We start from the raw sequence: 111722 nt of genomic DNA on the forward strand, positions 1-111722 counted from the left end.
GCCGCCGTCGGTGGGGGTCTCAGTCACAGGTCTTCGTCTCTCTCGTCGGTTCTACTGGAATCTAGTGATCTCGCTAGAGATCTAGATATCCAGGAATCGGACGTCCTTGGCGTTGCGCTGGATGAACGAACGGCGCTGCTCGACGTCCTCGCCCATGAGGATCGAGAAGATCTCGTCCGCGTGGGCCGCGTCGTCCAGCGTCACCTGGAGCATGAGCCGCTGGTCGGGATCCATGGTCGTCTCCCACAGCTCCTTGGCGTTCATCTCGCCCAGACCCTTGTAGCGCTGGACCGGGTTCTCCTTCGGCAGCTTCTTGCCGGCTGCCTGGCCGTCGCGCAGCAGGGCGTCGCGCTCGGCATCGGAGTAGACGAACTCGTGCTCCTGCGGCTTGTTCCACCGCAGTCGGTAGAGCGGCGGCTGCGCCATGTAGACGTAGCCACCCTCGATCAGCGGCCGCATGAACCGGAAGAGCAGCGTCAGCAGCAGCGTGTTGATGTGGTGGCCGTCGACGTCGGCGTCCGCCATCAGCACGACCTTGTGGTAGCGCAGCTTGTCGATGTTGAACTCTTCCTGGATGCCGGTGCCCAGGGCGGAGATGATCGACTGCACCTCGGTGTTGGCCAGCACCTTGTCGATGCGGGCCTTCTCGACGTTGAGGATCTTGCCGCGGATCGGCAGGATCGCCTGGATCCGCGGGTCGCGGCCCTGACGGGCCGAGCCGCCGGCGGAGTCACCCTCGACGATGAAGACCTCGCACTCGGCGGGGTTGGTCGACTGGCAGTCGGAGAGCTTGCCGGGAAGGCTGCCGCTGCCGAGCAGGCCCTTGCGCGAGCGGGCCAGGTCGCGCGCCTTGCGCGCGGCGATGCGCGCCTGGGCGGCGGCCTGCGAACGACGGACGATGTCGCGCCCCTCGGCCGGGTTCTGCGCGAGCCAGGCACCGAGCTGGTCGTTCATGATCCGCTGGACGAAGCCCTTGGCCTCGGTGTTGCCGAGCTTGGTCTTGGTCTGCCCCTCGAACTGCGGCTCGCCCATCTTGATCGAGATGATCGCGGTAAGGCCCTCGCGGATGTCGTCACCCGAGACGCGGTCCTCGGGCTTCTTCATCAGGCCCCACTCGAAGCCCCAGTTGTTGACCAGCGAGGTGAGCGCCGCCCGGAAGCCCTCCTCGTGGGTGCCGCCCTCGTGGGTGTTGATGGTGTTGGCGAAGGTGTGGACCGACTCGGAGTACGTCGTGTTCCACTGCATCGCGACCTCGAGGCTCATGTGGCTCTCGACGGACTCGGGGGTCTCGGCGTCGAACGAGATGATCGTCGGGTTCGCCACCTGCTTGCGTCGGTTGAGGTACTCGACGTAGTCGACGAGGCCGCGGTCGTACTTGAAGACCTGCTCGATGCCGCCGGACTCGGCGCGCTTGATCGCGTCGGCGCGCTGGGCGTCGGTCTCGTCGGAGACGATCTCGTCCTCGACGGCGTCCGCGATCTCGTCGGCCGCCGGGCGCTCGTCGCGGACGACGATCTCCAGGCCCTTGTTGAGGAAGGCGTACTCGCGCACCCGCGAGGTGATCGTCTCGAGCGAGTGGGTCGTGGTCTCGAAGATGTCGGGGGAGGGCCAGTAGGTGATGGTCGTGCCGGTGCGCTCCCCGGGCTCCATCGGGCGGACCTCCTCGAGCGGGCCGTCCGGGACGCCGATCGTGAAGCTCTGGCGCCACAGGTGGCCGCGGTTCTTGACCTCGGCGATCACGTGGCTCGACAGGGCGTTGACGACCGAGACGCCGACGCCGTGCAGGCCGCCGGAGACCTTGTAGCCGCCGCCGCCGAACTTGCCGCCGGCGTGCAGGACGGTCAGCGCCAGCGTCAGTGCGGGCAGCTCCTGTCCCGGGGCCGTGTCGGTCGGGATGCCGCGACCGTTGTCCTCGACCCGGATCCCGCCGTCGGCCTGGAGGGTCAGCACGATCCGGTCGCAGTGGCCGGCGAGCGCCTCGTCGACCGCGTTGTCGACGATCTCCCAGATCAGGTGGTGGAGGCCGCGCTCACCGGTCGAACCGATGTACATGCCGGGGCGCTTGCGGACCGCTTCGAGGCCCTCGAGCACCTGGATCGCGGAGGCGTCGTACTCCGTCTCGACCCGGCCCTGGGCCACGGTGGTCGTGGACGGGGCGTTGGGGGTCTCGTCGGCATCGACCGGGTTGACGTCGCTCACGCGTACCTCTTCTGACGGCAGTCATGACATGGAGACGGCCGCGTGCGAATGCTCTGCGGCCGGACTCCATGATAGCCCTCAGAAGGCCGCATTCCACGTGTGCCCCACAGAGAAGGGGGGATCTGTGGAGGAAAATGGGCCCGTAGCGCCCCGTGGGCGGCGATCGGGGGGCCTCGCAGGGGTGCGGACAGGTCCCCGTACGCCGACGGGCCCGCCAGATCGTCTCTGGACGAGCCTGGGCGGGTCAGCCGTAGGTGTCGCGCGGCCCGCGGCCGTCGCGCGCCGACCGCGGGCCCTTCTTCCAGGTCGGGCCGTGAGGGCCGAGGACCTCGATCACCGTCACCGTCCCGTGCCCGAGCTCCTCGTTGAGGCGGCGGACCAGGGTCGGCGCCAGCAGCCGGAGCTGGATCGCCCAGGCCGTCGAGTCGGTGCGCGCCACGAGGCGCCCGTCGTCGAAGGTCTCCGGCGTGCAGTGCTGGGCGACCTCGGCCCCGACGAGCTCGGCCCAGCGACCGAACACACCTTGCACCCGCAGGTCGAGGTCCCAGCCGTGGTCGGCGACCAGCCGCGAGACGGTGTCGTCGAGCAGCTGGGGGTCGCGGTCGTCGGGGTGCGCGCCGGTGACCCGGTTGCGGCTCCACTTCGAGTCCGCGCGCTTCGGCTTGCGGGCCTTCGGCGTCGACTTCGCGGTCGCGCGGGTCAGCGACCGCGCCAGGTCGAGACCGTCCGGGTCGTGGCCGGGCTGCTCGCCGGGTGCCTGCCCGGGGGGCGGGTCACTGCTCACGGACGACCTCGCCGCCGCCCACGGCGTACCGGACCCCGGCCAGCGCCGCGGGCACGTCGGCGCCGACCGCGGCCGTGACGAGCACCTGCTCGGCGCCGGCGACGAGCTCGGCGAGCTGGGCGCGACGCTCGGTGTCGAGCTCGGCGAAGACGTCGTCGAGGATCAGGATCGGGTCGTCGCCATCGGCACGGAGCAGGTCGTACGACGCGAGCCGGAGCGCGAGCGCGAACGACCAGGACTCCCCGTGCGAGGCGTAGCCCTTGACCGGCAGGCGGTGGTCGTCCGGTCCGTGGCCCAGGCTGAGCAGGAGCTCGTCGCGGTGGGGGCCGACGAGCGAGATGCCGCGGTCGAGCTCGTCGTTGCGGCGCCGCTCGACCTCGGCGAGCAGCGCGTCGGCGAGCTCCTCACGCGTCGTGCGCCCGCCGAGGTCGAACGACGACCGGTACTCGACGTCCGCATCGTCGCGGGTGGCGCCCCGGGCGACGGTCTCGTAGGCCTTGCCGACGTACGGCCGCAGCGCGTCGACCAGCGCGAGCCGTTCGGAGAGCAGCTCGGCACCGGTCCGGGCGAGGTGGTCGTCCCAGACGCCGAGGGTCGACAGCGCTCCCTCCTGGCTGGACGACCCGCGCCGCGCGGCGCCGGCGGTCTTGAGCAGCGAGTTGCGCTGCTTGAGGATCCGGTCGTAGTCCGACCGGACGCCGGCCAGCCGCGGCGTGCGCAGCACCAGCAGGTCGTCGAGGAACCGGCGGCGGTCCGACGGGTCGCCCTTCACGAGGGTGAGGTCCTCGGGCGAGAAGACGACCGTGCGCACCAGGCCGATCAGCTCCCGCGCCCGGGGGAGGGGCGACTTGTTGACCCGGGCGCGGTTGGACCGTCCGGGGTTGATCTCGATCTCGAGCACGGCGGTCCGTCCGTCGCGCACGACCGCGGCGCGGACCACGGCCTGCTCGGCACCGGACCGGACGAGCGGCGCGTCGCCGGCGACCCGGTGGGAGGCCAGCCGCGAGAGGTAGTCGATCGCCTCGACCAGGTTGGTCTTGCCCTGACCGTTGCGGCCAATGAACGCCGTCACCCCAGGTCCCAGCTCGACGTCCGCGGTCGCGTAGGACCGGAAGTCGTGCAGCGACAGGTGGGCGACGTACACGGTCGGCGGACGGTCAGGCGGGACCGGCGGCGTCGCCGCCGGGCGGCGGCTCCGTGTGCACGGCGTGTCCGCCGAACTGGTTGCGCATCGCCGCGATCGCCTTCATCGCCGGGCTGTCCTCCTGGCGCGAGGTGAAGCGCGCGAAGAGCGAGGCGGCGATGACGTTCATCGGTACGGCGTGCTCGATCGCGGCCTCGACGGTCCAGCGGCCCTCGCCGGAGTCCTCGGCGTAGCCGGCGATCTTGTCGAGGTGCGGGTCCTCCTCGACGGCCGCGACCAGCAGGTCGAGCAGCCACGAGCGGATCACGGTGCCCGAGCGCCACGAGTCGAAGACCTCGGTGACGTTGTCGACGAGGTCGACCTTCTCGAGCAGCTCCCAGCCCTCGGCGTAGCTCTGCATCATGGCGTACTCGATGCCGTTGTGGACCATCTTGGCGAAGTGGCCGGCGCCGGGCTTCTTGCCCGCGTGCACAAAGCCACCGTCCTCCGGCTTGAGCGCGTCCAGGGCGGGCTGGACCTTCGCCACATCGGCGTCGGTGCCGCCGACCATGAGCGCGTAGCCGTTCTGCAGACCCCAGACGCCACCGGAGACGCCGCAGTCCACGAAGCCGATGCCCTTCTCGGCGAGCTTCTCGGCGTTGAGCTGGTCGTCGGTCCACTTCGAGTTGCCGCCGTCGACGACGAGGTCGCCCTCGCCGAGCAGTCCACCGAGCTCCTCGACGGTGCTGCGGGTCGGGTCGCCGGCGGGCACCATCACCCACACGACCTTGGGCGACGGGAGCTGCTCGACCATGGCAGCGAGGCTGTCGGCGTCGGCGAGGTCGGGGTTGCGGTCGTAACCGATGACGGTGTGGCCGGCGTTGCGCAGACGGGTGCGCATGTTGCCGCCCATCTTGCCCAGCCCGACGAGTCCGATGTCCATGCTGACAGCCTAGGACCTGTGGGTCACGACAGCAGTCGGCGCGGCATCAACAGGTAGCGGAACGCCGTCTCGGCCTCACCCTCGGTCGACCCGCTGAGGACGACCGGCTTGGACGCCTGGGTGAAGGCCAGCTCGATCACCTGCTGGTCGATCACGGTCAGGCCGTCGAGGAGGAACTGCGGGTTGAAGCCCGTGGTGATGTCCTCGCCGTTGACGCTCGCCTCGATCGACTCGGACGCCTGGGCCTCGTCGCCGGAGCCCGCGTCCAGGGTCAGCATCCCGTCGCTGAATGCCAGCTGCACCGCGGTGTTGCGCTCCGCGACCAGGGAGACGCGACGGACCGACTCGATCAGCGCGGTCTTGTCGACGAGCGCGGTCGTGAGGTGCTCACTGGGGAACAGGCTGCGGACCTTGGGGAACTCGCCGTCGAGCAACCGGGTCGTCGTACGACGCCGTCCGCCGGGCGCGTCGCCCTCGAAGCCGATGATGCCCTCACCGGTGCCGGTCGTGGCCAGCGCGATGGTGACCTCGCCGCCGGCGGTCAGCGCCTTCGCCGTGTCACCGAGCACGCGGGCCGGGACCAGGGCGGCTGCGGAGATGTCCGGGGTGTGCGGGCTCCAGCTCAGCTCGCGGTGGGACAGCCGGAACCGGTCGGTGGCGAGGAGCGAGATGGTCGAGCCGTCGATCTCGATCCGGACGCCGGTGAGCACCGGCAGCATGTCGTCGCGGCCCGCGGCGGTGACCGCCTGGGCGACGGCGTGGGCGAAGCCCTCGCTGTCGACGGTCCCCGTGGCGGCCGGCATGTCCGGCAGCGCGGGGTAGTCCTCGACCGGCATCGTCTGGAGGCTGAAGCGGGCCGAGCCGCAGGTCAGCGAGACCCGCGCGCCGTCGATCACCATGTCCACCGGCTTGGCCGGCAGGCTGCGGCAGATGTCGGCGAGCAGCCGGCCGCTGACCAGGGCGCGGCCCTCGTCGCTGACCTGCGCGTTGAGCGTCGCTCGCGCCGAGGTCTCGTAGTCGAAGGTGGAGAGCACCAGTCCCTCGTCGGTCGCCTCGATGAGGAGGCCGGCCAGGACCGGGACGCTCGGGCGGACCGGGAGGCTGCGAGCTGCCCAGGCGACAGCATCGGCGAGCACGTCGCGCTCGACGCGGAACTTCACGATGGGTCCTTCGGGGTCGGACGGGTAGGCCAGGGATCGAGGGTGGATCGAGGTGGGAGGTGAATCCTGCCACGCAGGCACCGCGAGCGGGAGGTTCGGTGTGGTTTCCGGTCCGGGGTCCGGGGGTTTGTCCCCAGGTTGGAGCTCGGATGGGTGTTGCGGGGGAGTCGATAGGTCTAGAGGTACGGAGGAGTCATAGCAACGGTGGAAACTGTGGAGAACTTCGATCGGTGCAGGTCAGGGCGGCGATTCGACGTGCACAGGGGCTGTGGAACCACACGGCTCTGCTCGCCGTCGGGTGTGCACGGTCGTGCGGAGCGCACCCGGTCGGAGCCGCGCGTCCACAGGCGACGGGTGCGGATGTCACGTGAGCCCACATGTCGTCCACAGGCTGAGGACGACAGGAAAGTGTCGGGCGTCAGGACTGCCGGGCCTGCAGCTTGACCCGGTTGGTGAGCTCGCTGACCTGGTTGAAGACGGCGCGGCGCTCGGCGAGCAGCTGGTTGATCTTGCGGTCGGCGTACATGACCGTCGTGTGGTCCCGGTTGCCGAACTGGGCACCGATCTTGGGCAGCGACAGGTCGGTGAGCTCCCGGCACAGGTACATCGCGATCTGGCGGGCCATGACCAGGTGACGGCCGCGGCTCGGCCCGGTCAGCTCCTCGATGGAGAGCCCGAAGTACGCCGCGGTCTGCGCGATGATCAGCGCGGCGGTGATCTCGGGCTCGCCGCCCTCGGGGATCAGGTCCTTGAGCACGATCTCGGCCAGGGTCATGTCGACCTCCTGCCGGTTGAGGTTCGCGAACGCGGTCACCCGGATCAGCGCGCCCTCGAGCTCGCGGATGTTCGTCTGGATCTTGGAGGCGATGAACTCGAGCACGTCCGGGGGAGCGGTGAGCCGGTCCATCGCGGCCTTCTTGCGCAGGATCGCGATCCGGGTCTCGAGGTCGGGGGGCTGGACGTCGGTGATCAGGCCCCACTCGAAGCGGTTGCGGAGCCGGTCCTCCAACGCCTCGAGCCGCTTCGGCGCCCGGTCGGACGTCAGCACGATCTGCTTGTTGGCGTTGTGCAGCGTGTTGAACGTGTGGAAGAACTCCTCCTGGGTCTGGGTCTTGCCCTCCAGGAACTGGATGTCGTCGATCAGCAGCACGTCGACGTCGCGGTAGCGGCGCTTGAACCGGTCCTGCCGGTCGTCGCGGATCGCGTTGATGAACTCGTTGGTGAACTCCTCGCTCGACACGTACCGCACCCGAGCGGAGGTGTAGAGGGAGCGCACGTAGTGACCGATCGCGTGCAGCAGGTGGGTCTTGCCGAGTCCGGAGTCGCCGTAGACCAGGAGCGGGTTGTACGCCTTGCCCGGCGCCTCGGCGACGGCGACGGCCGCCGCGTGCGGGAATCGGTTGGACGAGCCGATGACGAACGTCTCGAACGTGTACTTGGGGTTGAGGCGGGTCTCGAGCGATGTCGGGCGAGGGCCGACGTCGGCCGGCTCGGGCGCCGGCGGGGGCGTCGCGACCACGGGCTGCGAGTCGATCTGTACATTTGTCGACAAGTCGCTTTGTGGCTGAAAGGGTTCCTCGGAGGTCGGTACCGGCTCGGTCTCCAGCGCGGGGTTGACGGTCACCGCGATCCGGATCTCCCGACCGAAGCGCAGGCTCAGGGCGTCCTCGAGCTGCGCGCGCAGCCGGCCCTCGAGCTGGTTGCGCGTGAAGTCGTTGGGCACCGCGACGATGGCGGTGCTCTCGTGCAGGGTGACCGGCTCGCTGGCGCTGAGCCAGGCCCGCTGGTTGGGCTGGAGGTCGTCGACCACGCCCCTCCAGGCGACGCCGAGGTCCGAGGTCTGCTGCTCCACCGCTCCCGCTTTCTTACTGCTGCTCTGTCGATCTCTGGTGTCGAGTTGCGTCCACAACTTTGTCCACAGGTTGTGAACCCGACTCCACCGCTGTGGAGAGAGCCGGTCCGAGACACGTCCCAGACCCGGACTTTGCACCGTTTATGCAGGTCAGAGGCCTGTTAGTCCCAGTGTGTCGGGCGTCACACGACTCGCTGATACGGTCCGGATCGAGGCCGGCGGGGAACCTCGGTCCACTGGAACGTAACAAGGTTGGGAGGGCAGCGGCAACCCGTCATCCACAGGCAACGGCCCGGGGGGCCTGCGCGGGTTTGACCCTGTGGATTGCCAGCGCGTACCGTTGCTCGGTCACCCGGTGTCGACCGGTGCCGCATGTCCACGAAGAGCAGCCGACCCGTCGGGTCATCTCGTGGGTGGGCGGTGCCAGCCGAAAGGCGATTCAGCCCCAGGAAGAACAGGCACTGCCGTCCCGGCCCGTGTGGCTGCCCTGAACCAGTATGGAGAGAACCTCGTGAGCAAGCGTACGTACCAGCCGAACAACCGCCGCCGGCACAAGGTGCACGGCTTCCGCCTCCGGATGCGCACCCGCGCGGGACGTTCGATCCTGTCCTCGCGCCGCCGCAAGGGCCGCAAGAGCCTCGCGGTCTGACGGCGGGACCCGCCGCGCCAGGCCGGCACGTGCTGCCGCCGGACAACCGTCTCACCGACGGCGCTTCCTTCCAGCAGACCGTGCGCGTCGGCCGGCGGGCCGGGAGTCGCACCGTGGTCGTCCACCTCGCTGACGAGGTGGCCGGTGCGGTGGGCGGCTCCGGTCCCCGGATCGGCTTCGTGGTCAGCAAGGCGGTGGGCAACGCCGTGGTTCGCAACCGCGTGAAGCGTCGACTCCGACACCTCGCCCGGGAGCACGTTTCGTCGCTCCCGGGCTCTGCTGTGCTCGTGGTCAGGGCCCTGCCCGCGGCCGCGGCCGCGTCCTACGCGGAACTCTCGATCGACCTCACCCGTTGCCTTGCTCGGGTGCGATCGGAGGCGAGGGCATGAGGTACGACCCGATCCGGTGGTTGTTGATCGGGCTGCTGCGGGCCTATCGCCTGCTGATCAGCCCGTTGTACGGCCAGGTCTGTCGTTATCACCCGTCCTGCTCGGCGTACGCGCTCGGAGCCGTCACCACGCACGGCAGCGTGCGTGGCAGCTGGCTGACCGTGCGCCGCCTCGGGCGGTGCCACCCGTGGGCCGCCGGTGGCTATGACCCGGTGCCGCCCCGTCGCGCACCGGCTGAGTCTTCCCGCGGTCACGCGGGCCCCTGTCCCTCACCCCAGCAAGGAGCCTGATCCGTGGGAGCCCTCGGCGATATCGGCGGTCTGATCATGACGCCGCTCTACTACGTGATCTCGGCGGTGCTGGTCGCGTGGCACTGGCTGTTCACCGAGATCGGGATGGACCCGGACAGCGGGCTCGTCTGGGTGCTGTCGATCATCGGGCTCACGCTCACGGTGCGAGCGGCCCTGATCCCGCTCTTCGTCAAGCAGATCAAGTCCAGCCGCAACATGCAGTTGATCCAGCCCAAGGTCAAGGAGCTGCAGAAGAAGTACGGCCACGACCGTGAGCGTCTCGCCCAGGAGACGATGAAGCTCTACAAGGAGAGCGGCACCAACCCGTTCGCCTCGTGCCTCCCGCTCCTGATCCAGATGCCGATCTTCCTGGCGCTGTTCCGGCTCTTGGACAAGCACGCCGCTCGGGGTGACGGCAAGGCGTTCATCACCAAGGACCTCGCGGACAGCTTCCAGCACGCCGAGCTCTTCGGCATCCCGTTGAAGTCCACCTTCCTGCGGGCCGACGGCGACGTCGCGGTGATGATCGTCGCGGCGATCCTCGTGGTCGCGATGACGGCGACGACGTTCACGACGCAGCGGCAGCTGATGAGCAAGAACATGCCCGCGGATGCGCTCAGTGGCCCGTACGCCCAGCAGCAGAAGCTGCTCCTGTACGTGCTGCCCGTCGTCTTCGCGGTCGGCGGCATCGCGTTCCCGATCGCCGTCCTCTTCTACTGGACCACGTCCAACCTCTGGACCATGGGCCAGCAGTTCTACGTGATCCGCAACAACCCGGCTCCGGGCACCGCTGCCGAGAAGGCGAAGGCGGAGCGGGACCGCGCCAAGGCCGAGAAGCACGGCAAGCCGGTCGAGCCCGAGCTCGCCGCTCCGGTGGTCGAGGAGAAGCCCGAGGCGCCGAAGCGCCAGCAGCCCAAGAAGCAGTCGCGTGAGCAGCGCAAGAAGTCGCAGGGTCCGCGACCCACCCCCAAGCCGAAGCCCGAGGGAGGCACGAATGAGTGACGAGACCGTGACCGACGAGACCACGATCGACGAGACCACGACCGAGCAGGAGCCGACGGGGGACGCCGGCGTGCCGGCCCGGACCCGGATCGAGGAGCTCGAGCAGGAGGGCGACATCGCCGCCGACTACCTCGAGGAGCTGCTCGACATCGCCGACCTGGACGGCGACCTGGACATCGACGTCGACGGTGACCGCGCCGCGGTGTCGATCGTGGGCGCCGAGCTGTCGCAGCTCGTGGGTGGCAACGGCGAGGTCCTGGAGGCGCTGCAGGAGCTGACCCGGCTGGCCGTGTACCGGGAGACCGGCGAGCGCACCCGCCTGATGCTCGACATCTCGGGCTTCCGGGCACGCAAGCGCGAGGAGCTGGTCAAGCTCGCCGACGAGTCGGTGGCGAAGGTCCGCGAGTCGGGTGAGCCGCTGTCGCTGGCCGCGATGACGCCGTTCGAGCGCAAGGTGGTGCACGACGCCGTGGCCGCCGCCGGCCTGTCCTCCGAGTCCGAGGGCGTGGAGCCCCGTCGGTTCGTCGTGGTGCTGCCGGGGTGACGATGGATCCCCATGTTTCACGTGAAACGCCCTCCATGCCCGCCGTGGCGCGGAGGGCGTTTCCGTCTGCCCGGCTCCCCCTCGCGGAGGCGTACGCCGGGCTGCTCGCCACCGACGGCGTGCTCCGGGGGCTGATCGGACCCCGCGAGGCGCCGCGTCTGTGGGACCGTCACCTCGTCAACTGTGCACTGTTGGGTGAGCTGATCCCGGACGCCGCGACCGTGTGCGACATCGGGTCGGGCGCCGGCCTGCCCGGCGTGGTGCTGGCGATCGCCCGCCCGGACCTGACGATGACGTTGGTGGAGCCGCTCCTGCGGCGGACGACCTTCCTGGAGGAGGTGGTGGCCGACCTGGAGCTGTCCAACGTCGAGGTGGTGCGCGCCCGGGCCGACGCGCTGCACGGGTCGCGGACGTTCGACGTCGTGACGTCACGGGCGGTGGCGCCGCTCGAGCGGTTGCTGGGGTGGTCGATGCCGCTCGTCGCCCCGACAGGTGCCCTGGTGGCGATGAAAGGCACGTCGGTCGCAGAGGAAATCACCGCCGCCGCCGCCGAGCTCGCTCGGTGGGGCTGTGGGGCTCCCGAGGTGCACGAGCTCGGCACGGACTGGCCGGTTTCTCCCACCGTCGCCCTCCGGGTGGCCTGGGCCGACCCGACCCGGGTATCTTGGCCGCTTGCGACGAGTCCAGGCTCGCCCCGGACATCGACAGGGTCATCGGGTCGTGGACGGTCGACAGGGAAGCGGAGGCGTAGCACGTGACGGAGAACGCCGATCCGGGTGAAGAGTTTTCCACCGGCACGAAGGCAGCCGCTGAGCGCGGTTATCCACAGATCGGGCTAGGTTCTCCACAGGAGAGAGGCTCGACTGAGGGCGTCGATGTTTCACGTGAAACCGGCTCACCTGTCGCCACCGAGGGCTTCCGCGTGCGTACCGCAGCGGACATCGCGGCCGCTGCGCCCACCTTCGACGACGACCACGCCACCCCCCTCGCCCGGGCCGCCGAGCACAGCATGCTCGCGCGACACGGAGCGCGGATGCGCCCGCCGATGGCGCGGCCGAGCAAGACCCGGATCTTCGTGGTCGCCAACCAGAAGGGCGGTGTCGGCAAGACGACGTCCACCGTCAACATCGCCGCCGGCCTCGCCCAGCTCGGGCAGCGGGTGCTCGTCATCGACCTCGACCCGCAGGGCAACGCGTCCACGGCGCTCGGCGTCGAGCACCGCCGTGGCGTGCCGTCGACGTACGACGCGCTCGTCGACGGCGAGCCCCTGGTCGACGTGATGAGCGAATCGTCGGAGATCGACAACCTGTGGGCCGTGCCCGCCACCATCGACCTCGCCGGTGCCGAGATCGAGCTGGTGTCGGTTGTCGCGCGCGAGAGCCGGCTCCGCAAGGCCGTTCACGGTCACCCCTGGGTGGGCAGTGCGGTCGAGGTCGGGGACGACCGCTTCGACTACGTGCTCATCGACTGCCCGCCGTCGCTCGGCCTCCTCACCCTCAACGCGCTGGTCGCCGGCGACGAGATGCTGATCCCGATCCAGGCGGAGTACTACGCGCTCGAGGGGCTCGGGCAGCTGCTGGAGACGGTCGAGATGGTCCGCGCGCACCTCAACCAGGCGCTCGAGGTCTCCACGATCCTCGTCACGATGTACGACGGGCGCACCCGCCTCGCCTCCGGCGTCGCGGAGGAGGTGCGCGAGCACTTCGGCGACCAGGTGCTCAAGACGGCCATCCCGCGCTCGGTCCGGGTCTCCGAGGCGCCGTCGTACGGCCAGACGGTGATGACCTACGACCCGGGGTCACCGGGTGCCCTGTCCTATCTCGAAGCCGCACGTGAGATCGCCGTCCAGGGAGCCCACAGATGAATGCCAGCCGTCCCGCGCCACGTCGAGGCCTCGGCCGGGGTCTCGGCTCGCTGATCCCGACCGGTCCGCCGACCACCGAGGGCCCGGACGAGACCCACGGCGACTCGCCGTCGGGCGCCGGGACCTCCGGACAGCTGGACGTCTCCGGTCTGGCGCCGGTCGCCGGCGCCTACTTCGCCGAGATCCCGGTGGGGCTGATCCAGCCCAACCGGGTGCAGCCGCGCCAGGTCTTCGACGAGGACGCGATGGCGGAGCTCGTGCACTCGATCAAGGAGATCGGGGTGCTGCAGCCCATCGTCGTGCGCCGGCATGGGCCGGACGACTACGAGCTGGTCATGGGCGAGCGTCGCTGGCGCGCCTCCCAGGAGGCCGGCCTGAAGCTGGTCCCGGCCATCGTGCGCGAGACCGACGACATCGACATGCTGCGGGACGCGCTCCTGGAGAACCTGCACCGGTCCCAGCTCAACCCGCTCGAGGAGGCCGCGGCGTACGCGCAGATGCTCGACGACTTCGGCTGCACCCACGAGGAGCTGGCCAGCCGGATCGGCCGCTCGAGGCCCCAGATCAGCAACACACTGCGCCTGCTGAAGCTGACGCCGGCAGTCCAGCGACGGGTCGCCGCCGGTGTCCTGTCCGCCGGCCACGCGCGGTCCCTGCTCGCCATCTCCGACCCGGAGGTCCAGGACCGGCTGGCGGCCCGGGTGGTCGCCGAGGGCATCAGCGTGCGGGCGCTGGAGGAGATCGTCGCGATGCGCGACGTCGACGGCCCCGGTCCCCGAGTGGGGCGCAAGAAGCCCGTCGCGCCGGGCCTGGTCGACCTGGCCGAGCGGCTCTCCGACCGGTTCGAGACCCGGGTGAAGATCGACCTCGGCCGCAGCAAGGGCAAGGTCACCGTCGAGTTCGGCTCGATCGACGACCTGCAGCGGATCGTCGACATCATGGACCCGCGTCGGCCGAACGACCGCCCGATCTGATCGACTCGGCTACACCGCGACAAAGCGGTAAAGCAGTAAGTCAATAAGTCACTTTGTCGACTTGTTGGCTTTGCGCTCCGCCCGGCGCTGCCGCTCCGCGGCGTCCAGCCGCAGCGCCTCCTCGGGAGTCGGCGCGCTCCCGCCGTACGACGCCGGCAGCCACCACGAGCCGGGCGGCTGCTCGGCCGCCGGGTAGTCCCGGATGGTCCGGTCGAGGAGCGCGGTCATCGCGGCGCGGAGCTCGGCCGTCTCCGCGACCGGGTCAGCTCCGGTCGGGTGCAGCGGCTCGCCGACGGTGATCGCGATCGTCTTGCCGCGGGAGAAGTCCTTGGGGTGGTCCTTGGTCATCATCCGCTGGGTGCCCCACATGGTGACCGGGACGAGGGGTACGCCGGCCTCCGCCGCGATCCGGACGGCGCCGGTCTTGAACTCCTTGAGCTCCATGGACCGGGAGATCGTGGCCTCGGGGAAGATGCCGACGGCCTCGCCCTGGCGCAGGTAGTCGACGGCGGTGCGGAACGACGCCTCGCCGGCGCCGCGGTCGACCTCGATGTGGTGCAGCGAGCGCATCAGCGGGCCCACCAGCTTGTGGTCGAACAGCTCGCGCTTGGCCATGAACCTGACCAGGCGGCCCGACGGGTTGGCGGCGAGGCCGCCGTACACGAAGTCGACGTACCCGATGTGGTTGCACGCGAGCAGCACGCCGCCGGTCCGCGGCACGTGCTCGGTCCCGGTCATCGTGAAGCGCTGCCCCAGCAGCCGGAAGCCGGTCTTGGCGGCGGCGATGACGGGCGGATAGGTGATGTCACGCATGGCGCTCCTCGGTTCAGCGGCGGGTCTCGAGGAACTCGGCGATCCGGCCGATCGCCTCCTCGAGCACATGAGCGTCGGGCAGCGTGACCAACCGGAAGTGGTCGGGGCGCGGCCAGTTGAAGCCGGTCCCGTGCGTCACCAGGATCTTCTTGGCGCGCAGCAGCTCGATCACGAACGCCTCGTCGTCGTCGATCGGGTAGACCTCGGGGTCGAGCCGCGGGAAGCAGTAGAGCGCCCCCATCGGCTCGACGTTGCTGACGCCCGGGATCTCGTTGAGGAGGCGGCTGGCGAGCTTGCTCTGCTCGTAGAAGCGGCCACCGGGCACGACCAGCTCCTCGACGGACTGGTAGCCGCCCAGTGCCGTCTGGATGGCGTGCTGGGCCGGGACGTTGGCGCACATCCGCATGTTGGCGACCAGGGTGAGGCCCTCGAGGAAGTCCTCGGCGACCTCCTTGGGCCCGGAGATCATCAGCCAGCCCGCGCGGTAGCCGCAGACGCGGTAGGCCTTGGACAGCCCGGAGAAGGTGAGGCACAGGACGTCGCTGCCGGCGTACGTCGCGGCGTGGTGGTGCACCGCGTCGTCGAAGATGATCTTCTCGTAGATCTCGTCGGCGAAGACCACCAGCTCGTGCCGGCGGGCGATGTCGATCAGGCCCTTGACGACGTCCTCGCTGTAGACCGCGCCGGTCGGGTTGTTGGGGTTGATGATCACCAGGCCCTGCGTGTGCTCGGTGATCTTGGCCTCGATGTCGACGAGGTCGGGGTTCCACCCGTTCGACTCGTCGCACTCGTAGTGCACCGCGGTGCCGCCGGACAGCGTCACCGCCCCTGTCCACAGCGGGTAGTCGGGTGCCGGGACGAGGATCTCGTTGCCGTCGTCGAGGAAGGCCTGCAGCACCATCCCGATCAGCTCGGACACGCCGTTGCCGATGAAGACGTCGTCGACGCCGACGTCGCGCAGCCCGTGGCTCTGGTAGTACTGCGCGACCGCCGTGCGAGCCGGGTAGATGCCCTGGCTGTCGCTGTAGCCCTGCGCGTCCGGCAGGTGGTGCACGATGTCGGCCACGATGGCCTCGGGTGCGTCGAACCCGAACGGCGCGGTGTTGCCGATGTTCAGCTTGAGGATGTGGTGCCCCTCGGCCTCCAGCCGCTGGGCCTCGAGCAGGATCGGGCCCCGCACGTCGTAACGGACGTTCTGCAGCTTGCGGCTCTGTCGGATCTTGCGCACCACGCCATCCTGACAGGCCGGTGCCTACGATGGCGTAGGGGTTTCACCGGACGGAGGTGTGATGTCGCGCAAGGTGGTCCGCCTGACGCTCGATCATCTCGAGGAGTTCACGGCTCCCTGCCGCTCGTGCCTCCTGTGGGAGCTGGACCCGGTACGCCGCGAGCGGGCCGCGGACGCCTGTGCGGAGAAGGACGCCTGGGTCTCGGAGGTGCTCCGCGAGTGGGGCTCGTGCGGCCGGGTCGTGCTCGTCGACGACGTGCCCGTCGGCTACGCGATGTACGCGCCCGAGGCGTTCGTCCCCGGAGCGGCCGGCTTCCCGACGGCGCCGGTCTCGTCGGACGCGGTGCTGCTCACCACCGTGCACGTGGAGCCGGCGTACCGCGGTGGAGGGCTGGCCCGGATGCTGGTGCAGGGGATGGCCCGCGACCTGGTGCAACGGGGCGGGATCGGGGCGGTCGAGGCCTTCGGCGACCCGTCCGGCCGCGGGGGCCGCTGCCTGCTGCCGGTGGAGTTCCTCGGCAGCGTGGGCTTCAAGACGCACCGGCCGCACCCGACGGCACCGAGGCTGCGGATGGACCTGCGCGCCGCCATCACCTGGAAGGGCGAGGTCGAGTCCGCGTTCGAGCGGCTGGTCGGCGCGATGCGCCCGAAATCGGCACGAGGCCCGGCGCCGAAGGCGACCCGGGCCTCGCGAGCGAAGCTGACCTAGATCAGGCGATGAACTCGGAGAGCTCGTCGAGGAGCTTCGCCTTCGGGCGGGCGCCGACGATGCTCTTGACGACCTCGCCGCCCTGGTAGACGTTGATCGTCGGGATGCCGGTCACCCGGTACGACGAGGGCGTCACCGGGTTCTCGTCCACGTTCATCTTGAAGAAGGTGACCTTGTCACCGTGAGCGGTCGCGATCTCGTCGAGGATCGGGGCGACCTGGCGGCACGGGCCGCACCACTCCGCCCAGAAGTCCACGAGGACCGGCTTGTCGGACTTGAGGACCTGCGCCTCGAACTCGGCGTCGGTCACTGCACTGATGTTGCCCACGGATGGATCCTTTCTTCGGTGAACTCGGAGGTCTGATCACTCAACACCAGGCGTGGGGTCGATGTTCCCCACGACGCGGCGTCAGAGCCCGGCGGTCGTGACGCGCTCGTCGAGCGCCCCGGCCGCGACCGCGTGCTGGGCGTCCGCGGGGGTCGCCGCACTGAAGTCGAGGTCGGCCAGGTAGCGCTCGGCGTCGAGCGCCGCCGCGCAGCCGGTGCCGGCGGCGGTGATGGCCTGCCGGTAGTGGTGGTCGACCAGGTCGCCGGCCGCGAACACGCCCGGCAGGTTGGTGGCCGTGGACGGGTGCTGCACCAGGACGTAGCCGTTGTCGTCGAGGTCGACCTGCCCGGGCAGCAGCTCCGAGCGCGGGTCGTGGCCGATCGCGATGAAGAGGCCGGTCGCCGGCAGGTTGGTGGTCGCACCGGTGACGGTGTCCTCGAGCGTGAGCGACTCCAGGCGGTCGGCGCCGTTGATCTCGGCGACCTTGGAGTTCCAGATGATCTCGAGCTTGGGGTCCGCGAACGCACGGTCCTGCATGATCTTGGAGGCGCGGAGCTCGTCGCGGCGCACGATCAGCGACACCTTGGAGCCGAAGCGGGTCAGGAAGGTGGCCTCCTCGATCGCTGAGTCGCCACCGCCGACCACGGCGATGTGCTGGTCGCGGAAGAAGAAGCCGTCGCAGGTCGCGCACCAGGACACGCCGCGACCGGACAGCTCGTCCTCGCGGGGCAGCTCGAGCTTGCGGTAGCCCGAGCCCATGGCCAGGACCACGGAGCGCGCCCGGTAGGTGTCGGTCGCGGTCTTCACCGTCTTGATGTCACCGGCCAGCTCGACCTCGATGACGTCGTCGGCGATCATCTCGGCGCCGAAGCGCTCGGCCTGGGCGCGCATCTCGTCCATGAGGGCCGGGCCCATGATGCCGTCGCGGAAGCCGGGGAAGTTCTCGACCTCGGTCGTGTTCATCAGCGCACCACCGGCGGTGACGGAGCCCTCGAAGACCAGCGGCTGGAGGCTGGCGCGGGCGGCGTACACGGCAGCGGTGTAGCCGGACGGGCCGGAGCCGATGATGATGACGTTGCGGACGTCGGTGTCGGACATGGAGGGCGACTCTCCTCGAGGCAGGGATTGCGTGGCCGCGGTCGGGTCGAGCGGCACCAGTAGAACCGATCGTAGGTGAGGAAACTTCCCTCAGCCCGCCGGGACGGTCGCGGACCGCGTCGGCGCCGACTCCCCGCACAGGAACAGGTCGACCTGGCGGGTGTCGTCGACGGGTGTGCGCAGCACCAGCACCCCGCGCTCGCCGTCGTACCGGACCGCCACGCGCTGGCCCCGGCCCCAGGCCGGGTCGTTGCACCAGGTCCGGCCGGTCCGCTCGGTCCCGTCGGTGGTCGGGGCGTCGCCCGACTGGAGGTTGGCCGCGCTGGGAGCGGGGGCGGCCGGTGCGTTGGCCGAGTACTGGTCGCCGTTCAGCCGACGCACCTGCCGGTCGAAGTCCTCGGAGCCCAGGACGACGGGCGGTCCGACGAGGGAGAGGAGGTAGCGGTCCGCTCGGCCGCCGCCGGCGTCGTCCTGGTCCTTCGGCGCGGACTCGAGGGCCGATCCCGCGGAGCCGGAGTCGTCAGCGCTCTGCCCGCCCAGGACGGTGGGGTCGACGGTGCGGATGCCCACCCCGACGACCACCACCGCAGCGGCGGCGAGGATCAGGTTGCGAGCGGCGCGACGCCGCCGACGGGCGGCGAGGTCGGCCGGAGGAGGCGTACGGCGGTCCTCGCCCTGGAGCTCGGCGAGCACCCGGTCGAGCCGGTCGGCGACCTCGCCGGGCAGCGGCTCGTCGTGGCGGGCGTCGGCCAGGAGCCGGCGTACCTGCTCCTCGGCGGGGGTCAGCTCGGGGTCGGACACGGGTGGTCACCTCCTCGGAGGTCTCGGCGGGCGGTGGTCAGCGCTCGGCGCCCGGTGGGCCGCGCGGGGCGTCAGTGGGTTCGACGGGCGCCGGGACCACGGGGTTCCGGGCCGGCGTGTCGTGCCGGTCACGGTCGCCGTCCTCGAGCAGGGGCGCGAGCAGCTCGACGAGCCGCGCCCGACCGCGCGAGCAGCGGGACTTCACGGTCCCGACCGCGCAGTCGAGCATCGCGGCCGCCTCCGCGACGGGGTAGCCCTCCATGTCGACGAGCACCAGCGCGGCACGCTGCTCCTCGGGGAGGGTGCGCAGGGCGTCCAGCACCAGGGTCCGCTGCTCGACCCGTCCGGCATGGTCGGCCGGGTCGGCGGTCTCGTCGGTCGCGGACCGCAGCGAGCCGCGGTCGCCGCGCTCCTCGAGGTCGTCGGGGAGCACCTCGGTACGGCGTACCTTCGCGGCCCGCAGCCGGTCGAGGCAGGCGTTGACGACGACCCGGTGCAGCCAGGTCGTCACCGCCGCGTCGCCGCGGAACGTGCCGGCCCGGCGGTACGCCGCGACGAGGCCGTCCTGCAGGCCGTCGGCGGCGTCCTCACGGTTGCCCATCGTCCGCAGCGCGACCGCCCAGAGCCGGTCCCGGTGCCGGGTGAAGAGGATGCCGAACGCCTCGGGGTCACCGGCGACGTGGGCCGCGAGCAGGTCGGCGTCGGCGGCCTCGCTCAGGTCGGTCATCCGCGGACGACGACCTCGGCGACCTGGCCCTGGAACCCGCCGGGGACCTGGGGCAGCGAGGTCAGCCAGACCGTGAGGTAGCGTCCGGAGGCCGGGGCGGTGAGCTCGACCCGGTCGCGCTCGCCGGTCATCGAGGTGGTCGCCACCGGGGTCAGGCCGGCGACCTTGGTCGGCGCGGTGTCGGTGAGGTAGAGGGAGACGTCGGTCGGGGAGCCGAGGAGGCTGAGGTCGACGGCGCTGACCGCGTGCGAGGCGCCGAGGTCGAGGACCAGGCCGACGCCGGTCTTGATGCCACCGGGGCCGAGGTTCTGCTCGTAGGTCAGGGTGCGCCACGCCGTGGTGCGGTCGCCGTCGACGGCGAGCGGGGCGAGGTCCGGGTTCTCCTCCGGCGGGTCGCCCTGCGGGTCGAAGTCGGTGGCCGTGACGCCGGTGATGGGGCTGCCCAGCGGCGAGCTCGACGGCGAGCTGGACGGCGTACGACTGGGCGTGGTGTCGTCGTCGGGCAGCGCGCCGAGCGGGGTCCGGCCGCGGCCGAGGTTGTAGGCGACGACGACGGCCACCAGGAGCAGGACCGCCGCGGCGATGACGCCGGCGAGGCGCAGCCAGCTGCGACCCGGGACGTCGTCGGCGGGGTCCTCGGTGGCGGGAAGGGCCCCCGTGCCGGTGTCCCAGGGCCAGAAGCCGCCTCGTGCGCTGGGCGCCGGAGGAGGGGTGGGGGCGAGGTGGATCGGCTCCGCGGCCGGTCGCGAACCCGGCCGCGGGGTGCGCACCGGCTCACCGCCCGACGGTGAGGGGGCGAAGAGCGGGCGCTCGGGCGGCTCCTCGAACGGCGGCGGCGGGGGCGCCGGCTCGCCCGGCCGGTCCAGCCAGGAGACGTCGTCCGACTCGTCGTCGAAGATCGGCAGCCCGGCCTGGGTCGGCAGCTCGGTCGACGGCTCCACGGGCTGCGGCTCGGGCTCTGGCTCTGGCTCGGGTGGCGCCTCGGGAGCCGGGTCCTCGTCGCGCGCCGGAGGGTCGGGCAGCGGGGGCAGGGCGATGACCTCGGTGCGGTCGCGGTGGCCGGCAGCGGCCTCCGCCTCGACCAGCCCCGCGGGGTCCCCGACGAACGCGCCCAGGTAGTCGGCGATGCCCTGTGCCGACGCGACGTCGTGGAGCTCGCGGAGCCGTGCTCCGGCGGGCCCCGAGTAGGGGTTGACCACCTCGTCGCACAACGTGTCGAGCGGCCGGGGGATGCCCGCGCGGACCTGTCGGGGGCGCAGCACGCGCCCCTGCTCGAGCGGGGCGTCGGGCAGGGCCGAGGACGACACACCGGGCCACCTGCCGGTGAGCGCGCAGTAGAGGAGGCCCCCGAGGTCGGCGACGTCCGTCGACACGCGCCCGGCGGGGAGCCCGTGCATGGCGGCGTCGACCGCGAAGCCGATGAGCCGGACCCCCCCGGTGTTGTCGACGATCACGTTCTCGGGGATCAGCCGGCCGTGGGAGACACCGACCTCGTGCCCGGCCGCGACCGCGCCGGCCACCTCGGACACCAGCCAGGCTGCGCGCCGGGGTCCCAGGGGACCGGACGCCAGCATGATGTCGAGCGAGTCACCCGAGCCCCACTCGTTGACGACGTAGCAGAGCCCGTCGGCCTGGTCGGCATCGAGCACCCGCAGCAGCCGACGGTCGTGGACGGTCGCCGAGCGGCGGGCGGCGTCCAGGAGGGCACCCGCTCGCTCGTCGTCCTCGGGGATCACGTGCAGGGCGACGTGGCGCTCGAGCACCCGGTCGTGGGCGCGCCAGAACCGGCCGCCCCCGCTCTCGGTGAGCAGGTCGACCAGGCGGTACCGGTCGGCGAGCACGTCGCCGGGCCGGATCGAGCTCGGCACTCAGCTCCCCTCGTCGGTTGCCCGGAACACGGGCCCTCGCTGGCCCTGGGGCCATCGTAGGGCGACGTCAGTGTCGACGTGGGAGGGGAAGCCGACGCGTGATCGTGTCGACCACGGCGGTCACCTCCTGCAGCCGGAGGATCCGCGCGACGCCGATGAAGAAGAGCAGGTCGACGGTGCCGACGAGGACCAGCGCCACGACTGCCATCAGCCGGCTCGGCTCGCCGTCGAGCTGGTCGAGCAGGTACGCGACCCCCCCGGCCGCGGCCGTCGCGATGCCGGCTGCGACCAGCAGCCGCGCGAGGAAGCGGAGCAGGGTCGGCGTGCGCAGGCCGCCGAGCAGCCGGCGGAGCACGGCGTACGAGACGGCGGCACCGACGGCGTACGCCGCGGTGTAGGCGAGGACGAGGGCGGGCGAGGTGTGCTCGGCGTCGGTGGCGCGGACCAGCAGCACGGCCGCGACGACGTTGGTGACCCCGACCGCGCACTGGATCCAGAAGACCGTCCGGTTGCGCTCCAGGGCGTAGAAGCCACGCAGCATCAGGTAGTGGACGGTGAAGAACACCAGCCCGACGCCGAAGAGCGAGAGCGACGGGGCGTACGCCGCGAACGCGTCGGCGGCCGCGCCGTACCCCCAGATCACGTGGGCGACGTCCACGGAGACCAGCGGGACCAGCAGGGCGAACGGGACGACCACGGCCAGGGCGCTGCGCAGGGTCTCCGACAGCGTCCGGGCCATGCCCGTCCGGTCGCCCGACGCGGCGCGGCCGGCGAGGCGCGGGAGGATCGCGGTCGCCAGCGACACGGTGACGATCGAGTGCGGCACCATCATGATCAGGAACGTCTGCGAGTAGACCGTGTAGCCGGTGCCGTCGGTGCTGTGGCCCGTGCAGGACGCCGTACCGCTCGACGCCAGTCGGACGACGACGGTGTAGGCGATCTGGTTGACGATGACGAACAGGACGGTCCACACCCCGAGCCGCAGCGTGTGCCCGAGCCCGGTGCCGCGGAAGTCGAACCGCGGCCGGTAGCGGAAGCCGGCCGATCGCAGGTAGGGCACCAGGATCAGGAACTGGGCGGCGATCCCGAGGGTCGAGCCGAGGCCGAGGAGCAGCTCCTGCTGCGAGCTGAACGCGCCGAAGAGCTCGGACCCCTTGGCCGGGCCGAAGGCGAACAGGTAGATCACCAGGACGGCGACCGAGATGACGTTGTTGGCGATCGGCGCCCACATCATCGGACCGAACCGGCCGCGGGAGTTCAGGATCTGCCCGACGAGCACGAACATGCCGTAGAAGAAGACCTGCGGCAGGCAGAAGCGGGCGAACATGACGACGGAGTCGCGCTGGGCCGCCATGCTCGCGTTGTCGTAGCACGGCGCGAGGAAGACCTTCATCACCCACGGCGCCGCCACGACGAGGAGCACGGTGACGATGCCCAGGAACAGGCCGGCCAGCGTGACGATCCGGTTGGTGTACGCCTCGCCGCCGTCCGGGTCGTGGCGCATCGCCCGCACCAGCTGGGGCACGAGGACGGCGTTCACGACCCCGCCGGCCAGCAGGATGTAGAGCATGTTGGGGATCGTGTTGGCGATGTTGAAGAGGTCGGCGTGCAGGTAGGCGCCGAGGGCCGCCGCCAGCAGCGCCGAGCGCACGAACCCACTCATCCGCGACACGACGGTGCCCGCGGCCATCACCGCGCTGTTGGCGAGGACGCGCTCGCGCTCCTCCTCGGGACGCTCGTCGTCGAAGGTCGTCATGCCGACCTGGCCGCCGCGCGGATCCGGCGGAACAACCGCAGCGCGATCGTCGCGAAGAGCAGCGCGATCCCGGTGCCGAGGATCAGCCAGATCACGTTGCTGACCTGGTTGGACCGGATCGGCAGCGAGTCCGACGAGCCGATCGACGTGCCCTCGGTGTCGGTGAGCAGGAGGGTGATGTTGCGGACGCCGACCGCGTCGGAGGACGCCTTGAGCAGGACCGTGTTCCGGGCGCCCGGTCCGATCTGCACGTCGGAGTCGGGCACCGACACCCGGACCTGCGGGTCGGAGAGCACCTCGAGCCGGACCGTCACCGGCTGGTCCAGCGTGTTGGTGATGGTGGCGGAGAAGCGGCCGCTGCCGCTGGACAGGATGACCGCCTCGGGCGCCGTCACCGTCACCGCGCCCAGCCGGTCGTCGATCCAGGCGCGCGAGCGGGAGGCCGACGCCCGGCTGGAGAGCGGTCGGCGGCGGTCGGTGTACGAGATGTCGGTCATCGCCTCGTCGCGGACGGTGCCGCCGACCTCGTTGTTGAGCGTGAGCAGGTTCTGCAGGATGTCGCCGGACCGGGTGAGGCCGGCGGCCGCCGCGAAGTCGACGGCGCCGAGCTCGGCGCTGCTCTGCTCGTCGGGGTAGTCGAGCCGGTCGCTCTCGACCGCGCGCGCCGGCTGCTCGGAGATCTCCTTGACGGTGGTGAGGTGCAGCCAGTCCAGGTCGAGCCCGTCGAAGAAGCCGGCGCTCGACGCCGGTGCCCACGTCGACGGCAGCAGGACGACCAGGGGCGGCCGCCCCGGGGTCAGCAGGCGCAGGGCGGCCTCGCTGACGATGCGCTGCCGTACGGCGAGCGGCGACATCGCGTCGGTCGGGCCCGGGCCGCCGGAGGCCGCGCCGGACGAGGTCACCACCAGCGCGTGGCCGTCGGTCTGCGCGACCGAGGGAGCCCGGCCGCGGAACATCTGGTCGGTGACGAGGACGTCGGTGCCCGGGTCGATCATCGACAGCGCCGCGGGAGAGAGGTAGCCGCCGTACCCCGACACGGCCGGCGTGACCGGCAGCCCCCAGGGAGCCAGCTCGGTGCCGGTCCGCTTGCGGGCCCGGGTGTAGGCCTCGGGCTCCTGGGACGCGGCGCCGGCGACGTCGAGGTCGCCGTACGGCAGGCCGAGGACCTCGCTGCCCTCGAGCCCGGTGTGCAGGCGGTCCAGCCAGTCGGACGCCGCGACCGCCGCGGCCGCGACCTCGGGGTCCTCCGGCTCCGCGTCGTCGGACGCCCCGTCCGACGGCTCCTCGGTCGGATCGTCGGACGGGCTGGCCGACGCCTCGCCGTCCGGGTCCTCGGTGTCGTCGTCGGTCGGTGCGATCGACCGCGCCGGGTTGCCGTCCGCCAGGCGGGTGGCCGCGTCGGTGACCGCCGGGTCCACGAGCCAGGTCAGCGGGCGATCGCCGGCGGCGGCGCCGAAGTCGGCCAGCTTGCGCAGCTGACCCTGGGGCGCGAGCGTGCGGGTCCAGCCGGCCAGGTCGGCGAGGGTGCCGTCGGCGTCGTGGGTGATGCCCCGGCGGATGGGGACCACCAGGGCGGTGTCGACGGTGCGCGTCGTCTTGTCGGGGACCAGCGGCACGAACGTGCGGGCCCGGCCGTCGGCCCCCGGGACCCGGCCGCTCGAGCTCGAGCCGAGGGCGTGCACGCCGAACCAGTAGACCCCCGGGTCACCGGAGATCCTGGTGTTGATGCGACCACGCGGGACCGAGAAGGAGTACTGCATGGTCTGGCCGGGGGCGAGCTCGTCGATGGTCTTGTACGGCCCCGGGTCCGTGATCCGCTCGCCGACCGGGTCCTCGGCGTCGGTGTCGGCCTGCTCGGCCAGCTCCGCGGTGCTGGTGATCGGGACGCTCGAGACCATCGGGTAGAGGTTGATCGCGGTCCAGGTCTCGTCGTCGACGTTGGTCACCGAGCCGCTGACCCGGATCGGTCCCTTGCGCGGCAGCGCGGACGGGGTGAGCCGGTCGATGGTGACCGTGAGCGGCGCCTCGTCCGCGGCCCGGTGTGCGGCGGCCGGGCGGGATGCGGCCTCCGCGGCTCCTGCGGCCGGCACTCCTGACGTGGCGATGAGGGTGCCTGCGAACGCCGTCGCCACGAGGGCAGGCAACAGCGACGGTCGATGCACGCGCCGACTCTACTGGCCGTCCCTGTGCGAATCGGGCCCCCGGGCCCGCGACCTCTAGACTCGTCTCCCGTGTCCGACGCCCCGCTCCCGCCTCTCCAGATCGCCGAGGTCCAGCGCTCCGTCACCGCCGAGCTGGACCGGATCGCGCCGGTCATCGACGACCTCGGCCGCCGGTTCACCGAGGCCGGGCACGAGCTGGCGCTGGTCGGCGGACCGGTCCGCGACGCCATGCTCGGGCGGCACCACAACGACCTCGACTTCACGACGTCCGCACGACCCGAGCAGACCGAGCGGCTGCTCAAGGGCTGGGCCGACGCGATCTGGGACATGGGCCGTGCGTTCGGCACGATCGGGTGCCGCAAGGGCGACTGGCAGGTCGAGATCACGACGTACCGCTCGGAGACGTACGACCCCTCCTCCCGCAACCCGAACGTCGACTTCGGCGACCACCTCGGCGGCGACCTGGGCCGGCGCGACTTCACGGTGAACGCGATGGCGGTCCGCCTGCCGGGCCGCGAGATCGAGGACCCGTACGGCGGCGTGGTCGACCTCGCGCACCGCGTGCTGCGCACGCCCGGCCGACCGGAGGACTCGTTCTCGGACGACCCGCTACGGATGATGCGTGCGGCGCGGTTCGCCGCCCAGCTGGGCTTCGCGGTCGACCCCGCGGTGGTGGCGGCGATGACGGCGATGGCCGCACGGATCGAGATCATCTCCGCCGAGCGGGTGCGCGACGAGCTGGTCAAGCTGGTGTGCGCGCCGTACCCACGGCTGGGCCTGACCCTCCTCGTCGAGACCGGGCTGGCCGAGCACGTGCTGCCCGAGCTCCCGGCGCTGGCGCTGGAGCGCGACGAGCACCACCGGCACAAGGACGTCTACCAGCACACGCTCACCGTGCTGGAGCAGGCGATCGACCTCGAGGACCGGCTGCCCGGAGGCGGGCCGGACTTCGTGTCGCGCTTTGCCGCGCTGATGCACGACATCGGCAAGCCGCGGACGCGGCGCTTCGTCGACGACGGCACGGTCACCTTCCACCACCACGACGTGGTCGGCGCCAAGATGACCCGCAAGCGGATGAAGGCGCTGCGCTTCTCCAACGACCAGATCGACGCGGTGAGCGAGCTGGTCGAGCTGCACCTGCGCTTCCACGGCTACGGGTCCGGTGAGTGGACCGACTCCGCCGTACGCCGCTACGTGCGCGACGCCGGCGACCAGCTCGAGCGGCTGCACATCCTGACCCGCGCCGACTGCACGACCCGCAACAAGCGCAAGGCGGACCGGCTGAGCCGGACGTACGACGAGCTCGAGGACCGGATCGCCCGCCTCTCCGAGGAGGAGGAGCTGGCGTCGCTGCGCCCGGCCCTCGACGGCAACCAGATCATGGAGCTGCTCGGTGTCGGCCCGGGCCGGGAGGTCGGGGAGGCGTACAAGTTCCTGATGGAGCTCCGGCTCGACCAGGGCCTGGTCGAGCCCGACGCCGCCAAGCAGGCCCTGCTGTCGTGGTGGGCAGCGCGACCTCAGCGGTGACCCGCCTCGCCTAGAGTCGGCGCATGGGAGCGACTGACGCCGATCCGGCGCTGACCGACACCGTCCGTGCCGGCTACACCTTCGAGGGAGCGGCGCTCGAGCTCGGCGGTCTGATGCTCGACGCGGACCACCTCGCCGACGTCCCGATCCGGATCCCGCTCGCCATGGTCAACCGCCACGGCCTGGTCGCCGGCGCGACCGGCACCGGCAAGACCCGGACCCTGCAGCTGCTCGTCGAGCAGCTCAGCGCCCAGGGCGTCCCGGTCTTCGCCGCCGACATCAAGGGCGACCTGTCCGGGCTCGCGCAGCCCGGACAGGCGAGCGACAAGCTGACCACGCGGGCCGCCACGGTCGGCCAGCAGTGGACCGCGACCGGCTTCCCGGTGGAGTTCTACGCGATCGGCGGCGTGGGCACCGGCGTCCCGCTCCGGGTCACGATGAGCGCGTTCGGGCCGACCCTGCTCAGCAAGGTGCTCGGCCTCAACGACACCCAGGAGTCCAGCCTGGGCCTGGTCTTCCACTACGCCGACCGTGCCGGGCTCCCGCTGCTCGACCTGGCCGACCTGCGCGCGGTCGTCGCCCACCTGCTCAGCGACGAGGGCAAGGCCGAGCTCAAGGAGCTCGGTGGCCTCTCCTCGGCCACGGCCGGCGTGATCCTCCGCGAGCTGATCGGGCTCGAGGACCAGGGCGGCAACGTCTTCTTCGGGGAGCCCGAGTTCGCGTCCACGGACCTGCTCCAGGTGGGCGCCGACGGCCGGGGACTGGTGTCGCTGGTCGAGCTGCCCCAGCTGCAGGACCGCCCCGCCATCTTCTCGACGTTCCTCATGTGGCTGCTCGCGGACCTCTTCCACGACCTGCCCGAGGTCGGGGACGTGGAGAAGCCCAAGCTGGTGTTCTTCTTCGACGAGGCCCACCTGCTCTTCGCGGACGCGTCCAAGGCGTTCCTCGACGAGATCGCCCAGACCGTGCGGCTGATCCGGTCGAAGGGGGTCGGCGTGTTCTTCGTGACGCAGAGCCCGACCGACGTACCGGACGACGTGCTCGCGCAGCTCGGCTCGCGCGTCCAGCACCAGCTCCGCGCCCACACGCCCAACGACGCCAAGGCGCTCAAGGCGACCGTCGCCACCTACCCGACCAGTGGGTACGCCGACCTCGGGGCCGTGATCACGGGGCTGGGCATCGGCGAGGCGGTCGTGACGGTGATGAACGAGCGCGGCGCCCCGACCCCCGTGGCCTGGACCCGCCTGCGCGCCCCCGAGTCGCGGATGGACCCGTGCGACCCCGACGTGGTGACGACCGCGGTGGCCGCGAGCCCGCGCGCCGCGACGTACGGCGCTGCCGTCGACCGCGAGTCCGCGCGCGAGATCCTCGCCGAGCGCCTCGAGCAGGGCGCCGCCAAGAAGGAGCAGGAGGAGGCGTCCGCACCGCGGGCACCCCGGCCCAAGCCCGCCCGGAAGACCGCCCGGAAGAAGGCGGCACCCCGTGACGACGGCATCGTCGACCAGGTCGTCGGCTCGGCGGCCTTCAAGGACTTCGTGCGTACGGCGGCCCGCGAGATCGCACGCGGGATGTTCAAGACGGGCCGCCGCTGACCACGTCTGGCCCGGCTAGAACCGGACGTGGTCGACGTACGCCCGTCCCGAGGTGACGACGATCCGCACCTTGTGCTTGCCGGCCTTGAGACCGGAGAGCTTGCGGTGGAAGGTCAGCGACGGCTTCTTGCCCTTGCGGTGGAAGCTGATGGTGCCGACCCGTTTGCCGTCCACGAAGAGCACGGCCCGGCCACCCTTGGCCGCCCGGCCGAAGACCAGGTCGGCCTTAGGGCCGCGGACGGTGAAGGTCATCGTGTCCTTGCCCTTCCGCTTGCCGAGGTTGTCGCAGTAGTTGCCGCCGGCGCCGCGCGACGACCTCACGACCCGCCAGCTGCCGGTCCGCTTGACCTTCGAGGACCCGCATCCGACCGTGGTGGTCCTCGGCTTCGCGGCTCCCTTCACGGTGACCCGCACGGAGTCGGTGTCGGTCGCACCGGACGGGTCGGTGACGAGCAGCGTCACGTCGTACGTGCCCGGCTGGGTGAAGGAGTGGCTCACCACCTGGCCGCTCGCGTCCTTGGCGGCGCCGCCGTCGTCGAAGTCCCACGTGTAGTCGAGGCCGTCGGGGGTCTCGGCGTCGGTGCTGCCGGTGCCGCTCAGCTGGACCGGGGTGCCCGTCGTGACGGTGGTCGGCGTGGCCGCGGCGGCGGCGGTCGGTGCGGTGTTGGCCGCGCCGGACGGCGGGGCGGTGTAGCCGTAGTCGAAGGCGCCGCAGCCGCTGCCGGTGGTGAACGCGACGCTGCCGGTGAGGTCGCCGTCCGAGGTGGCCGGGCCGTCCGCGTCGCCGGTCATCGAGAGCACGTCGAACCCGAGGCAGCCGTAGCCGAACTCCCAGTTGCCGGAGGCGCTGGACGGGTCGGCGTAGTTGTCGACGTGCGGGCTGGCGGGAGCATCGGAGTACGTCGACCGTCCGGACGCGGCCGTGAACGCGGCGTCGTCGAGGTCGGGCGTCGCCGAGCCCGGCGTGGGCGTGGAGTCCAGCGGGGACTGGGCCGGCGGGTCGTCGGTCCCGGCGTTGCCGTAGCCGTGGGCCTCGTCGGTGTAGGCGAGGTAGAGACCCGCCTGCCAGCCGATCGGGTCGCGATCGATCTGGCCGTGCCCGTCGAGGTCGAAGCCGGACCGGTCGCGCAGCTCCAGGTAGTAGGCGTGGTCCTGCGGCGACTCGGCGCCGGCCTGGAGGTACTTCCAGCCCTGGGTGCACTGCTGCGCCGTGGTCAGGGTCTCGCGGCAGCCGCCGTTGAAGATCCGGGCGTCGTCGGGACCGCCGTCGGTCTCGAAGTCGGTGTCGAGCAGGACCTGGTCGCCCGAGGGGGTGGTCGCGGTGACTTTCACGTCGTCGATGAACCAGCCCGGCCGGGCCAGACCGGGGTCGGTGGCGTAGCTGAACCGCAGCGCACCGTTGGCCTGGCCGGCGAGGTCGCTGATGTCGTAGCTGTCCGCCACGAACACCCCGGCCGGGGTGTTGCCGAGCTTGCGGTCGGTCACCTCGCTGCCGGCGGCGTACGAGCCGCTGGTGCCGGTGATGCCGTTGTCGTACGTCGCCTGGCAGGTGTTCTGGTTGGGGTTGCCGGCGAGCGGGTCGGTGTTGGACGTCGTGTAGCCGTTGGCCGACGGGTGCGAGGTGTAGGTCTGGCCGCCGTCGGTCGTGGTCAGCACGTAGCCGTAGTCGAAGTCCCACTCGATGTCCCAGTTGGACTTGAAGGACAGGTTGACCGTGCTGCCGGCCGGCAGGCTGGCCAGCTGCGGGATGGAGATGTCCAGGTTGTGCCCGCCGTTGGGGGCGCAGCCGAAGTCGTTGCCCGAGCCCGACCACCACGCGTGCGACTTGCTCGCCTTGTCACCGGTGTCGAACGTGGCCGGGTCGAGCAGCTGGCGACCGGGCAGCTTGGCGACGTACATCTGCGAGTTGTGCACGGTGCCGTCGGGGCCGTTGGTCAGCGTGTACGGCGTCCCGTCGGGCCGCTGCCAGGTGATGGTGCCGGTGTCCTGCTTGGAGTCCGTGATGCCGGACTCGGTCCTGCTCTGTCCGGGCTCGAGCACCTCGGGCACCACCCAGCCGAGCTCCTGGCGCGAGAAGGCGTCCATGTCCTGCGACTTGTCGGTGGCCATCAGGTTCCAGTCGCCGTACGTCTCGCGGCTGCCGGTGGAGTAGAAGTCGGGCAGGCCGAGCGAGTGCCCGTACTCGTGGGAGATCACCGAGGCCTTGTCGATCGCGGTCTCGGGGTTGACGTTGTAGGGGCCGATCCGCACGAACACCTTGAGGGCGTCGCCCATGTCGGTGGTCGTCTTGTCGCGGTAGCTGTCGTCGGTGTACCAGAGCGGCCGGCCCTCGAGGTCCTTGAGCTGGTCGTCGGTGGTGAAGCCGGGCAGCCCGGTCGTCGGGTCGGTGTAGTAGTACTCGAGCGACGAGGAGTGCGGCCAGATGTTGTCGTACGGCAGGCCCGCGTAGTCGCAGCCAGCGACGGACAGCTGCGAGGCGCCGTTGCCGCCGCACCCGGCGAAGACCGCCATGAAGAAGTCCACGACGCCGTCCTTGTCGGTGTCGTAGTCGGAGTAGTCGATCTCCGGGTCCGCGATCGCGGCGGCGTCGAGGACCAGCTTGCCGGCGGGGCCGCAGCCGGAGTCGATGTTCTGCAGCGCGCCGACGCCGGTGAGCGAGCCGATCACGGCGGAGCCGTTGGCGTCCGAGCCGTAGTAGCCCGTGTTGCCCGGCAGGTTGTAGACGCCGTCGGTGATCCGCTGGGTGTAGGTCGGGCCACCCACGGTGCCCGGGGCCGGCACGCCGGCGGTCTGCGTGAGACCCGCGCAGGTCTGACCGGGCTGGATCTGGGTGAAGGGGAAGCCGGGGCCGTAGGCGAAGTCCTTGGTGGCGATGCCGGCGGACGGGACGGTCCCCTCGGGGAAGAGCTGGCCGAGCGACATCTCCTGGTAGAGGTTGTAGGTCGAGCCGTCCTTGGCCGGGTCGTTGATCACCGACTCGAGGGAGTCGCCGTCGTGCCCGGCCTGGTAGGCGCGGTCGCGGTACTGCACCGGGACGACCGGGAACGGCCGGTCGCCGTACCGCGCGGTGTCGTAGGTGTCCGAGGGCGGGATGACCTTCGGGCCGTGGCTGGTGGCGTCCTCGGTCGTCGCGCCCACCGTCACGGCGGCCGTGGTGGAGATGTCGCGCCAGACGATCTCGGGGTTCTGGGCGGTGGTGTCCGCGATGCTCTCGAGCACCAGCGTCCGGGTCTCGCCGGCGGGCACGCTGGGGACCGTCCAGGTGGCCGTCGTACCGCCACCGGTGATGACCGCCCCCGAGCCGACGTGGGTGAGGGTCGAGCCGTCCGGTGCGGTGACCACGACGCTGGCGCCGGCGACCGGGGTGTCGGTGGGGTTGGTGACGATGATCCGCGACGGGTAGGTGTCGCCGGGCTTCACCCAGCCCACCGACGACACGAAGCTGTTCTCCACCTCGAGGCCGCCCACGGTGACCTCGCTGATGGCGGCCGCAGCGGGCGCGACGGCGGTGCGGGCCGGTGTGGCGGCGGCGGTGGTGGTGGCCGGGGCCAGGGCGACGAGGACGGTGGCGAGGCCGGTGACCAGCGCGGTGGTGACCGCTGTGGTGTGCGACCGGAGGAGCTTCGGCATGGGCGGGCGCAATCTCGGAAGGGTCGCGGGTGGCGACGCGGTGCCACCCCAACGACGGCTCGGTGCACGTGGTTACGTGCCGTACCCGCAGGTCAGAACGGACATGGCGTGTCCGATGACTGGTCTGGACCGCGGATCTTCCGTCGAGTGACGCGAAATCGCCCCTACGACCCGGTCCCGAGGGCGATTTCGCGTCACTCGACGACCCGCGCGGCGTCCCGCTGCTCCAAGAGCTCGTCCAGGCTCGGGCCTGCGTCGCGCGACAGCCGCCACAGCCGGGGAGCGGGACGGGCCCGCTGCGCGGCCTGCTCCATCCGGATCACGACGCGGCGGGGGTCGCGGATGGTCCGGCCCACCACCTCGACGCACTCCAGCCCGACATCGCGTACGTCGGCCAACCGCTCCACGTCGGACTCGTGGCGGTCGATGTCGCGGTGGTCGGCGCCCGCGTACTCGCCGATCACCCCGCGCACCGGGTCGAGCAGGTCGGGGGTGGCGACGAACCGACCCTCGAGATCGACGACCGTCCGGTTGATCAGCGGCCGACCCCACTGCGCGTCGAGCTCCCAGATCAGGCGGAACCGGTCTTCCTGCGGCGACCGGCATCGCTCCACCGACAGCTCGACCGCCTCCTTCACCAGGCGTACGTCGCGGTACCAGCGGCGGGTCGTGGCGTAGAGCCGCATCCGCCGGACGGAGGTCAGCCGTGCCGCGCAGGCGGCACCGACCGCGACCGCCATCTCGCGCACCTCGCCGATCCGCTGCATCTCGTCGTACAACGCGCGCTCGACGGTGGTGCAGCGGATGCCGTGGACCTCGACCACCTCGTCGGGCGGGATCTGGTCCCGGACGACGCCCGGCCCGGTCAGCCGTTCACCGTTCGCAGCGATCGGGACCGCGAGGCGCGAGCGCCCGTCGCGCGCCAGTCCGTCGAAGAAGTTGCCGCCGTGCAGCCGCAGCGCCGCCCAGCCGGTCACGACCGCGCTCGAGCCGGTCCTCGCGGACGCCTCGAGGATGCGCTGCTCGACCAGGTCGTCACCGACCTCCGCGGGCACCGCGAGCCCGGCTGAGGTGATCCGCCACCTCGGCCCGCGCATCTGCTTGGGGGTCGGTCCAGCCTGACCTGACGGGTCGACCCGGACCGGGGTGACGAGCTCCGCGACAGGCGGCGCGATCGGATCCCAACGATGTGGCATGGCAACCGCATGCCCGAGCAGCGCTGTGGAGGAATCAGCACCCTGGCGTACCTGTGGAAAATGCGTCGAGTGACGCGAAACGGCCCCCAGGACCAGGTCCCAGGGGCCGTTTCACGTCACTCGACGGATCTCAGCGAGCGGAGGTCACTCCTCGCCGGCGATGAAGGCCTCGACGCGGCGGCGACCCTCGTCGTCGGGGAGCTGCACGGGCGGGGACTTCATCAGGTACGACGAGGCCGAGATGATCGGGCCGCCGATGCCGCGGTCCTTGGCGATCTTCGCGGCGCGGATCGCGTCGATGATGATGCCGGCGGAGTTGGGGGAGTCCCAGACCTCGAGCTTGTACTCGAGGTTGAGGGGGGCGTCACCGAAGGCGCGACCCTCGAGGCGGACGTAGGCCCACTTGCGGTCGTCGAGCCACGCGACGTGGTCCGACGGGCCGATGTGCACGTTGCGGTCGGAGATCTTGTCGGCCAGCTCGCCGGTCAGGTTCGACGTGACGGCCTGGGTCTTCGAGATCTTCTTGGACTCCAGGCGCTCGCGCTCGAGCATGTTCTTGAAGTCCATGTTGCCGCCGACGTTGAGCTGGTAGGTGCGGTCCAGCGTGACGCCGCGGTCCTCGAACAGCTTCGCCATCACCCGGTGGGTGATGGTGGCGCCGACCTGCGACTTGATGTCGTCGCCGACGATCGGGACGCCGGCGTCCTCGAACTTCTTGGCCCAGACCGGGTCGGAGGCGATGAAGACGGGGAGCGCGTTGACGAAGGCCACGCCGGCGTCGATCGCGCACTGGGCGTAGAACTTGTCGGCCTCCTCGGAGCCCACCGGCAGGTAGGACACCATCACGTCGGCGCCGGAGTCCTTGAGCGCCTGGACCACGTCGATCGGCTCGGCACCGGACTCGTCGATGGTCTGGCGGTAGTACTTGCCGAGACCGTCGAGGGTCGGGCCGCGCTTGACCTCGATGCCGAGGGTCGGGACGTCCGCGATCTTGATGGTGTTGTTCTGCGAGGCGTTGATGGCCTCGGAGAGGTCCTTGCCGACCTTGAGGTCGTCGACGTCCAGCGCCAGCACGAACTCGACGTCGGAGACGTGGTAGTCGCCGAACAGGACGTGCATGAGACCCGGGACCGTTCCTGACGGGTCGGCGTCCTTGTAGTACTCGACACCCTGGACGAGGGAGCTGGCGCAGTTGCCGACTCCCACGATTGCTACTCGTACCGAACCCATCGGGATTCCTTTCGTGTTCACAACTTCTGGTCAGCCGCGGGGGTCGCGGGTGGCCTGCTCGAAGGCGCTGCGGGCGCCGTGGACGGAGACTTCTGGTGAGGCGTGCCGTTCCGCTCGGCGTTGATCAGCTCGGAGAGCCACTCGACCTCGCGCTCGACCGACTCGACGCCGTGCCGCTGGAGCTCGGCCGCGTAGCGGTCGACCTCCTTCTGGGTCATCGACAGCTGGCCCTGGACCCGCTCGAGGCGCTCCTGGAGCCGGGTACGCCGGCCCTCGAGCACCCGCAACCGGATCTCCATGTCGGTCGACGAGAAGAAGGCGAAGCGGATGTCGAAGTTGTCGTCCTCCCAGGCCGTGGGACCGACCTCCGACATCAGCCGCTCGAACTCCCGCGTGCCCGCCTCGGTCACCTGGTAGGTGATCCGGGGCCGCTTCGACACCGGGGTACCCGGGGTCTTCGTGGTCATCGTCTCCTCGATGAGGGACGCGCGGAGCATCTTCTTCAGGGTCGGGTAGAGCGACCCGTAGGAGAGCACCCGTCCCCACCCGAGCATCAGGTTGAGGCGCTTGCGGAGCTCGTAGCCGTGCATGGGAGCCTCGTGCAGCAGTCCGAGGACTGCCAGCTCGATGGTCTCTGCGCGACGTGCCATGGACCTATCGTAGCGATATATCCGCGCGTTGCGAACTACGGACCTGTTGTGGCGTTCGATCGAGACGTCCGTCACGGCGATCGGGCCCGCCCCGCCTGACCGCGACCCGTTCTGCCGGGCCCCGCCGTGCGTCGTCTTGGGCGGGGATGGACGGCCCCCGTACCCTGGCGATCGATCGAGACCGATCCCCCGACCCCTTTCCCTGATCCCGCGGAGCCGTCGACGTGAGTGGCAAGCGCCGGGCCGCTGTGCCCACGCAGAAGACCAAGAAGTCGCCGAAGCGACCCCGGACCCGCAAGCAGAAGATCTGGCGGTTCGCGCGCTGGGTGCTGGTCGCCGGCCTGGTCGGCCTGCTCCTGGTCACCGGCGGGTTCGTCTACCTCTACCGCTCGACCCCCATCCCGGACCCCAACAAGGACTTCGAGACGCAGACGTCGTTCGTCTACTACGCCGACGGCAAGAGCGAGGTCGGCAGCTACGCGAAGCAGAACCGCGAGTCCATCTCGATCAAGGACATGCCCGACAACCTGCAGAACGCCGTGGTCGCCGCCGAGAACCGCACCTTCTGGAGCGACAAGGGCATCGACCCGCGCGGCATCATCCGCGCCGCCTTCAGCAACGCCAAGGGCAACTCGACCCAGGGCGCGTCGACGATCACCCAGCAGTACGTCAAGATCCTCTACCTCACCCAGGAGCGCTCCTACCAGCGCAAGATGAAGGAAGCGGTCCTCTCCCTCAAGCTCCAGCGCACCAAGTCGAAGACCGAGATCCTCGAGGGCTACCTCAACACGATCTACTTCGGCCGTGGCGCGTACGGCGTGCAGGCGGCCGCCGAGGCCTACTTCGCCAAGGACGCCAAGGACCTGAGCCTGCGTGAGTCGGCGGTGCTCGCCACCGTCCTCAACAACCCCTCGAAGTTCGACCCCGCCAACGGCAGGGACGCCCGGGAGGCGCTCAAGGAGCGCTACGACTACGTGCTCAACGGGATGGCGGACGCCGGCAACATCACCGCCGACGAGGCGGAGCAGGCCGAGCGCCGGCTGCCGAAGTTCCCGAAGATCCAGGCCGAGAGCAGGTACGGCGGCCAGAAGGGCCACATGCTCACGATGGTCCGCAGCGAGCTGAAGAAGCTCGGCTTCAAGGACGAGCAGATCGACGGCGGCGGCCTCCGGGTCACGACGACCTTCACGCAGAAGGCGATGAACGCCGCGCGCGAGGGGATGCTCGCCCAGCGGCCCGAGGGCAAGGAGTTCTCCGACAAGAACCTCCACGTCGCCGTCGCGACCGTCGAGCCCGGCACCGGCGCGGTGCGCGGCTTCTACGGCGGCCAGGACTACCTGAAGTCCCAGATCAACTGGGCCGTCACCGGTGGGCAGGTCGGCTCGACGTTCAAGCCCTTCGCCGTCGCCGCGGCGCTCAAGGCCGGCTTCTCCCTCAAGGACACCTTCGACGGCAACTCGCCCTTCTACTACAACGAGCAGGGCACCGGCCCGAAGGTGAAGAACGAGGGCGCCGGCGACGGCCAGAGCTACGGCGACCACGTCAGCCTGCTGCAGGGCACCGAGGAGTCGATCAACACCGTCTTCGCCGACCTCACGGTCTCGATGCCCGACGGCCCGGACAAGATCCTTACGACCGCCGAGGCCCTGGGCATCCCGAAGTGGGACAAGAAGCAGCACGACTACAACAACATCGACAACAGCCCCGGCCTCGAGCCGATCTCCGGGGTCGCGCTGGGCTCCGCCACGATCGCGCCGGTCAACATGGCCAACGCCTACGCCACGATCGCCAACGGTGGTCGCGCCGCCCCCGCGCACGTCATCACCAAGGTGACCGACAAGGACGGCAAGCGCCTCTACACGTTCAAGCAGAGCACCAAGCGCGCCATCACCGAGGACGTCGCCGCAGACACGTCGTACGCGATGCAGCAGGTCGTGAAGTCCGGCACCGGTACGGCGGCCCTGGGTCTCAACCGACCCGCCGCGGGCAAGACCGGGACGGCCACGAACTCCAAGGACCAGGTGTCCTCGGCGTGGTTCGTCGGCTACACGCCGCAGCTCTCGACGGCCGTGATGTACGTCCGGGGCAAGGGCAACGAGGGTCTCGACGGCTGGCTGCCGCAGTACTTCGGTGGCTCGTACCCCGCCCGCACCTGGACCGACGTGATGACGCGCGACCTGGAGGGCACCGACCCGGAGGAGTTCCCGCCGGCGGCCAACCTGGACGGCGACGCACCGGACGACGGCCACGCGCCGTACACGCCGCCCCCGTCGCCGACGAAGAAGCCGAAGCCGTCGAAGACGCCGAGCAACACGCCGACCAACACGCCGACGGAGTCCGAGACCCCGCCGCCGAGCGACACCCCGACCCCGACCGGCGACCCGAGCTGTGGCCTGATCGGCTGCGAGTCGCCCAGCGGCCCGCCGAGCTCGAGCCCGCCGGCGACGCCCCCGGCGAGCAGCGCCGCCCCGGGCGGCCAGGGCGCCCGTGAGGGCCGCGGGCGGCGACGGGTGCGGCGGGGCTGATGGTCCGACCGGTGGGCGACCGTGCCTGGGTCGACCCCACCGCGGACGACCCGGTCGTCGCCGCGCTGAGCGAGGGCGTCGGCGGACCGATCGGGAGCAGGGCCGGACGGCACCCCTGGTGGACACCGATCCGGGTGCTGCTGGCGCTCACCGCCCTCTGCCTGGCGCTCGGGATGGTGCAGAAGGGCAACTGCTACCAGGACACCTGGCAGGACGGGACCGCCCGCTACACCCACATGTGCTACTCGGACCTGCCCTACCTCTACACCGGCCGCGGGTTCGCCGAGCTGAACTGGCCCTACAGCGACGACCAGCAGGTGCGCGACCGCTTCTCGGTCATGGAGTACCCCGTCGGGATCGCCTACTGGGCCTGGGGCACCGCCTGGGTCACGCACTGGCTCAACGGGTCGCCCGACCTCGGTCCCCGGTACGCCGCTCCGACGGACGAGGTCGCGGGGTGGCCGAAGGTGCAGCGGGAGATGCGCATCTTCGCCATCGTCAACGCGCTCGGCTTCGCCGTCCTGGCGCTCTTGTCGACCTGGCTGCTGGCGGGCGTCACCCCCCGGCGGCCGTGGGACGCGGCGGCGTTCGCGCTCTCTCCCGCGCTGCTCCTCACCGGCCTCGTCAACTGGGACCTGATCGCGGTCGCCCTCGTGGCGGGAGCCCTGTGGGCATGGTCGCGCGACCGCCCGCTGCTGACCGGCGTCCTGATCGGGCTCGGCACGGCGACCAAGCTCTACCCGCTCTTCCTGCTCGGCGGCGTGCTGGTGATCTGCCTGCGACAACGCCGGTTCCGGGCCTTCGGGCTGGCGGTGGTGGGCGCGGTCGCCGCCTGGCTGGTCGCCAACCTGCCGGCGCTGCTGACCGGCCCGTCCGAGTGGAAGGTGTTCTGGTCGTTCAACTCCGACCGGGGCGCGGACCTCGGGTCGATCTGGCTCGTGGTGCAGCAGGCGATGGACAAGACCACGGACCCGTTCACGTTCGAGCCGCACACGATCAACGTCGTGTCCTGGCTGTTCTTCGGGCTGTGGTGCCTGGGCGTCGCGGCGCTCGGCCTCACGTCACCCGCGAACCCGCGGCTGGCGCAGCTCGGGTTCCTGCTCGTCGCGGGCTTCCTGCTGATCAACAAGGTCTACTCGCCGCAGTACGTGCTGTGGCTGCTGCCGCTCGCCGTCCTCGCCCGGCCGCGCTGGCGCGACCTGCTGATCTGGCAGGCCGGCGAGGTGCTCTACTTCGCGGCCGTGTGGTGGTACCTCGGGGGCTTCCTGGCCCCGGCCGGCGGCGGCGACGCGGGCTTCTACTGGGCCGCGACGCTGCTGCGGATGGCGGCGGAGCTCTACCTGGTCGCGATGGTGGTGCGGGACCTGTGGGACCCGCGGCGCGACCCGGTGCGGTCGTCGTCCGTCCCTCAGTCGACGACGACCCGGTCGAACGTCGTCGCGGTGTAGCGCACCCGCACGTCGACGACGTCCCCGACGGCCGGGACCCGGGCGCCGTGGGGCAGGAAGAGCATCGACGCCTGCATGTGCGGGGGCTCGGCGAAGAGCCGCTGCTTGCCGTCGATCGAGAACGGCGAGCGCACGAATCCGGCCGCGTCCATGCCGCCGCGGGCGAGGGTGGCAGCACGCCCCCGCAGGCTCGCGTCGCCGAGAGGCGCCTCGAGCCCGATGCCGTGGGCGGTGCCGCCGCTGACGATCAGCACGTGCCCGGCCTTGGGCGCGGTGCGGTGCCGGTAGCCGAAGCCGTCGCCACGCTCCACCGCGTGGACGTCGAGCACGGTGGCGGTCACCTGCAGCGCGGAGCGGTCGCCGAGCCAGAGGTCGGTCCCGGTGCGGGGCCGGAAGGTGAAGTCGGGGTACGCCGTCCGCAGCGCCGCCAGCTCGCTCGCACTCAGGTGGCTGACCCAGACGGTGTCGAGCGGCAGCTCGGTCGCCACCACCTCCGTCATCAGGCGGTGCACCTCCGAGAGGTGGGCGCCGTTGGCGAGCGGCAGGTGGAGCGCGACGCCGGCGACCCGTGCCTTCGGGTGCGCGCGCACGACGTCCGCCGTCGACCACAGCTCGCGCGCCGTCATGCCGTGGCGCAGCATGCTGGTGGTCCGCTCGAGGACGAAGCGCGCGTCGGGCTGCCGGCCCAGCAGGTCGCCCAGGTCCTCGACCCGGCTGATGGTGTGGACCACCCGGCGGGCGAGCGCGGGCTCCAGCTCGACGGCGGCCCCGAAGGGGCGCCAGGGCGTGAGGACGAGCAGGCTGCCGTCGTACCGCCCGGCGACCTCGGGCAGCTCCTCGTAGGTGCCGACCGCGATCGTGTCGACGCCGAGCCAGGCTGCACGGCGGGCCAGCCGGCCGAGGCCGAAGCCGTAGCCGTTGCCCTTGGCGACGGGGACCAGGTCGGGCTCGGCGGTCGCAACCGACCGCAGGTGGTCGCGCCAGCGGTCGCCGTCGACGGTGAGGGTGAGGCTCATCAGCGACGACTCATGTAGACGTCGAAGGCCTTGTAGAGCACCTTGTTGAGCGGCAGGTCCCACTCGCCGACGTACTCGACGGCCTCGCCGCCGGTGCCGACCTTGAACTGGATCAGGCCGAGGTGCGGGTCGTCCTCGGCGAGGGTGTCGGTGATGCCGCGCAGGTCGTAGACGTCGGCGCCGGCGGCGATCGCGTCGCGGATCATCTGCCACTGCACGGCGTTGGAGCCGCGGACCTCGCGCTTCTCGGTGGAGGACGCGCCGTAGGAGTACCACGCGTGGGCGCCGACCCGGATCGCGATCGTCGCCGCGACCAGGGTGCCCTCGTGCCGCCCCGTGTAGAGCCGGATCCGGTCCGGCTCCTCGGCGCCGAGCGCCTCGACCATGGTGCGGAAGTAGGACAGCGGCCGCGGGGTGAAGTGGTCGCGCTCGGCGGTGTGGACGTAGAGGTCGTGGAAGTGCTTCAGCTCCGGATCGATCGCCACGCCGTCGTACGACGTGACCTCGACGCCCTCCTTGGCGGCCTTCTTGATGTTGCGCCGCCACAGCTGGTTCATCCCGGCGAGGACCTGTTCCTCAGTGCGGCCGGCGAGCGGGACCTGGAAGACGAACTGTGGCTGACCGGCGGCGAACCCGCCCTCGACGGCGAGCGGTCGCCAGCCGAGGTCTCGGAGCTGCGCGACCACCCGGGCGCCGGCATGGCTGCGCTCGGTGGGGGCCAGGTCGCCGAGACGGCGTACGGCGGGGTCCGCGATGCCGGCCTTGACCGTGGCGGTGTCCCAGCGGCGGGTGACCACGGGCGGCCCCATCCGGACGCCGAAGGCGCCCCGGCCCTTGAGGTGCGCAGCCATCGGCCGCAGCCAGGGGGGGAGGTCCTCGACGTCCCAGTCGATCGCCGGGCCCTCGGGCAGGTAGGCGAGGTAGCGCTTCACCTTCGGCAGCTGCCGGTAGAGCACCAGCCCGGCGCCTACCAGCTCGCCACCGGCGAACCAGCCCAGCGACTCGTGGCGCCACTCCGCCTTGACCCGGGCCCAGGCCGGGGTCTGCAGGAAGCTGACGGAACGTTGCCGTCGGACGAAGTCGAGGTGCTCGTCGGATCCGATCTCGCGCACGACGAGAGGGGTCGAGGCGGTCGGGGGAGTCACAGGTCGAGGCTAGCGAACGACCCGAGCGGGTCGTCAGTTGCTCTCGCGCACCATCAGGTTGCCCCACTTCTGCACTCGCGCGCAGCGGCCGGAGCCGACCGCGCAGCGCAGCAGGGGAAAGCTGTTGCCGACCGCGTGCAGGAGCAGCCGGTCCGACGACTCCCAGAGCGGCCGCTGGTCAGGTCCCTCGACCATGTACCTCCCGGTGTACGTCGCGAGCACCGCACCGGTCCGCGCGTTGCGGACCCGCACCGTGCGAGCGGTGTTGGTCCAGGAGTAGTAGTCCTCGTCCCCCTGGTGGAGGCCGGCAATCGTCGCGACGCGCGTGCTGTCCGGGGAGAAGGCCACCGGGACCTCGCCCGCGCGCGTGCGCCACAGCGTGCGATGGGTCCGTGCCGCGAGCATCACGGCGTGGTCGCCGGCGTACGTCGCGTAGCGCCGCGTCGAGGGGCTGGCGGCCGCGGGGACGAGGACGCCGGCGAAGGGATCGTTCTCGACCGTGCGCCGGTCGATCACCTCCGTGGTCCCCTTGGTCGGGTTCCAGCTCACCACCTCGACCGTGTAGCTGCGGTTGCCCTTCCACCGGAGGCGCTGGACGAGCACGTGGTGCTCGCTGGCCGCCTTGACCTCGACGTTGCTGCGCGCCGGCTTGTACCCGTCGAGGACCTTGCCGTCGGAGATCCGGACCGCCCGCAGACCTTCCTTGTAGGCCCAGGCCCGCAGCACCGCGGTACGACCGTCGCTCTAGGTCAGCACCGGGTAGTACCTCGAGCTGGCCACCAGGGTGCGTGCCCGACCCGCGCCGTTGATGAACGTGACGCGCGAACCCGTCTGCGTCTCGTCCTTGTCGTTGACGGCCACGTGCAGCAGGTAGCCGCCGCGGGCCTCGAGCAGCCCGGTCGGTCGGCCGCCGTGGGGCCCGCGTGCGTCGACCGTGGAGACGGGGTCGCCGCCGGGCACCACGATCCGCTCCCGCTGGGCGTCGTACCAGGGGATCCGCGGGGGCGCCGTGGGCGGCCCCGCGGCCACCGAGGAGACCGACCCGCTGAGCGCGAGCGTGGCCGTGAGGAGGGTGGTGAGCATCAAGCGTCCCGAGTGCATGGCCGCCACCGTACGGGAGCCTCGGACGGCCGTCCGGTCTCCGCACCAGGACTCCTCACCCGGTCCGGGCGAAGAGCGAGGACGGTTCTCGCCCGAATATGGCTCTCAGGCCCGAAAATGTCCGAGAGGGAGGTATCAGGACCCGCGCCCGCGACTCCTCACGGGCGTGATCCTGATCGAGAGACAACAGGGAGCAGCGCGGCCCATGACCCAGCGTGGTGGCTCACCGGCCGGTGACGCACGCCCGGCGGACGTGTGGTCCGAGGCCACCGGCGGGTTCAACCGCTGGGTGGCGGGGGACCCCGCGGGCCTCGACGACCTGGTCGCGGTGATGACGCCGGTGCTGTGGCACGTCGTCCGCGCCTACCGGCTCTCCGAGCCCGCCGCCGAGGACGTCATCCAGAACACCTGGCTCGCCCTGGTACGCCGCCGCGCGGCGATCGTCGACCCGGTGGCCGTCGGCGGGTGGCTGACCACGACGGCCCGGCGCGAGGCCTGGCGGGTCGCCGGCGCGAAGACCACGCCGACCCCGGTCGAGGACGACGACCTCGCGCAGGTGCTTCCTCGGCAGCGCTCGGCGGAGGACAGTGTCGTGCAGCACGACGAGGGCGACCGCCTGTGGGCCGCCGTCGACGGGCTGCCGGAGCGCTGTCGCCGGCTGCTGCGGGTCGTCGCGTTCGAGAACCGCCCCGACTACCGCGAGCTGGCGACCGAGCTCGGCATGCCCGTCGGCAGCATCGGCCCCACCCGCGGCCGCTGTCTCGCCAAGCTGCGGGTGGCCCTGATGCAGGCTGGAGGAGTCTGATGAACGATCTGAGCCGCGAGGCACTGCTCGGCATCGTCCGGGACGTCTACGAGCGCCACGACCCCGTGCCCGACCACCTGGTCGCGGCCATGCAGGCCGCGGCGGCGATCGCCGCGTCCGACCTCGACCTGGAGCTGATGGAGCTCGTCGAGTCCTCCACCGAGCTGGCCGGGGCACGCGGCTCCACGTCGTACACGCTCCGCTTCGTGCACGGCGACACCGACCTGCTCCTGCGGATCGCCGTGGACAACGGCCGGTCCCGGGTGGACGGTTGGATCGTGCCGGCCGAACCCATGACCATCCGCGCGCTCCCCGGCGAGGAGCCGGCCGCGCACGAGGCGGTCACCACCGAGTCCGGGCGATTCTCGCTGACGGACCTCCCGGTCGGGCTGATGCGGCTGCGGCTGGAGCCGCACGACGGTGCCCGCCCGGCCTTCGCCACCCCCACCTTCGAGATCTGAGGAACCGTGGACCCCGAGAGCCCCGACAAGCAGCCGCGCCCTGCCCGCCCCACCCGCAAGCCGCTCGACCGGGAGCCCCGGCCGCCGCACCCGACCTCCATCGCCGCGGCGCAGGGCCGCCTGCTCGACCCGGCCACCGCGCTGATCGTCGACGGCGTCGTGCCGCGCCCGACCGTCTACGTCGGCCCGCGGCTGCTGATCTCGAAGGCGGTCGACGTCGACGGTGCCGTCCGCGTGCTCCGGGCGGTCGCCGAGCCGCTCGGCTGGGACGTCGTCCTGGAGGACGAGGACCCGCGCACCGCGAACCTCCGGTTCGGCCTGCGGCCCGTGCGTCTGGTCGTCGCGTCCAACCGCGCCACGATCGCGCCGGACGCGTGGACCCTCCTGCAGCAGACCCGCGCGCAGTTCGGGGTGGACGCCGTGAAGGGCGTCGGGCTCGACCACCTCGTGGTGCCCGCCATCGAGGCCGACCCGATGCACGACGGTCATCCCATGCACGACGGGCACCCCATGCACGACGGCGACCCGATGCACGACGGGCACCCCATGCACGACGGCGACCCGATGCACGACGGGCACCCCATGCACGACGGCCACCCGGCCAACGACGCGAGGACGTCACGGGCCATCGCGTCGTACTTCGACATGGGCTCCGGCGGCCGCCAGCCGGTGGCGTACGTCGGGCCGCGCCCCGCCCGTCGTCACGCCGACCTGATCGAGGGACGCCGCCCGGTGGTGGCGATCCTCGACACCGGCTGCGGCAGCCACCCGTGGCTCGACGGGTTCGTCGACACGGAGGTCGGGCTCGACGGCGTGCCGATCGGCTACTCCGACTCCACCTCGCTCTCGCCCGAGGAGGACGGCGACCAGTCCGGTCCTCTCGACGGCTCGATCGACCCGATCTCGGGCCACGGCACGTTCATCGCCGGGCTGATCCGGCAGCGCTGCCCCGACGCCGACCTCGTCGCCTGGCGGGTGATGCCGTCCGACGGCCCGATCGTCGAGTCCGACCTCGTCGCGACCCTCGCGCAGATCGCCGAGCTCGCGCGCCGCTACCGGGCCGGCGAGCCCGGCGGGCACGCGATCGACGTGCTCAACCTGTCGATGGGCTACTACCACGAGACGCCCGAGGACGCGCTCTTCGACCCGACGATGTACGCCATCCTCGAGGAGATGGCCCGCAACGGCGTCGTCATCGTCTGCTCGGCCGGCAACGACGCGACCAGCCGCCCGTCCTTCCCCGCCGCGTTCACGCGCTGGGCCGACGACGCGGGACCGATCCCGTTCGACCCCTCGATCGCGCCGATCGTGTCGGTGGGTGCGCTCAACCCCAACCGCACCGACGCCCTCTTCAGCAACGCCGGCCCGTGGGTGCGCTGCTACGTGGCGGGCGCCTCGGTGGTCAGCACGATGCCGGCCTTCCGCGGCGGCTACGAGCCGGTCGCCCGGACCAGCGCCTTCGGACGGGTCCGCGAGGCGATCGACCCCGACGACTTCCGCGGCGGCTTCGCGGTGTGGAGCGGCACCTCCTTCAGCGCCCCGATCCTGGCCGGGGACATCGCGGCCGCGATGGTGGGCACCCTCGAGCCCGCGGGTGCGCCCGTGGACGCGCCCACCTCCGTCGCCACCGCGTGGAACGCGGTGTCCTCCTGCACCCCATTGGCGCCATCATGAGGCGGTGACCTCCGCCCACGACCTGCACGCCCGGGGCGTCCACGCGGCCTACCGCGGACGCCACCGGGAGGCCCGGCGCCTCCTGGAGCGCGCCCGGTCCGAGGCGGGTCAGGGCGGGACGGGCGGGTCGGACCTGGAGGCGCGCATCGCCGCCAGCCTGGCCTACGTGCTCTCGGAGACCGGCGAGCACGACACCGCCATGCAGCTGTGCCGCGAGGCGCTCGCGGACGACCGCATCGAGGACAGCACCCGCGGCACGCTGCACTCCCAGCTCGGCCTGCTCTTCATGCTGCGGGGCGAGACGTCGGCCGCGATGGACGAGTTCGACCAGGCGCTGCGCCTGCTGGACGTGCCGGCGACGAGTGCCCGGGTGCACCTCAACCGCGGCAACGTGCACCTCCAGCGCAAGCACCTCTCCGCCGCCCGGTCGGACTTCGAGCTGTCCTTTGCGGCCTACCGCGAGGCGGGCGACGAGTACGGCGCGGCCAAGGCGGTGCACAACCTCGGCTACACCCACTTCCTGGCCGGCGACCTGGTCGCCGCGCTGCGCGACCTCGGGACGGCGTACCCGGCGTTCGAGGCCGAGGGTCCGGTGATGACCGCGATGGCCGACCAGGACCGGGCCGAGGTGCTGATGGCGGCCGGCCTGCGCGAGGAGGGTGCGGCCGCGCTCGCGGCGTCCGCGGACGCCTACGGCCGGCGGCGCCTCTACCAGCGCCGGGGCGAGGCCGAGCTGGCCCTGGCCCGCAGCCTGGTGCTGAGCGACCCGGACCGCGCCCGGGGGTCGGCGCGGGACGCGCTGCGCAGGTTCCGCCGCACCGGGGCGCGGGCATGGGAGGTGCGCGCCGACGCGACGCTGCTCAGCGCCGAGATCGAGTCCGGTGGCAGCGGTCCGGCGCTGGCCCGGCGGGGGAGCGTCCTGGCGGACGAGCTCGCCGGGCAGGGTCTGCGCTGGGAGGCCGCGCTGGCCCGCCTCGATGCGGCTCGGGTCCACGTCCGGCGCGGCGACCTCGAGCAGGCCCGGGCCGACCTGCGGGGCGTGGGCGCGCTGGGGCAGGCGCCGCTCGCCGTACGGCTCCTCGACCGCGACCTCCGCGCCGACCTGGCCGCCGTCGGCGGGCGCGGGGCGAACGCCCTTCAGCACCTGCGTGCCGGGCTCACCGACCTGCACGCCTGGCAGAGCTCCTTCGGCTCGCTCGACCTGCAGACGGGCGTCGCCGGGCACGGCACGCGGCTCGGCGTCCGCGGCCTCGCGCTCGCGGTGGAGTCGCGTCGGCCGGCCGTGCTCTTCGAGTGGTCCGAGCGGGCCCGGATGCTGGCCAGCCGCGTGCAGCCGGTGCGGGCCCCCGAGGACCCCGCGCTGGTCGCCGACCTCACCGAGCTGCGCGAGATCGCCGCGGCGCGCGAGGGCGGGCGGCGTACGTCGCCGGAGCGCGAGGCCGAGCTGCGGCAGCGGGTGCGCGAGCGCGCCTGGCAGCACCGCGGGTCCGGCGAGGTCGCCGACCCGGTGACGCTCGACGAGCTGCGGTCGGCGATCACCGACGACACCGCACTGGTCGCCTACGTCGTGACCGCCGCCGCCGCGGTCGCCCTCGTCGTCACCTCGACGGGCACCACCTGGGTCGACCTCGGCCACCGCGACGAGCTCGACGCGCTGCTGGGCGGCCTGCTGCCCGACCTCGACATGGCGGCGACCGACCTGCCCGACGCGATGGGCGCGTTCGTGCGGGCCGAGCTGGCCCACCGGCTGGAGCTGCTCGCCGGGCTGCTGGTCGCGCCGGTGCTCGACGCCGTCGGCGACCGACGCGTGGTGCTCACCCCGTCCGGCGTGCTGTCCGGCGTGCCGTGGACGCTGCTGCCGGGGTACGTCGGCCGCCCGGTCACCCTGGCCCAGTCCGCGACCGCGTGGCTGGCGCGGCGGACCACGCCCTTGCGCACCGGGTCCGCCGGCTTCGTCGCCGGGCCGCGGGTCGCCCGCGCCGAGGACGAGGTCGTCGCCGCCGCCAAGGAGTGGCGCGAGGCCCGGGTCCTGCTCGCCGGGGACGCCACCGCGGCGGCGGTCTCCGAGCTCGCCGGGTCGGTGGACGTCCTGCACGTCGCCGCCCACGGCCGGCACAGCGCGGAGAACGCGATGTTCGCCGGTCTGCAGCTCGTCGACGGGCCGTGGTTCGGCTACGACATCGACCGGCTCCGGCGGGTGCCCGACGTGGTGCTGCTGTCGGCCTGCGAGGTCGGGCGGTCGACGGTCCGGTGGGGCGAGGAGCTGATCGGGATGACGACCGCCTGGCTGCACGCGGGCGCCCGCTGCGTCATCGCGTCGCCCGCGGCGATCAACGACCAGGCGGCGTACGGCGTCCTGGTGGCCGTCCACGAACGCCTGGCCGCCGGCCTCGACCCGGCCGCCGCGCTCGCCGAGTCGGTGCCCGCGGTCGCGGTCGACGCACCCCCAGTGCCCCTGGTCTGTTTCGGCTAGTCCCCACAGGTATCTGGCGCAGTGGGCGGCGCTCCTCAACGTCATCAGGGAGACCGCTCGACCTGCGAGGAGCAACCGTCATGTCGACCATGACCACGACCCGTTCCACTGCTGTCCACGTGATCCAGGACCCCCAGCCCGGTCAGCACCTGGTGGTGCCCGCGGGATGTCGGCTCGCGGTGCGGTTCCGCCGGCGCGGCCTCGGTCTGAGCCGCTGGCAGGTCGTCGACCGGCCCGGCTACCTGCTGCCGCTCGAGGAGGGCCCGCACGGCTTCCTCTTCCTCGTCTTCGACGCCGACGCCACCGAGGACCAGCCGCTGCGCCTGGAGCGCCGGCGGGTGGACCGGTCGGGTCCCGGCGAGGTGCGTGACCTGACCGTCCGGGTCAGCTGACCCCCGGCGCCGGGCGCGACTCGGGGGCGCCCGGTGCTCGGGTCCGGCGGGCGAACACCCAGGCCCGCATGGCGACGAAGCGCATCACCGTCACCACCAGGTTGGCCACCGTCAGCACCACCACCTCGGCCGCGGCGCTCGGGGACCCGGTGGCGTGCAGCAGCCAGAGCGACCCGCTGGTGACGCCCAGCCCGATCGCGAAGACGATCAGCCCCCGCAGCTGGTGCCGCACCGCCCCCTGCCGGCCGCGGACCCCGAACGTGAGCCGCCGGTTGACCGCCGTGTTGGCGACCGCCGTCAGCAGCAGCGCGAGCAGGTTGGCGGTGAACGGCGACGTCGCTCCGCGCAGCAGCAGGAAGAGGACGGCGTACGCCAGGGTGGACGCGACGCCGACGAGCGCGAACATCGCCACCTGCATGCCCAGCCGGCCGCTGCCGGCGTCGGCGGACGCGCGGCCCAGCCGCTCCGCCACGTCGGAGACGGGCAGCCGTCCCGACATCAGGCCCCGGCCGACGCGGACGATGCCGCGCACGTCGTCGATCGCCGTCCGCACGATGTCGACGGTGCTGTCGGGGTCGTCGACCCAGTCGACCGGGACCTCGTGGATCCGCAGCCCGGCCCGCTCGGCGAGCACCAGGAGCTCGGTGTCGAAGAACCAGGCGTTGTCCTCGACCAGTGGCAGCACCTCGCGGGCGACGTCGGCGCGGATCGCCTTGAAGCCGCACTGCGCGTCGGTGAAGTGGGCGCGGAGGGTGCCGCGCAGCAGCAGGTTGTAGCCGCGCGAGATCAGCTCCCGCTTCGGCCCGCGCTGGACCCGCGACCCGTGGCCGAGACGGGTGCCGATCGCGAGGTCCGAGTGGCCGCTGATCAACGGCGCCACCAGGGGCAGCAACGCCTTGAGGTCCGTGGACAGGTCGACGTCCATGTAGACGAGCACGGTGGCGTCGGACCCGCTCCACACCCGCTTCAGGGCCCGGCCGCGGCCCTTCTCCGCGAGGTGGACCACCCGGACGTCGTCGTACGTGTGCGCCAGCCGGCGGGCGATCACGGCGGTGCCGTCGGTGCTGGCGTTGTCCGCGATCGTCACCCGGAAGGTCCAGGGCAGGGACGCGAGGTAGCGACGCACCCCGAGCACGGACGCCGCGAGGTCCCGCTCCTCGTTGTAGACCGGGATCACCACCTCCAGCATCGTGGTGGCCGTCGCGGTCTCGGGCCGCCCGGACTCCCAGGGCTGGGCCGCGGTCACGACGACGTCCCCGTGGTCAGGTCGTAGATGGTGACCCCGTCGACCGTGGTGGCGGTGAAGTTGTCCGCCACCCAGGCGGCGATGTCGCTGCTGGCGCTGCTGCCGCCCATCGACTGGCCGAACCCGCTGCCGCCGATGAAGTAGTGGACCTGGCCGTCGGCGACGTACTGCTGGAACTCCGCGAGCGTCGGGCTCGGGTCGGAGCCGTTGAACCCGCCGATCGCCATCACCGGCTCCTCGGTCGCCAGCTGGTAGCCGGCGGCGCTGTTGGACCCGACCGCGGCCGCGACCCAGGTGTAGTCGTCGGCATCCGTGGTGAGCAGTGCCTGCAGCTCGGCGCTGGGCTCGCTGCTGCTGAGCAGGCCGCCGGCGCCGCCGCCAACGCCCTGGGGGCGCTGGCCTCCGGTCGGTGCCTGGCCGGTGGGTGCCTGGCCGGTGGGTGCCTGGCCCTGCTGCATGCCGGGCGGGCCACCCATCCCACGGCCGCCGCCGCCGCCGGGGCCGCCGAAGCCACCGCCTGCGACGGTCGGTCCGGCCGTCGGGATCGAGCCGGTGTGCGCGGTCGAGGCCGTCTGCACGGCGTACGCCGCGGGGCCGGCCAGGGAGGCGAGCACGGCGACGACGGCGGCCGCCGCCGCAAGGCGCCGGGGCAGCCAGCGTAGGCCGGTGAGCGCGGCCGCGGCGAGGACGCCGACCGGGAGGACGACCCAGCGCAGCCACGGTACGAAGTCGGCGCTGCGGCCGAGCAGGAGGAACGCCGTGATCGTGGTGGCCGCGATCGCGACGGCCGCGATCGGACCCGCCTCCCACGAGTGGCGGTGCTGCCGGACCAGGGCGGCGCCGATGCCGATGAGCGCGGCGACGGCCGGTGCGAGGGCCACGGTGTAGTAGGCGTGGAAGATGCCGGCCATGAAGCTGAAGGTCAGCCCGGTGACCAGGAGCCAGCCGCCCCAGAGGAGCAGCCCGGCGCGCACCCGGTCGGTGCGCGGCCGGCGGGCGGTGAGCCAGAGCCCGCCGACGAGCAGCACCAGCGCGGCCGGCAGCAGCCAGGCGATCTGGCCGCCGATCTCGCTGGTGAAGAGCCGGCCGATGCCGGTCTCGCCCCACATGGAGCCGCCGGTCCCGCCGGCTCCTCCGCCGCCGACGGAGCCGGTCTCGTCGCCGCTGAGGCGGCCGAAGCCGTTGTAGCCGAGCGTGAGCTCGAGGATCGAGTTGTCCTGCGAGCCGCCGATGTAGGGGCGGCTCGCGGCCGGCCACAGGGACACGATCGCGATCCACCAGCCGGCGGTGGCGATCATCGTCCCGAACGCCACCAGCAGGTGCCCCATCCGCTTGAGCACCCGCGGCTGGCCGGCCACCAGGTAGACGAGGCCGAACGCCGGCAGCACCAGGAAGACCTGCAGCATCTTGGTGAGGAAGCCCATCCCGACCAGGGCGCCCGCCAGCGCCATCCAGCGGACCGGGTGCCGGACGCCGTCCTCGACGGCCCGCAGCACGGCGTACGCCGCCGCGACCATCAGCAGCACGAGCATCGAGTCCGGGTTGTTGAAGCGGAACATCAGCACGGCGACCGGCGTCAGCGCCATCGCGGCGCCGCTGAGCAGCCCCGCCCAGGCGACGCCCGTCGTACGCCGGACCGTCGCCGTCAGCAGCCAGACCGCGAGGACGCCCTCGATCGCCTGGGGGACCAGGATCGACCAGGAGGACAGGCCGAACACCTTCACCGACAGGGCCATCGGCCAGAGCGCCAGCGGGGTCTTGTCGACGGTGATCGAGCTGGCCGCGTCGGACGAGCCGAAGAAGAACGCCTTCCACGACTCGGACCCGGCCTGCGCCGCCGCCGAGTAGAAGCTGTTGGCCCACCCCGAGGACGACAGCCCCCAGAGGTAGAGCACGCCGGTGGCGATCAGCAGCGCGGCGAGCGCGGGCCGGTAGTAGTCGCGCCTCGGCCGTGGCGGCGGGCCGGCCTCGGGCGTCGTGGTCTCGGGATGGGTCAGCGTGGCGGTCATGGTCACCACGATGTGGCGACGTCTTGGCCGGACCCCGTGCGCTGTCTGTGGGCCTCCTGTGAGGCTAGAGACCCCGCCCGCGGAGCCAGTCGGCATCGGCGACGTGCTCGGTCGCACCGCCCGGCGTCTCGAGCACGACCGGTGCTCCGGCGTCGCGGACCACCGCGGCGAGCAGGTCGGGGTCGACCTTGCCGGCGCCGAGGTTGGCGTGCCGGTCGGCGCCGGAGTCGAACTCGTCGCGACTGTCGTTGCAGTGCACCAGGTCGATCCGGCCGGTGATCTTCAGGACGTCGTCGACGACGGTCTCCAGGCTGTTGCCGCCGGCGTGCGCGTGGCAGGTGTCGAGGCAGAAGCCGACCAGGTCGGCCTGCTCGGTGCCGGAGATCGCGTCCCAGACCCGGCCGATCCGCTCCAGGTAGCGGGTCATGGCGTTGTCGCCGCCGGCGGTGTTCTCGATCAGCAGCGGCAGCTTGAGGTCGGTCGCCTCGACGGCCTTGCGCCAGTTGTCGAACCCCTTCTCGGGGTCGTCGTCCTTGTTCACGTGGCCGCCGTGCACGATCAGGCCCTTCGCGCCGATCGCGGCCGCGGCGTCGACGTGCTGCTGCAGCAGCTTGCGGCTGGGGATCCGGATCCGGTTGTTGGTGGTCGCCACGTTGACGATGTACGGCGCGTGCACGTAGAGCCCGATCCCCGCGGCCTCGGCGTCGGCCTTGAGGCCCTCCGCGCCGCCGGCGTACCGGAACTCGGGGCCCTTGTAGCCCTGCGGGTCGCCCAGGAAGAACTGCACGTGCGGGGCGTTGCGCGCCTGCGCCTCGGCGATCGGGTCGGCCTGGTCGACGTGGGCTCCGATGGCGATCTCACTCATGCGCCCAGCCTAGGTAGTGCTGCCGACAGCGGTCAGCCCAGCATCAGCGCAGCATCAGCCAGCACGCAGCCGCGCACGCCGCGATCACGACGAGTGACGCGGCGGTGACGACCGTCGGCCACCGGGCGGTCGCGGGGCGGGGCGGGTCGCCGAGACGGTCCGGTACGACGGGCCAGGGACCGTCGTCGGGGACCTCGATGCGTCGCAGCCGCTCGAGCGCGGCCGCGGCCGTGGGCGGGCGGAGCTCGGGGTCGAGGTCGACCAGCGCCTCGAGCAGGGGACGCAGCGGCCCGTCGGGCACCATCGGCGCGCGCCCCGGCCGGGGTGGCCGTCCGGTGAGCAGCTGGATGGCGACCACGCCTGCGGCGTACAGGTCCTGGCGCGGGTCCGGCCCGGCGCCGGCCTCCTGCTCGGGCGCGAGGTAGCCGTCGGTGCCGACCACCGCCGGACCGCGGGTCAGCCGGACGTCCTCGACCGGCACCGCGACGCCGAAGTCGCCGAGCCGCAGGAACGGCGGGCCGTCGGAGGGCTCGAGGAGCAGGTTGGCGGGCTTCACGTCGCGGTGCACGACCCCGGCCGCGTGCACGGCGGCGAGCGCCTGGAGCAGCTGGTCGAGCAGCAGGGCGGCGTACGACGTCGGCAGCGGGCCGGTCTCCTGGAGCAGCTCGTCGAGCGAGCCACCGTGGACCAGGTCCATGCCGAACACGACCCGGTGGTCGTCGGCGGCCCAGCCGGACGGCGTGAGCACGTGCGGGTGCCGGATCCGGAGCGACTGCTCGCGGACGAAGCGCAGCAGGGTCGCGCTGTCGTGTGCGCCGAGCACCTTGGCCGCGACGAGGGTGCCGGACCGCAGGTCGCGGGCCCGCCAGACCGAGCCCATGCCGCCGGAGCCGACCTGGTCGAGCAGCACGTAGCGGCCGGCGAGCGGGGTGGTGGCGGGTGCGGGCATCGACCGGCTCCTACCCCGGCGTACGCCATTTATGGCCGGGGGTGCGGGCGCTGTTAGCCTTGGGCGTTCTCTGCGTCGACCATCCGGGTCGCGCGGGGACGAAGACGCATTGCCCTCCTGCCACGGAAAGTCCGTGGCCGCCCTAGCCCACAGGAGGTGGACAACGACATGCGTGCCTACGAAGTGATGGTCATCCTTGACCCGAGCATCGAAGAGCGGACCGTCGAAGGTTCGCTCGACAAGTACCTGAACGTGATCCGCAAGGACGGCGGCTCTGTCGAGTCCGTCGACGTGTGGGGACGCCGCCGGCTGGCCTACGAGGTCAAGAAGAACGCCGAAGGCATCTACGCCGTCATCACGTTGAACGCCGAGCCCGCGACGGTCAAGGAGTTCGACCGTCAGCTCACCCTCAACGAGTCGATCCTCCGCACGAAGGTCATGCGTCCCGACGCTCACTGACCCTCGGGACCTCGGTCCTGTGGACGACCACTTCCCTCTGTCGGCGCCAGCGGCGACGATGTCCGGACGTGGTCGGACGACTCTGATCAGAACCAACGCTTAGGGAGCATCCATGGCAGGCGAGACCGTCATCACGGTGGTCGGCAACCTCGTCGACGACCCGGAGCTGCGCTTCACCCCCTCGGGTGCGGCCGTGGCCAACTTCCGGATCGCGTCGACGCCGCGCACCTTCGACCGCCAGACCAACGAGTGGAAGGACGGCGACGCGCTGTTCCTCTCCTGCTCGGTCTGGCGCCAGGCCGCGGAGAACGTCGCCGAGTCCCTGCAGCGCGGCATGCGTGTCGTCGTGCAGGGTCGCCTGAAGCAGCGCAGCTACGAGACCCGCGAGGGCGAGAAGCGCACTGTCGTGGAGCTCGAGGTCGACGAGGTCGGCCCGTCGCTGGCGTTCGCCACCGCGAAGGTCACCCGCGCCTCCCGTTCGGGCGGCGGGGGCGGCTACTCCAGTGGCGGCCAGGGCGGTGGGCAGGGCGGACAGTCCCGTCCGCAGTCCTCCGGCGGCAACGACCCGTGGGCCACCCCGGCACCCGCCCAGGGCGGTGGGGCTCCGGCCGCACCGGCCGGCGACCCGTGGGGTGCACCCGGCGTGGGCTCCGACGAGCCCCCGTTCTGATCCAGCACACCATCCCGTTCACCCTCAACCATTCCGGCGCAACCCACTCGTGGGGCCGGGCTTCTAGAAAGGGAGCACCACAATGGCCAAGGCAGTGATTCGCAAGCCCAAGAAGAAGGTTTGCCAGTTCTGCAAGGAGAAGGCGACCGGCGTCGACTACAAGGACGCCACGCTCCTCCGCAAGTTCATCTCCGACCGCGGCAAGATCCGCGCGCGTCGGGTCACCGGCAACTGCGTCCAGCACCAGCGGGACGTCGCGATCGCGGTCAAGAACGCCCGCGAGGTCGCACTGCTGCCCTACACGTCCACCGGTCGCTGAGGGGAGCTGACGACATGAAGCTCATCCTGACCCAGGAAATCACCGGTCTCGGTGCCCCCGGCGACATCGTCGAGGTGAAGGACGGCTACGGCCGCAACTACCTCGTCCCCCGCGGCCTCGCGCTGCGGTGGACCCGCGGTGGCGAGAAGCAGATCGAGTCGATCAAGGCCGCTCGCTCCACGCGCGCCGTGCGCGACCTCGGCCACGCCGAGGAGATCAAGACCAAGCTCGAGGCCCAGCCCGTCAGCGTGAAGGTGCGCGCCGGTGCGGGTGGTCGTCTGTTCGGTGCGGTCACCGTCGGCGAGATCGCCGAGGCCCTCGCCGAGACGTCCGGCGAGCCGGTCGACAAGCGCACGATCGTGGTGACCAACCCGATCAAGGCGCTGGGCAACCACGAGGTGGCCGTGAAGCTCCACGATGGCGTCTCCGCCACCGTCGAGCTGAACGTCATCCCGGCCTGACCCAGTCAGACCCTCATCAAGGGCCGCTCTCCTTCGGGAGGGCGGCCCTTGCTGCGTGCTCGGCTGTCGCGGATCAGGCGCCCGTCACCAGCCACGCGTCACCCTGGGCCCGGCGTACGAGCACCACGAGCCGGGCGCCCATGAAGACGGAGCAGAACGCGACCCAGATCGCGACCAGGCCGGCGGAGTACGCCGCCAGCAGCAGCGCCACCGGCGCATAGGCGACCAGGGTGACCAGGCCCGCGCGGGCGAGGTAGCGACCGTCGCCGGCGCCGATCAGCACCCCGTCGAGGACGAAGACGACGCCCGCGACCGGCTGGCCGAGCGCGACCACCAGCAGCACGGGGACCAGCAGGTCCGTGACCGCGTCGTCGCCGGTGAAGAGGTGCCCGACCCACGGGCTGACGGCGGCGATCAGCAGCCCGGTGACCACGCCGCTGACGGCACCCCACCGCACCATCCGCCGGGTCGTCTCCCGGGCACCGACCACGTCGCCGGCGCCGAGCAGGCGGCCGGTCAGCGCCTGCGCGGCGATCGCGATGGCGTCCAGGGTGAACGCGAGGAACGTCCACAGCGTCATCGCCAGCTGGTGCGTGGCCAGGTCCACCTCCTGGTCGCGCGCGTCGACGGCCGCCAGCGTGACGGCGTACGTCGTGAGCACGATCGCCGCCCGCAGGGTCAGCGTCCGGACGACGAGCGGGACGCCGGCGCGACCGGCGGCGCGGATGCCGGGGAGGTCCGGGCGCAGGGAGGCGCCGTGGCGCCGCGCGGCCCGGACGACGACGGCGACGAACACGACCGCGCTCGCGACCTGTGCCAGGACGGAGCCGAGCGCCGAGCCCGCGATGCCGAGCCCGACGGGGTAGACGAGCAGCAGGTTGAGCGCGATGTTGAGCGCGTTGCCGCCCACCGCGACGACCAGCGGGGTCCGGGTGTCCTGGAGCCCGCGCAGCACGCCGGTCGCGGCCAGCATGACCAGCAGCGGGACCGTGCCGAGGAAGGCGATCCGCAGGTACGTCGCCGCCGGGTCGGTCACCGAATCGGAGGCGCCGAAGAGGCGGACGAGCGGGCCGACGAGGACGACCCCGGCGACGGTGACGACCGTGCCGAGGCCGATCGCCAGCCAGATCCCGTCGACTCCCTGGGCCAGCGCGCCGCGCAGGTCGCCGGCCCCCAGGAAGCGGGCGACGCTGCCGGTGGTGCCGTACGCCAGGAAGACGCACAGGCCGATCACGGTCTGCAGCACGACGGCGGCGATGCCGAGACCGGCGAGCTCCGGGGAGCCGAGGTGACCGACGATGGCGGCATCGGCGAGCAGGAACAGCGGCTCGGCGACCAGGGCCAGGAACGCCGGGACGGCCAGCCGCAGGATCTCGCGGTCACGGGTAGCGGCTCGACTAGTCATCGTAAGAATCACCTACCCCTTCTGATCCCTACGGGACTAGTTCACAACACCTGTGGATGAATTCGGGATAACCCGGTCCCGGACGCTATGTCGACTTATGGGCAGGTAACCGGAAGGTGTCCTGTCCATGAACCAAGATAGGTGCCCGACTATTTTGAGTGCACAGGTGTGTATGAACGTTTCCGCAGGTCAGACGCCATATATCCGGGATATCGGTCCGGTCCTCCACAGGCTGCTCCCCAGGTCGGTGCACACCCTCAGGCGTGTCGTCCACGAGGACTCCCAAGTTATCCCCAGGGCCTGTGGATAGCGGACTGTCGCTCGGGTGACGTGTCACCGTAGCGTCGCCCGCGGACGGGTCCGCACAGCAGTGTCGGAGACCCCATCTACTATCGAACATATGTTCGTCGTTGTCGTGTTCGAGGGGACTGAGGGCCACAGATGAGCGTCGCCGAGCAGGACTCCCGAGGGTTCTCGGATCCTCCCCTGGAGGACTGGGGGGACGGTCCCGCGCCGTACGCCCCCGGCGAGCGGCCCCAGCGGCCGGGAGACCGGACGCCGCCGCAGGACATGGCGGCCGAGCAGTCCGTGCTCGGGTCGATGCTGATCTCGAAGGACGCGATCGCCGACGTCACCGAGGTGATCCGCGCCGCTGACTTCTACCGGCCCTCCCACGAGACCATCCACGACACGATCGTCGACCTCTACGGCCGCGGCGAGCCGGTCGACATGGTGACCGTCGCCGCCGAGCTCCAGCGCCGCGGCGAGCTCCAGCGGATCGGCGGCGCGCCGTACCTCCACACGCTCTCGGCCAACGTCCCGATCGCCGCCAACGCCGGCTACTACGCCGAGATCGTCCGCGAGAAGGCGATGCTCCGCAAGCTCGTCGACGCGGGCACCAAGATCGTGCAGATCGGGTACGCCGGCGAGGGGCAGGTGGACGACATCGTCGACCAGGCCCAGGCCGAGGTCTACAAGATCACCGACAAGCGCGCGACCGAGGACTTCGCCCCGCTCAGCGACATCATGGACGGCGTCCTCGACGAGATCGAGGCGATCTCCAACCGCGAGGCGGGCCTGTACGGCGTGCCCACCGGCTTCGCCGACCTCGACGACCTGACCAATGGCCTGCACTCCGGTCAGATGATCATCGTCGCGGCGCGCCCCGCCATGGGCAAGTCGACGCTGGCGCTGGACCTGTGCCGGGCGGCGTCGATCCACAACAACCTGACCAGCGTCTTCTTCAGCCTCGAGATGACGCGCTCCGAGATCACCATGCGCCTGCTGTCGGCCGAGGCGAAGGTGCCGCTCAACCACATCCGCAACGGCAACATGAACGACGACGACTGGGCCAAGCTGGCCCGCAAGATGGGCGAGATCTCGTCGGCGCCGATGTTCATCGACGACTCGCCCAACATGACGATGATGGAGATCCGGGCCAAGGCCCGCCGGCTCAAGCAGCGCCACGACCTCAAGCTGATCGTCATCGACTACATGCAGCTGATGTCGTCCGGCAAGAAGGTCGAGTCCCGCCAGCTCGAGGTCTCGGAGTTCTCCCGGCAGATCAAGCTGCTGGCCAAGGAGCTCGAGCTCCCGATCATCGCGCTCTCCCAGCTCAACCGTGGTCCCGAGCAGCGCGGCGACAAGCGCCCGATGATGAGCGACCTGCGTGAGTCGGGCTCGCTGGAGCAGGACGCCGACATGGTGATCCTGCTGCACCGCGACGACGTCTACGAGAAGGAGTCGACCCGTCCCGGCGAGGCCGACCTGATCGTCGCCAAGCACCGCAACGGCCCGACCCGCGACATCACCGTGGCCTTCCAGGGCCACTACTCACGCTTCGTCGACATGGCGCACTGAGCGGCGTGCCGGGATCACTCGACTCTGTCAGCACCGCGAGTGAAACTGTCAGTTACGGTTGGATTCTGTCATCTCACAGGCACGGCAGCCGACAGAGTACAGTCAGACCGTCCAGGTCACCTGCCGTAGCAGGAAGTCGGCCGGACGGCTCTCAATCTGTCCGTCCTTCTGTCGCGAGACGGCCTAGTCGTAGCGGTTGCTTCAATCTGAACGATAAGACGAATGCACTTGGGCAGAACCATTCGCCATGGTGGCGGCTTGCCTCGTCGCGAATCTCGAGTATGTGCGCGCCGACGCTGCGCGGGAAGAATTAACATTCCGCGTTTGCGACATGGCCGAACATTGATCCGCTGTAGTTATCAGCAATCTCCAATCGGCGGGCGACCTTGGCGCGGTCGATCTCGGGAGACCGACGTCTGGTTGGTGGCGCGCCCTCATCGACAAGACACTCCCAAGTGTGGGACAACATTAGAGATCCCCAATCGATCCACCGTCGCTCGAACCGGAGCCAGTCCTCGTTCGTTGATTCTGGATCCTTGAGCATCGGAACGAACCTCTTCGGAATCGTGTAAAGCTGCTGTTCCGCCAGCCCGCCGACAATGCCGACGCCCAAAACCATGGTGTGCGAGATCAGGCCAAGCACGCGTTCCTGAAGGTCTTGCGCGGCCCTGAAGGACTCGCCGTCCGTTCCGCGAATCTCGCCGTTGTCACCGACCTCTCGCGAGGTCCACATTGCCCGAAGCGCGCGGCGGAGCGCGTCAGTCGTGCTAACCAACTCAACAAAAAGAGCTTCGAGTTGCTCGACGCGGGACGCAGACTGCTGTTGCGCGAAGTCTCGGGTGGAGTTCCAGCGGTGCGTTGCTTGCGTTAGACCGACTCCGCCAAGGGTTCCTCCAACGCCGACCAGAGCAACCACTATCCCGTTGTCCATAGACACGGACTCTAGGTGAGACAGTCCATCGGCCGTGCTCGTCGCGGCAACGGATCGTCATCGGTCACTCTGATTGGCCCCAAACCTTACGCAGCTCGGCTGGATCTGCGCCAGCCAGGAACTGCCGCCTGACCTCCTCCGCGTCCTCATCGGTCAGCCCCTCCGTTGGCAGCCCCATGGCCGCGAACACCTCCTGCGGGTGTCGCCGTAACGCGACGACGAGTTCGTCCGGTACGACGCCGAGCGGAAAGAACTGCGGTCGTAGATCGGGCCAGATTCTACGTATTGCACGGTGGCCAGTCATCGGCGGAGCGAAGACGTCACCCATCCCTTTCGGAGCCTGGGGCGGCACCACCTGCATCGCAAGCACGACTGAAGACACCGCGAGGTACGCATAACCCCAGTTGTCCTGCGCGCTCGTAAGGTCAGGGGCACTGCCTTCGCCCATGAGAGACGAGTCGATACCCATCGCGACTTGCGCCCCGGACTCGTGGGAGTGGAAGAGCCATATCTGGCTCCGAGCGAGGGGCGCTGGTGACGACGCCATCGTTCGGTACTCGCCCTCGGTGAAGGGATTGTTATGGGGAGGCCGCAGGAGGGCGTAGCTCATCCATGACTTCGTTGCCCAGGTTGCAATCGTCCTCAGGTCATCCGCCCCTAGGCGAAGTGGATGCTTGCCCTCCAAGATGAAAGGACCGAGGATCCCCTTGACCTGCTCCTCGAGCTGGCTCATCCAGCCGCTGTTGCAAGCCTCGCAGACGGGGACCTTCACGTTCGGCAACCACGTTGCCATCGGTCCCAGCTGAGCGGGCTCGCTCTGGTATCTGCCGTCGACGTCACGCGTCGGCTTGAAGTAGTCGCGCTGTACCCGCTCGCCGTGGCTCTCGCTCAGCAGCTCAACCGCGCCAGGGGTGTCGTGCATCCACTGAGCCCATACGTGCTCGTCGGTACGAATCCCGTGATCGCCGCAGAACGGGCACGTCAGATACTTCGCCACAAGCGTCCTCCTCACTGGTCGAGGCTCTTGAGTCTGTCGCTCGCGGTCGATGCTGTCCTGGGATTCGGCCGGCGTCGCCGTCGACTCCGAGCAGCGGTAGGGCGCGTTCCGGTCCAGCGGGCACCGGGGAGGTCGGGTATGACGACCTGGATCCCGCACACGGCAGCAGCCGAGATCGTCTGGTGCTCTGAGGCCGGCATCGAACACGCGGCAACGACGGTCGACTCGACGATGCGGGCCAACGCCTTCCCGTGTTTGAGGGTGCTCGGAGAGCCAGTCCCGTGCCAGCCGATGGTTGGCAAGAGAGCAGATTCGTGCGCAAGAGGGACGACACGACCCCACTGGCGGGACACATCCAGGATGATGGATGAATGTGGATGCCGGAGGACCCAGATGACCTGATGCAAATGGTCGATGACATTGCGCAGAAGTTGAATTCCACGGACCGTCTCGTCGTCGGCTCCTTGGTGGAACCGACCGTTTTTCGCGATCACGTAGTGGATCGACGGATGGTCATCGGTAGTGAAATTCAACGAACCGTGGGTTTCAGGTACAGCACAACCCATGCAAACAATGCTCGTGGCGGAGTCGTTGTGTGCTTCCTGAGACCCGTCAATCATCGAGTCATTAGTGGACTTCACGTCACCTCGGCAACTAGTCGCATCCTTCCGGTGCTGTCGGTAAGAGCCACCGTCTTGGTGGTCACCGACGCCATTTGGTCGGAGCTCCGCGCAATCACCCCCGAACCCCTAAGTTCGGAGTGGGTGTCCGCGACGACGCTTCGACTCCTGGACTTGGTTCGCATACGTGCGAGCCAGAACGTCAGTCGCGAGCGCGGGGCCATAGATGAAAGACAACGCTCGGTGGCAGAGGATGCGCGGCGGATGCTGGAGGCCGTGCCTGAGCTTGAGGCTGCCCAGCGAGTGCGGACCGTCATTGCGGAACTGATCGGAATCGTGGCAGTACGGCAGCCCCTCATGGTCGAAGTTCCGGGGGGTGAGCAGGGCTACCTCAGCTATGTCATGCGGGAGTCGCTCGGCGACGGCCTTAAAGCAAGAGGCAAACTGGGCCACCGGGTGGCCAACATGCTCGGTGGAGTGCCAAGCGAACTGACATTCTCGGTTTACAAGGGAACGCAGAGTTGCGGCTACACCCTCGAGGTCGACGTGGGAGAGGGGAACTTGATCACTGAGATGAGCCTGGACAGTGGCACTGCGGTTGCGCAAACAGGTGTAGGAACGCAGCTGGGAACCATCGAGTTGCCGACTCCTGTGGATAGACCCGACAGTCTGGTTGTGTCAGTTGCGGAGCACCCGAGCAAGACCATGCTGTCTGCGTTCATTCTGGGCGTGGGCACGTTCGCCGGAACGCTGCTGGCATGGCTTGCTCGTGACAAGGTGCAAGTCTGGCAAGGCCAAGACTTAGGGCTAGGAGACCTCGCAGCCACGCTTGCTCTTGTTGCGCTAGCCGGCGCTGCCGTGCGCTCCGTGATCTACAGAGGCCTGGAAGGTCGAGTGCTCGCCTTCGGTGCCCTCACGTCAGCAGCGTGGTCGTCGGCCGTACTGATCACTTTGGGAGTGGTGCTCGCCTGGCCGTCTGAGGCGGCGAGGAGCAGGCTGCTGCTCACTCTGCTTGTGGCTGCGACGGTTGGCGGCGTCGCGACCGTCGTGATGTTCGTGAAGGCTGTGGCGGGCTTGGTGCGGTTGCGTCGAGTCTCAGCATCGCAACACCCCGAGCGGCCTACGGGCGCGTGAGTGATCGTGCCGAAGTGAACAATCGCGCTGTCGCATATAAGGGCGCGAGACCTGACTGCGCCATGCTACCTCCGGACATGTTTGGACCGTCGTGGGTGGGCATTGGCGCTATGCGGAGCGGCACGACTTGGCTCACTAAAATGCTGTGCCAGCACCCGAAGATGTCCCTCGCCGTCAACGGTAAGAAAGAGCAGTGGCTTCTCAATCGTGTTGCTTTGGGTGAGGTGCCACTGAACGAATACCTGGAACTATTTCCACGTGACGGCTTGCTCCGGGGAGAGTGGAGTCCGCGATACCTGTGGCTGATGCACACGGCGACTGCCGCCGCCCAGCTACCTCAAGACTGTGTCTTTCTGTGCGTTCTGCGCGACCCGATCGAGCGGTACGCCTCTCACCAGCGTCTGGCATCAATGCGTAGGAGGGAAAGACATTCTGCCAGGTGGGCTCCCGCAATCGCGGCCGGCCTCGGCACCTACTTAGGGCTTTACGCGGACCAGCTGGATTCGTGGAGGCGTATGGTCGGGAGCCGGCTGCTGGTCGTCAGCTACGAGTCTCTCGCTGGCGACCCGCTGACGCACTGTTCGATAATCTGGAACAAATTAGGACTGAGCCCAGAGCCTCTGCCGCAAGACGCACTGACGGAACGCGTCTCCGCAAGCGCGGACGGGCTGTGGGAATGGCCGGACCAGTTCCGGTCCACTCTCCGGGACCTCTATTTGCCGCAGTTGGATCGTCTCGCTCGGGACTATGACGTGGACACGTCCTCATGGCTCAACTTCAACGATCTCGATTGACGTGGGGGGAGGGATGGTCGCTGCATACAAACTTTGCCGTCGAGATCAGCCAGTCGCGTGAGCGTAGATGATGAAGTTACTTGCCTTAATCTCGGCGGGATGGGTCGTGGGCTGGTCCAGGACAGTTCGCGATCAGCCAACTGACAAGTGGTTTCGGTTGGTCCCGACAAAGTCAGTGTCTCTCATCGATGCAGACTGACAGAGTTAGTCGGCTCCGTCCCATGTGCCGCGAGTGGATCCAGCTACATTCTGGGAGAGGCGCACCCCTGACGTCGCCTTCGCCGACCTGGCCTTCTGTGCGACGTTCTCGACGACGACCGCTCAGACCGCGACGCCTACGTCGGATCCTCGAGGAGCTCGCTGGGAGTGGGAGCTGGGGAGCGTCGCACCGACAGTCGTCGGGCTGCCCGCCGGCGCCACCGCCGTGCTGTCGAGGACGGTGACGGAGGTGGCGCCGCCCCTGGTCACGTTCGAGTCGGTGATGACGATCCGTGGGGAGGACCTGCGCTCCGTGTCCACCCTGCGCTTCCGGGGGCGTGCCGAGGTCGAGCGAGACCTCGCGGGTCACAGGTTCGAGGTCGACGACGTGCGCGAGGCCCCCGACCGTCCCGGCAAGGAGCTCGTCTCGTCGCCCGACGGAGCGCGGACGGAGGGATCGAACCATGGGGCCCGGACGGGTGTGCACGTGGCCGACTACGGGCACCGCAGGGACATGGCCGACGATCCGCACGACGAGTACGAGCACCCGCATCCGACCACCAACCAGCCGCTCAACGCCGAGCCGCGCCCGGTCTGGACGCCGCTCTTCGCCGTCGTCGGCCTGATCCTGCTGATCGCGGTGGTGTTCGCGGCGATCACCGCGGTGCGCTACGCCACCTGACGGCTGATCAGAGCCGCTCGCCCGCCTCGACCCGGGCCTCGATCGTGTTGCCGGCGGGCGCGAGCGGGCAGCGCCAGCGGTCGTCGTAGCGGCAGGACGGGTGGTAGGCGAAGTTGAGGTCGAGCACCAGGTGCTCGTCGTCGCCGCCGAACCAGGAGCCCTTGGCGGTGTCGAGCAGGTAGCGGCCGGCGCCGTACGACCCGTGGCCGGCGGTGCCGTCGCGGAGCGGGACGAAGATGCCGCCGCCGTACTGGTGCAGCCACCAGACGTCGAGGCTCCCGGCCACGGGATCGGGCAGCTCGACGCGGCCGATGCGCTGCATCGTCACGGAGCCGTCGTCGCCACCGTCGACGTCGCGCTCGTCGGGCTCGGCCGCGAGGACGGGCAGCTCGAAGCGGAGGGCGGGGTCGTAGGGCCAGTACGCGATCTCCTGGCGGGGGTCGTCCCACCCGGACGTCGGGCTCTGCGGGTGGGTGGCGAAGAGCTCGGCGCGCGTCTCGCGCCAGAGCCGGTGCCCCTCGGCAGGATCGCTCTCGGCGCGTACGGCGGCGTAGAGGCTGGCCACCCGGGTGCGCCAGTCGACGAGGGTGAGGGCGGACGTCACGGACTTGGCCATGCCTCCACCCAACCACCCGGCACCGTCAGCGCGCCGAGCGCACCTCGGCGAAGTGCGCGAGCGCGCGGTCGAGGTCGCGTTCGGTGAAGGCGGGCCAGAGCTTGGAGCTCACGAAGAGCTCGGCGTGCGCGCTCTGCCACGGGAAGAAGCCGGAGAGGCGCAGCTCGCCGCTGGTACGGATGACGAGGTCGATCTCCTTGACCGGTCCGCCGCCGAGACCGGCGGTGATGGCGTCGACGTCGACCTCGCCGTCGGACGAGGAGAGCAGGGCGGCCCGGATGCCCTCGACGATGTCGCGGTGGCCGTCGTACGCGATCGCGAGGGTGCAGTGCCGTGGGCGGTCCGCCGTACGACGCTCCGCCTCGGCCAGCGCCTCCGCGGTCGCGGGCGGCAGCAGCGAGCGGTCGCCCGACACGTGCAGCGCCCATTCGCCGGCCGGCTGCTCCAGGATGCGCGGGATCGTCGTCGCCAGCAGGGTGAAGAGGTGGTCGACCTCGGGTCCGGGGCGCTTGCGGATGTTGTCGGCCGAGAGCACGTAGATCGTCAGGTGCTGGAGGTCGCGGGCCGCGCACCACGCCAGGAAGTCCTCGACGTGCTCGGCGCCGTGCCGGTGGCCGATCCGCGGGTCGTCGTGACCGGCGGCCCGGGCCCACCGCCGGTTGCCGTCCATCACCAGGCCGACGTGGGTCGGCCTCACGTCGCGACCGCCGCGAGCCGGTCGCGCACCGCCCGCTCCGCCTGCGCGTAGACGCCCGTGCGGCCGAGGAGCGAGCGCAGGTTGGCGGAGTCCAGGTAGGAGTCGACCTCGTAGGCGAGCTGGACCGGGTCGACGTCGGGGGTGATCTCGCCGATCTCCTGGGCGCCGGCGATCGTCTCCGCGATCAGGCCGAGCCACTCGTCGTCGATGCCGGCGAGCGCGTCGCGTACGGCGCCGGGGCGGGCGGCGTACTCGTGGGAGGCGCGGGCGAAGAAGCACCCGCCGGGGAAGCGCCGGTCGCTGGAGTAGGCCAGCCACGCGTCGAGCAGCCCGCGCAGGCGGTCCATCCCCGGCGGGCGCTCCAACGTCGGCTCGATGATCGTGTGCACGAAGATCGCGCGGGCCGCGCGGATGGTGGCGAGCTGCAGCCCCTCCTTCGAGCCGAAGTGGGCGATCAGCCCGCTCTTGCTGATCTCCAGGTCGGTCGCGAGGCGACCGATGGACAGCCCGTCGAGGCCCTCGACCGACGCGAGGTCGACGGCGCGGGCCAGCACCACGCGTCGGGTGCGGTCGCCGCGGCGTACCCGGCCGTCGGTCGTCAGCTGCTCGGTCATCGCGTCCAGCCTAGATGTCGGAAAAGGTCTTGACGGGTGAAGATAATAATACGATCGTTCGTATTGTTTACTCAACCCGTCGGGAGGTTCGCCATGAGGCTGCGCATCCGCCCGGCCACGCCGCGCGACCACGCCCTGGTCCTGCGCCTGCTGCGCGAGATCTCCGCGGAGTCGGCGTACCTCCGCTTCCAGACCGGCCTCGGCCGGGAGCCGGCGGCGTCGGTGGTCACCGCCCTGCTGCCGGACGGACTCCGCGGGGCGGCGCTGCTGGCGTTCGCCGGCGACCGGCTGGTCGCGCACGGGATGTGGGTGCGCGTCAGCGCCGCGCCTGTTGCCGAGATCGCCCTCCTGGTGGCGGACTCCCACCAGGGACGGGGGATCGGGACCGTCCTCGCCGACGCACTGGTCGCCGACCTAGGCGCGCGCGGGCTCGAGCGCATCGAGGTCTACGCGAGCGCGACCAACACGGCGGTCGCCCGGATGGTCGCCCGGCAGGCACCCGACGCCGTATGCGACCGGGACGGCGCCACCGTGACCTACGGCTTCCACCTGCCAGCACGACCACCCTCCGTGGCTATGGAAGCGAGCCGCGTCGTCGCGTGACCCTGGCAGGACGGACTGGGCGGTCGGGCGCCCGGCACGGAGGGCGGGAGGTCCGATGCCCACGAAGGTCACACCGCTGCGGGTCGTCACGGCCAACGTGCAGTCGTTCCCGGAGAGCGCCCTCTCGTTGCCGCAGGCGCTCGAGGACCTGACGCGCAGTGCCGTTGGGATGCGCCGGCCTGGTTAGCCGTCCGATCTCTCGGTCGGATGGTCAGGCGATTGACCTTCGTTCGCGTGGTGTAGACCTAGGGGTCGAAGCCCGCCTTTCCGAAACGGATTCGATGCTGCTGCGCCATAGACCCATTCTTCGATCGCGTCCCACTCGTGTGCCTGGCAATCTGTCGATGCGTCCGCAGCGACCTCACTGAAGGCATCAAGGAACTCGCTGCTGGCATGGCTGCCCGCGCGTGCAAGCGCTTCGACAACTTCACGTTGCTCGGCGCTCGCGACGGCCTGCACAATGGCCAGCACCCAGAGCATCGCGACTTCCTCGTTCCACAACGCGAGGAGAATTGCACCCCCAGTCGCGGATGTGCTGGTCAACTCCGCAAGCCGGATCAGTAGCGTCGGCGCGAGCGCATCACGTTCAACGAGCATGCCGCGGATTGACTCAGCGTCGTCGGATGCCGTGAGGGCATCGCACTCAGCGGCATCGAGCTCGAGTCGATCCTGTTGACGGACCCCGGTCATCGCCATGAGATCACGGAGCACGATCCGTCGGAGGATAGTGCGCGCGGCAGCATCGTCCACGCTAGGCGTACTTGCGATCGCTAGCGCCTCCTCGTAGCGTCCTGCGTACATGAGCGCATCGCTGAGAGCGTCAACGAGAGCGGCATCCCTGAGCCCCAGATCCCACGCGCGCTGATAGTCGAGCAGGGCAAGTTCCAGACTGTTTAACCACCAGTGACCCTGAGCGCGGCCCCGGTAAAATTCCGGCTCGCCCTCGTAAACATCACTGAATGTCTCCAGGGCGTCGAGCAAGGCAACTCCCTCGGCCCACAGGTGGTTGTGTAAGAGGACCTGGCCGGCGTTAAAGAGATATCGCGCGGAGGTCTCGGGGTCGCCGGCCCGAGTGTCGTCGGATCGCTGGCGCATTGCGTCCGCGAGGCGCGTAGCCAGTCCGGCTTCCAGCGGGCCTGCAGTTGCGGCCATCCAAATATGAGCCTCTGCCGCGGTTCCGGCTAAGTGACTTTCGGTGGCGATGAACTCGACTAGTCTGACGAGGGCCTCGCTCTCTCCAGAGTCGCGGAGCGTCGAGACGACCTGATGAAGCGCCTCCTCGCCAGTGTCGACCTGAAAGATGTTGGAGTCGATGGCCGTGCTCGACAGAACCTTACTGGCGTGCTGTCCAGTTCCGATCGGAGAGATCAGTAGCGCGGCCATCGCGAGAACATCGACCGCGGCACTAGATGCAAGCGCAGAGTCTCGGGTCACTGACCCTCGGGCGCCGTGGATGGTCAACGACCGCACGTTAAGGGGCAGCGAGACTCTGAGTTCCGAGGCAGTCAGTTCTGCTGTAATGGCCGGGCCATCACCGGCATCGGCAAGGAAGACGCTCTCGAGGTCGCGGGAGCGAAGTTCTTGCCGGAGGGCTAGGTGCAGCCTTGCGGCGACCACCGGGCCCGCGCCGACGGCGCGGATCGGGAGCGGAAACGTGATCGTGCCACGCCGGATACTCCTCAGGAGTCGCAATTGGTCCGGTATGTCCGTCCACCATCTACTCAGATCATGCTCAGGAAAGAAGCGGACCGTCGTCGTTTCTTGGTTGGGGCTTAAGCGACCTGGATCGTGGGCGTGAGACCAGACCGCGCGCAGGCTGGAAGACTTTGAATGCCACAGCGCGATAAGGACTGGAACGTCGAGCGAGTGCCAGTATCCGAACTTTGCGAGGGGTATAGAGCGCGTCGGCTTGCTGGAATCTGTGCCCTTCAGCTGAACTTTGAAGGTCAGCCCCGTGGTTGCGCCGTTTTCGAAGACCTCGACCTCGCAGTCGATTCCGTAGTCACCCTTGGTGAGGTCACGGATCACCCACGCCGTTGGCAGCACATTTAGGAGGGCTCGCTCGGACTCCGTCTCGAGCTCGTGTCCTCTGGGGCGATCGGCCATCTGTCCTCCACGGAAGGCATCTGTTCGGCCGCGAAGCAAATGCCCGCTCCGCGGCTGGCTGCAACCTATTCAACCGCGTTGGCCGGACTGCCAGTGACAAACCGAGACCCACCCATGCGTCCAGGCTCCCGGCTGGGTGCGATAGCGATGGAAGCAGCAACTGTCGGCCTTCAAGCCCGTCGGCGACATGGACGACGTGTACGGCGCCACCGCGCAGGTCTGAGCCGGCTACTGCTGAGGCGCCGGGAGCACGCAGAACTCGTTGCCCGACGGGTCGGTGTAGGTGCGCCACGGCAGCTCGCCCCACTGCGGGGGGACCCGGCTGCCGCCGCGCTCGGCGATGCGGGCCTCGGCCTCGTCGGCGTCCTCGCCGCGCTCGAGCCGGACGTCGAGGTGGATCCGGTTCTTGGCCGCGGTCTTGGGCGCCGGCTCGGGGCACAGCTCCAGCAGCGGACCACGCAGCGAGGGGTGGCGCAGGGTCCGGGGGGCCACCCCCGGGGCGTCGACCCAGCCGGTCAGCCAGGACCAGAAGGCGGCGTCGCGGTCCGGGTCGGCGGAGTCGAGCGGGAGGGCGGCGATCGGCCCGGTGCCGGCGTACGCCGCCCGCTCCTCCATCACGCAGAAGGGGTTGCCCTCCGGGTCGGCGAGGACCACCCACGGCACGTCGCCCTGCCCGATGTCGAGGTGCCGCGCGCCCAGCCCGAGCAGCCGGTCGACGACCTCGGCCTGGCCGGCCCCGCCCAGGAGGTCCAGGTGCAGCCGCAGCGGGTCGGCCGGCGCGGCCGGCACCTCCGGGAAGCACAGGTCGAGGTACGCCTCGCCGTCGATGGCGAGCCGGGTCTCGTAGACGCCGGGCTCGTCGGTCAGCCGCTCGGTGCCGAGCACCGCCTCCCAGAACCGGCCCAGCTGCTGCGCGTCGAGGGCATCGATGACGATGTTCTCCAGGTACATGGGGTCCAGCCTAGGCAGCGAGGTGGGACCCTGGGGCGTGCCCCAGATCGAGGTCCGTCCGTACGACGTCGCCGACCGCGACGAGCTGGTCGACGTCGTGTTCGAGGCGGCCGGTGCCGGTGCGCCGAGCTCCGAGGTGTGGGGGCACCACGCCTCGCTCGCCGAGGTCTACCTGACGCCGTACCTCGACCTCGAGCCCGACTCGGCCTTCGTCGTCACCGTCGACGGCCGCCCGGCCGGCTACCTGGTCGGCTGCGTCGACGAGTCCCGCTTCCCGAGCGAGGAGGACCGGACGTCGGCGGCTATCCGGAAGCACCGCCTCTTCCGGATGCCCGGCCCGCGCCGGTTCTTCGTGCGCGCGGCCCTCGACACGGCGTACCTCCGGCTGCGCCGCGTCCCGACCGCCGGGGAGCTCAGCGACCCCCGCTGGCCCAGCCACCTGCACATCGACCTGATGCCCGAGGCCCGCGGCTCCGGTGCCGCCGACCGGCTGGTGGAGCTGTGGTTCGCGCGGCTCCGCGAGGTCGGGTCGCCGGGCTGCTACCTGCAGACCTCGGCCGAGAACCACCGCGCCGTCGCGTTCTTCGAGCGCGTCGGCTTCGAGAGGTACGGCGACAACCCGGTGGTGCCGGGCATGCGGTACGCCGGCGAGCGGATGCACCAGCAGACGATGGTCTGGTCCGCCTAGGCCTGCCGCTCGCGCCACTCGTCGGCGAGCACGGCGTACGTCATCCCGTCGAGCCAGCCCTTGGTGCGGTGCAGCGAGTCGCGTACGGCGTACTCCTCGCGCCGCATGCCGATCCGCTCCATCAGCCGCCACGACGGCACGTTGTCGGCGAAGCAGAGGGCCTGGATGCGCCGCAGCCCGAGGTCCTCGAAGCAGATCCGCAGCAGCTCCGCGGCCGCCTCGGTGGCGATCCCCTGCCCGGCGAACGCCGGGTCGACCGCCCAGCCGATCTCGGCCTGCACGCCCTGCGCCTGCTCGGCGACGTCGCTCTGCGACCAGGCGTCGGAGATGCCGAGGTAGAGGTCGCCCACGATCCGCCCGTCGAGCTCGACGACCAGGGTCCGGGAGAGGGAGGCCGGCGGCGACATCTTCTCGACGAACCGCTCCAGGGTGGAGAAGTCGTGGCTGATCCACTCCCACATCGACGGGAGGCGGCGGTACGCCCACATCGTCTCGACGTCCTCCGCCCGCATCGGCCGGATCGTCAGCCGGGCGGTGCGCACCGGCCACGCGACGGAGCTGAGGTCCTGGATCGTGGGCTCGTCGGTCACGGGGTCAGTGTGGCGCCCAGCGCGTCAGAGGCCACCGGCGGTGCCGCCGAAGTCGTTGCCGTTGTGGATGTTGGTCCGCGACATGTAGTGCGCCGAGTTGTTGTCGTTGCTGTCCATCGGCGCGTTCTGCGCGATGTGGTGGCGGGAGCGCCGGCCGCGCACCTGGCTGACGACAATGCCGACGACGAGCGCGGCGCCGAGGACGATGAGCACGATCGTGAAGGTGTCCATGGTGGTGTCCCTCCGAGTAGTTGGCAGGACTCTACGCCCGGACCGGGTGCGGTACGGCGCCCAGCGACATCTGCCCGAGCCACGCCGGGACCTCCCGGCGTACGGCGGAGGGCGCGTCGATCCGGACGTCGCCGGTGCGCAGCGCGTCGGCCCAGGTGCGGTCGACGCGCCAGAGCCGCACCATCGTGGACAGGGTGGTGACGACCGAGGCGGTGACGTCGAAGCCCGGGTCGTAGTCGCACACGTCGGCGTCGTCGCCGCTGACGCAGAGCCACCACCGCGCCGTACCGGCGGGTTGGTCGGTGAACTCGAACCGGACCACCGTGCGCCGTCGCGGCCACGCGTCGAGCGGCACCGACCGGCGGATGTCCCAGAGCAGCAGGTGCGGGTCGAGGTCGTCCTCGCCGAGCTCCCCGATCCAGCGGATGCCCCAGGCGCCGAGGCCCTCGACGACCGGCTTGAGCTCCAGGCCGCACTCGGTGAGGTGATAGCTGGTGCGGCCGTCGACCTCGTCGCGGCGCACGACACCGGCGCGCTCGAGGGAGCGCAGTCGCTTGGAGAGCAGCGCGGGCGACATCTTGGGGTTGCCCCGCCGCAGCTCGTTGAAGCGGGTGCTGCCCGCCATCAGCTCGCGCACGACGAGCAGCGTCCACCGCTCGTCGAGCACCTCCATCGCCTTCGCCACCGGGCAGAACTGTCCGTAGGACGACATGCCACACCTCCCGTTCGCTCTCGGACCAGTAGACCGCCGGCCGCCGGGTCGGCACCAGTACAGATCGTGAACCGCTGGTGGTTCAGAGCTGGCACTGGAGGGGGCGGGCCACCTCACCGGATGCTCGACGCATGACAACGACCACCACAGCAACCACTCAGAACCCCACTCCCCTCTGGGCTCTCGGCGACTACCACGCCGTCGCCACGGAGATCATCGCGCCACTCGGACCGCGCGTCGTCGAGGCCACGGGCGTCCACTCCGGCCAGCACGTCCTCGACGTGGCGGCCGGCACCGGCAACGCGGCCCTGCCCGCCGCGCGCACCGGCGCCGACGTGGTCGCCTCCGACGTCACGCAGGCCCTGCTCGTCACCGGGCGCGCCACCGCCGAGGCCGAGGGCCTCGACCTGGACTGGCGTTGCGACGACGCCCAGGCCCTGCCGTACGACGACGGCGAGTTCGACGTGGCGCTGTCGTGCGTGGGCGTGATGTTCGCGCCGCGGCACCAGGACGCCGCCGACGAGCTGGTGCGCGTCGTCCGCGCCGGTGGCCGGATCGGGCTGCTCAGCTGGACGCCGGAGGGCTTCATCGGCCGGATGTTCGCGACCATGAAGCCCTACGCGCCGGCGCCACCGCCGGGCGCGCAGCCGCCGCCCCTGTGGGGCGACGAGGCCCACGTGCGCGCGCTCCTGGGCGACCGGGTCACCGACGTGGTCGCCGTCCGGGAGACGCTGGTCGTCGACCGGTTCGCGACCGGCGCGGACTTCCGCGACTTCTTCAAGGCGACCTACGGGCCCACGATCATGGTCTACCGCTCGATCGCCGACGACCCGTCCCGGGTCGCCGCGCTCGACGCGGCGCTCGCCGCGCTGGGCGACGACGCCCTGGCCGAGGGCCGGATGGAGTGGGAGTACCTGCTGCTCACGGCAAGGCGGAGCTGAGCACCGCGGCGCTGCGGGGGCCGAGCTCGACCCGGTCCGCCGGCTCCCCGCGGACGAGGTACCGGCCGCCCAGGGGCACGGTCCTGGTCTCGTCGCCGCTGTTGACGACCGCGACCCCCTCGGCGTACGGGCGCAGCCGGACGCCGGCGGCCGGCGTCTCGACGGGGCCGGCCGGCGCCCCGACGTCCGCGGTCGCCCCGCTCAGCCAGAACGAGACGCCCGACTCCTCGGGGACGTACATCGAGGCGCCGGTGCGGCCGTTCCACGCGAGCAGCCAGGTCGCGCGGTGGTAGAGCTGCGCGGCCTCGTCGTACGACGTCCCGTAGGTCACGGCCAGCACCGGGACGTCGTACTCGGCCGCCCACGAGATCAGGTCGAACCGCCACTGCCAGTCCTCGTCACCGAACGGCTGGTCCTCGCCGAAGCCGTACTTCACGAGGTACTCGAACTCCCACCCGGAGACGTACGGCGTCCACTGCTCCAGCGTCGGGCGCCAGTTGTCCTCGTAGACCGTCACGTTGGGCATCGCGAGGTAGCCGGCCGCGGTGATCTGCGGGCCGACGTTGCTCAGGAACGACGTGGTCGCGGCGTACATCGCGGCGTCGTCCGGGACCTGGGGCGAGACGGCGTCGCCGACCACCGTGTGGGACAGCCGGGTGAGCACGTCGTCCATCATCACGCCGTCCCAGTCGTGGGCCTGGAGCTCGGACACCACCGAGTCGGTCCAGGCCTGCTGGTAGTCGGGGTTGGTGATGTCCATGGGGTGCAGGCCGGGCCAGTCCGACCACTCCATGGTGTCGCCCTCCGCGGTGCGCAGGAACCAGTCGGGGTGGTCCCGCAGCGCCGACCAGTAGCCGACGCCGGCCGGCAGGATCTCCTGGTCCTGGTCGCACTTTCCGGTCGGACCGGTGACGCACGCGTTCGAGACCGTGGCCGTGACGTCCTTGTACATCAGGACCCGCACGTTGGGGTTCTGCTCCTTGAGGGCGGGGATCCGGTCGTACTCCCACGGCTGCATGACGACCCAGTCGCCGCGGAAGGCGTCCGGCTGGGCGTCCCAGTCGCCGGGATCCAGTGCGAGCGTGCCCGCGGAGGGCGAGCGGGGCGCCGGTCCCACCGTGTTCGGGTCGGCCGACGCGTCCCCGAGCGGGCCGGCGAGCGGGGCGAGGACCAGCATCAGCGCGGTCGCCGCCACCAGGGCGCAGGCGTACGCGCGGCCGGCGCGCGTGCCTGGCTGTCGCATCCCGACCATCCTGCCCCCTTTGCGGTCGGTGACTCCTCACGATCCGGGTGGTCGGGTCTGGCTGGGGTGCGGAGCGTCGCCGACGCGGGCCTGTTCGCGCCACATCGCGACCTCCAGCTCCGCGCGCACGGCGGAGTACGCCGGGTCGTCGGCGACGTTGCGCAGCTCGTGCGGGTCCGCGGCGAGGTCGTAGAGCTCCCACTCGCCGGGGTAGGTCCCGCCCCCGGTGCCGGGCAGGCCGAGGCCGTCGTTGTAAAAGTACACGAGCTTGTGCCGCTCGGTGCGGTAGCCGTAGTGGGCCGGTGCCTTGTGGAAGACGTCGTCGTGCTCCCAGTAGCGGTAGTAGAAGCCCGTGGCGGGTGGCTCGGTCGGCTCGCCGAGGAGGTCGGGCCAGAAGCTCCGGCCCTGCATCCGCGGGTGCGGCTCGACGCCACAGGCGTCGAGGATCGAGCGGGCCCAGTCGACGTTGGAGACGATGCCGTCGAAGACGCCGGCGCCCGCGAGACGCCGGGGATAGCTGAGCAGCAGCGGCATCCGCAGCGACTCCTCGTACATGAACCGCTTGTCGAACCAGCCGTGGTCGCCGAGGAAGAAGCCCTGGTCGGAGGCGTAGACCAGCAGCGTGTCGTCGAGGTCGCCCCGCTCGCGGAGGCGGTCGACGACCCGGCCGACGTTGTCGTCGACGGACGCGACGCAGGCCAGGTAGTCCTCCATGAAGCGCTGGTACTTCCAGAGCGCGAGCTCGTCGTAGGACAGCCCGGCCGGAGGGTCCTCCTTGAGGTCCTCCTGGGTGAGGTGCTCGGCGATCCGCATCGCCGCGCGGCGGGTCGACGACGACCGGGTGGCGTAGTCGTCGCCGAAGGTCGCCGGGACCGGGACGGGTCGGGGATCCAGGGGCGGTGTGGCGCCTTGTGCCACACCAGCACGCACCAGGGGTCGTCGCCAGGCAGCGAGTCGACCCACTCCAGCGCGAGGTCGGTGACGATCTCGGTGGCGTATCCCGGGACGACCCGGAGGCCGTCGCGGCCGAGCAGCTGCGGGTCGACGTACTCTCCCTGCTCGACGAAGACCTGCCACTCGTCGAAGCCCTCGGGGTCGTGACCGGACCCCTCGCCCAGGTGCCACTTGCCGAAGAGCGCGGTGCGGTAGCCCGCCTCCTTGAGCTGCGAGACGAAGGTCGGCTGGCTCGCGTCGATGGGCGTCTCCAGGGTCGTCACCCCGTTCACGTGGCTGTAGGTGCCGGTGAGGATCGACGCGCGGCTCGGCGAGCACAGGCTGTTGGTCGCGAAGCAGTGGTCGAAGCGCCACCCCAGCGCACCGATCTCGTCGATGCGCGGGGTGGTGTTCACGACGGAGCCGTACGCCGAGATGGCGTGCGCGGCGTGGTCGTCGGTGAGCACGACCACCACGTTGGGGCGCCGGGTCATGGCACCTGCACGTACGTCGACTCGTCGAGCCCGCTCATCATCGGGTCGTAGTCGAGCTCGCCGACGTCGTACATCGACGTCATCCAGTGGTAGAACCGGTCGTCCCGCTCCCGCAGCAGCGTGTAGAGCCGGTGCATCATCCGCCCGCGGACGGACGCCATCTCCGGGTGGTGGTAGCGGTTCTGCAGCTCGTCGGGATCGGTGTGCAGGTCGTAGAGCTCGTTGGTGTCGGCCGGGTTCACCACGAGCTTGAAGCGGTCCTCGCGCAACATCCGCTGGGGGTACGGGAAGTGGTGGCCGTGGAACTCCGCGACGATGTCGTCGGCCCACTCCGGCTGCTCGCCGCGCACGAGCGGCAGCAGGCTGCGGGAGTCGACGGCCGGCGCCTGGTCCAGCCCCGCCAGGTCGAGGATGGTCGCCGTGCAGTCGAGCAGGCTCACGAACTCCTGGCGCACCTCGCCCTCCGGTCCGCCAGGGATCCGGACGATCCCGGGCGTGCGGTAGATGTCCTCGTACATCGCCGGGCCCTTGTCGTGCAGCCGGTGGCTGCCGGTGAACTCGCCGTGGTCGCACGTGAAGAAGACGGCCGTGTCGTCGCGCAGGCCGAGCCTGTCCGCTGCGGCCAGCACCCGGGCCACCTGCTCGTCGATCAGGGCGACGTAGCCCCAGTAGACGGCGATCAGCTTGCGCGTCACCTCGATCGGCATCGTGTCGAAGGTCCAGTGCGCGCTGTAGTTGGCGTGCACCGCCGGCTTGCCCTCGAACGTCTCCGCGATCGACCGCGGCAGCTCGACGGACTCCGGGTCGATCAGGTCGAAGTAGTGGTCGGGGATGACGTAGGGCAGGTGCGGTCCGAAGAAGTGCAGGCCGAGGTAGAACGGCTTGTCGTCGCGATGGACGTCCTCGGCGTACCGCTCGAGCAGCTCGATGGCCCGCGTGGCCAGGTAGTGCTCGAACGTCGCCTCGACGGGCTGGTGCAGGCGCGCGGCCAGCAGGTTGCCGGGCCCGCCGTTGGGCAGCGTGCCGCGGATCCGGTCGCTGATCGCGTACGGCGGGAGCCCGCGCTCGTCCAGGTAGGCGAGGTAGTCCGGGTGGTCGACCGGGTTGTGCCAGCCCGGCAGGTGGACCCCGTCGAGGCCGTAGTCCGCGGGCTCACGGACGGTGCCGGCGTGCCACTTCCCGACGAGCCCGGTGTTGTAGCCCGCCTCCCGGAGGGCGACCGGGAAGGTGAACGCGTCGTCGGGCAGGTCCTCGACGTACCCGACGTTGCGCTCGGCGTTGGCCAGGACCTTGTGGCGGAACGGCGCCTGCCCCGTGAGCAGGCTCGCGCGCGCCGGCGTGCAGATCGCGGTCGGTGTGTACCACCGGTCGAAGCGGGTGCCCGTCCGGGCGAGCTCGTCGACCGCGGGCGTCGGCACGTGCGGGTTGCCGTAGGCGCCGAGGGTGTCGACCCGGTGCTGATCGGTCATCAGGAACAGGATGTTCCTGCGCCGTTCGGTCACTTGCCGGCCGCCACGAAGTCGTCGCCCAGGTAGAACTCCGACGGGTCGACCGGCTTGTCCAGCTTGCCGGCGGTGACGAAGAAGTCCTCGAGCGCCGAGAACCACGCGTCGATGGTGCCGTCCTGCGTGTAGCCGTCGAGCTCCTCGGAGGTGAGCAGCTGGTTGTGGCTCGCGTCCTTCTCGACGGCGTCCACCGGCTGGTCGAGCATGTCCGCGGTCGCCTTGACCGCCTCCTCCGGGTGCGCGGCCCGGTAGTCCATCGCCTCGCGCAGCACGGCGACCACCTTCGCGTTGGTGGCGTCGGGGGTGTCGTTGCCGGCCACGAAGGCGTTGGGGAAGGAGAAGTCGTCGGAGAAGTCGCTGTCCTTGGCGAGCTCGACCAGGTCGGGGACCTGCTGCTTGATGGTGTCGATCGACGGGTAGAACGTGCCGGCCGCGTCGACCTTGCCGGCGCTGAAGGCCGAGACGATCGTCGGCGGGTCCATCGGCACGATGTCGACGTCGTCGCGGGACATGCCGGCCGCGTCCAGCGCGAGACCGAGGATCATGTCGCCCGAGGTGCCCTCGGGCACGGCGACCTTCTTGCCCTTGAGGTCCTCGATCGAGTCGATGCCCGGCTGGGCGATGACCCGGTCGGCGTTGCCGAGGGTGTTGACCGCGATGATCTTGGCCTGGCCGGAGGCCGGCAGCCAGACCGCGCCGGGGCCGATGTAGCCGTAGTCGAGGCTGCCGGCGCCGAGTGCCGTGATCTGGGTCGGGCCGTCGGTGAAGACCTTGGTGTCGACGTCGATGCCGGCGTCCTTCCAGAGGCCCTCCTTCTCGGCCACGGCCAGCAGGCTGGTGCCGTTGAAGTCGCCGATGTAGCCGAACGTGATCTTGGTGCCGGCGTCCGAGTCGTCGGACCCGCCGCAGGCGGTGAGGGCGGTGGAGAGCGTCGCGGTGATGGCGGCGACGGCGAGGAGCTTCTTCATGTTCTTCCTTCGTGATCTGGTGCGGACGCGGCGACCTGCAGGAGGCAGCAGCCGTCCGCGGGACCGGCGAGGTACCGGACCCGGACGGGGTCGAGGTGGTCAGGACGTCGTCGGCGGCGCCCCCGAGGGAGTGGCTCCTTGGTGGTAGACCGCGCTCCAGACGCGGTTGCGGAGGGCGGTGAACTCCGGGCTCAGTCGGAGCTCCTCGGTCCGGGGGTAGGGGAGGTCGACCTCGACGATCTCCTGGATGCGGCCCGGTCCCGCCGCCATGACGACCACGCGGTTGGCGAGGAACACCGCCTCGTCGACGTCGTGGGTGATGAAGACGACCGTGCGGCGCTCCTGGCTCCAGGTGGCGAGCAGCTGCTCTTGGAGCCGGACCCGGGTCAGCGCGTCGACGGCGCCGAAGGGCTCGTCCATCAGCAGGATCTCGGGGTGCACGGCGTACGCCCGGGCGATCGCGCAGCGCTGCTTCATGCCGCCCGACAGGGTCTTGGGCAGCTCGTCGGCGAACGCCGTGAGCCCGACCAGGTCGAGGTAGTGCTCGACGCGCCGGCGCCGCTCGGCCTTGGCGACCCGCGTGGTGCGCAGCCCGAACTCGATGTTCTGCCGCACCGTGAGCCAGGGGAAGAGCGCGTACTGCTGGAAGATGACGCCACGCTCGGGGCCCGGGCCGTCGACCGGGACGCCGTCGACGAGCGCCTCGCCGCCGCTGGGCTCCTCGAGGCCGGCGAGGATGTTGAGCAGCGTGCTCTTGCCGCAGCCGGACGGGCCGACGATGGTGACGAACTCGTTGTCCTCGACGTCGAGCGAGACGTCGCCGAGGGCGACGAAGCCGTTGTCGAAGCGCTTCCCGACGTGGCGCACCGAGATCTTCGGCGCGTCCAGGGGGACGGGTGCGGTGGTCATCGGCGCTCCTGCCAGACGGTGAGGCGACGTTCGGCGACCAGCAGGGCGCGGTCCATGAGCAGGCCCAGGACGCCGATCGAGATGACGCCGACGAAGATCGTCGGGAGGTCGAAGTAGAGCTGGGCGTTCTGCATCCGGTGGCCGAGGCCCTCCTGGGCGCCGATGATCTCGGCGGCCACCAGGGTGGCCCACGACGAGCCGAGCCCGACGCGCATCCCGACCAGGATGAAGGGCATCGAGGCCGGCACGACGACCCGTCGGAAGATCGTCAGGTCGCCGGCGCCGAGCACCCGCGCGGCGTTGATCAGGGTCCGGTCGACGCTGACCACGCCCTGGAACGTCGCGATCACGCAGGCGAGGAAGGCGGCCAGGAAGATCACGAAGATCTTCGGGGTCTCGTCGATGCCCATCAGCACGATGGTCAGCGGGATCAGCGCCAGCGGCGGGATCGTCCGGAAGAACTGGACCCACGGCTCGAGGAGGCCCCGGGCGATCGGGTACCAGCCCATCAGGAAGCCGACCGGCACCGCGGCGGCGACGCCGAGGGCGAAGCCGATCAGCACCCGGCGCAGGCTGGCGAACACGTCCTCCTGCAGGGTGCCGGCCCTGATGAGGTCGACGAACCGGGAGGCCACCTCGGGCGGTGTCGGCAGGTTGTAGCCGCTCGCGGCGAACCCCCACCAGATGCCGATGCCCAGCACCGCGGACAGCAGGTTGAGCGCGAGGCCCCGCCACCGCGACGTCGTGCGCCCGCGCCGGGACACCGGTGGCGGGCCGGTGGGCAGCGGGTCCGGCAGGCCGCCGCCGGACGCGGCACCCTGCACCAGGACGGACTCAGACACGTGCGCTCCCTCGACTGACGGTGGTGGGCGGCTCGAGCGGGTCGACGTACCCCGCGAGCAGCGGCGACTGCTGGTAGAGCGCGGCGATCGCCCCGCGGACGCCGTCCTCGTCGTCCAGGCGGGCGGCGCGGACGTCCGGGAGGCCGCTGCCGACCGCCGCCAGCTCGGCGCCGACAGCGGCGGCGACCCGGGCGACGATCTGGGGAGCCACGCGCGGCAGGCTGCCCCCGATGACGATGCGGGCGGGGCTGAGCACGAGCGCGGCGTCGGCCAGGACCTTGGCCAGCGCGTCGGCGGCGGTGTCGACGGCTGAGGTCGCGTCCGGGTCGCCGGCGGCCACGGCGGCGGCGAGCGCCGCGGCGTCGGGTACGCCGGCGGCGGCGATGACGGCGGGCAGCGAGGCGACCGTCTCCAGGCAGCCGCGCTTGCCGCACCGGCACCGCGCCCCTGGCTGGTCGCCCCGGACGACGCGCACGTGGCCGAACTCGCCGGCGGCACCGAGTCCGCCGGCGACCAGGCGGCCGCCGATGACGAGACCACCCCCGATGCCGTCGGAGAGGCGCACGTAGGCGAGGTCGCCGGGAGTGTCCTCGGTCATCGCCTCGGCGAGCGCTGCCAGCCGGGTGTTGTTGTCCACGACGACGGGGCAGTCGAACCGCTCGGCGAACGCCTCGTGCGCCGCGTGCCGGGCTCCCGCGTCGGGCCCGGCCACGCCGACGGCGATGCCCTGGAGGGCGCCGAAGTGCAGGCCGTGCTCCACGGCCACCGCGTCGATCAGGTCGAACGCCGCCTGGCGGCGTGCGGGCCAGCCGAGGGAGGCGTCGTACGTCGCGACCCCGCTGGCGAGCTCCTCGTGGGCGGCGTCCGCCACGACCATGCGCACGCGCGTGTGCCCGAGATCGACGCCGAGGAACTGGCCCGACGACGGGTCGAGGGCCAGGAGCTCGGCGCGGCGGCCGCTGCCGCGGCGTACGTCGCCGTCGGTCTTGGTCACGATGATGGCGCCGCGCCCGATGAGGACCCCGGTGATCTCCGACAGCGTGGTGCGCGAGAGCCCGACCCGCTCCGCGATCTGCGAGCGGCTGAGGCCGCCGCGCTCGCGGAGGGCGGCGAGCACGCGCTCCTCGTGGGTGCGGCGCACGAGGGCCTGCACGTTGGTCGGGTTCACGCCGTCCAACGTAGGAAGGTGGATTTTTTCCGGCAACCCTCCGACGGAATTATTGTCTAGTTTTCGTGTCGACTAACTCACACGGTGACGTAGACCTTGCGCAGCGTCTCGGTGACGGTCCACGTGGTGCGCTCGCCGGCCCGGAGCCGTACGGCGACGCCGGGGGCCAGCGCCACCACCTCGCCGTCCTCGAACTCGACGGTGCCACGGCCGGTGAGCACCACGAACACCTCGTCGACCTCGGTGTCGTGGTCGACCCCGGGGGCCATGCCCCACAGGCCGACCTCGGTGCCGCCCAGCGTGGTCAGCGGGGCCAGGTCGGCGGTGTGGACGTCGGTGGTCAGCACGCGGTCGCTCATGAGTCGAACCCCAGTCCTACGGCGTCGAGGGCCTTCAGGAAGGCGTTGCGCCGGCCTTGGCGGTGGTCGGCCCGGTCGAGCGACCAGCGGGTCGCGTTGATGCCGACGGACGCGAACGGCTCCGGCGGGAAGGGCAGCGGCCGGCGGCGCACCATCTCGAGCCGGGTGCGCTCGGTCGACAGCCCGGACAGCCGGTCGAGCATCACCTCGGCGGCGAACCGGGTCGCGCCGACGCCGAGTCCGGTGAAGCCGGCGGCGTACGCCACCCGTCCGCGCGACGCGAGGCCGTGGAACGCGACGAACTGCGTCGACGTGTCGATCGCGCCCGCCCACCGGTGGCTGAAGGTCAGCCCCTCCAGCTGCGGGAACGCCGCGAGGAAGTGCGACGCCAGCGTCGTGAACGTCGCCGGGCGCTCCTCGTACGACGCCCGCACCCGCCCGCCCGTCGGGTAGATCGCGTCGTACCCGCCCCACAGGATCCGGTTGTCGGCGGTCAGCCGCGAGTAGTGGAACTGGTTGGCCAGGTCGCCCAGGCCCTGCCGGTGGGCCCAGCCGACCGACGCCAGCTGCGCGTCGGACAGCGGCTCGGTCATCAGCACGTAGTCGTAGACCGGCACCGTCATCAGCCGGGTACGCCGCAGCAGCGACGGGAAGACGTTGGTCGCGAGCGCCACCCGGTCGGCGGTGACCAAGCCTCCTGGGGTGCGGACGACGACCGGGCCGCGGGTCGGTGCGTCGAGTCCGGTGACCCGGCTGCCCTCGTGGATCTCGACGCCGAGCTCCGTGGCGACGCGGGCCAGCTCGCGGGCCAGGCGTGCGGGGTGCACCAGCGCGCAGTCGTCGCGGCTCCACTCGCCGGCGAGGAAGAGCGGGCTGTCGATCTCGGCGCGGACGGCGTCGCGGTCGAGGAAGTCCTCGGACGACCGCAGCCACGCGACCTGGTGCTCCTCGACGGCGACGGCCAGCTGGCCGGTGCGCTCGAGCTGGCAGTCGATCCCGAGGGCGCGCACGTCGGCCTCGAGGGCGTCCAGGTTGGCGGTGCCGAGCCGCTCGAGCTCGTCGTACTCCTCGGGCCAGCGGGACCGCCCGTTGTCCTCGCCGTGGGTGAGGCTGGCCTCGACGAAGCCGCCGTTGCGGCCCGACGCCGCCCACCCGACCGTGTTCGCCTCGAGCAGGACCACCCGGGCGCCGGGGTTGCGGCGCTTGGCGAGCACCGCGGTCCAGAGCCCGCAGTAGCCACCGCCGACGATGGCGAGGTCGGCGGTCGCCGCGCCGGCCAGGGCGTCGTACGTCGTGCCCGGTGCGTCCTCGAGCCAGAAGACGCCGTGCCGCGACGGCGCCAGCGCGGCCTCGACCGCGGCCGGCGCCGGCGCGTTGCGTTCGTACGCCGTGGCGTCAGCCAACGTGGACGTCGCCGGCCTTGAGCGCCTCGTCGAGGATGGCGAGCCCCTCGCGCGCCTCGTCGTCGCTCATCGTGCACGGCGGGACCACGTGGATCCGGTTGGTGTTGGCGAAGGGCAGCAGCCCGGCGGACTTGCAGGCGTTGACCACGTCGTTCAGCCCACCCGGCGAGAGCATGGCCCTGCTGTCGGGGTCGCTGACCAGGTCGAGCGCCCAGAAGGCACCGACGCCGCGGACCTCGCCGACGCAGGCGTGCCGTTCGGCGATCTCCGCCAGGCCGGGCGCGAAGATCTCGCGCCCGAGGCGGTCGGCGTTCTCGACGATGCCCTCGTCGCGCATCGTGTGGATCGTGGCGACCGCGGCCGCGCAGGCGAGCGGGTGGCCGGAGTAGGTGAGCCCGCCGGGGTAGGGCGTGTGGTCGAAGGTCGCCGCGATGTCGTCGCTGATGATGACGCCGCCCAGCGGGACGTAGCCGGAGTTGACGCCCTTGGCGAAGGTGATCAGGTCGGGGCGGACGTCGTACCGGTCGAGCGCGAGCCAGCTGCCGGCGCGGCCGAAGCCGGCCATCACCTCGTCGAGGATCAGCTGGATGCCGTGCTCGTCGCACAGCGCGCGGACGCCGGGGAGGTAGCCCGGCGGCGGCGCGAAGATGCCCGCGGTGCCCGGGATCGTCTCGAGCAGGATCGCCGCGATCGTCTGCGGGCCCTCGGCCTCGATGGTGCGGCGCAGGTGGGCGAGCGCGCGCTCGCACTCCTCGGCCTCGGTGGTCGCATGGAACTCCGAGCGGTAGAGGAACGGCCCGAAGAAGTGCACGGCGCCCGCGGTCGCGGTGTCGTTGGCGAACCGGCGCGGGTCGCCGGTCAGGTTGATCGCGGTCTGGGTGCCGCCGTGATAGCTGCGGTAGGCCGTGAGCACCTTGAAGCGGCCGGTCTGCAGCCGCGCCATGCGGACGGCGTGCTCGTTGGCGTCGGCGCCGCCGTTGGTGAAGAACACCTTGGTGAAGCCGTCGGGTGCGATCTCCGAGATCAGCTCCGCGGCCTGGGCCCGCTGCTCGTTGGCCATCGCCGGGGCGATCGTGCAGAGCCGGTCGGCCTGCTCCTTGATCGCCGCGACGACGCGCGGGTGCTGGTGGCCGATGTTGGTGAAGACCAGCTGGCTCGAGAAGTCGAGGTAGCGGCGGTCCTCGTCATCCCAGACGTAGGACCCGCGCGCGGCCGTGATGACCATCGGGCTGATCTCGGCCTGGGCGGACCAGGAGTGGAAGACGTGCTTGCGGTCGAGCTCACGGGTGGTGGTCATGGGGGTCCTCTCAGTGGTTCTTGGGGAAGGCCAGCTCGAGGCCACCGGCGGTCCCGGGATCGGGCCACCGCGTCGTGACCACCTTGCCCCGGGTGAAGAAGTGCACACCCTCGGTGCCGTGGGCGTGGGTGTCGCCGAAGAGCGACGCCTTCCAGCCGCCGAAGGAGTAGTAGGCCATCGGGACCGGGATCGGGACGTTGACGCCGATCATGCCGACCTGCACGTCCTGCTCGAAGGCGCGGGCGGCGCCGCCGTTGCTGGTGAAGATCGCGGTGCCGTTGCCGTACCGGTTGGCGTTCACCAGATCGAGCGCCTCCTGGTAGGTGTCCGCGCGGACCACGGAGAGCACCGGCCCGAAGATCTCGTCGGTGTAGACGCTCATGGTCGGGGTGACGTGGTCGAAGAGCGTGGGGCCGAGCCAGAAGCCGTCGGCCGCGCCGTCCGCGTCGACCTCCCGCCCGTCCACGACCAGGGTCGCTCCGTCGGCCGCGCCGGCGTCGACGTACGACGCCACCTTGTCGCGGTGCACGCGGGTGACCAGCGGGCCCATGTCCGGGTCGCGCGCGCCGTCGCCGATCTGCAGGGTGGCGGTGCGTTCGGCGATCTTCTGCACGAGCGTGTCGCCGGTGTCGCCGACCGCGACCACGACGCTGATCGCCATGCAGCGCTCGCCCGCCGAGCCGTAGCCCGCGCTGACGGCGGCGTCCGCGGCCAGGTCGAGGTCGGCGTCGGGGAGGACGACCATGTGGTTCTTGGCGCCGCCGAGGGCCTGCACCCGCTTGCCGGCGCGGCTGGCGCGTTCGTAGACGTACTCGGCGATGGGGGTCGAGCCGACGAAGCTGATCGACGCGACGTCGGGGTGGTCGAGCAGGCCGTCGACGGCGACCTTGTCGCCCTGGAGCACGGTGAAGACGCCGTCGGGGAGGCCGGCCTCCTGCCACAGCTCGGCCATCCAGACCGCGGCCGACGGGTCCTTCTCGCTGGGCTTGAGCACCACGGCGTTGCCCGCCGCGATCGCGATCGGGAAGAACCACATCGGGACCATCGCCGGGAAGTTGAAGGGGCTGATGATGCCGACGACGCCGAGCGGCTGCCGGAGGCTCTTCACGTCGACGCCGGTCGAGACCTGCGGGGAGTTGCCGCCCTTGAGCAGGTGCGGGATGCCGCACGCGAACTCGACGACCTCCTGGCCGCGGGCCACCTCGCCGAGGGCGTCCGACAGGACCTTGCCGTGCTCGGCGGTGATGATCGCGGCCAGCTCCTCCTTGCGGGAGTTGAGCAGCTCGCGGAAGCGGAAGACGACCTGGGTGCGCGCGCTGACCGACGTGCTCGCCCAGTCGCTGGCCGCCTTCTTGGCCGACGCGACCGCGGCCTCGATCTCCTCGGGGCCGGCGAAGACGACCTGGCCGGTGACGAGCCCGGTGGCGGGGTTGGTGACGTCGCCGACGCGGGCGCCCGAGCCGGGGTGGGCCTTGCCGTCGATCCAGTGGGAGATGGTGGTCATGCGACCATCGTGGGCCCGAGCCGAACGCACCGCGAGGGACGGTGTGTCGCCCGTTGGTGGAGACATGGGACAGTACGTCGTATGCCGGTCACCGTCCGCCAGGCGCTCGACCTCCCCGTGCTCGCCGCGGGCGACCCGGTCGTGCTCGGTGGTGACGCCGGGCTGGACGCCGACATCCGGTGGGTGCACGTCTCGGAGGTCCGCGGCATCGGCGCGCTCCTGGTCGGCCACGAGCTCGTCCTGACGACCGGCCTCGGCATGGCCGCGTCCCCGGAGGCGGCCGCCGACTTCGTCGACCAGCTGGTCACGGTCGGGGCGGCGGGGCTGGTGGTCGAGCTGAGCTCGGCGTACCCCCAGGTCCCCGACCTCGCCCTGCGCCGGGCCCGCGCCGCCGGGCTGCCGGTGGTCGTGCTCAACCGCAAGGTGCGCTTCGTCGAGGTGACCGAGCAGGTGCACCGCGCGATCGTGGCGGAGCAGTACGACGACCTGCGCTTCGCGGGCGAGGTGCACCAGACCTTCACTGAGCTGGGGTTGGCCCGCGCGCCGATGGCGCGGCTGGTCGAGGCGGCGGCCGACCTGGTCGGCACGTCGGTGGTGCTCGAGGACCTGTCCCGGCGGGTGCTGGTCGCGGCCGCGCGGGGCGAGCCGGTCGACCGCCTCCTGGTCGACTGGGAGCGGCGGTCCCGGCTCACGCCGTACCTCCGGGAGAGCGGAAGCGGCGGGCCCGAGCGCTGGCTGACCACGCCGGTCGGCATCCAGGGCGGCGCGTGGGGCCGCCTGGTGCAGCCGGGCGGCCGGCGGGGGGCGCGGGCCACGCAGGTGCTCGAGCGCGCTGCCCAGGCCGTGGAGCTCGGCCGGATGATCGACCGCGACGAGACCTCGATCCAGCTGCGGGTGCACGGCGGCTTCCTGCTCGACCTGCTCGACGGTCGCGTCGGCAGCGAGCAGGTGGCGGCAGCCCGGCTGCGCGCCCTCGGCGTACCCCTGTCGGAGTCGTACGTCGGCGCCGTCGCCCGGATGCGGTCCGAGGCGCCGGTCGAGCGGCTGGTGTCCGCGCTCGGCGAGGTGCCGGGACTGGTGGGGGTGCTGGACGCGGTGCACGTCGGCCTGCTGGTCCCCGCCGCGACCGACCTGGACGAGGTCGCCCGCACGCTGACGGCCGCCGAGCCGGACGCGGTGCTGGCCGCAGGCCCGTCGGTCGGCGGCGTGCTCGCCGCCGCGCCCTCTCTGCGTTCGGCGCGGGCGGTGGCGGACGTCGCGGTGACGCTGCGGCCGTACGCCGGGTGCGTGCGCCAGGCCGACATCCGCCTGCCGGGGCTGCTGATGTCACTGCGGGAGGACGCGCGGCTCCAGGAGTTCGCCGAGGCGGAGCTCGGGCGGCTGCTCGAGCACGAGGCGCGGCACGGGTCGGGCCTCGTGGAGCTGCTCCGGCAGTTCCTCGCCGTCGGCGGCAACAAGACCGAGCTGGCCCGGGTCGCCCACCGCAACCGCACCTCCCTCTACCCGGCGCTGCGCCGGCTCGAGGACCTGGTCGGTCATCCGCTCGACGACCCCGCCTCGAGGCTCTCCCTCGGCGTCGCGCTGCTCGCGTACGACCAGGGCCGGGAGCTCTGAGCGGGCACCGCGAAGAGCACGGCCACGGCCGCCGCAAGCAGGAGCGGTGCGGCCGCGGCGTCGGACCACGGAGCCGTGTCGTACGACGTGTAGCCGGACAGCAGCGGCCCGACGACCAGCAGGGCCGGGATGGGCGTGGAGAGGCCCACCAGCACCGCGACCGGCACCGCACGCGACGGGCGTGAGCCGGGGGCGGCCGCCGCGAGGGCGGTGAGGCACGCCGGCCAGAGGAGGCACCAGACCAGGAACGCGAGTCCGGCACCCGCGGCGCTCACGACGTGGCCGGTCTGGCCGGACCGCAGGGTGACCGCGCCGAGCAGGGCGAGGCTCGCGGCCGGTACGACGGCGACCAGGACGGCGAAGACCCGCCACCAGCCCTGCCGGGGGCGGGCGAGCACCATCGGCAGGAGGAGGGCGGCCACGGCGAGCGCCAGCAGGGCTCCGCCGTACAGCTGGGCCGCCTGCCCGACCGGGGTCCACGGGTCGCTCGGCACCTGGAAGTCGTACTCGTGGCTCTGCAGCGGCAGGCACGCATCGGTGTCGAAGGCGCCCCGGGGACATGCGCCGGACCAGCGCTGCCAGGAGGCGGCGAACGTCAGCGCCGCGGCGGCCGCCAGGGCGACCGCGGCCACGATGCGAGGCAACCAGGTGCGCACACCTGATGGAACCACTACTCCGACGCGACCGCCATGGTCGTGCCGAGGCCGATCATCATCACGCCGCCGGCGACGCCGAGGGTGTCGAGCCGCTGCGGGCGCCGGGCGAACCAGTCGCGGGCCTTGCTCGCGGCGAGCGCCCAGGCACCGTCCGAGACGACCGCCATCGCACCGAAGACGGCGCCGAGCATCGCGAGCTGGAGCCCGGTGTGCCCGGCCGGCTCGTTGACGAACTGCGGCAGGAAGGCCACGAAGAAGACGATCGTCTTGGGGTTGGTCAGGCCCACGGTGAACCCGATCCGCAGCGAGCGGCTGGCGCGCGCCGGCGTCACCGCCCCGAGCTCGACGGCCCCGAGCGCGGCACGGGCGTCCGCGCGGTGCCGGATCGCCTGGATGCCCAGCCAGACGACGTACGCCGCGCCGGCGACCTTCAGCACGGTGTAGGCCTCGGCGCTCGCGGCCACGACGGCGCCGAGCCCGACGGCCACCAGGAACACCTGCGTGGTGACGCCGAGGGCGTTGCCGAGCACCGAGAGCAGCGCGTCGCGGCGCCCGACGGTGAGGGCGCGGCCGATGGTGAAGAGCAGGCTCGGGCCTGGGACCTGGATGAAGAGGGCGCTGGCCACCACGAAGGCGAGCCACTGGTTGGTCGTCGGCACCCGACCATTGTGGTGGTCGTCATCCCGGAGCGCACAGGGTTTGCGGGTCGGGAAGGATGTCGCCATGGGCGCCGGACACTCGCACGGTTCGCACCGTGCGGGCGGGGAGACCGACCTGGCGGTGGCGAGAGGCCCGCGCCTCGTGCTGCTCACGGCCCTGGTGATGGCCGGGATCGCCGCGGTGGTGGGCGTCCTCCTGCTCTGGCCCGACGGTGCGGAGGTGGACCGGATCGCCGAGGACGCTCCGTTCGCGGCGCCCGGCGTCACGTTCCCGACGGCCGAGGTGGACAGCATCCATGCGCCCTGCACGGCGGCCGAGGTCGGCTCGGACAGCGACTGCGGCCGGATCGAGGTGACCGTCCGCGACGGCGCTGGCCGCGGCGACCGCGCGACGGTGCAGATCCCCCCGCAGGTCCTCGACTCCGGGCTCACCCCCGGCGACCACGTCCGGCTCCAGCGCACCCCCGGCGGAGCGGGCGCAGACCCGGCGTACTCCTACTTCGGCACCGAGCGCACCGGCCCGCTGCTGGTGCTGCTCCTGGTCTTCGTCGGGCTGGTGCTCGTGGTCGCCCGCTGGCGCGGCCTCTTCGCGCTCGTCGGGCTCGCGTTCAGCGGCGTGGTGATCTGGCGGTTCGTGCTGCCGGCGCTGCTGACGGGAGGCTCGGGGGTCGCCGTCGGGCTGACCGCCGCCGCGCTGATCATGTTCGTCGTCCTCTTCACGACGCACGGGTTCTCGATGCGCACCAGCACGGCGCTGGCCGGCACCCTCGTCGGCGTCCTGGTGACCACGGGCATCGGCGTCCTGGCCACGAGCGCGACCCGGCTGACCGGCGTCGCCGACGAGCAGGCGGGCATCCTCTCCTCGCTGGTCGGCGACCTGAGCTTCCACGAGCTCTTCGCGTGCGCCGTCCTCATCGCCGGGCTCGGCGTGCTCAACGACGTCACCATCACGCAGGCGTCGTCGGTGTGGGAGCTCCGGGCGGCCTCCCCGGCGATGGGCCGTCGCGAGCTCTTCGCCAGCGGGATGCGGATCGGCCGCGACCACATCGCCTCGACGATCTACACGATCGTCTTCGCGTACGCCGGCACCGCGCTCGCCGTCCTGCTGATCCTCCGGCTCTACGGCCTGCCGTGGGACGTCCTGCTCACCACCGAGGACATCACCCAGGAGATCGTCCGCACCCTCGCCAGCAGCATCGGCCTGGTGCTTGCCGTCCCGCTGACGACCGCGATCGCGACCCTCGTGGTCGCCGGTGCGGAGCCTTTGCCCGAATAAAGATGGCTTATGCTGACAAGCATGAGCCTCACCGATCGCGAGCAGGAGATCGTGGCGCTGCTGCGCCGCGACCCGCTGATCGGCTCGGCGGCGCTCGCGCGCGAGCTCGGCACCACTCGGGCCGCCGTCAACGTGCACCTCTCCAACCTCGGCAAGAAGGGCGTGATCCTCGGCCGGGGCTACGTGCTCAGCGAGCAGCGGTCCGTGGTCGTCGTCGGCGGCGCCAACATGGACGTCAAGGCGCGCAGCCGGCGCACCGCCGTACCCGCCACCAGCAACCCGGGCACCGCCTCGATGTCGGCCGGCGGGGTCGGACGCAACATCGCCGAGAACCTCGCCCGTCTCGGCACCCGCACCCACCTGGTCGCGGCGATCGGCGCCGACGGCCTCGGTGACCAGGTGCTGGCGGCGACGTCGGGCGCCGGGGTGCACGTCGAGCAGGTACGCCGCTCCGCCCGGGCGACCGGCACCTACACGGCCGTCCTCGACGCCGACGGGGAGCTGGTGGTCGCGGTCGCCGACATGGCCGCCACCGACGAGCTGTCTCCCGAGCACGTCAACGCCGCGCGTGACCTGGTCGCCGCGGCGTCGCTCGTGGTGCTCGACGGCAACCTGGCGACCGAGACCCTGGCGTTCGCCCTGGACCTGGCGGTCGCCGCCGGTGTCCGCGTCGTCCTCGAGCCGGTGAGCGTCCCGAAGGCCGCCGCGCTCGCCCACCTGGTGTCCCTCGACCGGCCCCTGCACGCGATCACGCCCAACCGCGACGAGCTCGCCGCGCTGACCGACCTGCCGACCCGCACCCCCCGCCAGGTCGAGAAGGCCGCCCGCGCGCTGCACGACCGGGGCGTCGAGCTGGTCTGGGTGCGGCTCGGCTCGGCCGGGTCGCTCCTCAGCTCGCCCGAGGGGACGGTCGCGCTGGACGCCGTACCGGCCGAGGTCGCCGACGTCACCGGGGCCGGCGACGCGATGCTCGGCGCCTTCTGCCACGCCCTGCTGGACGGGGCCGACCCGGCCGCCGCCGCGGCGTTCGGCCACGCCGCCGCGGCCCTCACCATCGCCAGCCCGCACACCGTCCGCCCCGACCTCACCGACCGTCTCGTCAGGAGCACCGCATGAGCCACCCGTCCCTCCACCTCGCCCCGGAGGTCGCCGACGCCCTCGCCGACGGCCGTCCCGTCGTGGCGCTGGAGAGCACGATCATCAGCCACGGCATGCCGTACCCGCAGAACGTCGCCATGGCCACCGAGGTCGAGGGCATCGTGCGCGACCACGGCGCCGTGCCGGCGACGATCGCGATCCTGGACGGTCGCCTGTGCATCGGCCTCTCGCCCGACCAGCTCGAGCTGCTGGCCAGCGACGGCAACGTCACCAAGGTGAGCGTGCGCGACCTGCCGTACGTCGTCGCGCGGGGCCAGCACGGCGCCACGACCGTCGCGGCGACGATGCGGCTGGCGGCGATGGCGGGCATCCGGACGTTCGTGACCGGCGGCCTCGGCGGCGTGCACCGGGGTGCGCAGCAGACCTTCGACGTCAGCGCCGACCTGACCGAGCTCGGCCAGACCTCGGTGGCGGTCGTGTCCGCCGGCGTGAAGTCGATCCTCGACATCGGCCTGACCCTGGAGACCCTGGAGACGCTCGGCGTGCCGGTGCTGGTCAACGGCAGTGACGAGTTCCCGTCGTTCTACTCCCGCTCCAGCGGCCACGCCGCGCCGATGCGCGTCGACTCCGCGACCGAGGTCGCCGCCGTCATGCGGGCCAAGTGGGAGCTGGGCATCGACGGCGGCATCGTCATCGCCAACCCGATCCCGGTGGAGGACGAGATCCCCGCCGACGAGATCGGCGCGATCATCGACCAGGCCCTCGGCGACATGGACGCCCTGGGCATCCACGGCAAGGACGCGACGCCGTACCTCCTCGGCCGGATCGTCGAGATCACCGGCGGCGCCTCCCTGACCGCCAACATCGCGCTGGTCCGGCACAACGCGCGCCTGGGCGCCGCGATCGCGGTGGCGTACGCCGGCTGAGGGACGGCCCGCCCGCCGCCGCCTCTTCGCACGACCCTCCCGCGGAGGTCGCCGGCCGTTCACCCACCGCGGTCAGCGTGAAGGCATGCGCGTCGCCATCGTGACCGAGTCCTTCCTGCCTCAGGTCAACGGCGTCTCCAACACCGTGCGGCACGTGGTCGACGAGCTCGTCGACGCCCGCCACGAGGTGCTCGTGGTCGCTCCCGGCCAGGGGCCCGCGCACTACGAGGGCACGCCGGTGGTGCGGGTCCGCTCGGTCGGGATGCCCGGCTACCGGTCCTTCCCGATCGGGCTGCCCGACGCCGCAGTAGGACACAGCCTCGACCGGTTCGGTCCCGACCTGGTGCACCTCGCCTCCCCGATCGCGCTCGGCGTGGTCGGGCTGCGCGCCGCGCGCCGGCTCCGGATCCCGACCGTCGCGGTCTACCAGACCGACATCGCTGGGTTCGCCCGGCAGTACGGACTCCGCGCCGACCTGGTGGTCGACCGCTGGGTCGGTCGGTTGCACCGGCGCGTGGACCGCACCCTGGTGCCGTCGAGCGCCTCGATGGACCAGCTCGCCGCGCTCGGCGTGCGCGACCTCCACCTGTGGCGACGCGGCATCGCCCTCGACCTCTTCGACCCGTCGCGCCGCAGCCGGGAGCTGCACCAGGAGTGGACCGACGGGTCGCGCCTGGCCGTGGGGTACGTCGGGCGACTCGCCCACGAGAAGCAGGTCCACCGGCTCGCGGTGCTGGCCGGCCTGCCGGGCGTCCAGCTCGTCGTGGTCGGCGACGGGCCGGCCCGCGAGGAGCTGCGGCGCCAGCTGCCGGGCGCGGTCTTCACGGGGATGCTCCGGGGCGCGGAGCTCGCCGCGGCGTACGCGTCCCTCGACGTCTTCGTGCACACCGGCGACAGCGAGACCTTCTGCCAGACGGTCCAGGAGGCCCAGGCCAGCGGCGTCCCGGTGGTCGCCCCGGCCGCGGGCGGTCCGCTGGACCTGGTCGAGCCCGGCCGCACGGGGCTGCTCTTCGACCCGGCGGACCTCGGCTCGCTGCGCGACTGCGTCGCGAAGCTCCTCGTCGCCCCCGGTCTCCGCCACGACCTGGCAGACCGCGCTCGTACGGCGGTGGCCGGGCGCACCTGGCAGCGCGTCGTCTCCGAGCTGGTCGACGTCCACTACCGCGCGGTCCTGGACGGCGCCGCGGCCGCCGCGTGAGCGCACGAGCATGGCGCAGCGCCGGCTCGGGTGCCGCCCTGGTGGTCGTCGGCCTCGTCGCGGCGGTCGCCACCCTCAAGGCCCAGGCCCGCATCGCCCGCAAGGTGATCGGCAAGCCCCTCGGTGAGGAGGCGCTGGCCGCCGACCGCGTCTACAAGAAGAAGTACGGCGACCCGATCGACCTGCTGCTCCTCGGCGACTCCATCGCCGCGGGCCTCGGCGCCGACGACCCGAGGAGCACCCTCGGCGGTGAGCTCGCCCGGCGGCTGACCAAGGCGACGCACCGCGCCGTACGCCTGCACACCGCGGCCGTCGTCGGCGCCGAGACGTCCGGCCTCGCCGACCAGCTCGCGGCACTGCCGCCGGGCTACCGGCCCCACGTCGCGGTGATCGTGGTCGGCGGCAACGACATCACCCACCGGGTCCGGGTCGTCGACTCGCGCCGCCAGCTCGGCGAGGCGATCCGCGCGCTGCGCGCGCTCGGGGTCGAGGTGGTCGTCGGGACCTGCCCCGACCTCGGCGCGCTGCGCCCGCTGCCGCAGCCGCTGCGCAGCCTCGGGGCGCGGGCGTCCCGCCAGCTCGCCGCCGCCCAGCGCGAGGTGACCACCGAGCTCGGCGGCCGCGCGGTCTCCCTCGCGGACGTGGTCGGGCCGTTCTTCATCACGCAGCCCGACGAGATGTTCGCCCTCGACCGCTTCCATCCCTCCGGCGCCGGCTACCGGCGTACGGCGAAGGCGATGCTCCCCAGCGTCCTCGCCGCCCTCGGGCTCGCCGACAGCGTGCCGTTCGGGCACCACGGGCCGGACGAAAGAAGTTCGCAGCCGGATGCAACCGGCGCGGCCGCCCGAGCGTAGACCTCGCGACAACCGGATCCGTCGAGCGACGGCTGAGGCACCTCAGTTTTCGTTGCAGCCGCCGTATCTGGCCGCGATATCGGGACTCCTCCCGATGTCGGCGCAGCACCTCATCGGGGAGCGTGAGCTGCGTCAGCACCCCCCGCACCCACCAGAAGGAAGTCATGAACCCCCTCACCGTCAACCCCGCGATCGTCCTGGACCACGCGCTGCGCGCGACGCCGGAGAGCACGGGAGTCCACGCGCGCCGCTCGCGCCGGGCCAGCCGCGCCGTGCGCGCCGCCCGGTCGGCCCGCGTGGCCCTGGAGCGCGCCGGCCTCTGAGCGTGTTGGACAGATCGTCGAATTTGTCTCACGATGGTCGGCATGCCCGACGTGCGCTACCGACCCGGCACCGCCGAGACCTGGGCCAGCCCGTGGGAGATGTACGCCGACCTGCGTGACCACGACCCGGTCCACCACGTCGCTCGCTCCGCCGGCCGGGACCACTACGTCCTCAGCCGGCACGCCGACGTGCTGGCGGCGGCGGTCGACACGGCGACGTACTCCTCGGCCCAGGGGCTGACCGTCGAGTACGGCGAGCTGGACGCGATCGGCCTCGCCGACAACCCGCCGCTGGTGATGATGGATCCGCCGGACCACACGGCGTTCCGCAGGCTGGTGGCCCGCGGCTTCACGCCGCGCCAGGTGACGAGCTTGGAGCCGCAGGTGCGGGCGTTCGTCACCGAGCGGCTCGACCGGCTGTCCGCCGAGGGCGGCGGCGACATCGTCGAGACCCTGTTCAAGCCGATGCCGAGCATGGTCGTCGCGCACTACCTCGGGGTGCCGGCGGCGGACCGGGACCGGTTCGACGGCTGGACGCACGCGATCGTCTCGGCCAGCTCCGAGGGCGCGATCGGCGACGCCACCCAGGCGATCGTCGAGATGATGGGCTACTTCTCCGAGCTGGTGGAGCGCCGCCGCGTCGAGCCCGGGGACGACACCGTCTCGCACCTGGTCGCCGCCGGCGTCGGGGACGACCAGGCCGGGATCCTGTCGATCCTCAGCTACGTCTTCACGGTCGTCACCGGTGGCAACGACACCACCACCGGGATGCTCGGCGGTGCGGTCCAGCTCCTCGAGAGCGACCGCGACCAGCGCCGCCTGCTGCTCGAGGACCCCTCCCTGATCCCGGACGCCGTGGAGGAGCTGCTCCGCCTGACCTCGCCGGTGCAGGGCCTCGCCCGCACGGCCACCCGCGACGTCGAGCTGCACGGCACCGTCATCGCGGCGGGCCGCCGCGTCCTCCTGCTGTACGGCGCCGCCAACCGCGACCCGCGCCGCTACGGGCCGGACGCCGACGAGCTCGACGTACGCCGCCGCCCCGGTCAGCTGCTGACCTTCAGCCAGGGCAGCCACCACTGCCTCGGCGCCGCGGCAGCCCGGCTGCAGGCCCGGGTCGCGCTGGAGGAGCTGCTGCTCCGGTGCCCCGACTTCACGGTCGACCTCGACGGGGTCGCGTGGGCGCCTGGGCCGTACGTCCGCCGCCCGACGACGGTCCCCTTCCGGGTCGCAGGGTGAACGCCGAGCAGATCCTCGACGCGGCGGCCGGCCTCTTCGCCGAGCGCGGTGTCAACGCCGTCGGGATGGCCGAGGTCGCCCGAGCGGCGGGCTGCTCGCGCGCGACCCTCTACCGCTACTTCGAGGACCGGCACGCACTGCACGTCGCGTTCGTCCAACGCGAGGCCCGCCGGATCGGGGCGCTGCTGCCCACCGACGACGCGGCCGAGGCGATCCTGGGCGCGGTGCGCGAGGTCCGCGCTCGCCCCGAGCTGATCGCGTGGTTCGGCGCGGCCGACGCCGGGACGACTGCGGAGCTCGCCCAGTCCGACGCCGTCGTCGGCGGGCTGGGCGACGAGGAGACCGCACGCTGGCTGGTGCGGGTGATCGTCTCCCTGCTCATCGTCCCCGGCCGCGACGACGCGGAGGAGCGTGCCCTGGTCGAGAGGTACGTCGTGCCCGGCGTCCTGCACGACCGCCGATAGGGCAGGCTGCTGCCATGCACTTCGTCGGGATCGACCTCGCCTGGGGGGACCGCCAGCCCACCGGGCTCGCGGTGCTCGACGAGGACGCCCACCTCGTGCACATCTCCACGGTGCGCACCGACGAGGAGATCCGCACCGCGCTCACGCCGTACGTCGAGGGTCCGTGCGTGGTCGGGATCGACGCCCCGCTGATCGTCGTGAACCCGACCGGGTCGCGGCCGGCGGAGCAGGAGCTGAGCCGCGACTTCCGGCGCTTCGAGGCGGGCGCGCACCCGTCCAACACCGGCAAGCCCGAGTTCGCCGAGGGCACCCGCGGCGCCCGGATCTGCAAGATGTTCGGGCTCGACATGGACCCGCGCTCGGGCCGCAAGCGGCGGGCGATCGAGGTCTACCCGCACCCCGCCACGGTGGTGCTGTTCGGGCTCGGCAAGACGCTCAAGTACAAGGCGAAGCCCGGCCGCAGCCTGGAGCTCCTCCGCTCCGAGCTGCTCCTGCTGATGGACCACGTCGAGCGGATCGTCACCACCGAGCGCACCTGGCGCGACCTGCGCACCCGGGTCGAGACCGCGACCCGCAAGGTGGACCTCCGCCAGGTCGAGGACCAGGTCGACGCCGTCGTGTGCGCCTACGTCGCCCTCTTCGCCGAGCGCTGGCCCGAGCGGACCACGACGTACGGCGACCTCGAGCGCGGCTACATCGTCACCCCGACCCTGCCCGATGCGCACGCCACGATTCGGGACGCGATCGAGGAGTACACCCGGCTCCACCCCGCCCGGGTCGAGGCCGCCCAGGAGTACGTCGCACTGGTGACCGAGATCCTCGACGAGGCCGGCATCAACTACCTGACCGTCACCGGCCGCGCGAAGTCCGTCGAGTCGTTCGCCGCCAAGGCCGGCCGCACCGCCGACGGACTGCCCGTGTACGCCGACCCGCTCCGCGACATCACCGACCAGATCGGGATCCGGGTCATCACCTACGTGCGCAGCGACGTGGCCGCGGTCGCCGACGTACTCGGCTCCCAGCTGACCGTCCTCGACGACCGCGACCTCGGCCAGGAGACCGCGAGCGAGGGCCGCTTCGGCTACGCCAGCCGGCACCTGCAGGTCGCCCGCAACGGCGGCGCGAACGCCCAGGTGCAGGTGCGCACCGTCCTGCAGCACGCGTGGGCGGAGTTCGAGCACGACATCCGCTACAAGGGCACAGTGCCCGAGGAGCACGCCCGCGACTTCGACCGCCGCTTCACCCTCGCCGCGGGGCTGCTCGAGCTGGCCGACCAGGAGTTCACCACGATCCGCGACCGGCTCCGGGGCGGGTCGGTCGCCGAGCCGGAGATCGACACTGTCGGCATCACCCCGCGCGAGCTCGCGGCCTTCCTCGCCGGGCAGTACCCCGACGCCGAGTGGTCCCGCACCGACCACTACGCCTGGATCGCCGGCCTGCTGCCCGAGCTCGACATCACCACGCTGGCCGCCCTCGGCGAGGTGCTCGTCGGCGTGGACCTCGACCAGGTGACCGCGCGGATGGACTACAGGTACCCGCCCGGCGCCGTACGCCGCCTCGACGACGCCCTGCTCGCCGCGTTCGGGGAACGCTACGTCCTCCTCCCCGGCAACGCCCACCGCGAGGCGCTGCTCGCCACCCGCCTGGAGAGGATGCGGGGCGCGTGAGCGGCGGCGGTCGGATGCCGTCCTCGGCCTGGGCGTTCGCTGGGCTCTGCGTCGCGGGTCAGCTGGTGCAGCTCGCCCACCGCGGCCTGAGCCGGTCCGACGGCGTGGGGGTGTTCCTGTCGATGGCACTCACCGCCCTGGTCGTCTCGTGGTTCGCCGCAGGTGTGCTCCGCGGCCGGACCGTGCGGCTTGTGATCGTGTGGATCCTGATCGGGCTCGGCACGGTGCTGACGGGCTTCGGGATCGTCGTCGACCTGTCCGACGCCAACGGCTGGGACCTGCTCGACCTGCTCCTCTCGCTCGGGCAGGTCGCCGCGCTCGCGGCGTTCTGCTCGACCGACTACCTCCGGTGGCAGCGCGCCCACCCGGACCAGCCGGGGCCCGGCATCGGCGGCCTGGTCGCGGTCGCCCTGGTCGTCGGGCTGCTGGGCGGCATGACCGCGTCGTCCGACGACGGCAGCTCGCAGATCCGGCTGCGCGTCGGCCTCTGACGTCAGGGCCGGTACGGCGGCGCGACTCCCCAGCCCCACCGCGGGACGGGCGCGTGCTCGACCACCGGTGCCCCGGGCTGCGAGTTCTCCAGCGCAAGCCGGGTGCCCCACTCGAGGTAGCCGACGAGAGCAGCCCGGAACTCCGGGTCCGCGGGCAGGTCGGCGTCGTCGGCCGCCAGGCTCATCGTCGAGGCGAAGCGGTGTCGCTGCTCGGCGGTGATGCCCAGGTCGCGGTGGTGCGCCAGCATCCGCTCGTAGCCGCCGAGCTCGTCGGTGTAGACCGACGGGCCACCGAAGACCTCCGACCACCAGGCCGCGACGTGTGCGCGGTGCTCCTCGGAGACGCCACCTGGGAAGAACGGGCTGAGCAGCTCGTCGCGCTCGACCCGGTCGTAGAAGCAGTCGATCAGCCGGCGGAGCGCGGGTCCGCCGCCGGCCCACTCGTACAGGGTGGGGTCGTCGGTCATGCATCGACGCTACCGTCGGGGCCATGACCCCAGCCGACGTCTTCATCGACTTCTTCGAGCGGATCCTCGAGAACGGCGTGGCCGCCGTCGACGGCCTCACCGACGAGCAGCTCGCCCACCGGATCGCCCCGGACGCCAACTCGATCGCGTGGCTCATCTGGCACGCGGCCCGGGTGCAGGACGCGCAGGTCGCGCACGCGGCCGGCAGCGAGGAGGTGTGGCTCAGCCAGGGGTGGGTGGAGCGGTTCGCGCTCGACATCGACCCGGCCGACCACGGCTACGGCCACACCAGCGAGCAGGTCGGCAAGGTACGCGCCGGCGCGGACCTGCTCGCCGGCTACCTGCGCGCCGCCCACGAGGCGACCGTCGCCTACCTGCGCACGGTCACCGAGGGCGACCTCGACGAGGTCATCGACCGGAGCTGGGACCCGCCGGTCACCCGCGGCGTACGCCTCGTCAGCATCGCCGACGACGACGCCCAGCACGTCGGCCAGGCGGCCTACCTGCGGGGGCTGCTCGGGTCCTAGGTCGACGCCGGGACGACGCAGCTCGCCGTCACCGGGGCACCCTCGCAGCAGGGCCGGATGTGGCCGCACCGGTCACAGCGCGAGTGCGACGTCTCCCACCGCATCGTCGCGCCGCAGTTGTCGCACTCCATGCCGTCCATGGCCCGGATCCTGCCACCGGGCCGGACCCGTCAGGCGGAGGCGCGCTTCGCCTGGGCGAGCAGGTCGGTGAGACCCGCGGCGTCGGCCTTCGGGCCGTACGCCGGCTGGTCGCGGTCGAAGCGCCAGCCCTCAGCGAGCGGGCCGGCGTCGACGACGTCGTACCCGATCTCGTCGGTCAGCGCGGTGACGGTCGCCTTGGCGGCGACGTCGTCCCCGGCGATCGGGAGCGCCCGCCGGTCGGCGGTCCCCGCGGGCACGCCCTGGGTGGCCAGGTGACCCGACTGGATCGCGTTGAAGAGCTTCACGACGTGCGACTCCGGCAGGTGGCCCTGCAGGACCTCGCTGGGCGTGGTCTCGCCGCTGTCGATCGCCGCGACGTGGCCGTCGCGCTCGAAGTAGTAGTTGTTGGTGTCGATGACGACCTTCCCGGCCAGGGGCGCGACCGGGACCGTGTCGACCGCCAGGAAGGGGATCGAGACGACGACGACCTCTCCGGCCTCGGCTGCCTCGGCCGCGGTCGCCGCACGGGCCTTCGGCCCGATCTCGGAGACCAGGTCGGCGAGCGTCTCCGGCCCACGGGAGTTGCTGATGACGACGTCGTACCCCTGCTCCGCGAAGAGCTTGGCCAGGGTGCCGCCGATGTTGCCGCTGCCGATGAATCCGATGGTGGTCATGAGGGGGCAACGGCGTGCGCCGTCGGCTTGTTCCGGCTCACCAGGGACTGGGCTCGAAGTCCTTCAGGAAGTGGCCGTAGAGGTCCTCGCCGGCCTCGCCGCGGACGATCGGGTCGTAGACGCGCGCGGCGCCGTCGACCAGGTCGAGCGGTGCGTGCCAGCCCTCGGCGGCGATCCGGAGCTTCTCCTGGTGCGGCCGCTCGTCGGTGATCCAGCCGGTGTCGACGGCGTTCATCAGGATCTGGTCGGTCTCGAACATCTCGCCGGCGCTGGTCCGGGTGAGCATGTTGAGCGACGCCTTGGCCATGTTGGTGTGCGGGTGGCCGGCGCCCTTGTAGCGACGGGAGAACTGGCCCTCCATCGCGGACACGTTGACGACGTACGTACGCCGCGCCGGCGACGCGCGCAGCGACGCCCGTAGCCGCGAGATCAGCAGGAACGGCGCGGTCGCGTTGCAGAGCTGGACCTCGAGCAGCTCCAGCGGGTCGACCTCGTCGACGGTCTGGGTCCACGAGTTGGTGGTCTGCAGGTCGGGCAGCAGCCCGCCGGCGTCGACCGCCGTGCCGGCCAGGTGTGCCTCCAGGCTGGCGTGGCCGGCCTGCAGCGCGAGCGCGGTGATCGACGCGGGCGTGTGCGCGGGCGTCTCGTGGTGCGCGATCGCGTGCTGCTGCAGGGTGCCCGCGATCGCGGCCGGGTGGGCCTCGCTGATCCGGTCGAAGCTGACGATCTCGGGCAGCGCGACGTCGGTGGGCAGCGGCGCGAGCTCGGCCTCGACGAGGGGCGCGTAGGAGCCCGGCGTACGGCGGACCGTCTGGCACGCGTTGTTGATGAGGATGTCGAGCGGGCCCGCCGCGGCGACCTCGTCGGCGAGCGAGATCACCTGGGTGGGGTCGCGCAGGTCGATGCCGACGATCTTGAGCCGGTCGATCCAGTCGGCGCTGTCCTCCAGGGCCGAGAAGCGTCGTACGGCGTCGTGCGGGAAGCGCGTCGTGATCGTGGTGTGGGCGCCGTCGCGGAGCAGCCGCAGCGCGATGTACATGCCGATCTTGGCGCGGCCGCCGGTGAGCAGCGCGCGGCGCCCGGTCAGGTCGGTGCCCTGGCCGCGCTTGGCGTGCGACATCGCGGCGCAGCTCGGGCAGAGGTAGTGGTAGAACGCGTCGACCAGCGTGTAGTCGTTCTTGCAGATGTAGCAGCCGCGCGGGTTGATCAGCTCGCCGGCGAAGGCGCCCGGCGCGGTCGACACCAGCGGGATGCCGAGGGTCTCGTCGTCGATCCGCATCGGCGACCCGGTCGCCGTCCGCTCGGTCACGGCCCGGTCGGCGGCCAGCTCGGCCTCGCGCTTGCGGGTCCGTCGCTCGGCCTTCAGGGCCTTGTACATGTGCGACGCGGCGCGCTTGACGGTCTGGATGTCCGGGTGGTCGTCGGGCAGCTCGTGCAGCTGGTTGAGCACGCGCACGGTGACGGCGAGGTCGTCGGGGTCGATGCCGTCGGTCTGGATCACCGGAGGATTCTAGGTGCGAGCAGGCGCTCAGACCGCTTCGGCGGCGGGCCGGGTGATCCGGTAGCGGACGAACGACGGCACCAGGATCGCGGCGATGACGGTGCCGATCACGACGAGCACGCCGCCGCCGGCCGCGGCCGCCGCCGTACCCACCATCGCGGCGCTGGCGCCGTGCACGACGTCGGCGATGCGGGGGCCGCCGGCCACGACGACGATGAAGATGCCCTGGAGCCGGCCACGCACCGAGTCGTCGGCCGCGCTCTGGAGCATGCTCGTGCGGAAGGCCGCCGATGCCATGTCGGCGGCGCCGCCGATGACCAGCATCAGCAGGGCGGCGACGAGCATGGTCGTCTGCCACTCGCTGCCACCGTGGTCGGCGAGCCCGACGGCCAGGCCGAAGCCCGCCATCGCCGCGCCCCACACCAGGATGCAGATGATGACCGCCCGGCCCTGGAGGTCGACCCTCGAGACCCAGCCCGAGAAGACGCCGCCGATGACGGCGCCTGCCGGGATCGCGGCGAAGAGCAGGGCGAAGGCCAGGCCGCCCTCGTCCGGCCCGCCGAAGGACAGGTGCGCGATCTCCGGGAAGAGCGCGCGCGGCATGCCGAAGACCATCGCGATCAGGTCGACGACGAAGGACATCATCAGCACCGGGTGGCCACGCAGGTAGGTGAAGCCCTCGATCACGGAGCGCAGGCCGGGCGTCCCCTTCTTGGCATCGTCGACGGGCAGCCTCGGCAGGCGGACGACGGCGCTCAGCGTCGCGAAGAGCGTGAACGTGTCGATCAGGTAGAGCCACTCGAAGCCGATGAAGGGGATCAGCACGCCCGCGACCAGCGGGCCGCCGATCGCGCCGGCCTGGAAGATCGTCATGTTCAGCGAGTTCGCCGAGGGGAGCAGCTCGGGGCGCAGCAGCTTGGGCAGGATCGCGCTGCGGGTGGGCTGGTTGACCGCGAAGAACGCCTGCTGCACCGAGAAGAGGCACAGCAGCAGCCACACGTTGGTGTTGCCGGCCGCGGCCTGCAGGTAGAAGAGGCCGCTGGTGACGATCAGGCCGGTCGTGGTGATGATCAGCATCGTGCGCCGGTCGAAGACGTCGGCGAGCGCGCCGCCCCACAGCCCGAAGACCACCAGCGGCACCAGGCCGAAGAGGCCGGTGAGGCCGACGTACGCCGAGGAGCCGGTGTCGGCGTAGATCTGGGCCGGTACGGCGACGACCGTCAGCTGCGCGCCGACGACCGTGATGATGTTGGCCAGCCAGAGCCGACGGAAGTGCTCGTTGCGCAGTGGTCGGGTGTCGGCCACCAGGCCCCGGAGGTTGCGCACGATCACCGAACCTAACCCCGGCGGCCGATGTTCCCCCCACCGGTAGCGTCGGGGCATGACGCAGCCCACGGTCGAGTCGGTCTGGGACTACCCCCGCCCGCCACGGGTCGAGCCCAGCGCGGAGCTGGTCGAGGTCGAGCTCGGCGGCCAGGTCGTCGCTCGTACGACGACCTCGTGGCGGGTCCTCGAGACCAGCCACCCGCCGACGTACTACCTACCGCGCTCCGCCTTCTCGCCGGGCACGCTCCGGCCAACGGCTGGGAGCTCCTTCTGCGAGTGGAAGGGCAGCGCGTCGTACTTCGACCTCGTCTCCGGAGAGCACGTCGCCGCCCGAGCGGGGTGGACCTACGAGCACCCGACCGCCGGCTTCGAGGTGATCGCCGGCGCGGTCGCGGTGATGGCCGCGCAGGTCGACCGGTGCACGGTCGACGGCGAGGTCGTCGTCCCCCAGCCGGGCGGGTTCTACGGCGGCTGGATCACCAGCCGGGTCGTCGGTCCCTTCAAGGCCGTCCCCGGCTCGCTCGGCTGGTAGCCGATGAGATCCGTTGGCGCCGGCGGTCGACATGACATGACCCCGATCGACGTGACCTTCGAGGCGGTGCTCCAGAAGAGCGAGGCCAAGGGCGGCTGGACCTATGTGGTGTGGCCGCGGTCCGCGGAGTTCTTCGGGACCCACGGCCTCGTGAAGGTGCGCGGCACGGTGGACGGGGTGCCCTTCGAGAGCTCGTTCATGGCGCTCGGCGACGGCAGCCACAAGCTGCCGGTCAAGGCCGCGCTCCGGGTCGAGTCCGGCAAGCAGTCAGGTGACACGGTGACCGTGCACCTCGAGGAGAGGATCACGTGATGACCGAGCAGGTGAAGGGCCCGGCGTCGTACTTCCCGTCGATCGAGAAGACGTACGGCCGCCCGATCGAGGAGTGGCAGGCGGTCGTGCGAGCCGCTCCCGGGTACGGCGCCGGCGCGAAGCACATGGAGCTGGTCGCGCTGCTCAAGGACGAGCACGGGATGGGCCACGGTCACGCAAACGCCGTCGTTGCCTACACGCTCGCGCAGGACAAGGCGTGAGCGCAGTCGGCGTGGCCTGCGGGTTTGCTCGGGTTGGTCGCCGACAGGCAGTTGCGCGGGTACGGCGGGTGGTGGGTTGCGGTCGGCGCCCGGGTTTCCGGCCGTAGCCCTCGCCGGTGGTTGAGCAGGGCCGCCAGGCCCGTGTCGAAACCAACCGACTGTCAGTGGCCTGCGGGTTTGCTCGGGTTGGCCGCCGACAGGCACTTACGCGGGTACGGCGGGCGGTGGGGTGCGGTCGGCGCCCGGGTTTCCGGCCGTAGCCCTCGCCGGTGGTTGAGCAGGGCCGCCAGGCCCGCGTCGAAACCCCGGACAGCTGACCGCCCTCCCGCCATCGAGATCGTGACCTTTTCGTGACCTACAACCCTGTGGATAAGGCCCTCTGAGGCCTCTGACTGTCGGTGGCCAGTGCTTGGCTAGTCCCATGACAGCGATGACCACACCCCACCACCAGGTGGCGACGGCGACCGCGCGGATGCGCGCTGTTGCCGACGCCGTGGTGGATGCGTCGGTGTGGTCGATGAGCGCCGGCGAGGCAGCCTCGACGTTGGTGGAGCTGACGCGGCTGGAGGCGCAGGTCATGGAGCTCCGGGCTCGGGTCGCGCGGCATGCGGACGAGCTCCAGGTCGGCACCGAGACCGGTGCGACGTCGACCGCGACCTGGCTCGCGCACCAGACCCGGCTCACGCGGTCGGCGGCGGCCGGTGTGGTGCACCTCGGCTACGACCTCGACACCCACGACGTCGTCCGCGACGCCCTCGCTGCCGGTGACCTCCGACCCGAGCAAGCGGTCGTGATCGTCCGGGCCTTGAAGGAGCTGCCGGCTGACCTGGACCCGGACCTGGTGATCCGCGCGGAGAAGCATCTCGTCGATGCCGCTGCTGAGCACGACGCGAAGACGCTGCGGATCCTCGGCCGCCGCCTCCTCGAAGTCGTCGCCCCGGACCTGGCGGACCAGCACGAGGCCGACCTCCTCGAGAAGGAGGAGGCCAAGGCAGCCCAGGCGATGCGGCTCACGATGACCGACGACGGTCACGGCAAGACCCACGCCCGGTTCACCCTCCCGACCGTGCAGGCAGCGATGCTCAAGAAGATGCTCTTGGCGATCGCCGCACCCAAGCACCAGGCCGCCACCCACGGCGCCGGCGTGCAGCGCCGCCCGAGTCCGGAGCGGATGGGCAGGGCGTTCGCCGAGCTCATCGAACGGATCAGCGCCAAGGACCTCCCGAAGGTCGGCGGTACCGACGCCACCATCGTCATCCACATCGACCTCGACGTGTTGACCGGCAGGCTCGAGAAGGCCGGTGTCCTCGACACCGGCGAGCGCATCAGCCCCCGCCAGGTCCGCCGCTTGGCGTGCACCGCCCGGATCCTCCCCGTCGTCCTCAACGGCAAGAGCGAGGTCCTCGACGTCGGCCGCGCCAAGCGGTTCTTCACGAAAGCCCAGCTCACCGCCCTGGGCATCCGCGAAGGCGGCTGCGTCGCCGACGGGTGCGACTGGCCACCCTGGATGTGCCACGCCCACCACTGGGAAAGATGGGCAGACGACGGCGGCACCGACCTCTCCAACGGCGGCCTGCTCTGCCCGAGACACCACGCAAGAGCCCACGACCCGACCTACGAGGCGACCCATCAACCCGACGGCAAGGTCACCTTCCACCGCAGGTGCTAGGCCGACGCCTGGCGCACTCTCATGCCGCGAGGTGCGGATGGCGATTAGCCCTGCTCGCCGACCAGACTGAACGCTGAGTCTCCGCACGATTCTTCTGCGAACGTGTCGAAGGCTTGGACGTCGGACCGACTCTCTCGGAGCGACGACAGGGACGGACCATCCACCAGCCACTGCGCCCGGACGCCCAGGCCGTTCCGTTCTGCTTCAGTCATTTCCGAAGGTGGCGCAACCCGGCTGAGTGCCTCGCCCCACGCCCGTAGTCCGCCACCCTCCGGAGGTTCGGTATAGACGCTGCAGAACGCCACCATTTCCGTGCTGTCGTCCGACTCACCGTCGTCTTGACCTGAGGTGCCGCAACTCATCAGTCCTAGGGCAAGGAGGCTGCAAACGAGGGTCGCCCCACGGTGCGTGGACGATGCCTCGGCGCGTTGCTTGCTCATGGGCGTCATGATCCCGCAATCGCATCCAGCCCGATCACGATTCCCCAAGACATCCGCACTTGCCGCGATCAGCGCGGATCTGCCGATGAGCGGATGCAGTCCCGTGCACGGACCTCTCTGTCGTTCGTTCGTCGTTGAGCAAAGAGGCACCCCGATCTGCTAAGCCCGGTCCCCGATTTCACAGCCAGGTGCTGCGGGCCGCGTACAAGCAGGTGTCATCGAACATCTGCATACGCGCGCGGACTTCAGGCAGCCAGTCAGCCACCTCGCTGGGCTGGGACTTCTCGATCAGGGACTCCAGTTCCGCGAAGCCCTCCTCGACGAACGTGAGCGATCGGACCGCATCGCGATCGAGGCTACTCGCGCCTTTGTCGTGATCCAGGGAGTCGATGACGCCGGGGCTCTCGCTGAGCCACTGGTCGATCCAGGATCGGACCTTATCTGCGTCGTTGAAGTACTGGTCCTCCGTGCGGCCGGCCTTCGCGGCGACAGCGCGCCCGTTGGCCTCGTCGGTCTCACTGAGAGCCGAACGTAGCAACTCGCGTTGTCGGAGATAGGTTTCGCACGCAGCATTGACCCGACGCTCATCTGCATGCGTAAACCACCAGGTCGCTGCAGTGACGAGGGCAATCACGAGGACCACAGCCACGCCGACGACGGCTCTCCGCGAGAGGCGGATGGTGGGAGGCGCGGTCGCGGTCGACACAGAGCGACCCTAAGGCTCGGCACCATGTCGCTGATACTGAACGCACGCATCTGCCGCGATCCGCACGTCGATCAAGGCGCGTCTTTCCAGTCGACAGGCTTGATCGACGTTGCTTGAATCCGTTCCGTGGAGAGCGATCACAGAGCTCCGTCGCCCGACTACTTCCGATTGACCGTCGACGGTGTCGACTTCAGCGTCGCCTACGACGTGTCGCAACCGGGTGCCTACCACTACACCGTCGCCGCCACCGCAGGTGGCGGCCCAGCGTTGAAGTATGGATTTACCAGTCGCCGATCCGACTACGGCAAGAGCACGACGGCCGAGCACATCGAGGCGATCCGCACTTTCCTCTCAGCAGTGGACCCGGTGACCGGGTACATCGAGGACGACCAAAGCGAGGACGACTCGTGGTCGTGATGTGGTCAGCGCCCGACCGCCCGCTCACGCCAAGAGCTCGCGCAGCATCCGGTCAGAGGCGAGCAGAGCGTCGTGATCATGGGTCGACGTGCTTGCCAACAGCTCGTCGGCCCCGGTCTGCTCGGCCAGCCGTTCGAGGTGCCGCCGGACCGTCGCGGGGCTCCCGGCCACGGCTCGGTCCAGCGAGCCCTCGACCCGGCGCCGCACCTGACCCGACCAGGGGGCGTCGCGGATGGCGGCCACGGTCTCGAGCGGCGGGAACTCGCCGGTCTGGCGCGACACCGCCATCGCCCACGCTTCGGGCAGGGCCAGCTCGCGTGCGGTGGCATCGTCGTCGGCGACGGTCACGTCCAGCGAGATCGTGACCCGCGGCTCGCTGCCGCGGTGCGGACGGAACTCGCGGCGATAGCGGGTCAGGACGGCGGGGAGCTCGGCGGACTCGAGGATGGGACCCCCGACGACGACGGGCAGCCCGAGCCGAGCGGCGATGTCCAGCCCACGACCGGTGGCGAGGAGGTGCATCGGCACCGGTCGACCGGTGGCTGGGCGCGCGGTCACCTCGGCGACGCCGTCGAAGTAGCGTCGCAGCTCTGCCAGCTCGTCCTCGAACGAGTCGGCAGCCTCGAGGTCGCGGCGCAACGCGCGACGGACCGGTGGCGTGAAGCCGAGCGAGCGGCCGAGGCCGAGATCGACCCGCCCCGGGTACAGGGCGTCGAGCACGAGGAACTGTTCTGCGACCACCAGCGGCTGGTGCAACGGCAGCATCACCCCGCCCGACCCGATCCGGATGCTCGTCGTGCGTGCGCCGATCGCGGCCAGGAGGACGGCCGGGGCCCCGGACGCGATGCCCGGCACACCGTGATGCTCGGCCACCCAGTACCGGTCGTAGCCGACCTGCTCCGCGTGCACGGCCCGGCTCAGGGTCGCCTCGAGGGCCTCGGCGTCGGGGACGCCCGCACGGGTCCGCGAGCGGTCGAGCAGCGAGGCCTTCACATGCTCCTCAACACGTCGCGGGCCGATCGCGTTCCCGCGGGGGTGGAGTGACGGACGAGCGGGTAGGACTCACGGCATGAGGTCCTCCTTGCGCGCCGCAGGTCTGCTCGTGGCCGTCCTGACGATCATGCTCGCGGCCGTCGCAGCGGCCGCACCACCCCGCACGCGCACCGGGACGGACCCGGCAGGGGACCAGCACCACGGCGCGGGCTGGCGGACACACCCGGCGGCGCGCGCAGAGGCCGACCTCCGGCGTACGACGGTGGCGGTCCGCGACCGTCACGTCGTGATCACCATCAAGGTCGGGCGCCTCCCCGCACGTCCGCGCAACGGCTTGGAGCTGGCCGTCGACCTCGGCCTCGTCCGGCCGGGCTACACCGATCAGCTGGACGTGTCGATCGACGCCGGTCCGGGTCGGCGGAGCGAGGCCACCCTCTTCATCGGGCGCAGCCCCGTCTGCCCCCACTCCGTCTCCGCGTCGGTGCGCCCGGCGCGCCGGGAGGTCGTGGCGCGGGTGCCGTTGCGCTGCTTGGGGCGGACGGCGCGTGCGCTCACCGATCCGCGCACCGACAGCACGCTCTTCACCCCGGACTTCACGATGATCGCCAGCGACGTCAGCTTCGCGAGATGGAGGCTCCGCCTCCCCTGACGGCTCCGGATATCGTCGCCACCGTGCCCGACCACCAGCGCATCCTCGTGGTCAGCAGCACGGCGGAGGACGCCGAGGTCTTCGGGGTCCGCGACGGCCTTCGTCGTGGCGCGGTGGTCATCGCCGCGCCGACGGCCGAGGCCGCACGAGTGGTGCGCGTCCTCGCCGTCGAGCCGCAGGTCGAGCTGCTGCTGGCGCCGGTGACCGTTCCCGACGTCGACCGCGGGCACCGCCTCGACGAGCTGGTACGGCGCCACGCGCTGAGGGACCGGTTCCGGGACGTCGTGGTGGTGACGGACCCGGCGAGCGCGGCGCTGCTGCTGCAGGTCCTGGCGCCCGGCCAGGTGCGGTCGGGTGGTGCGGTGACGGTGGTGGGGCTCCCACGCGGCGAGCGCCCGGTCGCCGTACGGCGTGCCATCGCCTCCGGGCTGGTGCTCGGCATCGCAGCGAGCGCGGTGGAGCCGCTGGTGTCGATCCTCGTGCTGCTGGGTGCCGTGACGTTCGTGGGGCTCGGCCTTCTGCTGGTCCTGCGCTGGCGCCACGTCGGCCGGGAGCTGCTGCTCGCGGCGGCGATCGCGTTCGGGGTCGTCCTCGCGATGGTGGCCGGCTCGGCCCGCTTCCCCGACGGCTGGTGATCTACTCGATGCCGGCGGTCCGGTCGAGGTGCTGCAGCAGGTCGTGGGCGGCGAGCTCCACCTTCTTGTGCCGCCACTCCGCGGCCCGGTAGACGCACGCGATCAGGCCGGAGCGGTGCACCCGGCGGAGGTCGCCGTAGCCGAACGCGTAGCGCGCCTTGGTCTCGTCGTTGGCTCCCTCGGTGAGGCCGAGGTGCCACGCGGCGTACTCGTCCCAGGTGTGCCGCTCGAGGTAGGCGTTCTGGGCCTCGGCGTTCGGCTGCACGTCGCCCCAGTCGCTGTCGAGGACGTACTGCTGCTTGTCGATCAGCGCGCGGGCGTGGGCGACGGCGTCCGGGTTGACCGCGTACGTCGCCATGGGGTCACTCCGGGCAGGAGGACTCGGACGACGAGCCCGTCAGGAGTCGGTCGGCGAGCATGTCGCACCACGTGCCGGAGGAGCTGCCGCCGTTGACCTGGCCGTCGGACTCGCCCGGGTGCTTGACCCACAGCGTGCCGTCGAACGCCCCCTTGAAGACCAGCCTCGGCGCCTTGCCGACGCGCGCCCACAGCGGGTTGAGGACGTCGTAGCCGTCGGAGCTCGGCGCGGCCCCGTTGCGGGAGGTGTCGACGACGTAGTGCTTGCCCCTGACGCCGAGCTTGCGCAGGCCGGCGAGCATCGTCGCGGCGTACCTCTGCTCGTCGCCCGTGGGGCGGAAGTTGGAGACGTTGGTGCTGATGCCCCGGTCGTACGCGACACCCGCCTGCTTCAGCAGCGTCGGACGATTGTCGTAGGGGGTCCAGTTGGAGTGCCCGGCGTCGAGGTAGACCCAGGCGCCGGACTTGCTGAGCGTCTTGCTGGCGAACCGCAGCATCGCGACCCAGCCGGCCGGCGGGCTCGCGCACCCGCTGCCGCTGAAGAGCGGCAGGGCGTCGGGTTCGAGGATCACCAGCGCGCGCTGCTGCTTCAGGCCAGCGGCGATCTGCCGGATCCACGCTCGGTACTGCGTCGCGTTCTTGAGGGCGCCCGACGAGGACTGGCCGCCGCAGTCGCGGCCGGGGATCCCGTAGACCGTGAGCATCGGGGTCTTCCTGGCCTTGAGCGCCCGCGACGTGTACGCGCGGACGACGCTGCGCACCCGCATCGTGGCGTAGGCCTCGGGGATGATCCAGAGCGCCTGGGCCTTGGTGCCGAGCGCCTTCTTGTACGGCGCGCCGTGGTTGGCAGCCGGCATCCGCGGGTCGACGAACAGCCCCCGGGTCTTGCGCGGGTCCTTCTTCGCCACGGCCTTGGCGACGACGTGCTGACCTCCGGCAGGCCGCTGCGCGTCGACCGGGGAGCTCAGACCGACGCTCGCGAGCGCGAGGACGGTCAGCAGCACGAGGGCGCGAGGGGACCGGGACCGAGGGAGCACCCCCTCAGGGTACGGGTTGGTCGTCCTCACGCGGTCCGAAGATGCAGAGGTCGTCGAGCTGGTCGGGGGAGAGGGGGAGCCCCCAGGCCTGCATCTGGCTGCGCGAGCGGCGCGAGAAGAGCGCCCGGAAGAGCTCGTAGTCCTCGATCTCGGACGGCGGCTGCGTCGCCCCGAACTTCATCGGCGCAACCGCGGCCAGCACGGGCGACCACATCGGCGTCGGGGGTACGCCGAGCCCGAGCGCCTCGTGCAGGTCGGCGTGGTGGACCGCGAGGTCCCACACGATCGCGGGTCGTGGGTTGTCGAGAGTGGACGCGGCGACCGCGTCCTGGTTGGCCGTCAGCTCGCCGATCAGGTCCTCGACCGGCCGCCCGCGACGCTCGGCGACGTGGCGGGCCGTCCACTCCGGTCCGGGCGCGCCCTCCATCCGCCCGGCGAGGGCATCGGCCGGCCCGCCTGCGAGGTGGGCGAGCACGTCGCGGACGGTCCAGTCCGGCGAGCCCGGCACCGTGGTGGCGAGCCCGGTGTCGTCCAGGTCGCTCGCCAGCCGGGTGATGGCGGCGACGTTCGCGCGGTAGAGATCGCCCCAGGGGTTCCCGGAGTCGTGCACCGAGTCCGACATGTCCTCACCGTAGGCATCGCGGAGAATTTCGGGAAGGGTGTCGTACGCGCGCACGAGCGTTCGTGGAGTAGGTGAGAGGCCCACCGGGGCCGCGTGCCAGAGGAGTGACCATGCCGCAGTACCTGCTGTCCGTGCACCACGTCGAGGGCGAGGAGATGCCGCCGCCGGAGGAGATGCAGCCGGTCTTCGAGGCGGTCGACCGCTTCAACCAGAAGGCGATGGACGCCGGGGTCTGGGTGTTCGCGGGCGGCCTGATGCCGCGGGAGACCGCGACCACCGTCGACGCCACCGGCACCGAGCCGGTCGTGACCGACGGCCCGTTCGCGGAGTCGAAGGAGTGGATCGGTGGCTTCTGGATCTTCGAGCTCCCCGATCTCGACGCCGCCCTGACCTGGGCCACCGAGGGGTCCCGGGCCTGCGCCGGCAAGGTCGAGGTCCGTCCCTTCCAGTCCGAGTGAGCGACCCCGACGAGGCGCTCGCCGCCGTCGACCGGATCTACCGCGAGGAGTACGGACGCGTCGTCGCCTCCCTGGCCCGCCGCTTCGGGGACCTCGACATCGCCGAGGACGCGGCGGCCGAGGCGCTGCTCGTCGCCCTGGAGCGGTGGCCCGCCGACGGCGTACCGCCCAATCCCGGGGGCTGGCTGACCACGACGGCCGGCAACCGGGCCATCGACCGGATCCGACGGGAGTCGCACCGCGACGCGAAGCACCAGGCGGCCCTGACCATGTACGACGACACTCCGCACGAACCCACCGGGCTGGTCGAGGACGACCGCTTGCGGCTGATCTTCACCTGCTGCCACCCGGCGCTGGCTCCGGATGCCCGGGTGGCACTCACCCTGCGGCTCCTGGGTGGACTGACCGTGGCCGAGATCGCACAGGCGTTCTTCGTGCCCGAGACCACGATGGCGCAGCGGATCACCCGCGCGAA

Annotated in this window: 113 protein-coding genes and 1 pseudogene (2 of these 114 cut by a window edge); 51 read left to right on the forward strand and 63 right to left on the reverse strand. The window is 71.3% G+C overall.

What is annotated here, in order from left to right; all coding sequences use genetic code 11:
• The 7 genes from gyrA to dnaA form a co-directional block, all read right to left on the reverse strand.
• Positions 1 to 27 carry the 5' end (the start) of a DNA gyrase subunit A gene (gyrA, locus tag ABEA34_RS11845; protein ID WP_345521464.1) on the reverse strand. The gene continues 2673 nt to the left of window position 1, outside the view, so 27 of the gene's 2700 nt are visible here — the first part of the coding sequence; it begins with the start codon at positions 25 to 27; its stop codon lies off the left edge, out of view.
• 54 nt (positions 28 to 81) lie between these two features.
• Complete coding sequence (gene gyrB, locus ABEA34_RS11850; RefSeq protein ID WP_425576870.1) at positions 82 to 2199, reverse strand: DNA topoisomerase (ATP-hydrolyzing) subunit B; 2118 nt, start codon at positions 2197 to 2199, stop codon at positions 82 to 84.
• A gap of 244 nt (positions 2200 to 2443) precedes the next feature.
• The gene (locus ABEA34_RS11855; protein ID WP_345521465.1) at positions 2444 to 2983 is read right to left on the reverse strand and encodes a DciA family protein; all 540 of its coding nucleotides are present in this window, start codon (positions 2981 to 2983) and stop codon (positions 2444 to 2446) included.
• Positions 2973 to 4127 carry a DNA replication/repair protein RecF gene (gene recF / locus ABEA34_RS11860; RefSeq protein WP_345521466.1) on the reverse strand — a complete coding sequence of 385 codons (1155 nt, stop codon included), beginning with the start codon at positions 4125 to 4127 and terminating at the stop codon, positions 2973 to 2975. Before recF ends, ABEA34_RS11855 begins: the two co-directional genes overlap by 11 nt.
• A 13-nt stretch (positions 4128 to 4140) precedes the next feature.
• Positions 4141 to 5049: a phosphogluconate dehydrogenase (NAD(+)-dependent, decarboxylating) gene (gnd, locus tag ABEA34_RS11865; protein ID WP_345521467.1), complete on the reverse strand. Its 909-nt coding sequence runs from the start codon at positions 5047 to 5049 to the stop codon at positions 4141 to 4143.
• 23 nt (positions 5050 to 5072) lie between these two features.
• Positions 5073 to 6209 (reverse strand): DNA polymerase III subunit beta, encoded by a 1137-nt coding sequence (gene dnaN / locus ABEA34_RS11870; protein WP_345521468.1) that lies wholly within the window; start codon positions 6207 to 6209, stop codon positions 5073 to 5075.
• A 418-nt stretch (positions 6210 to 6627) separates the two neighbouring features.
• Complete coding sequence (gene dnaA, locus ABEA34_RS11875; protein ID WP_425576871.1) at positions 6628 to 8061, reverse strand: chromosomal replication initiator protein DnaA; 1434 nt, start codon at positions 8059 to 8061, stop codon at positions 6628 to 6630.
• A 511-nt stretch (positions 8062 to 8572) separates the two neighbouring features.
• On the opposite strand from dnaA, the gene rpmH reads away from it, so the two are divergent.
• From rpmH to ABEA34_RS11915, 8 genes are all read left to right on the forward strand, one after another.
• Entirely contained in the window at positions 8573 to 8710 is a 138-nt protein-coding gene (gene rpmH / locus ABEA34_RS11880; protein WP_056156542.1) for a 50S ribosomal protein L34, read from the forward strand.
• 29 nt (positions 8711 to 8739) lie between these two features.
• Complete coding sequence (gene rnpA / locus ABEA34_RS11885; RefSeq protein ID WP_345521469.1) at positions 8740 to 9099, forward strand: ribonuclease P protein component; 360 nt, start codon at positions 8740 to 8742, stop codon at positions 9097 to 9099.
• The gene (gene yidD, locus ABEA34_RS11890; protein ID WP_345521470.1) at positions 9096 to 9389 is read left to right on the forward strand and encodes a membrane protein insertion efficiency factor YidD; all 294 of its coding nucleotides are present in this window, start codon (positions 9096 to 9098) and stop codon (positions 9387 to 9389) included. Before rnpA ends, yidD begins: the two co-directional genes overlap by 4 nt.
• Before the next feature lie 36 nt (positions 9390 to 9425).
• Complete coding sequence (gene yidC, locus ABEA34_RS11895; protein WP_425576884.1) at positions 9426 to 10391, forward strand: membrane protein insertase YidC; 966 nt, start codon at positions 9426 to 9428, stop codon at positions 10389 to 10391.
• Positions 10384 to 10935 carry a Jag family protein gene (locus ABEA34_RS11900; protein ID WP_345521472.1) on the forward strand — a complete coding sequence of 184 codons (552 nt, stop codon included), beginning with the start codon at positions 10384 to 10386 and terminating at the stop codon, positions 10933 to 10935. The genes yidC and ABEA34_RS11900 overlap by 8 nt, the downstream gene beginning before the upstream one ends.
• 35 nt (positions 10936 to 10970) lie before the next feature.
• Entirely contained in the window at positions 10971 to 11693 is a 723-nt protein-coding gene (gene rsmG, locus ABEA34_RS11905; RefSeq protein WP_345521473.1) for a 16S rRNA (guanine(527)-N(7))-methyltransferase RsmG, read from the forward strand.
• A gap of 164 nt (positions 11694 to 11857) precedes the next feature.
• Positions 11858 to 12799: a ParA family protein gene (locus ABEA34_RS11910; protein ID WP_345521474.1), complete on the forward strand. Its 942-nt coding sequence runs from the start codon at positions 11858 to 11860 to the stop codon at positions 12797 to 12799.
• On the forward strand, positions 12796 to 13773 hold the full coding sequence (locus tag ABEA34_RS11915; protein WP_345521475.1) for a ParB/RepB/Spo0J family partition protein: 978 nt from the start codon (positions 12796 to 12798) through the stop codon (positions 13771 to 13773). The genes ABEA34_RS11910 and ABEA34_RS11915 overlap by 4 nt, the downstream gene beginning before the upstream one ends.
• Positions 13774 to 13821: 48 nt before the next feature.
• Here the strand turns inward: ABEA34_RS11915 and ABEA34_RS11920 are convergent, their stop codons facing one another.
• Positions 13822 to 14586, reverse strand: a complete 765-nt coding sequence (locus tag ABEA34_RS11920; protein ID WP_345521476.1) for a lysophospholipid acyltransferase family protein — start codon at positions 14584 to 14586, stop codon at positions 13822 to 13824.
• Positions 14587 to 14599: 13 nt separating this feature from the next.
• On the reverse strand, positions 14600 to 15814 hold the full coding sequence (locus tag ABEA34_RS11925; RefSeq protein ID WP_345521477.1) for a pyridoxal phosphate-dependent aminotransferase: 1215 nt from the start codon (positions 15812 to 15814) through the stop codon (positions 14600 to 14602).
• A gap of 61 nt (positions 15815 to 15875) precedes the next feature.
• On the opposite strand from ABEA34_RS11925, the gene ABEA34_RS11930 reads away from it, so the two are divergent.
• Entirely contained in the window at positions 15876 to 16523 is a 648-nt protein-coding gene (locus ABEA34_RS11930) for a GNAT family N-acetyltransferase (RefSeq protein ID WP_345521478.1), read from the forward strand.
• A 1-nt stretch (position 16524) separates the two neighbouring features.
• On the opposite strand, the gene trxA is transcribed toward ABEA34_RS11930, so the two are convergent.
• The 7 genes from trxA to ABEA34_RS11965 form a co-directional block, all read right to left on the reverse strand.
• Positions 16525 to 16851 (reverse strand): thioredoxin, encoded by a 327-nt coding sequence (trxA, locus tag ABEA34_RS11935; protein ID WP_345521479.1) that lies wholly within the window; start codon positions 16849 to 16851, stop codon positions 16525 to 16527.
• An 81-nt stretch (positions 16852 to 16932) separates the two neighbouring features.
• Complete coding sequence (trxB, locus tag ABEA34_RS11940; protein ID WP_345521480.1) at positions 16933 to 17949, reverse strand: thioredoxin-disulfide reductase; 1017 nt, start codon at positions 17947 to 17949, stop codon at positions 16933 to 16935.
• A 90-nt stretch (positions 17950 to 18039) separates the two neighbouring features.
• Positions 18040 to 18750: a hypothetical protein gene (locus ABEA34_RS11945; RefSeq protein WP_345521481.1), complete on the reverse strand. Its 711-nt coding sequence runs from the start codon at positions 18748 to 18750 to the stop codon at positions 18040 to 18042.
• A gap of 37 nt (positions 18751 to 18787) precedes the next feature.
• A complete protein-coding gene (sigM, locus tag ABEA34_RS11950; RefSeq protein ID WP_345521482.1) occupies positions 18788 to 19477 on the reverse strand; it encodes an RNA polymerase sigma factor SigM in 690 nt (229 codons plus the stop codon).
• Positions 19474 to 21345, reverse strand: coding sequence for a protein kinase family protein (locus ABEA34_RS11955; protein WP_345521484.1), 1872 nt, complete (start codon positions 21343 to 21345; stop codon positions 19474 to 19476). Before ABEA34_RS11955 ends, sigM begins: the two co-directional genes overlap by 4 nt.
• 67 nt (positions 21346 to 21412) lie before the next feature.
• Complete coding sequence (gene murJ, locus ABEA34_RS11960; protein ID WP_345521485.1) at positions 21413 to 23101, reverse strand: murein biosynthesis integral membrane protein MurJ; 1689 nt, start codon at positions 23099 to 23101, stop codon at positions 21413 to 21415.
• Complete coding sequence (locus ABEA34_RS11965) at positions 23098 to 25263, reverse strand: DUF6049 family protein (RefSeq protein ID WP_345521486.1); 2166 nt, start codon at positions 25261 to 25263, stop codon at positions 23098 to 23100. The genes murJ and ABEA34_RS11965 overlap by 4 nt, the downstream gene beginning before the upstream one ends.
• A 69-nt stretch (positions 25264 to 25332) precedes the next feature.
• On the opposite strand from ABEA34_RS11965, the gene ABEA34_RS11970 reads away from it, so the two are divergent.
• Positions 25333 to 26790, forward strand: coding sequence for a CCA tRNA nucleotidyltransferase (locus ABEA34_RS11970; protein WP_425576872.1), 1458 nt, complete (start codon positions 25333 to 25335; stop codon positions 26788 to 26790).
• A 23-nt stretch (positions 26791 to 26813) separates the two neighbouring features.
• A complete protein-coding gene (locus ABEA34_RS11975; RefSeq protein ID WP_345521487.1) occupies positions 26814 to 28382 on the forward strand; it encodes a helicase HerA-like domain-containing protein in 1569 nt (522 codons plus the stop codon).
• A 15-nt stretch (positions 28383 to 28397) separates the two neighbouring features.
• Here the strand turns inward: ABEA34_RS11975 and ABEA34_RS11980 are convergent, their stop codons facing one another.
• The 4 genes from ABEA34_RS11980 to ABEA34_RS11995 all read right to left on the reverse strand — a co-directional run bounded on the left by ABEA34_RS11980 (position 28398) and on the right by ABEA34_RS11995 (position 35088).
• The gene (locus ABEA34_RS11980; RefSeq protein ID WP_345521488.1) at positions 28398 to 32012 is read right to left on the reverse strand and encodes a PKD domain-containing protein; all 3615 of its coding nucleotides are present in this window, start codon (positions 32010 to 32012) and stop codon (positions 28398 to 28400) included.
• Positions 32013 to 32206: 194 nt separating this feature from the next.
• Entirely contained in the window at positions 32207 to 33208 is a 1002-nt protein-coding gene (locus tag ABEA34_RS11985) for a hypothetical protein (protein ID WP_345521489.1), read from the reverse strand.
• A gap of 144 nt (positions 33209 to 33352) precedes the next feature.
• A complete protein-coding gene (locus tag ABEA34_RS11990) occupies positions 33353 to 34438 on the reverse strand; it encodes an inositol-3-phosphate synthase (protein ID WP_345521490.1) in 1086 nt (361 codons plus the stop codon).
• A 17-nt stretch (positions 34439 to 34455) separates the two neighbouring features.
• A complete protein-coding gene (locus ABEA34_RS11995) occupies positions 34456 to 35088 on the reverse strand; it encodes a PadR family transcriptional regulator (protein ID WP_345521491.1) in 633 nt (210 codons plus the stop codon).
• Between the two features lie 224 nt (positions 35089 to 35312).
• Here ABEA34_RS11995 and ABEA34_RS12000 point away from each other — a divergent pair, with 224 nt between their 5' ends.
• Both ABEA34_RS12000 and ABEA34_RS12005 read left to right on the forward strand, forming a co-directional pair.
• A complete protein-coding gene (locus tag ABEA34_RS12000) occupies positions 35313 to 37613 on the forward strand; it encodes a transglycosylase domain-containing protein (protein WP_345521492.1) in 2301 nt (766 codons plus the stop codon).
• Positions 37614 to 37624: 11 nt separating this feature from the next.
• A complete protein-coding gene (locus ABEA34_RS12005; RefSeq protein WP_345521493.1) occupies positions 37625 to 39061 on the forward strand; it encodes a glycosyltransferase family 87 protein in 1437 nt (478 codons plus the stop codon).
• Here ABEA34_RS12005 and ABEA34_RS12010 read toward each other — a convergent pair.
• From ABEA34_RS12010 to ABEA34_RS12025, 4 genes are read right to left on the reverse strand one after another with little or no spacing between them, the layout of a single operon-like run.
• Positions 39022 to 40077 carry an alanine racemase gene (locus ABEA34_RS12010; RefSeq protein WP_345521494.1) on the reverse strand — a complete coding sequence of 352 codons (1056 nt, stop codon included), beginning with the start codon at positions 40075 to 40077 and terminating at the stop codon, positions 39022 to 39024. The genes ABEA34_RS12005 and ABEA34_RS12010 overlap by 40 nt on opposite strands.
• Positions 40077 to 41222, reverse strand: coding sequence for a lipid II:glycine glycyltransferase FemX (locus tag ABEA34_RS12015; protein ID WP_345521495.1), 1146 nt, complete (start codon positions 41220 to 41222; stop codon positions 40077 to 40079). The genes ABEA34_RS12010 and ABEA34_RS12015 overlap by 1 nt, the downstream gene beginning before the upstream one ends.
• Positions 41223 to 41255: 33 nt before the next feature.
• Positions 41256 to 41948 carry a WD40 repeat domain-containing protein gene (locus ABEA34_RS12020; protein ID WP_345521496.1) on the reverse strand — a complete coding sequence of 231 codons (693 nt, stop codon included), beginning with the start codon at positions 41946 to 41948 and terminating at the stop codon, positions 41256 to 41258.
• Between the two features lie 18 nt (positions 41949 to 41966).
• Positions 41967 to 42323 carry a hypothetical protein gene (locus ABEA34_RS12025; RefSeq protein ID WP_345521497.1) on the reverse strand — a complete coding sequence of 119 codons (357 nt, stop codon included), beginning with the start codon at positions 42321 to 42323 and terminating at the stop codon, positions 41967 to 41969.
• A 205-nt stretch (positions 42324 to 42528) separates the two neighbouring features.
• Between ABEA34_RS12025 and ABEA34_RS12030 the strand changes: the two genes are divergently transcribed.
• The 5 genes from ABEA34_RS12030 (at position 42529) to ABEA34_RS12050 (ending at position 48128) form a co-directional block, all read left to right on the forward strand.
• On the forward strand, positions 42529 to 43128 hold the full coding sequence (locus ABEA34_RS12030) for an RNA polymerase sigma factor (RefSeq protein ID WP_345521499.1): 600 nt from the start codon (positions 42529 to 42531) through the stop codon (positions 43126 to 43128).
• The gene (locus ABEA34_RS12035) at positions 43128 to 43589 is read left to right on the forward strand and encodes a hypothetical protein (protein ID WP_345521500.1); all 462 of its coding nucleotides are present in this window, start codon (positions 43128 to 43130) and stop codon (positions 43587 to 43589) included. The genes ABEA34_RS12030 and ABEA34_RS12035 overlap by 1 nt, the downstream gene beginning before the upstream one ends.
• Before the next feature lie 6 nt (positions 43590 to 43595).
• Entirely contained in the window at positions 43596 to 45263 is a 1668-nt protein-coding gene (locus tag ABEA34_RS12040) for a S8 family peptidase (protein WP_345521501.1), read from the forward strand.
• Between the two features lie 4 nt (positions 45264 to 45267).
• Positions 45268 to 47736 carry a CHAT domain-containing protein gene (locus ABEA34_RS12045; protein WP_345521502.1) on the forward strand — a complete coding sequence of 823 codons (2469 nt, stop codon included), beginning with the start codon at positions 45268 to 45270 and terminating at the stop codon, positions 47734 to 47736.
• A gap of 80 nt (positions 47737 to 47816) precedes the next feature.
• Positions 47817 to 48128, forward strand: coding sequence for a hypothetical protein (locus ABEA34_RS12050; protein ID WP_345521503.1), 312 nt, complete (start codon positions 47817 to 47819; stop codon positions 48126 to 48128).
• Here ABEA34_RS12050 and ABEA34_RS12055 read toward each other — a convergent pair.
• The 4 genes from ABEA34_RS12055 to ABEA34_RS12070 all read right to left on the reverse strand — a co-directional run bounded on the left by ABEA34_RS12055 (position 48121) and on the right by ABEA34_RS12070 (position 53197).
• Positions 48121 to 49374, reverse strand: coding sequence for a bifunctional glycosyltransferase family 2/GtrA family protein (locus ABEA34_RS12055; RefSeq protein WP_345521504.1), 1254 nt, complete (start codon positions 49372 to 49374; stop codon positions 48121 to 48123). The two genes, ABEA34_RS12050 and ABEA34_RS12055, sit on opposite strands and share 8 nt — an antisense overlap.
• Positions 49371 to 51383, reverse strand: coding sequence for an ArnT family glycosyltransferase (locus tag ABEA34_RS12060; RefSeq protein ID WP_345521505.1), 2013 nt, complete (start codon positions 51381 to 51383; stop codon positions 49371 to 49373). Before ABEA34_RS12060 ends, ABEA34_RS12055 begins: the two co-directional genes overlap by 4 nt.
• A gap of 64 nt (positions 51384 to 51447) precedes the next feature.
• The gene (locus ABEA34_RS12065) at positions 51448 to 52248 is read right to left on the reverse strand and encodes a deoxyribonuclease IV (protein ID WP_345521506.1); all 801 of its coding nucleotides are present in this window, start codon (positions 52246 to 52248) and stop codon (positions 51448 to 51450) included.
• Between the two features lie 43 nt (positions 52249 to 52291).
• Positions 52292 to 53197, reverse strand: a complete 906-nt coding sequence (locus ABEA34_RS12070; RefSeq protein ID WP_345521507.1) for a serine/threonine-protein kinase — start codon at positions 53195 to 53197, stop codon at positions 52292 to 52294.
• 168 nt (positions 53198 to 53365) lie between these two features.
• Between ABEA34_RS12070 and rpsF the strand changes: the two genes are divergently transcribed.
• The 4 genes from rpsF (at position 53366) to rplI (ending at position 55106) form a co-directional block, all read left to right on the forward strand.
• Positions 53366 to 53656, forward strand: a complete 291-nt coding sequence (rpsF, locus tag ABEA34_RS12075; protein WP_028643766.1) for a 30S ribosomal protein S6 — start codon at positions 53366 to 53368, stop codon at positions 53654 to 53656.
• A gap of 112 nt (positions 53657 to 53768) precedes the next feature.
• Positions 53769 to 54326 carry a single-stranded DNA-binding protein gene (locus tag ABEA34_RS12080; RefSeq protein ID WP_345521509.1) on the forward strand — a complete coding sequence of 186 codons (558 nt, stop codon included), beginning with the start codon at positions 53769 to 53771 and terminating at the stop codon, positions 54324 to 54326.
• An 82-nt stretch (positions 54327 to 54408) separates the two neighbouring features.
• The gene (gene rpsR, locus ABEA34_RS12085; protein WP_008355445.1) at positions 54409 to 54645 is read left to right on the forward strand and encodes a 30S ribosomal protein S18; all 237 of its coding nucleotides are present in this window, start codon (positions 54409 to 54411) and stop codon (positions 54643 to 54645) included.
• A gap of 14 nt (positions 54646 to 54659) precedes the next feature.
• Positions 54660 to 55106, forward strand: a complete 447-nt coding sequence (gene rplI, locus ABEA34_RS12090) for a 50S ribosomal protein L9 (protein WP_345521510.1) — start codon at positions 54660 to 54662, stop codon at positions 55104 to 55106.
• Positions 55107 to 55179: 73 nt separating this feature from the next.
• On the opposite strand, the gene ABEA34_RS12095 is transcribed toward rplI, so the two are convergent.
• On the reverse strand, positions 55180 to 56511 hold the full coding sequence (locus ABEA34_RS12095) for an MATE family efflux transporter (protein ID WP_345521512.1): 1332 nt from the start codon (positions 56509 to 56511) through the stop codon (positions 55180 to 55182).
• A gap of 441 nt (positions 56512 to 56952) precedes the next feature.
• Between ABEA34_RS12095 and dnaB the strand changes: the two genes are divergently transcribed.
• Complete coding sequence (gene dnaB, locus ABEA34_RS12100; RefSeq protein WP_345521513.1) at positions 56953 to 58371, forward strand: replicative DNA helicase; 1419 nt, start codon at positions 56953 to 56955, stop codon at positions 58369 to 58371.
• Between the two features lie 310 nt (positions 58372 to 58681).
• Here dnaB and ABEA34_RS12105 read toward each other — a convergent pair whose 3' ends face one another.
• Both ABEA34_RS12105 and ABEA34_RS12110 read right to left on the reverse strand, forming a co-directional pair.
• Complete coding sequence (locus tag ABEA34_RS12105; RefSeq protein WP_345521514.1) at positions 58682 to 59308, reverse strand: hypothetical protein; 627 nt, start codon at positions 59306 to 59308, stop codon at positions 58682 to 58684.
• A 58-nt stretch (positions 59309 to 59366) separates the two neighbouring features.
• Complete coding sequence (locus tag ABEA34_RS12110; protein ID WP_345521515.1) at positions 59367 to 60299, reverse strand: hypothetical protein; 933 nt, start codon at positions 60297 to 60299, stop codon at positions 59367 to 59369.
• Between the two features lie 371 nt (positions 60300 to 60670).
• On the opposite strand from ABEA34_RS12110, the gene ABEA34_RS12115 reads away from it, so the two are divergent.
• From ABEA34_RS12115 to ABEA34_RS12125, 3 genes are all read left to right on the forward strand, one after another.
• Complete coding sequence (locus ABEA34_RS12115) at positions 60671 to 62053, forward strand: hypothetical protein (protein ID WP_345521516.1); 1383 nt, start codon at positions 60671 to 60673, stop codon at positions 62051 to 62053.
• 110 nt (positions 62054 to 62163) lie between these two features.
• Positions 62164 to 62847, forward strand: a complete 684-nt coding sequence (locus ABEA34_RS12120; protein WP_345522782.1) for a sulfotransferase domain-containing protein — start codon at positions 62164 to 62166, stop codon at positions 62845 to 62847.
• A gap of 232 nt (positions 62848 to 63079) precedes the next feature.
• Positions 63080 to 63727, forward strand: coding sequence for a hypothetical protein (locus ABEA34_RS12125; RefSeq protein WP_345521517.1), 648 nt, complete (start codon positions 63080 to 63082; stop codon positions 63725 to 63727).
• A 7-nt stretch (positions 63728 to 63734) separates the two neighbouring features.
• Here the strand turns inward: ABEA34_RS12125 and ABEA34_RS12130 are convergent, their stop codons facing one another.
• From ABEA34_RS12130 to ABEA34_RS12140, 3 genes are read right to left on the reverse strand one after another with little or no spacing between them, the layout of a single operon-like run.
• The gene (locus ABEA34_RS12130; protein WP_345521518.1) at positions 63735 to 64343 is read right to left on the reverse strand and encodes a DUF1684 domain-containing protein; all 609 of its coding nucleotides are present in this window, start codon (positions 64341 to 64343) and stop codon (positions 63735 to 63737) included.
• A 25-nt stretch (positions 64344 to 64368) separates the two neighbouring features.
• Positions 64369 to 65040: a polyprenyl diphosphate synthase gene (gene uppS, locus ABEA34_RS12135; protein ID WP_345521519.1), complete on the reverse strand. Its 672-nt coding sequence runs from the start codon at positions 65038 to 65040 to the stop codon at positions 64369 to 64371.
• Complete coding sequence (locus ABEA34_RS12140; protein WP_345521520.1) at positions 65037 to 65654, reverse strand: TetR/AcrR family transcriptional regulator; 618 nt, start codon at positions 65652 to 65654, stop codon at positions 65037 to 65039. The genes uppS and ABEA34_RS12140 overlap by 4 nt, the downstream gene beginning before the upstream one ends.
• Before the next feature lie 93 nt (positions 65655 to 65747).
• On the opposite strand from ABEA34_RS12140, the gene ABEA34_RS12145 reads away from it, so the two are divergent.
• Complete coding sequence (locus ABEA34_RS12145; RefSeq protein WP_345521521.1) at positions 65748 to 66257, forward strand: GNAT family N-acetyltransferase; 510 nt, start codon at positions 65748 to 65750, stop codon at positions 66255 to 66257.
• A gap of 55 nt (positions 66258 to 66312) precedes the next feature.
• Positions 66313 to 66444 carry a hypothetical protein gene (locus ABEA34_RS12150; RefSeq protein ID WP_345521522.1) on the forward strand — a complete coding sequence of 44 codons (132 nt, stop codon included), beginning with the start codon at positions 66313 to 66315 and terminating at the stop codon, positions 66442 to 66444.
• Here ABEA34_RS12150 and ABEA34_RS12155 read toward each other — a convergent pair.
• Positions 66441 to 68363, reverse strand: coding sequence for a DUF4365 domain-containing protein (locus tag ABEA34_RS12155; RefSeq protein WP_345521523.1), 1923 nt, complete (start codon positions 68361 to 68363; stop codon positions 66441 to 66443). The two genes, ABEA34_RS12150 and ABEA34_RS12155, sit on opposite strands and share 4 nt — an antisense overlap.
• 228 nt (positions 68364 to 68591) lie before the next feature.
• Entirely contained in the window at positions 68592 to 69314 is a 723-nt protein-coding gene (locus tag ABEA34_RS12160) for a VOC family protein (RefSeq protein WP_345521525.1), read from the reverse strand.
• A gap of 37 nt (positions 69315 to 69351) precedes the next feature.
• Here ABEA34_RS12160 and ABEA34_RS12165 point away from each other — a divergent pair, with 37 nt between their 5' ends.
• Positions 69352 to 70002 carry a GNAT family N-acetyltransferase gene (locus ABEA34_RS12165; protein WP_345521526.1) on the forward strand — a complete coding sequence of 217 codons (651 nt, stop codon included), beginning with the start codon at positions 69352 to 69354 and terminating at the stop codon, positions 70000 to 70002.
• Here ABEA34_RS12165 and ABEA34_RS12170 read toward each other — a convergent pair.
• From ABEA34_RS12170 to ABEA34_RS12180, 3 genes are read right to left on the reverse strand one after another with little or no spacing between them, the layout of a single operon-like run.
• On the reverse strand, positions 69999 to 70592 hold the full coding sequence (locus ABEA34_RS12170; RefSeq protein WP_345521527.1) for a GNAT family N-acetyltransferase: 594 nt from the start codon (positions 70590 to 70592) through the stop codon (positions 69999 to 70001). The genes ABEA34_RS12165 and ABEA34_RS12170 overlap by 4 nt on opposite strands.
• Before the next feature lie 24 nt (positions 70593 to 70616).
• Complete coding sequence (locus ABEA34_RS12175; RefSeq protein WP_345521528.1) at positions 70617 to 70823, reverse strand: hypothetical protein; 207 nt, start codon at positions 70821 to 70823, stop codon at positions 70617 to 70619.
• Between the two features lie 31 nt (positions 70824 to 70854).
• Entirely contained in the window at positions 70855 to 71535 is a 681-nt protein-coding gene (locus tag ABEA34_RS12180; protein WP_345521529.1) for a winged helix-turn-helix transcriptional regulator, read from the reverse strand.
• A gap of 131 nt (positions 71536 to 71666) precedes the next feature.
• Here ABEA34_RS12180 and ABEA34_RS12185 point away from each other — a divergent pair, with 131 nt between their 5' ends.
• Positions 71667 to 72476, forward strand: coding sequence for a class I SAM-dependent methyltransferase (locus tag ABEA34_RS12185; RefSeq protein ID WP_345521530.1), 810 nt, complete (start codon positions 71667 to 71669; stop codon positions 72474 to 72476).
• Here ABEA34_RS12185 and ABEA34_RS12190 read toward each other — a convergent pair.
• From ABEA34_RS12190 to ABEA34_RS12245, 12 genes and pseudogenes are all read right to left on the reverse strand, one after another.
• Positions 72457 to 73719, reverse strand: a complete 1263-nt coding sequence (locus tag ABEA34_RS12190) for a putative glycoside hydrolase (protein ID WP_345521531.1) — start codon at positions 73717 to 73719, stop codon at positions 72457 to 72459. The two genes, ABEA34_RS12185 and ABEA34_RS12190, sit on opposite strands and share 20 nt — an antisense overlap.
• A 36-nt stretch (positions 73720 to 73755) precedes the next feature.
• Positions 73756 to 74532 (reverse strand): sulfatase/phosphatase domain-containing protein, encoded by a 777-nt coding sequence (locus tag ABEA34_RS12195; RefSeq protein ID WP_345522783.1) that lies wholly within the window; start codon positions 74530 to 74532, stop codon positions 73756 to 73758.
• 92 nt (positions 74533 to 74624) lie between these two features.
• Positions 74625 to 75146, reverse strand: a pseudogene (locus ABEA34_RS12200) (sulfatase-like hydrolase/transferase); the annotation flags it as partial.
• Positions 75143 to 76648 (reverse strand): sulfatase family protein, encoded by a 1506-nt coding sequence (locus tag ABEA34_RS12205; protein ID WP_345521532.1) that lies wholly within the window; start codon positions 76646 to 76648, stop codon positions 75143 to 75145. The gene ABEA34_RS12205 and the pseudogene ABEA34_RS12200, both read right to left, overlap by 4 nt.
• Positions 76645 to 77619 (reverse strand): aliphatic sulfonate ABC transporter substrate-binding protein, encoded by a 975-nt coding sequence (locus tag ABEA34_RS12210; protein ID WP_345521533.1) that lies wholly within the window; start codon positions 77617 to 77619, stop codon positions 76645 to 76647. Before ABEA34_RS12210 ends, ABEA34_RS12205 begins: the two co-directional genes overlap by 4 nt.
• A gap of 99 nt (positions 77620 to 77718) precedes the next feature.
• Complete coding sequence (locus ABEA34_RS12215) at positions 77719 to 78528, reverse strand: ABC transporter ATP-binding protein (protein WP_345521534.1); 810 nt, start codon at positions 78526 to 78528, stop codon at positions 77719 to 77721.
• Complete coding sequence (locus ABEA34_RS12220; RefSeq protein ID WP_345521536.1) at positions 78525 to 79370, reverse strand: ABC transporter permease; 846 nt, start codon at positions 79368 to 79370, stop codon at positions 78525 to 78527. Before ABEA34_RS12220 ends, ABEA34_RS12215 begins: the two co-directional genes overlap by 4 nt.
• Positions 79363 to 80538, reverse strand: a complete 1176-nt coding sequence (locus ABEA34_RS12225; RefSeq protein WP_345521538.1) for an ROK family transcriptional regulator — start codon at positions 80536 to 80538, stop codon at positions 79363 to 79365. Before ABEA34_RS12225 ends, ABEA34_RS12220 begins: the two co-directional genes overlap by 8 nt.
• A gap of 77 nt (positions 80539 to 80615) precedes the next feature.
• Complete coding sequence (locus ABEA34_RS12230; RefSeq protein ID WP_345521540.1) at positions 80616 to 80897, reverse strand: cupin domain-containing protein; 282 nt, start codon at positions 80895 to 80897, stop codon at positions 80616 to 80618.
• Positions 80894 to 82300 carry an NAD(P)/FAD-dependent oxidoreductase gene (locus tag ABEA34_RS12235; protein ID WP_345521541.1) on the reverse strand — a complete coding sequence of 469 codons (1407 nt, stop codon included), beginning with the start codon at positions 82298 to 82300 and terminating at the stop codon, positions 80894 to 80896. Before ABEA34_RS12235 ends, ABEA34_RS12230 begins: the two co-directional genes overlap by 4 nt.
• Entirely contained in the window at positions 82293 to 83597 is a 1305-nt protein-coding gene (locus ABEA34_RS12240; RefSeq protein ID WP_345521542.1) for an aspartate aminotransferase family protein, read from the reverse strand. The genes ABEA34_RS12235 and ABEA34_RS12240 overlap by 8 nt, the downstream gene beginning before the upstream one ends.
• 10 nt (positions 83598 to 83607) lie before the next feature.
• Positions 83608 to 85101: a CoA-acylating methylmalonate-semialdehyde dehydrogenase gene (locus tag ABEA34_RS12245; RefSeq protein WP_345521543.1), complete on the reverse strand. Its 1494-nt coding sequence runs from the start codon at positions 85099 to 85101 to the stop codon at positions 83608 to 83610.
• Positions 85102 to 85182: 81 nt separating this feature from the next.
• On the opposite strand from ABEA34_RS12245, the gene ABEA34_RS12250 reads away from it, so the two are divergent.
• Positions 85183 to 86715, forward strand: coding sequence for a PucR family transcriptional regulator (locus ABEA34_RS12250; protein WP_345521544.1), 1533 nt, complete (start codon positions 85183 to 85185; stop codon positions 86713 to 86715).
• On the opposite strand, the gene ABEA34_RS12255 is transcribed toward ABEA34_RS12250, so the two are convergent.
• The gene (locus tag ABEA34_RS12255; protein ID WP_345521546.1) at positions 86637 to 87347 is read right to left on the reverse strand and encodes a hypothetical protein; all 711 of its coding nucleotides are present in this window, start codon (positions 87345 to 87347) and stop codon (positions 86637 to 86639) included. The two genes, ABEA34_RS12250 and ABEA34_RS12255, sit on opposite strands and share 79 nt — an antisense overlap.
• Before the next feature lie 38 nt (positions 87348 to 87385).
• On the reverse strand, positions 87386 to 88030 hold the full coding sequence (locus tag ABEA34_RS12260; protein WP_345521548.1) for a LysE family translocator: 645 nt from the start codon (positions 88028 to 88030) through the stop codon (positions 87386 to 87388).
• A 64-nt stretch (positions 88031 to 88094) separates the two neighbouring features.
• On the opposite strand from ABEA34_RS12260, the gene ABEA34_RS12265 reads away from it, so the two are divergent.
• The 10 genes from ABEA34_RS12265 (at position 88095) to ABEA34_RS12310 (ending at position 97563) form a co-directional block, all read left to right on the forward strand.
• Entirely contained in the window at positions 88095 to 89306 is a 1212-nt protein-coding gene (locus ABEA34_RS12265) for a YibE/F family protein (protein ID WP_345521550.1), read from the forward strand.
• Positions 89307 to 89327: 21 nt separating this feature from the next.
• Positions 89328 to 90422, forward strand: coding sequence for a carbohydrate kinase (locus tag ABEA34_RS12270; RefSeq protein ID WP_345521552.1), 1095 nt, complete (start codon positions 89328 to 89330; stop codon positions 90420 to 90422).
• Positions 90419 to 91330, forward strand: coding sequence for a pseudouridine-5'-phosphate glycosidase (locus ABEA34_RS12275; RefSeq protein WP_345521554.1), 912 nt, complete (start codon positions 90419 to 90421; stop codon positions 91328 to 91330). Before ABEA34_RS12270 ends, ABEA34_RS12275 begins: the two co-directional genes overlap by 4 nt.
• An 85-nt stretch (positions 91331 to 91415) precedes the next feature.
• Positions 91416 to 92528, forward strand: a complete 1113-nt coding sequence (locus ABEA34_RS12280) for a glycosyltransferase family 4 protein (protein ID WP_345521556.1) — start codon at positions 91416 to 91418, stop codon at positions 92526 to 92528.
• Positions 92525 to 93382 carry an SGNH/GDSL hydrolase family protein gene (locus tag ABEA34_RS12285; RefSeq protein ID WP_345521557.1) on the forward strand — a complete coding sequence of 286 codons (858 nt, stop codon included), beginning with the start codon at positions 92525 to 92527 and terminating at the stop codon, positions 93380 to 93382. Before ABEA34_RS12280 ends, ABEA34_RS12285 begins: the two co-directional genes overlap by 4 nt.
• A 164-nt stretch (positions 93383 to 93546) precedes the next feature.
• Complete coding sequence (locus ABEA34_RS12290) at positions 93547 to 93705, forward strand: hypothetical protein (protein ID WP_345521558.1); 159 nt, start codon at positions 93547 to 93549, stop codon at positions 93703 to 93705.
• A gap of 42 nt (positions 93706 to 93747) precedes the next feature.
• A complete protein-coding gene (locus tag ABEA34_RS12295; protein ID WP_345521560.1) occupies positions 93748 to 94941 on the forward strand; it encodes a cytochrome P450 in 1194 nt (397 codons plus the stop codon).
• Complete coding sequence (locus tag ABEA34_RS12300) at positions 94938 to 95405, forward strand: TetR/AcrR family transcriptional regulator (RefSeq protein ID WP_345521562.1); 468 nt, start codon at positions 94938 to 94940, stop codon at positions 95403 to 95405. The genes ABEA34_RS12295 and ABEA34_RS12300 overlap by 4 nt, the downstream gene beginning before the upstream one ends.
• Before the next feature lie 14 nt (positions 95406 to 95419).
• Positions 95420 to 97072 (forward strand): DUF429 domain-containing protein, encoded by a 1653-nt coding sequence (locus ABEA34_RS12305; protein ID WP_345521563.1) that lies wholly within the window; start codon positions 95420 to 95422, stop codon positions 97070 to 97072.
• Complete coding sequence (locus ABEA34_RS12310; protein ID WP_345521565.1) at positions 97069 to 97563, forward strand: hypothetical protein; 495 nt, start codon at positions 97069 to 97071, stop codon at positions 97561 to 97563. Before ABEA34_RS12305 ends, ABEA34_RS12310 begins: the two co-directional genes overlap by 4 nt.
• A gap of 2 nt (positions 97564 to 97565) precedes the next feature.
• Here the strand turns inward: ABEA34_RS12310 and ABEA34_RS12315 are convergent, their stop codons facing one another.
• On the reverse strand, positions 97566 to 98030 hold the full coding sequence (locus ABEA34_RS12315; RefSeq protein WP_345521567.1) for a group II truncated hemoglobin: 465 nt from the start codon (positions 98028 to 98030) through the stop codon (positions 97566 to 97568).
• Positions 98031 to 98053: 23 nt separating this feature from the next.
• On the opposite strand from ABEA34_RS12315, the gene ABEA34_RS12320 reads away from it, so the two are divergent.
• Positions 98054 to 98557 (forward strand): mycothiol transferase, encoded by a 504-nt coding sequence (locus tag ABEA34_RS12320; RefSeq protein ID WP_345521569.1) that lies wholly within the window; start codon positions 98054 to 98056, stop codon positions 98555 to 98557.
• Here ABEA34_RS12320 and ABEA34_RS12325 read toward each other — a convergent pair.
• The 4 genes from ABEA34_RS12325 to ABEA34_RS12340 are packed head-to-tail and all read right to left on the reverse strand — an operon-like array spanning position 98554 to position 102199.
• A complete protein-coding gene (locus ABEA34_RS12325; protein WP_345521571.1) occupies positions 98554 to 98697 on the reverse strand; it encodes a hypothetical protein in 144 nt (47 codons plus the stop codon). The genes ABEA34_RS12320 and ABEA34_RS12325 overlap by 4 nt on opposite strands.
• Before the next feature lie 30 nt (positions 98698 to 98727).
• Positions 98728 to 99372, reverse strand: coding sequence for an NADPH-dependent F420 reductase (locus tag ABEA34_RS12330; RefSeq protein ID WP_345521573.1), 645 nt, complete (start codon positions 99370 to 99372; stop codon positions 98728 to 98730).
• Between the two features lie 37 nt (positions 99373 to 99409).
• Positions 99410 to 100873 carry an SDR family NAD(P)-dependent oxidoreductase gene (locus ABEA34_RS12335; RefSeq protein ID WP_345521575.1) on the reverse strand — a complete coding sequence of 488 codons (1464 nt, stop codon included), beginning with the start codon at positions 100871 to 100873 and terminating at the stop codon, positions 99410 to 99412.
• A 27-nt stretch (positions 100874 to 100900) separates the two neighbouring features.
• Positions 100901 to 102199, reverse strand: a complete 1299-nt coding sequence (locus tag ABEA34_RS12340) for an MFS transporter (protein ID WP_345521577.1) — start codon at positions 102197 to 102199, stop codon at positions 100901 to 100903.
• Positions 102200 to 102254: 55 nt separating this feature from the next.
• Here ABEA34_RS12340 and ABEA34_RS12345 point away from each other — a divergent pair, with 55 nt between their 5' ends.
• From ABEA34_RS12345 to ABEA34_RS12360, 4 genes are all read left to right on the forward strand, one after another.
• Positions 102255 to 102731, forward strand: a complete 477-nt coding sequence (locus ABEA34_RS12345) for a DUF427 domain-containing protein (protein ID WP_345521579.1) — start codon at positions 102255 to 102257, stop codon at positions 102729 to 102731.
• 36 nt (positions 102732 to 102767) lie between these two features.
• Complete coding sequence (locus ABEA34_RS12350) at positions 102768 to 103043, forward strand: DUF1905 domain-containing protein (protein ID WP_345521580.1); 276 nt, start codon at positions 102768 to 102770, stop codon at positions 103041 to 103043.
• Positions 103043 to 103264, forward strand: a complete 222-nt coding sequence (locus ABEA34_RS12355) for a DUF4287 domain-containing protein (protein ID WP_345521581.1) — start codon at positions 103043 to 103045, stop codon at positions 103262 to 103264. The genes ABEA34_RS12350 and ABEA34_RS12355 overlap by 1 nt, the downstream gene beginning before the upstream one ends.
• 421 nt (positions 103265 to 103685) lie before the next feature.
• The gene (locus ABEA34_RS12360; RefSeq protein WP_345521582.1) at positions 103686 to 104933 is read left to right on the forward strand and encodes an HNH endonuclease signature motif containing protein; all 1248 of its coding nucleotides are present in this window, start codon (positions 103686 to 103688) and stop codon (positions 104931 to 104933) included.
• A gap of 618 nt (positions 104934 to 105551) precedes the next feature.
• On the opposite strand, the gene ABEA34_RS12365 is transcribed toward ABEA34_RS12360, so the two are convergent.
• Entirely contained in the window at positions 105552 to 106079 is a 528-nt protein-coding gene (locus ABEA34_RS12365) for a hypothetical protein (protein ID WP_345521583.1), read from the reverse strand.
• 168 nt (positions 106080 to 106247) lie between these two features.
• On the opposite strand from ABEA34_RS12365, the gene ABEA34_RS12370 reads away from it, so the two are divergent.
• Positions 106248 to 106496 (forward strand): hypothetical protein, encoded by a 249-nt coding sequence (locus ABEA34_RS12370; RefSeq protein ID WP_345521584.1) that lies wholly within the window; start codon positions 106248 to 106250, stop codon positions 106494 to 106496.
• A gap of 24 nt (positions 106497 to 106520) precedes the next feature.
• Here the strand turns inward: ABEA34_RS12370 and ABEA34_RS12375 are convergent, their stop codons facing one another.
• Entirely contained in the window at positions 106521 to 107489 is a 969-nt protein-coding gene (locus ABEA34_RS12375; protein ID WP_345521585.1) for an MsnO8 family LLM class oxidoreductase, read from the reverse strand.
• A gap of 76 nt (positions 107490 to 107565) precedes the next feature.
• Here ABEA34_RS12375 and ABEA34_RS12380 point away from each other — a divergent pair, with 76 nt between their 5' ends.
• Positions 107566 to 108138: a hypothetical protein gene (locus ABEA34_RS12380; RefSeq protein WP_345521586.1), complete on the forward strand. Its 573-nt coding sequence runs from the start codon at positions 107566 to 107568 to the stop codon at positions 108136 to 108138.
• Between the two features lie 23 nt (positions 108139 to 108161).
• Positions 108162 to 108773 carry a hypothetical protein gene (locus tag ABEA34_RS12385; RefSeq protein WP_345521587.1) on the forward strand — a complete coding sequence of 204 codons (612 nt, stop codon included), beginning with the start codon at positions 108162 to 108164 and terminating at the stop codon, positions 108771 to 108773.
• 1 nt (position 108774) lies between these two features.
• Here ABEA34_RS12385 and ABEA34_RS12390 read toward each other — a convergent pair whose 3' ends face one another.
• The 3 genes from ABEA34_RS12390 to ABEA34_RS12400 are packed head-to-tail and all read right to left on the reverse strand — an operon-like array spanning position 108775 to position 110789.
• Positions 108775 to 109131, reverse strand: coding sequence for a hypothetical protein (locus tag ABEA34_RS12390; protein ID WP_345521588.1), 357 nt, complete (start codon positions 109129 to 109131; stop codon positions 108775 to 108777).
• A gap of 4 nt (positions 109132 to 109135) precedes the next feature.
• Entirely contained in the window at positions 109136 to 110167 is a 1032-nt protein-coding gene (locus tag ABEA34_RS12395; protein ID WP_345521589.1) for a glycoside hydrolase family 6 protein, read from the reverse strand.
• Positions 110168 to 110171: 4 nt separating this feature from the next.
• Positions 110172 to 110789 carry a maleylpyruvate isomerase N-terminal domain-containing protein gene (locus tag ABEA34_RS12400; RefSeq protein ID WP_345521590.1) on the reverse strand — a complete coding sequence of 206 codons (618 nt, stop codon included), beginning with the start codon at positions 110787 to 110789 and terminating at the stop codon, positions 110172 to 110174.
• A gap of 110 nt (positions 110790 to 110899) precedes the next feature.
• On the opposite strand from ABEA34_RS12400, the gene ABEA34_RS12405 reads away from it, so the two are divergent.
• Together ABEA34_RS12405 and ABEA34_RS12410 are read left to right on the forward strand one after the other, a co-directional pair.
• Entirely contained in the window at positions 110900 to 111247 is a 348-nt protein-coding gene (locus tag ABEA34_RS12405; protein ID WP_345521591.1) for a YciI family protein, read from the forward strand.
• Positions 111244 to 111722: the 5' portion of an RNA polymerase sigma factor gene (locus ABEA34_RS12410; protein WP_345521592.1), read on the forward strand. 748 nt of this gene lie beyond the right edge of the window; 479 of the gene's 1227 nt are visible here — the first part of the coding sequence; its start codon is at positions 111244 to 111246; its stop codon lies beyond the right edge, outside the window. Before ABEA34_RS12405 ends, ABEA34_RS12410 begins: the two co-directional genes overlap by 4 nt.

Origin of the sequence: Nocardioides conyzicola, assembly GCF_039543825.1 — a bacterium.
In the GTDB taxonomy this organism is placed as follows: Bacteria; Actinomycetota; Actinomycetes; order Propionibacteriales; family Nocardioidaceae; genus Nocardioides; species Nocardioides conyzicola.

Bases quoted from the DNA above. Each gene is read 5' to 3' on its own strand.
- dnaB (WP_345521513.1), top strand. From the start codon at position 56,953: ATGAGCGTCGCCGAGCAGGACTCCCGAGGGTTCTCGGATCCTCCCCTG.
- ABEA34_RS12390 (WP_345521588.1), bottom strand. From the start codon at position 109,131: ATGGCGACGTACGCGGTCAACCCGGACGCCGTCGCCCACGCCCGCGCG.
- ABEA34_RS12070 (WP_345521507.1), bottom strand. From the start codon at position 53,197: ATGCCCGCACCCGCCACCACCCCGCTCGCCGGCCGCTACGTGCTGCTC.
- ABEA34_RS12305 (WP_345521563.1), top strand. From the start codon at position 95,420: ATGCACTTCGTCGGGATCGACCTCGCCTGGGGGGACCGCCAGCCCACC.
- ABEA34_RS12065 (WP_345521506.1), bottom strand. From the start codon at position 52,248: ATGAGTGAGATCGCCATCGGAGCCCACGTCGACCAGGCCGACCCGATC.
- yidC (WP_425576884.1), top strand. From the start codon at position 9,426: ATGACGCCGCTCTACTACGTGATCTCGGCGGTGCTGGTCGCGTGGCAC.
- ABEA34_RS11980 (WP_345521488.1), bottom strand. From the start codon at position 32,012: ATGCCGAAGCTCCTCCGGTCGCACACCACAGCGGTCACCACCGCGCTG.
- ABEA34_RS12230 (WP_345521540.1), bottom strand. From the start codon at position 80,897: ATGAGCGACCGCGTGCTGACCACCGACGTCCACACCGCCGACCTGGCC.
- ABEA34_RS12280 (WP_345521556.1), top strand. From the start codon at position 91,416: ATGCGCGTCGCCATCGTGACCGAGTCCTTCCTGCCTCAGGTCAACGGC.
- ABEA34_RS12185 (WP_345521530.1), top strand. From the start codon at position 71,667: ATGACAACGACCACCACAGCAACCACTCAGAACCCCACTCCCCTCTGG.
- ABEA34_RS12180 (WP_345521529.1), bottom strand. From the start codon at position 71,535: ATGTCGTCCTACGGACAGTTCTGCCCGGTGGCGAAGGCGATGGAGGTG.
- ABEA34_RS12400 (WP_345521590.1), bottom strand. From the start codon at position 110,789: ATGTCGGACTCGGTGCACGACTCCGGGAACCCCTGGGGCGATCTCTAC.
- ABEA34_RS12295 (WP_345521560.1), top strand. From the start codon at position 93,748: ATGCCCGACGTGCGCTACCGACCCGGCACCGCCGAGACCTGGGCCAGC.
- ABEA34_RS12120 (WP_345522782.1), top strand. From the start codon at position 62,164: ATGCGGAGCGGCACGACTTGGCTCACTAAAATGCTGTGCCAGCACCCG.
- ABEA34_RS12060 (WP_345521505.1), bottom strand. From the start codon at position 51,383: ATGACCGCCACGCTGACCCATCCCGAGACCACGACGCCCGAGGCCGGC.
- ABEA34_RS11990 (WP_345521490.1), bottom strand. From the start codon at position 34,438: ATGGGTTCGGTACGAGTAGCAATCGTGGGAGTCGGCAACTGCGCCAGC.
- ABEA34_RS12350 (WP_345521580.1), top strand. From the start codon at position 102,768: ATGACCCCGATCGACGTGACCTTCGAGGCGGTGCTCCAGAAGAGCGAG.
- ABEA34_RS12240 (WP_345521542.1), bottom strand. From the start codon at position 83,597: ATGACCACCACCCGTGAGCTCGACCGCAAGCACGTCTTCCACTCCTGG.
- ABEA34_RS12115 (WP_345521516.1), top strand. From the start codon at position 60,671: ATGTGGATGCCGGAGGACCCAGATGACCTGATGCAAATGGTCGATGAC.
- ABEA34_RS12330 (WP_345521573.1), bottom strand. From the start codon at position 99,372: ATGACCACCATCGGATTCATCGGCAGCGGCAACATCGGCGGCACCCTG.
- ABEA34_RS12095 (WP_345521512.1), bottom strand. From the start codon at position 56,511: ATGACTAGTCGAGCCGCTACCCGTGACCGCGAGATCCTGCGGCTGGCC.
- ABEA34_RS12030 (WP_345521499.1), top strand. From the start codon at position 42,529: ATGACCCAGCGTGGTGGCTCACCGGCCGGTGACGCACGCCCGGCGGAC.
- ABEA34_RS12035 (WP_345521500.1), top strand. From the start codon at position 43,128: ATGAACGATCTGAGCCGCGAGGCACTGCTCGGCATCGTCCGGGACGTC.
- ABEA34_RS12140 (WP_345521520.1), bottom strand. From the start codon at position 65,654: ATGACCGAGCAGCTGACGACCGACGGCCGGGTACGCCGCGGCGACCGC.
- ABEA34_RS12250 (WP_345521544.1), top strand. From the start codon at position 85,183: ATGCCGGTCACCGTCCGCCAGGCGCTCGACCTCCCCGTGCTCGCCGCG.
- ABEA34_RS11930 (WP_345521478.1), top strand. From the start codon at position 15,876: ATGTCGCGCAAGGTGGTCCGCCTGACGCTCGATCATCTCGAGGAGTTC.
- ABEA34_RS12380 (WP_345521586.1), top strand. From the start codon at position 107,566: ATGAGGTCCTCCTTGCGCGCCGCAGGTCTGCTCGTGGCCGTCCTGACG.
- ABEA34_RS12130 (WP_345521518.1), bottom strand. From the start codon at position 64,343: ATGGCCAAGTCCGTGACGTCCGCCCTCACCCTCGTCGACTGGCGCACC.
- ABEA34_RS12320 (WP_345521569.1), top strand. From the start codon at position 98,054: ATGACCCCAGCCGACGTCTTCATCGACTTCTTCGAGCGGATCCTCGAG.
- rplI (WP_345521510.1), top strand. From the start codon at position 54,660: ATGAAGCTCATCCTGACCCAGGAAATCACCGGTCTCGGTGCCCCCGGC.
- ABEA34_RS12405 (WP_345521591.1), top strand. From the start codon at position 110,900: ATGCCGCAGTACCTGCTGTCCGTGCACCACGTCGAGGGCGAGGAGATG.
- ABEA34_RS11920 (WP_345521476.1), bottom strand. From the start codon at position 14,586: ATGCGTGACATCACCTATCCGCCCGTCATCGCCGCCGCCAAGACCGGC.
- ABEA34_RS12050 (WP_345521503.1), top strand. From the start codon at position 47,817: ATGTCGACCATGACCACGACCCGTTCCACTGCTGTCCACGTGATCCAG.
- ABEA34_RS12025 (WP_345521497.1), bottom strand. From the start codon at position 42,323: ATGCACTCGGGACGCTTGATGCTCACCACCCTCCTCACGGCCACGCTC.
- ABEA34_RS12145 (WP_345521521.1), top strand. From the start codon at position 65,748: ATGAGGCTGCGCATCCGCCCGGCCACGCCGCGCGACCACGCCCTGGTC.
- ABEA34_RS11975 (WP_345521487.1), top strand. From the start codon at position 26,814: ATGGGAGCGACTGACGCCGATCCGGCGCTGACCGACACCGTCCGTGCC.
- ABEA34_RS12010 (WP_345521494.1), bottom strand. From the start codon at position 40,077: ATGAGCCTCACCCTCACCGTCGACGGCGACCGCTGGCGCGACCACCTG.
- ABEA34_RS11995 (WP_345521491.1), bottom strand. From the start codon at position 35,088: ATGGCACGTCGCGCAGAGACCATCGAGCTGGCAGTCCTCGGACTGCTG.
- ABEA34_RS12265 (WP_345521550.1), top strand. From the start codon at position 88,095: ATGGGCGCCGGACACTCGCACGGTTCGCACCGTGCGGGCGGGGAGACC.
- ABEA34_RS12360 (WP_345521582.1), top strand. From the start codon at position 103,686: ATGACAGCGATGACCACACCCCACCACCAGGTGGCGACGGCGACCGCG.
- gnd (WP_345521467.1), bottom strand. From the start codon at position 5,049: ATGGACATCGGACTCGTCGGGCTGGGCAAGATGGGCGGCAACATGCGC.
- rpsR (WP_008355445.1), top strand. From the start codon at position 54,409: ATGGCCAAGGCAGTGATTCGCAAGCCCAAGAAGAAGGTTTGCCAGTTC.
- ABEA34_RS12160 (WP_345521525.1), bottom strand. From the start codon at position 69,314: ATGTACCTGGAGAACATCGTCATCGATGCCCTCGACGCGCAGCAGCTG.
- ABEA34_RS12345 (WP_345521579.1), top strand. From the start codon at position 102,255: ATGACGCAGCCCACGGTCGAGTCGGTCTGGGACTACCCCCGCCCGCCA.
- ABEA34_RS12195 (WP_345522783.1), bottom strand. From the start codon at position 74,532: ATGCGGATCGCCGAGCACCTCACCCAGGAGGACCTCAAGGAGGACCCT.
- ABEA34_RS12080 (WP_345521509.1), top strand. From the start codon at position 53,769: ATGGCAGGCGAGACCGTCATCACGGTGGTCGGCAACCTCGTCGACGAC.
- murJ (WP_345521485.1), bottom strand. From the start codon at position 23,101: ATGACGACCTTCGACGACGAGCGTCCCGAGGAGGAGCGCGAGCGCGTC.
- ABEA34_RS12175 (WP_345521528.1), bottom strand. From the start codon at position 70,823: ATGGACACCTTCACGATCGTGCTCATCGTCCTCGGCGCCGCGCTCGTC.
- yidD (WP_345521470.1), top strand. From the start codon at position 9,096: ATGAGGTACGACCCGATCCGGTGGTTGTTGATCGGGCTGCTGCGGGCC.
- ABEA34_RS11915 (WP_345521475.1), top strand. From the start codon at position 12,796: ATGAATGCCAGCCGTCCCGCGCCACGTCGAGGCCTCGGCCGGGGTCTC.
- ABEA34_RS12355 (WP_345521581.1), top strand. From the start codon at position 103,043: ATGACCGAGCAGGTGAAGGGCCCGGCGTCGTACTTCCCGTCGATCGAG.
- ABEA34_RS12150 (WP_345521522.1), top strand. From the start codon at position 66,313: ATGCCCACGAAGGTCACACCGCTGCGGGTCGTCACGGCCAACGTGCAG.
- ABEA34_RS12245 (WP_345521543.1), bottom strand. From the start codon at position 85,101: ATGACCACCATCTCCCACTGGATCGACGGCAAGGCCCACCCCGGCTCG.
- trxB (WP_345521480.1), bottom strand. From the start codon at position 17,949: ATGTCCGACACCGACGTCCGCAACGTCATCATCATCGGCTCCGGCCCG.
- ABEA34_RS12215 (WP_345521534.1), bottom strand. From the start codon at position 78,528: ATGACCACCGCACCCGTCCCCCTGGACGCGCCGAAGATCTCGGTGCGC.
- rsmG (WP_345521473.1), top strand. From the start codon at position 10,971: ATGCCCGCCGTGGCGCGGAGGGCGTTTCCGTCTGCCCGGCTCCCCCTC.
- rpsF (WP_028643766.1), top strand. From the start codon at position 53,366: ATGCGTGCCTACGAAGTGATGGTCATCCTTGACCCGAGCATCGAAGAG.
- sigM (WP_345521482.1), bottom strand. From the start codon at position 19,477: ATGACCGACCTGAGCGAGGCCGCCGACGCCGACCTGCTCGCGGCCCAC.
- ABEA34_RS12325 (WP_345521571.1), bottom strand. From the start codon at position 98,697: ATGGACGGCATGGAGTGCGACAACTGCGGCGCGACGATGCGGTGGGAG.
- ABEA34_RS12190 (WP_345521531.1), bottom strand. From the start codon at position 73,719: ATGCGACAGCCAGGCACGCGCGCCGGCCGCGCGTACGCCTGCGCCCTG.
- ABEA34_RS11985 (WP_345521489.1), bottom strand. From the start codon at position 33,208: ATGCCACATCGTTGGGATCCGATCGCGCCGCCTGTCGCGGAGCTCGTC.
- ABEA34_RS11900 (WP_345521472.1), top strand. From the start codon at position 10,384: ATGAGTGACGAGACCGTGACCGACGAGACCACGATCGACGAGACCACG.
- ABEA34_RS12155 (WP_345521523.1), bottom strand. From the start codon at position 68,363: ATGGCCGATCGCCCCAGAGGACACGAGCTCGAGACGGAGTCCGAGCGA.
- ABEA34_RS12210 (WP_345521533.1), bottom strand. From the start codon at position 77,619: ATGAAGAAGCTCCTCGCCGTCGCCGCCATCACCGCGACGCTCTCCACC.
- ABEA34_RS12270 (WP_345521552.1), top strand. From the start codon at position 89,328: ATGAGCCTCACCGATCGCGAGCAGGAGATCGTGGCGCTGCTGCGCCGC.
- ABEA34_RS12290 (WP_345521558.1), top strand. From the start codon at position 93,547: ATGAACCCCCTCACCGTCAACCCCGCGATCGTCCTGGACCACGCGCTG.
- ABEA34_RS12315 (WP_345521567.1), bottom strand. From the start codon at position 98,030: ATGACCGACGACCCCACCCTGTACGAGTGGGCCGGCGGCGGACCCGCG.
- ABEA34_RS12275 (WP_345521554.1), top strand. From the start codon at position 90,419: ATGAGCCACCCGTCCCTCCACCTCGCCCCGGAGGTCGCCGACGCCCTC.